General features: G+C 30.6%; 105 protein-coding genes, 6 tRNA genes and 1 other annotated feature (1 of these 112 cut by a window edge). Of the genes, 51 read left to right on the forward strand and 60 right to left on the reverse strand.

Annotation, left to right across the window (positions count from 1 at the left end):
• From B5D15_RS05940 to istB, 3 genes are all read left to right on the forward strand, one after another.
• Positions 1 to 1,964 carry the 3' portion of a methyltransferase domain-containing protein gene (locus tag B5D15_RS05940; RefSeq protein ID WP_078696209.1) on the forward strand. 1,801 nt of this gene lie to the left of the window's left edge, so only the last 1,964 of its 3,765 coding nucleotides appear in the window; the start codon falls outside the window, past its left edge; it ends in the stop codon at positions 1,962 to 1,964.
• Between the two features lie 297 nt (positions 1,965 to 2,261).
• Complete coding sequence (gene istA / locus B5D15_RS05945; RefSeq protein ID WP_078696210.1) at positions 2,262 to 3,785, forward strand: IS21 family transposase; 1,524 nt, start codon at positions 2,262 to 2,264, stop codon at positions 3,783 to 3,785.
• Positions 3,782 to 4,519, forward strand: coding sequence for an IS21-like element helper ATPase IstB (gene istB, locus B5D15_RS05950; RefSeq protein ID WP_078696211.1), 738 nt, complete (start codon positions 3,782 to 3,784; stop codon positions 4,517 to 4,519). The genes istA and istB overlap by 4 nt, the downstream gene beginning before the upstream one ends.
• A 115-nt stretch (positions 4,520 to 4,634) precedes the next feature.
• On the opposite strand, the gene B5D15_RS05955 is transcribed toward istB, so the two are convergent.
• Entirely contained in the window at positions 4,635 to 4,901 is a 267-nt protein-coding gene (locus B5D15_RS05955) for a hypothetical protein (protein ID WP_078696212.1), read from the reverse strand.
• A gap of 125 nt (positions 4,902 to 5,026) precedes the next feature.
• Positions 5,027 to 5,296 (reverse strand): hypothetical protein, encoded by a 270-nt coding sequence (locus B5D15_RS05960; RefSeq protein WP_078696213.1) that lies wholly within the window; start codon positions 5,294 to 5,296, stop codon positions 5,027 to 5,029.
• 239 nt (positions 5,297 to 5,535) lie between these two features.
• On the opposite strand from B5D15_RS05960, the gene B5D15_RS05965 reads away from it, so the two are divergent.
• On the forward strand, positions 5,536 to 5,757 hold the full coding sequence (locus B5D15_RS05965; protein ID WP_078696214.1) for a hypothetical protein: 222 nt from the start codon (positions 5,536 to 5,538) through the stop codon (positions 5,755 to 5,757).
• A 15-nt stretch (positions 5,758 to 5,772) separates the two neighbouring features.
• On the opposite strand, the gene B5D15_RS05970 is transcribed toward B5D15_RS05965, so the two are convergent.
• Positions 5,773 to 6,399, reverse strand: a complete 627-nt coding sequence (locus B5D15_RS05970; protein ID WP_078696215.1) for an Ig-like domain-containing protein — start codon at positions 6,397 to 6,399, stop codon at positions 5,773 to 5,775.
• A 139-nt stretch (positions 6,400 to 6,538) separates the two neighbouring features.
• On the opposite strand from B5D15_RS05970, the gene B5D15_RS05975 reads away from it, so the two are divergent.
• Positions 6,539 to 10,237, forward strand: coding sequence for a DUF5050 domain-containing protein (locus tag B5D15_RS05975; protein WP_078696216.1), 3,699 nt, complete (start codon positions 6,539 to 6,541; stop codon positions 10,235 to 10,237).
• A 25-nt stretch (positions 10,238 to 10,262) separates the two neighbouring features.
• On the opposite strand, the gene B5D15_RS05980 is transcribed toward B5D15_RS05975, so the two are convergent.
• On the reverse strand, positions 10,263 to 11,591 hold the full coding sequence (locus tag B5D15_RS05980; RefSeq protein WP_179122209.1) for a D-glucuronyl C5-epimerase family protein: 1,329 nt from the start codon (positions 11,589 to 11,591) through the stop codon (positions 10,263 to 10,265).
• 122 nt (positions 11,592 to 11,713) lie between these two features.
• On the opposite strand from B5D15_RS05980, the gene B5D15_RS05985 reads away from it, so the two are divergent.
• From B5D15_RS05985 to B5D15_RS06150, 34 genes are all read left to right on the forward strand, one after another.
• Complete coding sequence (locus B5D15_RS05985) at positions 11,714 to 12,067, forward strand: flagellar protein FlaG (RefSeq protein WP_078696218.1); 354 nt, start codon at positions 11,714 to 11,716, stop codon at positions 12,065 to 12,067.
• 4 nt (positions 12,068 to 12,071) lie between these two features.
• Positions 12,072 to 12,428: a hypothetical protein gene (locus B5D15_RS05990; protein WP_078696219.1), complete on the forward strand. Its 357-nt coding sequence runs from the start codon at positions 12,072 to 12,074 to the stop codon at positions 12,426 to 12,428.
• A gap of 16 nt (positions 12,429 to 12,444) precedes the next feature.
• Positions 12,445 to 12,828, forward strand: a complete 384-nt coding sequence (gene fliS, locus B5D15_RS05995) for a flagellar export chaperone FliS (RefSeq protein ID WP_078696310.1) — start codon at positions 12,445 to 12,447, stop codon at positions 12,826 to 12,828.
• 282 nt (positions 12,829 to 13,110) lie between these two features.
• Complete coding sequence (gene flgB, locus B5D15_RS06000) at positions 13,111 to 13,518, forward strand: flagellar basal body rod protein FlgB (RefSeq protein ID WP_078696220.1); 408 nt, start codon at positions 13,111 to 13,113, stop codon at positions 13,516 to 13,518.
• Positions 13,519 to 13,520: 2 nt separating this feature from the next.
• Positions 13,521 to 13,952, forward strand: a complete 432-nt coding sequence (flgC, locus tag B5D15_RS06005) for a flagellar basal body rod protein FlgC (RefSeq protein ID WP_078696221.1) — start codon at positions 13,521 to 13,523, stop codon at positions 13,950 to 13,952.
• A 6-nt stretch (positions 13,953 to 13,958) separates the two neighbouring features.
• Positions 13,959 to 14,240 (forward strand): flagellar hook-basal body complex protein FliE, encoded by a 282-nt coding sequence (gene fliE / locus B5D15_RS06010; protein WP_078696222.1) that lies wholly within the window; start codon positions 13,959 to 13,961, stop codon positions 14,238 to 14,240.
• Positions 14,241 to 14,257: 17 nt separating this feature from the next.
• A complete protein-coding gene (gene fliF / locus B5D15_RS06015; RefSeq protein WP_078696223.1) occupies positions 14,258 to 15,823 on the forward strand; it encodes a flagellar basal-body MS-ring/collar protein FliF in 1,566 nt (521 codons plus the stop codon).
• A 4-nt stretch (positions 15,824 to 15,827) separates the two neighbouring features.
• Positions 15,828 to 16,838 (forward strand): flagellar motor switch protein FliG, encoded by a 1,011-nt coding sequence (gene fliG / locus B5D15_RS06020; RefSeq protein WP_078696224.1) that lies wholly within the window; start codon positions 15,828 to 15,830, stop codon positions 16,836 to 16,838.
• Entirely contained in the window at positions 16,822 to 17,592 is a 771-nt protein-coding gene (locus B5D15_RS06025; RefSeq protein WP_078696225.1) for a FliH/SctL family protein, read from the forward strand. The genes fliG and B5D15_RS06025 overlap by 17 nt, the downstream gene beginning before the upstream one ends.
• Positions 17,579 to 18,880 carry a flagellar protein export ATPase FliI gene (gene fliI, locus B5D15_RS06030; RefSeq protein ID WP_078696226.1) on the forward strand — a complete coding sequence of 434 codons (1,302 nt, stop codon included), beginning with the start codon at positions 17,579 to 17,581 and terminating at the stop codon, positions 18,878 to 18,880. Before B5D15_RS06025 ends, fliI begins: the two co-directional genes overlap by 14 nt.
• A gap of 8 nt (positions 18,881 to 18,888) precedes the next feature.
• The gene (gene fliJ, locus B5D15_RS06035) at positions 18,889 to 19,323 is read left to right on the forward strand and encodes a flagellar export protein FliJ (protein WP_078696227.1); all 435 of its coding nucleotides are present in this window, start codon (positions 18,889 to 18,891) and stop codon (positions 19,321 to 19,323) included.
• A 4-nt stretch (positions 19,324 to 19,327) separates the two neighbouring features.
• On the forward strand, positions 19,328 to 20,449 hold the full coding sequence (locus B5D15_RS06040) for a flagellar hook-length control protein FliK (RefSeq protein WP_179122210.1): 1,122 nt from the start codon (positions 19,328 to 19,330) through the stop codon (positions 20,447 to 20,449).
• A gap of 11 nt (positions 20,450 to 20,460) precedes the next feature.
• Positions 20,461 to 20,865 (forward strand): flagellar hook capping FlgD N-terminal domain-containing protein, encoded by a 405-nt coding sequence (locus tag B5D15_RS06045; RefSeq protein ID WP_078696229.1) that lies wholly within the window; start codon positions 20,461 to 20,463, stop codon positions 20,863 to 20,865.
• The gene (locus B5D15_RS06050; RefSeq protein WP_242948698.1) at positions 20,858 to 21,232 is read left to right on the forward strand and encodes a TIGR02530 family flagellar biosynthesis protein; all 375 of its coding nucleotides are present in this window, start codon (positions 20,858 to 20,860) and stop codon (positions 21,230 to 21,232) included. Before B5D15_RS06045 ends, B5D15_RS06050 begins: the two co-directional genes overlap by 8 nt.
• A 68-nt stretch (positions 21,233 to 21,300) precedes the next feature.
• The gene (locus tag B5D15_RS06055; protein ID WP_078696231.1) at positions 21,301 to 22,203 is read left to right on the forward strand and encodes a flagellar hook-basal body complex protein; all 903 of its coding nucleotides are present in this window, start codon (positions 21,301 to 21,303) and stop codon (positions 22,201 to 22,203) included.
• A gap of 13 nt (positions 22,204 to 22,216) precedes the next feature.
• Complete coding sequence (locus tag B5D15_RS06060; protein ID WP_078696232.1) at positions 22,217 to 22,420, forward strand: flagellar FlbD family protein; 204 nt, start codon at positions 22,217 to 22,219, stop codon at positions 22,418 to 22,420.
• Positions 22,417 to 23,244: a motility protein A gene (locus B5D15_RS06065; protein WP_078696233.1), complete on the forward strand. Its 828-nt coding sequence runs from the start codon at positions 22,417 to 22,419 to the stop codon at positions 23,242 to 23,244. The genes B5D15_RS06060 and B5D15_RS06065 overlap by 4 nt, the downstream gene beginning before the upstream one ends.
• On the forward strand, positions 23,237 to 23,998 hold the full coding sequence (locus B5D15_RS06070) for a flagellar motor protein MotB (protein WP_242948699.1): 762 nt from the start codon (positions 23,237 to 23,239) through the stop codon (positions 23,996 to 23,998). The genes B5D15_RS06065 and B5D15_RS06070 overlap by 8 nt, the downstream gene beginning before the upstream one ends.
• Positions 23,995 to 24,423: a flagellar basal body-associated FliL family protein gene (locus tag B5D15_RS06075; RefSeq protein WP_078696234.1), complete on the forward strand. Its 429-nt coding sequence runs from the start codon at positions 23,995 to 23,997 to the stop codon at positions 24,421 to 24,423. The genes B5D15_RS06070 and B5D15_RS06075 overlap by 4 nt, the downstream gene beginning before the upstream one ends.
• 12 nt (positions 24,424 to 24,435) lie before the next feature.
• Positions 24,436 to 24,765, forward strand: coding sequence for a flagellar biosynthetic protein FliO (locus B5D15_RS06080; protein WP_078696235.1), 330 nt, complete (start codon positions 24,436 to 24,438; stop codon positions 24,763 to 24,765).
• Between the two features lies 1 nt (position 24,766).
• Positions 24,767 to 25,528: a flagellar type III secretion system pore protein FliP gene (fliP, locus tag B5D15_RS06085; protein WP_078696236.1), complete on the forward strand. Its 762-nt coding sequence runs from the start codon at positions 24,767 to 24,769 to the stop codon at positions 25,526 to 25,528.
• 9 nt (positions 25,529 to 25,537) lie between these two features.
• Complete coding sequence (gene fliQ, locus B5D15_RS06090; protein WP_078696237.1) at positions 25,538 to 25,807, forward strand: flagellar biosynthesis protein FliQ; 270 nt, start codon at positions 25,538 to 25,540, stop codon at positions 25,805 to 25,807.
• Complete coding sequence (gene flhB, locus B5D15_RS06095; protein WP_078696238.1) at positions 25,738 to 27,645, forward strand: flagellar biosynthesis protein FlhB; 1,908 nt, start codon at positions 25,738 to 25,740, stop codon at positions 27,643 to 27,645. The genes fliQ and flhB overlap by 70 nt, the downstream gene beginning before the upstream one ends.
• Before the next feature lie 5 nt (positions 27,646 to 27,650).
• On the forward strand, positions 27,651 to 29,702 hold the full coding sequence (gene flhA, locus B5D15_RS06100; RefSeq protein WP_078696239.1) for a flagellar biosynthesis protein FlhA: 2,052 nt from the start codon (positions 27,651 to 27,653) through the stop codon (positions 29,700 to 29,702).
• Positions 29,702 to 30,751: a flagellar biosynthesis GTPase FlhF gene (flhF, locus tag B5D15_RS06105; protein ID WP_078696240.1), complete on the forward strand. Its 1,050-nt coding sequence runs from the start codon at positions 29,702 to 29,704 to the stop codon at positions 30,749 to 30,751. The genes flhA and flhF overlap by 1 nt, the downstream gene beginning before the upstream one ends.
• Positions 30,751 to 31,608, forward strand: a complete 858-nt coding sequence (locus B5D15_RS06110) for a MinD/ParA family protein (RefSeq protein ID WP_078696241.1) — start codon at positions 30,751 to 30,753, stop codon at positions 31,606 to 31,608. The genes flhF and B5D15_RS06110 overlap by 1 nt, the downstream gene beginning before the upstream one ends.
• 3 nt (positions 31,609 to 31,611) lie before the next feature.
• Positions 31,612 to 32,280: a flagellar brake protein gene (locus B5D15_RS06115; protein WP_078696242.1), complete on the forward strand. Its 669-nt coding sequence runs from the start codon at positions 31,612 to 31,614 to the stop codon at positions 32,278 to 32,280.
• Positions 32,281 to 32,292: 12 nt separating this feature from the next.
• Positions 32,293 to 33,021, forward strand: coding sequence for a FliA/WhiG family RNA polymerase sigma factor (locus tag B5D15_RS06120; RefSeq protein WP_242948700.1), 729 nt, complete (start codon positions 32,293 to 32,295; stop codon positions 33,019 to 33,021).
• Positions 33,022 to 33,031: 10 nt separating this feature from the next.
• A complete protein-coding gene (locus B5D15_RS06125) occupies positions 33,032 to 33,442 on the forward strand; it encodes a DUF6115 domain-containing protein (protein WP_078696243.1) in 411 nt (136 codons plus the stop codon).
• A 205-nt stretch (positions 33,443 to 33,647) separates the two neighbouring features.
• Positions 33,648 to 34,412 (forward strand): flagellar hook-basal body complex protein, encoded by a 765-nt coding sequence (locus B5D15_RS06130; protein ID WP_078696244.1) that lies wholly within the window; start codon positions 33,648 to 33,650, stop codon positions 34,410 to 34,412.
• Positions 34,413 to 34,423: 11 nt separating this feature from the next.
• Complete coding sequence (locus tag B5D15_RS06135; RefSeq protein ID WP_078696245.1) at positions 34,424 to 35,170, forward strand: flagellar hook-basal body protein; 747 nt, start codon at positions 34,424 to 34,426, stop codon at positions 35,168 to 35,170.
• Positions 35,171 to 35,232: 62 nt separating this feature from the next.
• The gene (locus tag B5D15_RS06140) at positions 35,233 to 35,679 is read left to right on the forward strand and encodes a tetratricopeptide repeat protein (RefSeq protein ID WP_078696246.1); all 447 of its coding nucleotides are present in this window, start codon (positions 35,233 to 35,235) and stop codon (positions 35,677 to 35,679) included.
• 51 nt (positions 35,680 to 35,730) lie between these two features.
• Positions 35,731 to 36,639 carry a S66 peptidase family protein gene (locus B5D15_RS06145; protein WP_078696247.1) on the forward strand — a complete coding sequence of 303 codons (909 nt, stop codon included), beginning with the start codon at positions 35,731 to 35,733 and terminating at the stop codon, positions 36,637 to 36,639.
• Positions 36,639 to 37,805 (forward strand): M20 metallopeptidase family protein, encoded by a 1,167-nt coding sequence (locus B5D15_RS06150; RefSeq protein ID WP_078696248.1) that lies wholly within the window; start codon positions 36,639 to 36,641, stop codon positions 37,803 to 37,805. Before B5D15_RS06145 ends, B5D15_RS06150 begins: the two co-directional genes overlap by 1 nt.
• Before the next feature lie 195 nt (positions 37,806 to 38,000).
• On the opposite strand, the gene B5D15_RS06155 is transcribed toward B5D15_RS06150, so the two are convergent.
• The 3 genes from B5D15_RS06155 to B5D15_RS06165 all read right to left on the reverse strand — a co-directional run bounded on the left by B5D15_RS06155 (position 38,001) and on the right by B5D15_RS06165 (position 38,256).
• Positions 38,001 to 38,085, reverse strand: a tRNA-Tyr gene (locus B5D15_RS06155).
• A gap of 5 nt (positions 38,086 to 38,090) precedes the next feature.
• A tRNA-Thr gene (locus B5D15_RS06160) sits at positions 38,091 to 38,166 on the reverse strand.
• A 13-nt stretch (positions 38,167 to 38,179) separates the two neighbouring features.
• A tRNA-Ile gene (locus B5D15_RS06165) sits at positions 38,180 to 38,256 on the reverse strand.
• A gap of 163 nt (positions 38,257 to 38,419) precedes the next feature.
• On the opposite strand from B5D15_RS06165, the gene B5D15_RS06170 reads away from it, so the two are divergent.
• Positions 38,420 to 39,502 (forward strand): CotS family spore coat protein, encoded by a 1,083-nt coding sequence (locus B5D15_RS06170; RefSeq protein WP_179122211.1) that lies wholly within the window; start codon positions 38,420 to 38,422, stop codon positions 39,500 to 39,502.
• A 22-nt stretch (positions 39,503 to 39,524) separates the two neighbouring features.
• Here B5D15_RS06170 and B5D15_RS06175 read toward each other — a convergent pair.
• The 3 genes from B5D15_RS06175 to B5D15_RS06185 all read right to left on the reverse strand — a co-directional run bounded on the left by B5D15_RS06175 (position 39,525) and on the right by B5D15_RS06185 (position 39,769).
• Positions 39,525 to 39,600, reverse strand: a tRNA-Phe gene (locus B5D15_RS06175).
• Between the two features lie 14 nt (positions 39,601 to 39,614).
• A tRNA-Ile gene (locus tag B5D15_RS06180) sits at positions 39,615 to 39,691 on the reverse strand.
• A gap of 3 nt (positions 39,692 to 39,694) precedes the next feature.
• Positions 39,695 to 39,769 (reverse strand) — tRNA-Glu (locus B5D15_RS06185).
• Positions 39,770 to 40,028: 259 nt separating this feature from the next.
• Here B5D15_RS06185 and B5D15_RS06190 point away from each other — a divergent pair.
• From B5D15_RS06190 to trpS, 3 genes are all read left to right on the forward strand, one after another.
• Positions 40,029 to 40,565 (forward strand): MerR family transcriptional regulator, encoded by a 537-nt coding sequence (locus tag B5D15_RS06190; protein ID WP_179122212.1) that lies wholly within the window; start codon positions 40,029 to 40,031, stop codon positions 40,563 to 40,565.
• A gap of 46 nt (positions 40,566 to 40,611) precedes the next feature.
• Positions 40,612 to 41,463 carry a GNAT family N-acetyltransferase gene (locus tag B5D15_RS06195; RefSeq protein ID WP_078696251.1) on the forward strand — a complete coding sequence of 284 codons (852 nt, stop codon included), beginning with the start codon at positions 40,612 to 40,614 and terminating at the stop codon, positions 41,461 to 41,463.
• A gap of 36 nt (positions 41,464 to 41,499) precedes the next feature.
• Positions 41,500 to 41,699, forward strand: a binding site (T-box leader).
• A gap of 77 nt (positions 41,700 to 41,776) precedes the next feature.
• Complete coding sequence (gene trpS / locus B5D15_RS06200) at positions 41,777 to 42,769, forward strand: tryptophan--tRNA ligase (RefSeq protein WP_078696252.1); 993 nt, start codon at positions 41,777 to 41,779, stop codon at positions 42,767 to 42,769.
• A gap of 99 nt (positions 42,770 to 42,868) precedes the next feature.
• Here trpS and B5D15_RS06205 read toward each other — a convergent pair whose 3' ends face one another.
• Positions 42,869 to 44,050, reverse strand: a complete 1,182-nt coding sequence (locus B5D15_RS06205) for an aminotransferase-like domain-containing protein (protein WP_078696253.1) — start codon at positions 44,048 to 44,050, stop codon at positions 42,869 to 42,871.
• Positions 44,051 to 44,560: 510 nt separating this feature from the next.
• Here B5D15_RS06205 and miaB point away from each other — a divergent pair.
• The 6 genes from miaB (at position 44,561) to B5D15_RS06235 (ending at position 53,050) form a co-directional block, all read left to right on the forward strand.
• A complete protein-coding gene (gene miaB, locus B5D15_RS06210; RefSeq protein WP_278305572.1) occupies positions 44,561 to 45,910 on the forward strand; it encodes a tRNA (N6-isopentenyl adenosine(37)-C2)-methylthiotransferase MiaB in 1,350 nt (449 codons plus the stop codon).
• Between the two features lie 98 nt (positions 45,911 to 46,008).
• Positions 46,009 to 48,606, forward strand: a complete 2,598-nt coding sequence (gene mutS / locus B5D15_RS06215; protein WP_078696254.1) for a DNA mismatch repair protein MutS — start codon at positions 46,009 to 46,011, stop codon at positions 48,604 to 48,606.
• A gap of 10 nt (positions 48,607 to 48,616) precedes the next feature.
• Positions 48,617 to 50,434, forward strand: coding sequence for a DNA mismatch repair endonuclease MutL (gene mutL / locus B5D15_RS06220; RefSeq protein ID WP_179122213.1), 1,818 nt, complete (start codon positions 48,617 to 48,619; stop codon positions 50,432 to 50,434).
• A gap of 8 nt (positions 50,435 to 50,442) precedes the next feature.
• Complete coding sequence (miaA, locus tag B5D15_RS06225) at positions 50,443 to 51,387, forward strand: tRNA (adenosine(37)-N6)-dimethylallyltransferase MiaA (protein ID WP_078696256.1); 945 nt, start codon at positions 50,443 to 50,445, stop codon at positions 51,385 to 51,387.
• Positions 51,388 to 51,432: 45 nt separating this feature from the next.
• Positions 51,433 to 51,684 carry an RNA chaperone Hfq gene (gene hfq, locus B5D15_RS06230; RefSeq protein ID WP_078696257.1) on the forward strand — a complete coding sequence of 84 codons (252 nt, stop codon included), beginning with the start codon at positions 51,433 to 51,435 and terminating at the stop codon, positions 51,682 to 51,684.
• A 76-nt stretch (positions 51,685 to 51,760) separates the two neighbouring features.
• Positions 51,761 to 53,050, forward strand: a complete 1,290-nt coding sequence (locus B5D15_RS06235; protein ID WP_078696258.1) for a methionine gamma-lyase family protein — start codon at positions 51,761 to 51,763, stop codon at positions 53,048 to 53,050.
• A 26-nt stretch (positions 53,051 to 53,076) separates the two neighbouring features.
• On the opposite strand, the gene lexA is transcribed toward B5D15_RS06235, so the two are convergent.
• A complete protein-coding gene (gene lexA, locus B5D15_RS06240; protein ID WP_078696259.1) occupies positions 53,077 to 53,691 on the reverse strand; it encodes a transcriptional repressor LexA in 615 nt (204 codons plus the stop codon).
• 169 nt (positions 53,692 to 53,860) lie between these two features.
• On the opposite strand from lexA, the gene yneA reads away from it, so the two are divergent.
• Positions 53,861 to 54,124, forward strand: coding sequence for a cell division suppressor protein YneA (gene yneA, locus B5D15_RS06245; RefSeq protein WP_078696260.1), 264 nt, complete (start codon positions 53,861 to 53,863; stop codon positions 54,122 to 54,124).
• Between the two features lie 112 nt (positions 54,125 to 54,236).
• Positions 54,237 to 54,569 (forward strand): hypothetical protein, encoded by a 333-nt coding sequence (locus B5D15_RS06250; protein ID WP_078696261.1) that lies wholly within the window; start codon positions 54,237 to 54,239, stop codon positions 54,567 to 54,569.
• Positions 54,570 to 54,586: 17 nt separating this feature from the next.
• On the opposite strand, the gene B5D15_RS06255 is transcribed toward B5D15_RS06250, so the two are convergent.
• The 48 genes from B5D15_RS06255 to B5D15_RS15755 all read right to left on the reverse strand — a co-directional run bounded on the left by B5D15_RS06255 (position 54,587) and on the right by B5D15_RS15755 (position 102,022).
• Positions 54,587 to 55,555 carry a tyrosine recombinase XerC gene (locus B5D15_RS06255; protein WP_078696262.1) on the reverse strand — a complete coding sequence of 323 codons (969 nt, stop codon included), beginning with the start codon at positions 55,553 to 55,555 and terminating at the stop codon, positions 54,587 to 54,589.
• A 42-nt stretch (positions 55,556 to 55,597) separates the two neighbouring features.
• The gene (locus B5D15_RS06260; protein ID WP_078696263.1) at positions 55,598 to 55,777 is read right to left on the reverse strand and encodes a hypothetical protein; all 180 of its coding nucleotides are present in this window, start codon (positions 55,775 to 55,777) and stop codon (positions 55,598 to 55,600) included.
• A 34-nt stretch (positions 55,778 to 55,811) separates the two neighbouring features.
• A complete protein-coding gene (proC, locus tag B5D15_RS06265) occupies positions 55,812 to 56,606 on the reverse strand; it encodes a pyrroline-5-carboxylate reductase (protein ID WP_078696264.1) in 795 nt (264 codons plus the stop codon).
• A gap of 289 nt (positions 56,607 to 56,895) precedes the next feature.
• Entirely contained in the window at positions 56,896 to 58,323 is a 1,428-nt protein-coding gene (gene purB / locus B5D15_RS06270; RefSeq protein WP_078696265.1) for an adenylosuccinate lyase, read from the reverse strand.
• Positions 58,324 to 58,445: 122 nt separating this feature from the next.
• Positions 58,446 to 59,630: a pyridoxal phosphate-dependent aminotransferase gene (locus B5D15_RS06275; protein WP_078696266.1), complete on the reverse strand. Its 1,185-nt coding sequence runs from the start codon at positions 59,628 to 59,630 to the stop codon at positions 58,446 to 58,448.
• A 20-nt stretch (positions 59,631 to 59,650) separates the two neighbouring features.
• Positions 59,651 to 60,022, reverse strand: coding sequence for a PadR family transcriptional regulator (locus B5D15_RS06280; RefSeq protein WP_078696267.1), 372 nt, complete (start codon positions 60,020 to 60,022; stop codon positions 59,651 to 59,653).
• A gap of 4 nt (positions 60,023 to 60,026) precedes the next feature.
• On the reverse strand, positions 60,027 to 60,872 hold the full coding sequence (locus tag B5D15_RS06285) for a PHP domain-containing protein (protein WP_078696268.1): 846 nt from the start codon (positions 60,870 to 60,872) through the stop codon (positions 60,027 to 60,029).
• Between the two features lie 218 nt (positions 60,873 to 61,090).
• A complete protein-coding gene (locus tag B5D15_RS06290) occupies positions 61,091 to 61,351 on the reverse strand; it encodes a stage V sporulation protein S (protein ID WP_078696269.1) in 261 nt (86 codons plus the stop codon).
• 156 nt (positions 61,352 to 61,507) lie between these two features.
• Positions 61,508 to 63,007 (reverse strand): ribonuclease Y, encoded by a 1,500-nt coding sequence (gene rny, locus B5D15_RS06295; RefSeq protein WP_423236569.1) that lies wholly within the window; start codon positions 63,005 to 63,007, stop codon positions 61,508 to 61,510.
• Positions 63,008 to 63,271: 264 nt separating this feature from the next.
• Complete coding sequence (locus B5D15_RS06300) at positions 63,272 to 63,931, reverse strand: DNA repair protein RecN (RefSeq protein ID WP_242948701.1); 660 nt, start codon at positions 63,929 to 63,931, stop codon at positions 63,272 to 63,274.
• Between the two features lie 12 nt (positions 63,932 to 63,943).
• Entirely contained in the window at positions 63,944 to 64,180 is a 237-nt protein-coding gene (locus tag B5D15_RS06305; protein ID WP_078696271.1) for a hypothetical protein, read from the reverse strand.
• 13 nt (positions 64,181 to 64,193) lie between these two features.
• Positions 64,194 to 65,633 (reverse strand): AAA family ATPase, encoded by a 1,440-nt coding sequence (locus tag B5D15_RS06310; RefSeq protein ID WP_078696272.1) that lies wholly within the window; start codon positions 65,631 to 65,633, stop codon positions 64,194 to 64,196.
• Positions 65,630 to 66,622, reverse strand: coding sequence for a metallophosphoesterase family protein (locus B5D15_RS06315; protein ID WP_078696273.1), 993 nt, complete (start codon positions 66,620 to 66,622; stop codon positions 65,630 to 65,632). Before B5D15_RS06315 ends, B5D15_RS06310 begins: the two co-directional genes overlap by 4 nt.
• Positions 66,619 to 67,254 (reverse strand): regulatory protein RecX, encoded by a 636-nt coding sequence (locus tag B5D15_RS06320; protein WP_179122214.1) that lies wholly within the window; start codon positions 67,252 to 67,254, stop codon positions 66,619 to 66,621. Before B5D15_RS06320 ends, B5D15_RS06315 begins: the two co-directional genes overlap by 4 nt.
• A gap of 81 nt (positions 67,255 to 67,335) precedes the next feature.
• A complete protein-coding gene (gene recA, locus B5D15_RS06325; RefSeq protein ID WP_078696275.1) occupies positions 67,336 to 68,364 on the reverse strand; it encodes a recombinase RecA in 1,029 nt (342 codons plus the stop codon).
• Positions 68,365 to 68,478: 114 nt separating this feature from the next.
• Entirely contained in the window at positions 68,479 to 68,997 is a 519-nt protein-coding gene (gene pgsA, locus B5D15_RS06330; protein ID WP_078696276.1) for a CDP-diacylglycerol--glycerol-3-phosphate 3-phosphatidyltransferase, read from the reverse strand.
• Positions 68,981 to 70,324: a 30S ribosomal protein S12 methylthiotransferase RimO gene (rimO, locus tag B5D15_RS06335; protein WP_078696277.1), complete on the reverse strand. Its 1,344-nt coding sequence runs from the start codon at positions 70,322 to 70,324 to the stop codon at positions 68,981 to 68,983. Before rimO ends, pgsA begins: the two co-directional genes overlap by 17 nt.
• A 290-nt stretch (positions 70,325 to 70,614) precedes the next feature.
• The gene (locus B5D15_RS06340; RefSeq protein ID WP_078696278.1) at positions 70,615 to 72,861 is read right to left on the reverse strand and encodes an FtsK/SpoIIIE family DNA translocase; all 2,247 of its coding nucleotides are present in this window, start codon (positions 72,859 to 72,861) and stop codon (positions 70,615 to 70,617) included.
• Positions 72,862 to 72,934: 73 nt separating this feature from the next.
• Positions 72,935 to 73,663 carry a ClpP family protease gene (locus B5D15_RS06345; RefSeq protein WP_078696279.1) on the reverse strand — a complete coding sequence of 243 codons (729 nt, stop codon included), beginning with the start codon at positions 73,661 to 73,663 and terminating at the stop codon, positions 72,935 to 72,937.
• 97 nt (positions 73,664 to 73,760) lie between these two features.
• On the reverse strand, positions 73,761 to 74,942 hold the full coding sequence (gene dapG / locus B5D15_RS06350) for an aspartate kinase (RefSeq protein WP_078696280.1): 1,182 nt from the start codon (positions 74,940 to 74,942) through the stop codon (positions 73,761 to 73,763).
• 78 nt (positions 74,943 to 75,020) lie between these two features.
• Complete coding sequence (locus tag B5D15_RS06355; protein ID WP_078696281.1) at positions 75,021 to 75,266, reverse strand: YlmC/YmxH family sporulation protein; 246 nt, start codon at positions 75,264 to 75,266, stop codon at positions 75,021 to 75,023.
• Positions 75,267 to 75,317: 51 nt separating this feature from the next.
• Positions 75,318 to 75,758: a dUTP diphosphatase gene (gene dut, locus B5D15_RS06360; RefSeq protein ID WP_078696282.1), complete on the reverse strand. Its 441-nt coding sequence runs from the start codon at positions 75,756 to 75,758 to the stop codon at positions 75,318 to 75,320.
• On the reverse strand, positions 75,755 to 77,020 hold the full coding sequence (locus B5D15_RS06365; protein ID WP_078696283.1) for a M16 family metallopeptidase: 1,266 nt from the start codon (positions 77,018 to 77,020) through the stop codon (positions 75,755 to 75,757). Before B5D15_RS06365 ends, dut begins: the two co-directional genes overlap by 4 nt.
• A gap of 281 nt (positions 77,021 to 77,301) precedes the next feature.
• Complete coding sequence (locus B5D15_RS06370; protein WP_078696284.1) at positions 77,302 to 79,419, reverse strand: polyribonucleotide nucleotidyltransferase; 2,118 nt, start codon at positions 79,417 to 79,419, stop codon at positions 77,302 to 77,304.
• 344 nt (positions 79,420 to 79,763) lie between these two features.
• Positions 79,764 to 80,027, reverse strand: a complete 264-nt coding sequence (gene rpsO / locus B5D15_RS06375; protein ID WP_078696285.1) for a 30S ribosomal protein S15 — start codon at positions 80,025 to 80,027, stop codon at positions 79,764 to 79,766.
• A 102-nt stretch (positions 80,028 to 80,129) separates the two neighbouring features.
• A complete protein-coding gene (locus tag B5D15_RS06380; RefSeq protein WP_078696286.1) occupies positions 80,130 to 81,068 on the reverse strand; it encodes a bifunctional riboflavin kinase/FAD synthetase in 939 nt (312 codons plus the stop codon).
• An 11-nt stretch (positions 81,069 to 81,079) separates the two neighbouring features.
• The gene (gene truB, locus B5D15_RS06385; protein WP_078696287.1) at positions 81,080 to 81,952 is read right to left on the reverse strand and encodes a tRNA pseudouridine(55) synthase TruB; all 873 of its coding nucleotides are present in this window, start codon (positions 81,950 to 81,952) and stop codon (positions 81,080 to 81,082) included.
• Positions 81,949 to 82,920, reverse strand: a complete 972-nt coding sequence (locus B5D15_RS06390; RefSeq protein WP_078696288.1) for a DHH family phosphoesterase — start codon at positions 82,918 to 82,920, stop codon at positions 81,949 to 81,951. The genes truB and B5D15_RS06390 overlap by 4 nt, the downstream gene beginning before the upstream one ends.
• The gene (gene rbfA / locus B5D15_RS06395; RefSeq protein ID WP_078696289.1) at positions 82,904 to 83,260 is read right to left on the reverse strand and encodes a 30S ribosome-binding factor RbfA; all 357 of its coding nucleotides are present in this window, start codon (positions 83,258 to 83,260) and stop codon (positions 82,904 to 82,906) included. The genes B5D15_RS06390 and rbfA overlap by 17 nt, the downstream gene beginning before the upstream one ends.
• Before the next feature lie 14 nt (positions 83,261 to 83,274).
• On the reverse strand, positions 83,275 to 85,377 hold the full coding sequence (infB, locus tag B5D15_RS06400) for a translation initiation factor IF-2 (RefSeq protein ID WP_423236570.1): 2,103 nt from the start codon (positions 85,375 to 85,377) through the stop codon (positions 83,275 to 83,277).
• Positions 85,378 to 85,405: 28 nt separating this feature from the next.
• Positions 85,406 to 85,741 (reverse strand): L7Ae/L30e/S12e/Gadd45 family ribosomal protein, encoded by a 336-nt coding sequence (locus tag B5D15_RS06405; protein ID WP_078696291.1) that lies wholly within the window; start codon positions 85,739 to 85,741, stop codon positions 85,406 to 85,408.
• The gene (rnpM, locus tag B5D15_RS06410) at positions 85,728 to 86,000 is read right to left on the reverse strand and encodes an RNase P modulator RnpM (RefSeq protein ID WP_078696292.1); all 273 of its coding nucleotides are present in this window, start codon (positions 85,998 to 86,000) and stop codon (positions 85,728 to 85,730) included. Before rnpM ends, B5D15_RS06405 begins: the two co-directional genes overlap by 14 nt.
• Complete coding sequence (nusA, locus tag B5D15_RS06415; protein WP_078696293.1) at positions 85,997 to 87,073, reverse strand: transcription termination factor NusA; 1,077 nt, start codon at positions 87,071 to 87,073, stop codon at positions 85,997 to 85,999. Before nusA ends, rnpM begins: the two co-directional genes overlap by 4 nt.
• A gap of 12 nt (positions 87,074 to 87,085) precedes the next feature.
• Complete coding sequence (locus tag B5D15_RS06420; RefSeq protein WP_078696294.1) at positions 87,086 to 87,544, reverse strand: ribosome maturation factor RimP; 459 nt, start codon at positions 87,542 to 87,544, stop codon at positions 87,086 to 87,088.
• Between the two features lie 149 nt (positions 87,545 to 87,693).
• Entirely contained in the window at positions 87,694 to 91,992 is a 4,299-nt protein-coding gene (locus B5D15_RS06425) for a PolC-type DNA polymerase III (RefSeq protein WP_078696295.1), read from the reverse strand.
• Positions 91,993 to 92,008: 16 nt separating this feature from the next.
• Positions 92,009 to 92,635, reverse strand: coding sequence for a glycosyltransferase family 2 protein (locus tag B5D15_RS06430; RefSeq protein WP_078696296.1), 627 nt, complete (start codon positions 92,633 to 92,635; stop codon positions 92,009 to 92,011).
• A gap of 26 nt (positions 92,636 to 92,661) precedes the next feature.
• Complete coding sequence (gene ispG, locus B5D15_RS06435) at positions 92,662 to 93,708, reverse strand: flavodoxin-dependent (E)-4-hydroxy-3-methylbut-2-enyl-diphosphate synthase (protein WP_078696297.1); 1,047 nt, start codon at positions 93,706 to 93,708, stop codon at positions 92,662 to 92,664.
• A gap of 11 nt (positions 93,709 to 93,719) precedes the next feature.
• A complete protein-coding gene (rseP, locus tag B5D15_RS06440) occupies positions 93,720 to 94,730 on the reverse strand; it encodes an RIP metalloprotease RseP (protein ID WP_078696298.1) in 1,011 nt (336 codons plus the stop codon).
• A gap of 13 nt (positions 94,731 to 94,743) precedes the next feature.
• Positions 94,744 to 95,892 carry a 1-deoxy-D-xylulose-5-phosphate reductoisomerase gene (locus B5D15_RS06445; protein WP_078696299.1) on the reverse strand — a complete coding sequence of 383 codons (1,149 nt, stop codon included), beginning with the start codon at positions 95,890 to 95,892 and terminating at the stop codon, positions 94,744 to 94,746.
• Positions 95,889 to 96,878, reverse strand: coding sequence for an AI-2E family transporter (locus B5D15_RS06450; protein ID WP_078696300.1), 990 nt, complete (start codon positions 96,876 to 96,878; stop codon positions 95,889 to 95,891). Before B5D15_RS06450 ends, B5D15_RS06445 begins: the two co-directional genes overlap by 4 nt.
• Positions 96,879 to 96,882: 4 nt before the next feature.
• Positions 96,883 to 97,683: a phosphatidate cytidylyltransferase gene (locus tag B5D15_RS06455; RefSeq protein ID WP_078696301.1), complete on the reverse strand. Its 801-nt coding sequence runs from the start codon at positions 97,681 to 97,683 to the stop codon at positions 96,883 to 96,885.
• 12 nt (positions 97,684 to 97,695) lie between these two features.
• Positions 97,696 to 98,460: an isoprenyl transferase gene (locus B5D15_RS06460; protein WP_078696302.1), complete on the reverse strand. Its 765-nt coding sequence runs from the start codon at positions 98,458 to 98,460 to the stop codon at positions 97,696 to 97,698.
• Positions 98,461 to 98,500: 40 nt separating this feature from the next.
• The gene (locus tag B5D15_RS06465) at positions 98,501 to 98,686 is read right to left on the reverse strand and encodes a hypothetical protein (protein WP_078696303.1); all 186 of its coding nucleotides are present in this window, start codon (positions 98,684 to 98,686) and stop codon (positions 98,501 to 98,503) included.
• A complete protein-coding gene (gene frr, locus B5D15_RS06470; RefSeq protein ID WP_078696304.1) occupies positions 98,687 to 99,244 on the reverse strand; it encodes a ribosome recycling factor in 558 nt (185 codons plus the stop codon).
• A 13-nt stretch (positions 99,245 to 99,257) separates the two neighbouring features.
• Positions 99,258 to 99,971, reverse strand: a complete 714-nt coding sequence (pyrH, locus tag B5D15_RS06475) for a UMP kinase (RefSeq protein ID WP_078696305.1) — start codon at positions 99,969 to 99,971, stop codon at positions 99,258 to 99,260.
• A gap of 92 nt (positions 99,972 to 100,063) precedes the next feature.
• Positions 100,064 to 100,981, reverse strand: coding sequence for a translation elongation factor Ts (tsf, locus tag B5D15_RS06480; protein WP_078696306.1), 918 nt, complete (start codon positions 100,979 to 100,981; stop codon positions 100,064 to 100,066).
• 67 nt (positions 100,982 to 101,048) lie between these two features.
• A complete protein-coding gene (gene rpsB / locus B5D15_RS06485) occupies positions 101,049 to 101,747 on the reverse strand; it encodes a 30S ribosomal protein S2 (RefSeq protein WP_078696307.1) in 699 nt (232 codons plus the stop codon).
• Positions 101,748 to 101,887: 140 nt separating this feature from the next.
• Entirely contained in the window at positions 101,888 to 102,022 is a 135-nt protein-coding gene (locus B5D15_RS15755; protein WP_278305576.1) for a hypothetical protein, read from the reverse strand.
• Between the last annotated feature and the right edge of the window lie 191 nt (positions 102,023 to 102,213).

A 102,213-nucleotide genomic window follows, 5' to 3' on the forward strand; every position in this document is an offset into this window, starting at 1 on the left:
ATGAAAAGTATTATGATTTAAAAAGTGAAGGAATTATTAATAATCTACTAGTTATAAATGATGAAAATGAATTTTTAAATGCATTAAACAATATTAATTATTACGATATCATACACATTCATTATGTTACACCTTTATTTGCTAAATATTCAAAACAAATTAAGAAAAAATGCGAAAAATTAGTAGTGACAATTTGGGGAAGTGATTATTATAGATCAGATTATGAAATAAGGAGAATACAGAAAGAATTGTATGATGAAGCAGATTTAATAACTTTTGATAATGAAGAAACTATGAAAGATTTTATTAATTTTTATGGTGACCATTTAAAAAATAAAACTACTGTAAACAGATTTGGATTAACAGCTCTCGAACATATAGATGAAATTGACAATTATGATAAAAAGATATTAAAGAAACAGTTTGGAATACCTGAAGATTATATAGTAATTACTTGTGGTTATAATGCTACAAAGGCACATAATCATATTAAGATAATACAAGAATTAAATAACGTAAAAAATAAACTACATAATAATATATTTTTATTATTTCCAATGACATATGGAAAAGAACAAGCATATATATTAGAAGTAAAGCAATTACTTGATAGAAGTGGTTTTAAATTTAAAATAATAGAAGATTTTATGAACTTTAAAGAAGTTGCAATTTATACAAAATTAACAGATATAATGATACAACTTCAAACTACAGATACATTAAGTGCTTCAATGCAAGAACATTTATATAGTGGAAATATTGTGATTACTGGTGAATGGTTACCTTATAAAATATTGGAAGATAAAGACATATTTTTTATAAAAGTTAAAGAAATTAATGAGTTAGGTGAAAAATTAGTTGAGATAATTAATAATTTAGATTATTATAAAGAAAAATGCAAAAATAAAGAAAAAATAAAAGAAATTTCAGCTTGGGATAAAACAATTTATAATTGGTATTTTTCATATATAAAATTATTTTTAAAACAAAATAATAAAGAATGTAATTTTCAAAAAAAATACTGGAATGATAGATATGGAAAGAAATTTACAATAGAATCTTCTGGTTATATGGGATTAGGAGAAATTTATAATAAATATATTTATAAATCTAAAATAGATGTTTTAAATCATTTAAAAGATAAGATTTTAAATGGATATGAGAATAAAAATTTATTGGAGCTTGGTCCCGGTACGGGGTATTTTACAAATTATTTTATGAATAATAATATAGGAGCTTATTATGGAATAGATATATCAGAAGTATCAATAAATAATTTAAGGGATAAATTTAAAAAAGGGAATTTTTTCACAGGTGATATTACAAATATAAACTCTTACCCTAAAGATTTAAAGTATGATTTAATTTTTTCAGCTTCGGTTTTGCTTCACATGACTGACGATGAAATGTTAAAAAATGTAATAAACAATATAAGTTTAAACTTAAAAGAAGAAGGTTATTTTATAGAAATAGACCCTATTACTATGATAGGTACAGATATTAGATCGGATTATATGAGAGTTATTGATTATAATAAATTAGAAAAGATATTGATAGATTATGGATTAGAAATTGTGTGTAATATACCTGTAGCATTTTTCTTAGATCAACCATTTGACTATAATATTTTAGGATATAAGGGTGAAATAGTTCGTGATATATTTTATAAAATAAAAAATTTAATTAATAATAACTGTTTAAGTGATGAACATATTGATGTATTGTCGAAATTATTTTATTTGTTTGATAAAATATGTTTATTAAAATATGATTTTGGATTGTCGCAAAAATTCTTAATTATTAGGAAGAGTTGTGATAAAATTAATGAAAAAATCAGTATTGGAGATATATGGAAAAAAGAATTAATTTTTTTACAAATAAATGATTTGCTCAATAAATATAAAAATTTAATGAATACAGATAGTGTAAAAGAAATAATAGAATCAATATATGAAGTTTTATAAAAAAATTAATCTTATATCATTTCCACCAAGAGTTCACCAAAAATGCCCCTATGAATTTTTTACCTCAACATATAGTATATAGGAACTTAGTGTCTATACAATAAAAAATATGTTGTTGGTGGAAATTATAGTTTTATAGGACCTCTCACCCAGTTGACAAGTGACTGTTTAGTCTAAAATAAAAATAAACGAATTGCAAAAATAAAATACAATAAAAAAGCTGGAAAAAAAGTCATTGCCAACATCCATAAAATATACTACCCTTTCGTTGAAAGCGGCTAAAGGGGGTAGAAAGGAATGTTAACAATGACTCAAATTAAGAATATCAAAAAATTGTATTACAGTAAAGGGGAAAAAATAAGTGAAATATCAAGAGAAACAGGACATAATTACAGAACGGTAGTCAAATATCTCAAAAAAGATGATTATAACTTTAAATTAGGAAAATGTGATAAGAGAGGCCGTCCCAGAAAAATCGATAATATAACTTTTATCATCGACAGATGGCTTGAGGAGGATAAGACAGCACCTGTTAAGCAAAGACATACTGCTAAAAGAATTTATGAAAGATTAAAATCTGAACATAGAGATCTACTGCAAGTAGGATATAGAACTATCGCTAATTATGTTAGTAAGAGAAAAAAAGATATCTATAAGGATGAAGAGGGATATTTGCCTCTTGATCATCCCAAGGGAGAAGCCCAGGTAGATTTCGGACAGGCTGTGTTCTATGAAAAAGGAAAACAAATTGAAGGACATTATTTGAATATGACTTTCCCATACAGCAATGGTGGATATACTCAGGTTTTTAAGGGAGAAAATCAAGAATGTCTTTTAGAGGGGATGAAAAAAATTTTCGAATACATAGGTCATGTTCCATACAAAATATGGTTTGATAATCTTTCGGCTGCAGTAATATTAGGGAAAAATAGAGAGAGAAACTTGGTTGAACAATTTGAGAGATTTGCTCTACATTATGGATTTGAAGCTAATTTTTGCAACCCCAATAGCGGACACGAAAAGGGGAATGTTGAAAATAAAGTAGGATACCATAGAAGAAATTTGTTTGTTCCTATTCCACATTTTGAAAATATTGATGAATATAATAAGGAATTACTTAAGCTTTCGGACATTGATATGAAAAGAGAACACTACAAAAAAGGAGAAATGATTTTTAAGTTACTTGAAGAAGAAAAAGAATTTATGTTTAAGCTTCCTGAAAAGGAATTTGAGGTAGGAAGAATAAAAACTGTAAGAGCGGACAAGTATGGGAAGGCAGAGTTTGAAACTAATCTTTATTCAACGTCACCCGTTTATTCTAATGAAGAAGTAATTGTAAAAGCAACAGCTGACAAAGTTATAATAATGAATAAAGATTTTAAGACAATAGTATCTCATGAAAGAATTTATGATAAGTATAAAGAGTCAATGAAGTGGTATCCATACCTTGAAGTTATGGCTAAAAGACCAAAGGCAATAAAATATACTCAATTTTTTAATTCATTGCCTGATATTTGGAAAGACTACATTGAAAGTCAAGAAACAGAAGGCAAAAAGCAGAGTATTAAAGCTCTAATGAAAATGATAGAAGGGGATGAGGCTGAGGGAATATTAAATGCAACTAAAGCTTTAGAAGAAACATTAAATAATGGTGTTAAAGATATAGATAGTTTATTAACTACATACTATCGTATTAAAAATATGGGTAAGGCGTCAATAAATAAAATAAATCTTAAAGATAATATTCCTAATATTAACGAGTATAAAACAGACTTAAACATCTATGACTCCCTATATGGGAAGGGGGTGCCTGCTATATGAATGAAGCGGCTATCGAAAATATCAAGTTATATTGTAGGCAACTCAAATTTGGAGGGAATATAGCTAAAAGCGTGACTACAATAGAAGCAGAAACTCATGAAGAATTTCTTGCAAAAATACTTGAAATTGAAATTAAACGTAGAGAATCTGTAAGAAAAAATAGATACTTAAAACAAGCTGGATTTGATGTAATAAAGACCTTTGAAAATTATACATTTGAGCAAATAGAGCTACCACCGAGTATAACAATAGATGAATTGAAGACTACAGAATTTATAAAAAGAAATGAAAACCTAATACTATATGGACCAGTTGGTACAGGCAAAACTCATCTTGCGACAGCAATAGGTGTAGCAGCATGCTTAAATAATATGAAGGTTAAATTTTTTAGAACAGCAGCGTTGGTTAATGAACTTATTGATGCTAAAAATAATGGTACACTTAAAAAGTTATTAAAACAAATTGAGCAATCGGATCTTTTAATATGTGATGAATGGGGATATATACCTATTGATGTTGATGGAGCCAAGCTCCTTTATCAGGTTATATCTAACTGCTATGAAAAAAAGAGTTTACTATTAACTACAAATCTTGAATTTAGTAAATGGAACAGCATATTTTTTGATGAAAAGCTAACTAATGCAATAATAGATAGGATGGTTCATCATAGTCATTTACTTATATTCAATGGACCGAGTTATAGGTTACAGAACTCTTTAATAAAATACAATTAATAACATTTATGGTAATTCGGATGTTGCAATTATTTTTTTCAACTTTTTGTATTTAATTATTGCAAAACACAATCTAAAACAGGTGCATATTTTTTTGTAAAAAAATATGCTGGGGCTACGCCCCAACATTTATTATAGAACCTGAAATTCTCAGCTTAATTTTATATAGATCTTCCTCTGTTTGATGTTCTTTATGCTTTAAATAGGAGATATCTTCTATAATAGTATCTAATTTGCAATAGATTTCTGTATGCTTTGAAGCGTTTTTAGCTTCTATTTCATCTAATTTATTTTCTATCATTTCAAGTTTATTATTAATTTTACTTATATCGTTTTGCATTTGGGACTGTGCATATTTAAGGTTTGATATATCATTTTGCATCTAAGTATGAGAGTTTTTGATGCCATTTATATCTACATCGATTTTGTTAAGTTTTTTCAAAATAGTATTTAATATTTGATTATACATTATAATACCTCTGTCAATTAATAATATATTGTTAAATTTTACTTTTTTCTATAATCTAATATCAATGAAGTTATAAAGGAAGATAAAAATCCAGCAAAACATATTATAAATAAAAGCATATATGCGATATCTAAGAAACCTTCTTTAGCTGTTCTTGACACATAAAAGCTGTATACTGAAAAAATAAAAAATAAAACAGGAAGAATATATTTGATATATTTGTTGCCTTTAAAAAGTTTATTTAGAAGAAGGGCTAAGGCTATTGAAATGATTATTACTCCTAAAATAATAAATACGAAATTTTTCATTAGCACTCTCCTGTTCTTTAATTTAATATTAGTTTAAAGAAAATTATATATACTTTTTATATTTTTTTGAAGGTCTTTATTTAATTATACAATAAATAATGAAAGTAGAAAATCTATATTGATGTAATAATTGTTAAATCTTATTTACTATACTGGTAAATTATATATAAGTATGATATTATATGAAAAAGGAATAATAAATTCAATATTCAGTTAATTACTACTTTTGGGGTGATGATATGATACAAACCGTTTCCCCTGTCGAATTTAACAGCAACATAAGGCGTCTTGGAAATGCTTCACAGGATTATTTAAACCTTACTATGATAATAGAAGTTCAAAAATCCTTGGAAAAGTCAATTGAGGAATTTATAATGACCTATGATCCTAAAAAATTTTATAGAGGAATAAAAAACATTTCAACTAAAAATATAGGTCTTAATATCAACTATTATGCTTGATATTAAGACCTTTTTTTAATTTATACCGAAGGATTTATCCTTATAGTTTTCTTTAACTGATATTATTCCTCTTCCAATGTATGTTCCGTCCTCGGCGTAGAAATAAACGTTTGTAGTGTCTTTAGTTATTATCACATTTATTGTTTCCCCAATTTTATAGTAGCTTGGGCTATCATCTATTTTATATTTTACTGCTTTAGTTGAAGTTTGCTTTATAGTTAGAGTTTTTAATGCAGATAAGGCTCCTATCTCAACATCATAAATCCCTGTATATTGATTTATAGTGTTAAACATTAGAATATAGGGATTTTTTATGTATTTTCCAGACTTTGATTTAAGATTGGAGCTTACATAAAGAAAATACTTTTTATTAAAAGAATATCCTCCTGATGGGGGATTTACTAATATAGTCTTTTCAGTATTTCCGTATTTTATTTCTACGTTTACTTTATTTCCGTATTCATCGGTAACTTTTATAGAACCTTCTGGGCTATTTTTCAAATCCACCTTTGTATTAAAATTTAAGCTCCAAACTTTATTTAAAGGAACATTGCTTATAGATTTATTGTAACTTATATCAGCAAAGGTTATTTGAAAAAAGGGAAGTAAGAACAATATAATAAAAAGAGAAAATTTTTTCATATTATGCACCTCAACTCAATATTAACATAATTTATGGAACTTATCAATTTATAATTAAGTCTTAAAATTGAAGAGCTTTTTAAATCAATATAAATTTATTTTTAAAATAGGCGATAATTATAAGGAGGAGGAGATGTGAATGAAACGCAGACTATCAATTTTTCTAATTCTAATCTTAATTATTCAGGCAGTATTTATAAGCCCTAAAGGCGTAAAAGCTGACACTGCAGTTACGAAACTGCCGACTAACTCGGTAGTTATAGGGGATAAAATTTATTCATCTGCCTATATGAATACTTACTTAAACGAAGTTAATCAGCAGATACAAAAATATCCTAATTCTATGTACTTTATCGACACAAGCGGAAATATTAAAAACATGATAACGGGAGATACTGCATCAGAGGATCAGCTTGTTAATTTAACAAGCAGGTTATTAACTTATTACTGCCTCACCAGTGAATCAGATTCAAGCAAAGGGTGGACATATGGAGCAATATTTATTGCAGATTCAAATGGTAATTATCAGCCGGTTCTTCAAAATACATACCCTAAATATGGATATGCAATAGCGAATGTAAATGCTTCAGATTCTACAAATGCGAGTTATAAGCTGCTTACAATAAGTATTAATAATATAAATGGAGTTACAGATGCTTATTATTATATAATCGATGACAAGCCTATAAATAACGACAACAGCTATGTTAAAAGAAGAATATATGAAACAGCGGTTATAATTACTCCTAAAACTACAAAAACATTGTATGTTAATATATATTCTTCATCAGACAGCAGCACTTCGCTTATTGGCAGCGGAAGCATTCCAATATCTAATAGCAGCGATATAGCAAATGGCACCTATAGCATACCTTTTCTTTTAAAGCTTGAAAATACAGGAATAGGAAGTATTGCTGATAGAATAACAGGGAATATAAGCAATAACGGAATAGCATCCTATGAGGATGGATTTATATATTACAGCAACTATTCCGATAAGGGAAAAATATATAAAAAGAGCGTTGATGGATTGGATGATTATCCAATTAGTGAAGATAATGCAAAATTTATAAACGTACAAAATGGGTGGGTATATTACAGCAACTACTCCGATGGAGGAAAAATTTACAGAGTAAAAACAGACGGCACATCGAGGCAGAAATTAAATAATGCAATGTCTTCCTATATAAATGTTGTTGGAGATTATGTTTATTATGTAAACAACAGCGATAAAGGCAGGATATACAAATTGAATTATCTTGTTAATTCTGGAGGATTATTTCTAACAAATGGACAGCCACTTACAAACGAAAGAGTAACCTATTTAGTTGTTGATGTTCTTAGAAATTTGATTTATTTTAGTAATTATACTGATAAAAGTAAACTTTATTCTATTACAACCGATGGGCTTTACAAAAAGGCTTTATCAACAGTTGGAGTAAGATTTTTATCTGTACTTTCCGATGGAACATTATACTGCTCTGGGGTTGATGGAAAGCTCTATAAATACAATCCTTACGGAAGCATTAAATTTTTCCCGATAAATATTACTACAAACGTTGAAAGCAAAACAAAAAACTCAACAGTAACAAAACCTTATACAGAGAAATTTACAGTTTTAAATGTTATAACATCAAATGATATTTACTATAGAAGCAACGTTGATGGAGGTAAAATTTATAAAGCTAATTCATCGGGAAACGGAACTAAGATAATAGATGATTCTGCAGATGCAATAAATGTTGTAGGAAATACAATATATTATACAAAATCTGGAAAACTCTATAAATATAATCTTTCAAACTCTGATAAAAAAGCAGAATCTGTAGCTAAAATTAAATATTTCCAAAAGATATCATCAATAAATCCAATAGACCCTGTCGATGTAAGCGATGTTAATAGTATAAACTTCCCTGAAATGGTATCTGCAATAATGAGCGATGGCTCGTTACAGGATCTTGTTGTAAACTGGGATGTCTCAAAGCCTTCAGCTAAAAATGGTACTTATACCTATAAGGGTAAGGTTGTAGGATATGGTAATGCAGTAACATTTCAAGCAAGAATAAACAGCGACAAGATAAATCCTAATAATGTTAATATAACAAACAATGAAGGAAACAATGCAGATACTATTGAAATAGCAGGGCTTATTAAAGGAGATGTAGTAAATATTTATGATCCTAATGACACAACAAAACCTATAAAGAAAGCAACTGTTGGAAATGATGGAAAGGTTACAATATCAAAGCTATCCTTAAATCAGGGCGGAGGAACCTTAGGAGTTACTGTTACAAGAAAAGGAAAAGCTGAAAGCCAGATGGTATTTGTAACATATCTTGCAGAAGTGCCGACTATAACATCTATTGCTTATGATGAATCAAATAAAGCATATACTGTAACCTATAAAGGAACATCGAGCAAAGTTGATTATTACATTAATAGCGCTAAAATTTCAACCGTAGATGCAGGTATAACGCCAACTTCAGGAGTATTTTCATTTAATATTCCATTAAGCAGCATAACGGATGTAAGTAAAAACAATACTGTTGAAATATCTTATAATAATACTACAAATAAGTCGAGATCCTATACTTTACTATCTCAGAATGCACCAAATGTAACCTATGATGTTATAAGCGGAACCTTCAGCGGTCTTGATTCATCTATTGAAGTGGCAATCGATGGAACAAACTATATTCCATATTCTGATTTGATTTCTAATAACTTAGCAGGTAAGAATTATATAATGGCACGCTATAAAGCAAATCAGAATAAGCTTCCTGGAAATCCATCCTATGTTCTTTTAGTCGGTGCGCCAACTGTTAAAATTGCTTCAGTTGATGGAGGTATTGAAAATATTGCATTTGACACAAATAATCCATTGACTTATACATCCGATGGAAATGTTATAGAAGCAAAAACAACTGTAAAAGAAGCAAAGGCTTACTTTGAAAACATACCGGCTACAGGATCTGGAATCGAATTTACAGCTCAGTATACAAAGGATGGAAAAACTTATAAGAATATAAACAGCGGGGAAAGCATTAGTGAATCTGGTGTATATACTTTAAAATTAATCTTAAAAGTAAATGGGAATATTGCATCGAGCAATGCAAGGGATATAAGATTTAAGGTATTTAATTCAGCAATACAAAAACCAGAAATTTATATTGCAGGGGTTACGGGTAAAGAAGAAACTGCATCTGACAACAATAAATTAATTACTGCTTATGATCCAAGACCTACATTAACAAATTATACAGACTTAAGTCTTAATATAGGTGCAACGATTGAAAGATCAACCGATGGAACAATAAATAATTTTGGTGCTCCTTTGCAGTACTCAATGGTTGGAGGTACAGGTGCTCCTATAGATAAAGAAGGGTTATACAGAATAAAAGTTAAATATTATAAAACTTCAACATCTCCGCAGATAGAATCCGATGAGACTGTAATATATGTAAAGGTGGATAAGAAGAAACTTCCTGATATAACTTTAAAAGATAATAATAACAACTCTGTGGATGATAGTTTAGGAGCACTCCTTTATTCCAGCTCAACGGGGCTTATAATAGACAGAATTGATTCATCAGAGCCTAACAATATAGCTTGGGTAAAGGATGATACTAAAAAGGTAGATAATAAACGATATACTCTTCTTATTAAGTATCACAAAATAGGAGATACCGAATGGAAGGTATACGATCCAGATAATAAGCTTCCGATAAACCAAGCAGGAAATTATGAATTAAAGCTTGTTGTAAAGGACTGGGAGAGCGGATTTACATCGGATATGGACAGCAGCTATAAAAATATAATCAACTTCTCAATACAATAAATTAAAGGTGGGCATTTTGCCCACCTTATTCTATGTCTATTAAATTAAAATCTTCAAAGTACTCATTAAAATTTTCTACCCCAAGGATTGAATTTATAGCTTCCATCTGAGAAATATGTATATCCTTATAGAAGCTGTCGAGGGAGTTTGAATAAATTGGTATTAAATCCTTAAGGGTGTATAGTGAGTCTTCAAACTTTTCCTTTGCTCTTAAATCGTACTTTGATATATCATAAAGGCTTAGTATAACAAAGCAGTGGCTGCTAAGTGTAAGCTTTGTATTCGAAGGGAATATGTCATATAATGCATGGTTGTTATAATATCTTAAAAGTCCCCCTTCGCTGCTGCTCTTTAAAAGAGGCTCTAAAGCTTTTTTAGCTGCATCTAAATATTTAACATCCTTAGTTTCCTCGTATATTCTAACAAGAAGAGATATTCCAAGGCCCTGCGTTAAGGATGATGAAAAGGGGGATTTTAAATTTATGTTGTCGTATTTATAATCAAAATAGTTAATCCATTTTCCGCTGCTGTCTATTTTATTTGTTAGATAATCAGCTGCTTTAATTGCGTTATTTAGCTTTTCCTTATCGCTGTATTTTATATAATAGCTGTAGTTTTGAAGACCATACTCTGATATTAAAAGAGGATTGTATTTATATCCGTTATAATCAGCTAAGGGCAGCTTGTTTTCATCAAATTTTAAACTTGTAATTGAAGATATATCTTTTATTGAGCTGAAAAATAAATATTCCTTATCCTTTGTGTAGTCATATTTTCTTATTATGTTTTTGCCGTCATATAGTATATATGTAAAGGGGTTTTGAGGTTTTGAATTTTTATCTTCATTTATTACTACATTATTGTTATTTGATTTTTGCTTCTCGGTTCTAAAATTAATACTAAAGCTTGAATTTTGATTGTTTGAATAATCTTTAACCGAACCTTTTCCTACATATAATGTATAAAGAGTATCGTATTTTAAAGGGATTGATGGGCGGATAATAATTTGTCTTGCGCTTATTGAAGTTTTTATACTTATATTTTTTCCATTTTCCTTCATATATATATTTTTTAAATTGCTTTGTTTTATGTTTTCGCTGAAATTTAAATAAATAATTGAATTTATACTAATATTGGAAGAAGCATTTTTAGGACTTGAACTTATAAGCTTAGGAGGAGTTTTATCCCTCGATTTTGAATTAGTTTTTGTTTTGCTGTTTTTTAGTAAATCTTTTATGGACATAGTTTTTATTTTATCTGGATAGGCGTATTTTATAGTATAGTTCCTTGATGCAAAAACATAAAAGTTTGTAAATAAAATAATTATTAATGCTATTGCTGAAATTCTTTTCATAGTTATCATCCTCCATAGTGATATTATAACATATGAAAATAAAATATATAAATTTTAATTCATATCTAAAGAGAAAAAAAGATAAACCGATATTTATAATAGAAAAATAGAGGGGTGATATTATGGATTTAGGAAAAGTTGTATCAAATATAAATAAAGCATCCTTTGAAGCAGTTCAAAACACTAAAAAAGATGGTGTTCAGGATAGTAGCCCAAATAAAGCTATTGAGATACAATCCCAAAGAAAAGTTGACAGTAAGGAACTTGAAAAAGCAGTAGACAGGGCTAATAAAGTTCTTTTTAAGAACAATACTCATCTTCAATTTAGAATACACGATGCTACAAAAGAGGTTATGGTAAAAATTATTAACGATGAAACAGGAGAGGTTTTAAAGGAGATTCCTCCAGAAAAGATGCTTGATATGGTTGCAAAACTGTGGGAGATTGCTGGAATTATAGTTGATGAAAAGAGGTAATGTTATGCCCGTTAATCCGATTACCCTTGACAAAATTGAGCCTGTTGTTATAAGGCAGATGGAATACAAGGTTGTAGATAGAATTGTCCATGAAATTAAAGGTGCTGAAATACAAAGGGAAAATAAAAAGAGGGAAGAAAAATTTAATAAAGAAAGACAGAAAAAAGCATCAGAAAAATTCACCTTCTTTTTAAATAAGTTTAATCTTAAATTTGAATACTCTATTGAAGAGGACAGCATAAAGTTTAAAATAAAAGATGATAAAAATAATATAATATTTGAGAGTATAACCGATGACATTGAGGATTTGCTTGAAAGGGTTAAAAAGAAAACAGGAAGCATTATTGATGTTAAAGGTTAAAATACGGAGGGATAATATGATTAATGGTTCTAATGCATTAAATGCATATCAGCAAAGCAGCGTAAATACCGCATCAAAAGAAAAGCTGCTACTTATGCTTTATGATGGACTTGTAAAATTCATAAAACAGGGAATAAATGGAATTGAGGAAAAGGATATAAACAAAACTAATACAAACTTTATAAAAGCTCAAAACATTATTCTTGAATTCATGTCAACCCTTAACATGGAAGCTGGAGGAGAGATTTCAAAATCTCTAATGGCGCTTTATGATTATATGCACAGGCGCCTAATAGAAGCAAATATAAAAAAGGATATAGATATTGCAAAGGAAGTTTTAGGCTTTGCAGAGGAGCTTAAAGAAACCTTTGAAGAAGCCTATAAAATGTTAAAAAAGTAGATGTTAAATATATTTAAAAAATAACCCAAAATGTTAAGAAATTGGGTTATTTTTTTTCATATATACACTTTATCTGAAAAATGTCGTAAAATATATAAAAATGTAATATTTTAAAGGAAATCACTAATAAGTTTTAATAAAATATTTAATTTAAATTAAAACCAAATTCAAACAAAACAAATATATAACATTGAATTACATATTTTTGTTGACAATTAATATTATATGTAATAAATTAGTAATAAAGGTAATAATACTTTGTAATTTAAGGGGATGTGTTGCATGGTAGGTAAAATTGATGAAATAACTTATAATTTGATAAAAAAATCCATTGATGCATCGAGCAGCAGGGGAAAGGTAATAGCAAATAACATCGCTAACGTTAATACTAAGGGCTTTAAAGCCTCCTATGTGGTTTTTGAGGATAAACTTAAAAACATACTTGAAAACAAGGGAATAGATCTTAAAACAACAAACGAAAGGCATATAAGCAGTGGAAATAGTATAAACAATATAAACTATGAAATTAAAAAAAATACAGCATCATCAATGAGGCTTGATGGAAACAACGTTGATATAGACAGTGAGATGGTAAGCCTTGCGGAAAATACAATTTTATATAATGCTCTAATATCCCAGACAAATTCAAGAATAGCTATGAGAAGACTTGTTACAAATGGAGGTAAATAATTATGAGCACGTTTCAGTCCTTTAGGATAAGTTTAAGCGGTCTTACAGCAGAAAGGTTCAGAATGGATTTAATTGCAGATAATATTGCAAATGCAGAAACAACAAGAACAGAAAGCGGAGGGCCCTATAAAAGAAAAGTTGTAACTTTCGAGGAGAATTTAAACAGGGAATTAAATAAAAACACTCTTAAATATGATAAAGAACCTTTAGGTGTAAAAATTGGTAAAATAGAAGAGGATAATAGCCCCTTAAAGAAAGTTTATGATCCTAATCACCCAGATGCTGATAAAGACGGCTATGTTTTAATGCCTAACGTTAATATTTTAAATGAAATGGTGGATTTGATTGCAGCATCAAGAGCCTTTGAGGCGAACGTTACTGCAATTAATGCCCAAAAGCAGATGGCTCAAAAGGCCTTAGAGATAGGAAGGTAATGATATATGAGAATTGAAGCAGTAAATTTAAACAATACTATCCCAGTTCAGGAAAATAATAAAGTTAGAAACAATGAATTTGAGAATATGGTAAAAAATTATTTAGATAAAGTAAACGATGTACAGATAAATGCAGATACTGAAGCTCTAAATATGCTAAAGGGCGATGCAGACATTCACGAAGTTATGATTGCGACAGAGGAAGCAAGGCTTTCCCTCGAGCTTACTGTACAGCTGAGAAATAAGATGATAGATGCTTATCAGGAGATAATGAGAATACAGATATAACCTAAGGAGTGCATGAGATGGAAAAACTTCAGCAGGTATTTAACAGCCTAAAGGAAAGATGGAAGAATCTTAGCAAAAACAAGAAAATTGGAATTATAATAGCTTTATTTATTATATTATTTTCAACTATAATATTCTTTGCTTATTTCAACAGAACTACATATTCTATTTTATTTAATAATTTAGATCCTCAGGATTCTGCAAAGATTATTGAAAAATTAAAAAGTGAAAAGGTTTCCTATAAGATAGAAGGAAATGAGATACTTGTACCTTCAGATAAGGTAGATGAACTTAGAATGTCGGTGCTTTCAGATGGATATATGCCATCATCAGGAAAGGGATGGGGCCTTTTTGATGAGAGCAAATTTGGAGTAACTGATACGGAGGCTAAGGTTATGTACCAAAGAGCTCTTCAGGATGAGCTTGCAAAGACTATAATGAGCTTTGATGAGGTAGAAAAAGCAAGAGTTATGCTTGTACTTCCTGATGATTCGGTGTTTGCAAGGGAAAGCGAGAAAGCAAGGGCTTCTGTTGCATTAAAGTTAAAGGGTACAAGCACCCTTTCGCCTGAGCAGGTTAAAGCAATAATATCCCTAATAGCATCGAGTGTTAAAAATCTGCCAAAGGAAAACGTTGAGGTAGTAGACAGCAATATGAACCTTTTAAGCGAGAATTTATTTGATGATAATACGAGCAGCACAGTTTCAGCTTTTAAGCAGAGGGACATTGAAAAGCAATTTGAAAACGGCCTTCAAAGCGATTTGAAAAAGATGCTTGGGGAAGTTTTTGGCTATGATAAAGTATCGGTTAAGGTTAATGCTGATTTGGACTTTGATTCTAAGCAAATTACTACTATAAAATATGATAAGGATTCAATAATAAGAAGTCAGTCTAAGATAAAAGAAACTTCAAACGATTCAACTGGGGGCTCTGCCGGAAACAGTCCTACAAATCAGAATTTATCGCCTCAGTTCAGTACAAATTCAAACCAATCCTCAAGTGCGAACAGAGAGGAAGAAACTACTAATTACGAGATTGGACAAACTGAGGAAAAAACAGTTAAAGCCCCTGGAGAAGTCAGAAGGATGACAGTATCAGTTGTAATCGATGGAAATATAAACGAAATGGAAAAAAGCCAGATAAAAAACATTGTAGCTGCAGCTACCGGCTTTGATGAGAACAGAGGAGATAATATTAGTATAGAAGGTATGCCCTTTAATACTGAGCTTAAGGATAAGCAGAATGAACAGTTAAAACTTATGGAGGAACAGATAGCAAAGGAGAAAAAAGTAAAACTTTATACTACGATAGGAGCAGCAACAGCAGCGTTACTAGCTCTTGTGATAGGAGTTATTATTATGAGAAAAAGAAGAAGTAAAAAAGATGAAGATGCAATTCAGCCATCCTTTGATGTTGTCGTAGGAGATGAAGTTATTAAAAAGCAGAATAATATCTATGAACCTGTTCTTAATGACGAAGATGACAGAATGGACATTGAAAAGGAGATTAGGGATTACGCAAGCAAAAAGCCTGAACAGGTTGTAGAGGTAATTAAAACATGGCTTTCAGAGGATGAGAGGTGATAATATGGCAAAGGATAAATTATCTGGAGTACAAAAGGCAGCAATACTTTTTATTACCTTAGGTCCTGATGCATCAGCTCCAATATTAAAAAAGATGCCTGAAAATGAAATCCAGAAAATTACTTTTGAAATAGCTAATATGCCTAAAATTAAAAAGGAAGTAAAGGAAGAAGTATTACAGGAATTCGTGGATTTAAATAAGGCTAAGGACTATATTTTAGAAGGAGGATTTGAATACGCTAAAAACCTTTTAAGCAGAGCTCTCGGTGCTCAAAGAGCTATGGAGATAATAGAAAAGGTATCTGAAATAACTCAGCAATACAGGCCCTTTGGCATTGCAAGAAAGGCCGATGCCCATCAGCTTTTAAATGTAATTATGAATGAGCATCCTCAGACTATAGCACTTATACTTTGCTATCTTCAGCCGGATAAGGCTGCACAGATAATGTCAGGGCTTCCTGAAGAGCTTCAGGTTGATGTTGCAAAAAGAATAGCTACCATGAGCAATACTTCACCAATTGTAATAGAAGAGGTTGAGGAAATACTTGAAAAGAAGCTTTCAAATGTTGTTAGAGCAGATTTTGCAACTATTGGAGGAGTTCAGCCTCTTGTTGATATATTAAACAATGTTGACAGAGGAACAGAAAAATCTATTCTTGATGAACTCGACAGGGAACAGCCGGAGCTTGCTGAAAAAATCAGAGAAAATATGTTTATATTTGAAGATATAATAAGTCTTGATAATATATCAATACAAAGAGTTTTAAGAGAAGTAGATACAAAGGATTTAGCCCTTGCAATAAAGGGCTCATCAGAAGAAGTTGCAAATGTTATATATAAGAATATGTCAAAGCGTGCAGCTCAAACATTGAAAGAGGATATTGAATTTATGGGACCAGTAAGACTTGTGGATGTGGAAAAGGCACAGCAGTCTATTGTTGCAATAATAAGAAGACTTGATGATGCAGGAGAAATTGTAATTTCAAGGGGTGGAGAAGATGCAATCATCGTATAAGGTAATAAAAGCAACTAAAGTACAAAACGACTTTGTGATAACTACCCCCACGATTGAAAATTTTTATAATAGCATGATGAAGGATGAAGAAAGAGATTTTAATATTGATGATATTAAAAATGCTATTAAAAAAGAAATAGATGATGAAAAAGAAAAGATATTAAGCCAGTCAAAGAATCAAGCACAGGTAATAATTGAAGAGGCTAAGATTAAGGCAAAGGAAATATATGAAAAGGCTAAAGATGAGGGTTTTCAAGAGGGATATAAAGAAGGCTATTCAAAGGGTTATGATTTTGGAATAAATGAAGCTCAAAAGGAAACAGAAGGCAAAAGAAAAGATGCTGAATGCTATGTAAAAGAAAGTTATGAGAAAACAAGACAATTCATAAAAGAATTTGAGAAGGAAATAATTTCTCTTTCCGTTGAAATTGCAAAATCAGTAATAAAATCAGAACTTGTTATTAACTCAAATGCTGTTTTTAAAATAGCAGAGAGCATAATATCAAAATCTGTTGATAAGAAGCTTATAATGCTTAAAGTAAATCCTTTGGATTTAAATGTTTTAAAGGATAGACGAGAGGAACTTTCTTTATATGTTGAAGACAGCAACAATTTAATAATTATTGGAGATAATACAATAGAGCAGGGCAATATTGTCGCTGAAACCAAGTCAGGGTTTATAGACGGAAGCATAGATACACAGCTAAGTATAATACTAAAATCTTTAAGTGAGGCTAAATATGATAAAGATTGATTTTGAAGGTATTAAGAGAAAACTTAAAGATATTGATACTATTAAATTGACGGGTAAGGTTAAAAAGGTAATAGGTCTTACTATTGAAGTTGAAGGTATACAATCCTTTGTTGGAGAAGTCTGCATTATTCATACCAAGGATAAAAAGGTTTTTGCCGAGGTTGTAGGTTTTAAGGATAATTCAGTTTTATTGATGCCCCTCGGGGATTTAACGGGGGTTGCACCTGGATATCCTGTTGAACCTACAGGAAAACTTCTAAATGTTAAGGTTTCTGATGAACTTTTAGGGAAGGTTTTAGACGGACTTGGAAGACCTTTTGATGATAGAATGATTCAATATGATAAGGAGTACTCTTTAGATAATGACCCCCCAAATCCTCTTTTGAGAAAAAGAATAGACACAGTAATGTCAACAGGTATAAGAGCAATTGATGGATTTTTAACCTGCGGCATAGGACAAAGGGTTGGTATATTTGCAGGAAGCGGCGTAGGTAAGAGCACTCTCCTTGGAATGATAGCAAGGTACAGCGATGCTGATGTTAATGTAATAGGATTAATAGGAGAGAGAGGAAGAGAGGTTAAGGAATTTTTAGAGAAGGATTTAGGGCAGGAGGGCTTAAAAAAATCAGTAGTTATTGTTGCAACCTCTGATCAGCCACCTTTACTAAGACTTAAGGGAGCCTTTACTGCAACTGCTGTTGCTGAATATTTCAGGGATAAGGGACTTAATGTAATGCTTATGATGGACTCTGTAACAAGGTTTGCTATGGCACAAAGAGAAGTAGGACTAACTATAGGCGAGCCACCGGCAACAAAGGGATATACACCATCAGTCTTTGCCATGCTCCCAAGGCTTATGGAAAGATCGGGAAACTCCGATAAAGGTTCAATTACCGCCTTTTATACCGTTCTTGTTGACGGCGATGATTTGAATGAGCCTATTGCAGATGCTGTAAGAGGTATACTCGATGGACATATAGTTTTATCAAGAAAGCTTGCTAATAAGAATCATTTCCCTGCGATAGATGTAATGGCAAGTATATCAAGGCTTATGCCTGAAATAGCCGATGAAAAACATAAAATGAAGGCTGGGGAGCTGAGAGACATAATTTCTACCTATAAGGAATCAGAGGATCTTATAAATATAGGGGCATATCAAAAGGGAAGTAATAAAAAAATAGATAGGGCTATTGAGCTTATAGATAATATAGAATCCTTTTTAAAACAAGGAATGAGAGAGTATTCTTCCTTTAAAGAAACCTATGATAGGATTTTATCGATTGGATAGGTGATTAAATGGAAAAGTTTAAGTATAATCTTCAAAAGGTTCTTGATTTTAAAATAGAAGTTGAAGAAAAAAAGAAGGATGATTATGTTAAGGTATATAAAAGATATATTTCAGCTCAGGAAAAGCTGAATAATCTTTTAAAACAAAAAAGCGAATTTGAAAACAAGAAGGATTTAAAAAGCGGAATAGATTGTGCAAATTATTCAAGATACTTTTATTATCTGCAGAAAACTATAGATATTGAAAATAAAAATGTTGAAAAGATTAAAAGCGAGCTTTTGAAAAAGAAAGATGAGCTTATAAAGTCAACATCAGATAGAAAAATGATTGAAAATTTAAAAGAAAAAGCAAAAATAGAATTTGATTTTGAACAAAATAAAAAAGAGCAGAACCAAAACGATGATTTTGCATTGTTTTCATATGTAAGAAATGAAAGGAGGTGAAAGTATGGATGTAAGTGCTGTTAATTCTAATTTGAATTTTAAATCCCTATTTGATAAGGATATGACTGTTAGCGATGATGTCTTTTCCGAGCTTTTCAGCGCTGTATTTTCTAACTTTTTTTTAAATCAAAACTTTCAGACGGAAGTTAGTAATTCTGATATTAATATTGAAAACGTCAAGAATCTGCCTTTAGAATTAAACTTAAATGATTTAAGTGCAATGAATATAGCAGCTGACTTAATAAAAAATTCAATTATAAGCAGTAACGGCTCTGTAAACAAAGATAATGCTGATGAACTTGACTTGATATTAAAGGAACTTGGAATAAGCAAAGAGGATATAGACAGCAGGATACCTCTTATAATAGATAGTTTAAAGCAATGTGATGAAAATAAAATGAATAAAATTGATGAAAATACAAAAGCAAGTTTAGAAGATATTAAAAATAAAAGCATTGAAGATGTAAAGACTCAATACATAATAAAAGATGAAAAAGCTGCAGATGACATAATTGATGTACATAAGAATGAAATAAAAGAAAATACAGTAAATATTAAATTAAAATCTGAACCGCAGCACGAAGAAAATGAAGCAAATCTAAAAAAGACAAAGGATGAATATAAAACAGACAAAATAAATATGCAGACTGAAAATCATGTCAGTAGAATTAAAGAAGCTGTCCTGCAGAAGGCTGAAGATAAGAATATTCCCTATATAAAAAATAATGAAGACTTAATAGAAGCTGTCGTTGAAAAATTTAAAACTCTAAGAGTACCAGGCTTTACGCAGCTAAAACTTAAGCTAATGCCTGAAAATCTTGGAGAGATAACAGTAAAGGTTGTACTCGAAAAGGGGCAGATAAATGGAAACATAATAGCTGACAAAAAAGATACTGCAAATATTATTATGGGCAATATTGAAACATTAAAAACAGAATTGAAAAACAGCAATGTAAATTTTAATAATATATCCGTAAATATTGCATCGGATGAAAATTATAATGAGCAAAGAAACCATAGCAGCTTTAATAATTTCAATGGAAATAAAAAAAGTCAGGAAAACTTTTCTGAATTTAAAGTTGAAGACAATAATGAAAAGGAAGATGGTTTCAGCATTATAGCATAGGAGGGTGAAAAATGGAGATAAATGCAATTGGAAGCAGTCAAAATAATAGCACGGTTAAGCGTGATATTATCGATAAGGATGTTTTTTTAAAGATACTATCAGTAGAACTTGCAAATCAGGATCCTTTAAATGCCAAGGATAATACTCAATATATTTCGCAGCTTGCACAGTTTACATCCCTCGAGCAGACAAACAACCTGTATGCATCTATTTCAAAGCTTCTTCTATCACAAAGGACAACTGAAGGCGCACTTTTAATAGGCAAAAACGTAGGCTTTAAGTATAATGATGGAAGCGAAGATGGAACTATTAAATACGATATAGTAAAGTCAGTTAAAATTGAAAAGGGAAATGTTTATCTTATAACTGAAAAAGGGAAATACAGCATCGATGATGTTGTTTCGGTAGGTGAATGAAGTATTGATTAATAGAATTGAAAAAGATATTAACTTTAAAAATTATGAAATTGACAAGAAGATTAATAGAGCAGTTGAATTTTCAAAGGTTCTTGAAAGAGTTACAAAGAACAATGATTTAAAGATATCAGCCCATGCAGCTGAAAGGTTAAAAGAAAGAAGCATAAATCTTACTGAAAAGGATATTAAAAATTTAATGGATGCAATGGATAAAATAAAAAATAAAGGCGGCAGGGAAGCATTGATTTTATACAATGATTTAGCCTTTATTACAAGTGTAAGAAATAATACAATTATAACTGCTGTGGACAGCAAGAGCTTAAAAGATAACGTTTTTACAAATATTGACAGTGCAATAATAATATAGGCTGGACCCTTTAGGGAGGCCCTGCCGTGGAACGATTGAAGCGGCAAATTAAAGTTAGGAGGGTTAATATGTTAAGATCACTTTTTTCTGGAGTCAGCGGAATGAAAAGCCAGCAGACAAAACTCGATGTTATAGGTAATAATATAGCAAATGTTAATACAACTTCTTTTAAAAGTGCAAGGGTTACTTTTAAGGATATGCTAAGTCAAACTCTTCAGGGAGCAAGTGCACCTGCAGGAGGGAAAGGCGGTACAAATCCTAAGCAGGCAGGTCTTGGAGTCTCTGTTGCAGCAATAGATACAAATATGACACAGGGTGCTCTTCAGCCTACAGGAAGAGCAACAGATCTTGCAATAGAAGGAAATGGATTCTTTATAGTATCCGATGGTATTGAAAAAAGATATACAAGGGATGGAGCTTTTTCAATTGATAAAGATGGTTATTTAATAACATCAGAAGGGCTTCATGTTATGGGATTTAGAAATGATAATATTGATGATGAAATAGCAGAAGATAACATTCCTACCTTAAGTAATGAGGATGAATTTGATAATACAGATTTTAATAATATTCAAAACATTAGAATACCTCTAAAAGCAGTAGTAGGAGACGGGGAGATTAAGCTTACAAGCATTGGTATTGACAAGGATGGAATGGTAAAGGCTATTTATGGCGATACAACGGTTAAAATTGGACAAATAGTAACTGCTAATTTTCAAAATCCGGTAGGACTTTATAAAAACGGCGGGAATACATATTCAGCATCATCTAACTCAGGAGAGCCGCAGCTTGGATTAGCAGCATCCTCTGGCTATGGTACAATACAGCAGGGAATACTTGAAATGTCAAATGTTGACCTTGCAAATGAGTTCACTGAGATGATAATAACGAGCAGAGCTTTTCAGGCTAATTCAAGAACTATTACAACATCAGATGAGATACTTCAGGAGCTTTTAAATTTAAAAAGATAAGAGGTTTTAGTGTATGATTAAGCTGACAGGATTTAACCATAAACCTTTCTTTATAAATAATGAGCTAATAGAAAAGATAGAATCGACTCCGGATACGGTAGTTACTTTAACCAGCGGCAAAAAGTTTGTTGTTATTGAATCTCCAGAGGAAATAATAAGCAGAATAGTTGATTTTAAAAGAAAATATACTTTAGAAAATCCGGAGGTAATAAAATGAAGAAAAATGATATATCGACAACTTTAGGCCTTGGACTTGGCTTTGTTGTTATTTTAATAGGTATGGCTTTAGATAAAGGGAAAATAAATTTTAGCAGTTTAAAACTTTTTTGGGATTTGCCATCGGTATTTATTACATTTGGAGGCTCATTTTTTACAGTTCTTGTTGCTTTTCCTTTAGAATCTGTAAAGAGGCTTCCTCAAATGATAAAAAATGCTTTTTTCCAAAAGAGTATTTCTCAAATTGAAATTATTAACAAATTCGTTGAACTATCTAAAAAGGCAAGAAGGGAAGGACTTCTATCCCTCGAAGATGAGGTTCAGAATTTAGATGACAGCTTTATAAAAAATGGAATACAAATGGTTGTTGATGGTATTGAGCCTGAAACTATAAGGGAAATATTAGAGCTTGAAACCTATGAGATGCAAAGGCGTCATGCATCTGGAATTAATATTTTAAAGGCATGGGCTGGCTACGGCCCTGCCTATGGTATGATAGGAACTCTTATTGGGCTTGTACAGATGCTTGCAAACCTAAACGATCCTAAGGCACTTGGTCCTGGAATGAGTAAAGCCATTATTACATCCTTTTATGGTTCAGTAATGGCAAACTTTATTTTCGGTCCTCTTGCTGCAAAACTCGAATTAAAGAGTGAAATTGAGGCAAAGATTAGAGAAATGATAATTGAAGGGATTCTTGCTATACAGGCAGGGGTAAACCCAAGAATTGTTGAGGACAAGCTCAAAACATACCTATCTCCTGCTGAAAGAATAAAGATGATAAGTGAAAATCCACAGGGAAGTATGGTGACTGAAGGTGAGTAAAAAAAAGGAAGTTGAAAAAAAGCAAATCAGTCAGGAATGGCTTACTACATATTCTGATATGGTTACCTTGCTGCTTACATTCTTTGTGCTCTTATATTCATTTTCTCAAGTTGATAATATAAAATTTAAGGCTATAGCATTATCCCTTGCCCAATCCTTCGGGGCAACATCAGGATACATAACAAAGGGAGGGGATATTGGGCCAACTCCTGTAGAAGATAAGATAAATCTTCAAAACGATTTAAAAACTCAGGATGATTTGGAGATTGGTAAAAACAATAAGTTGTCTGGAGAGACTGAGAGCGTTTATAAAAAGGTAAGCGATTTTGTAAAGGCAAATAATCTAGAGGCTAAAGTTTCTGTAAAGGAAGATGTTAGAGGAGTTATTATTGAGCTTCAGGAAAAGATTTTGTTTGATTCTGGAAGCTCAGAAATTAAAGAAGTCAGCGTTCCTCTTCTTGATAAATTAGCAGAGCTTTTATCAAGTTTTTCAAATGAAGTTATTGTTGAAGGGCACACTGATAATGTCCCAATCAGTAAAGGATATTATAAAAGCAACTGGGAGCTTTCTGCTGACAGAGCTGTAAAGGTTGTAAGATATTTTACTGAAAATAAAAGACTTGACCCTTCAAAATTTGTTGCAACAGGATGCGGAGAATTCAGACCCATAGATACAAATTCAACGCCTCAGGGAAGACAGAGAAACAGAAGAGTTAACATTTTAATAGTTACGACAAAGGAGAGTAAGAAATGAGCAGTGGAAAGAGCAAAATAATAATTATCATTTTAGTTATTTTGCTGCTTATAGCAGTAGGAATTGGAACTTTTTTTGGTTATAATTACTTTTTTAAATCAAAAAAAACAGAACCTAAGAAGGTTCCTGAAAATACGGTTGCCCTTGAAAACATTATAGTAAATCTTTCTGATGAAGATGCTAAGGTATATATTAAAACACAGATAAATCTTGGATATACAAAGAAAAACGGAGATAAGGAAATAAACTCTTATTTACCTCAGATTAGAGATAGAATAAACATATATTTAAGAGGCAAAAAGTCGGGGGATTTTAATAAGGATGGATTAAACAAAATAAGACAGGAGCTTTTAAAGCAGGTAAATGAAGTTATTGGTGAAAATATTGTAACTAACTTGTATTTTTATGAGATTATAATACAGTGATAAGGTGATTTGATGGATTACAATTTTGTCTCAGACTTATTAAAAATAATGATATTACTGCCTCTAATAATACTTCTTATTTATATAAGCTTTAATTTCGGAGGAAAGTATTTAAAGAGCATAAATAAAAACAGGATTATAAAGATATATGAGAGAGTTCCTATGGGGCAGAATACTTATTTATCTGTTATATCCATAGAAGATAAAGTATATCTTATTTCAAGCAGCAATAACGGTATTCAGATATTAAAAGAAATAGATAATCAATCTATATTTAAATATGAGAATATGGAAAAAAATACAATGGGTGATTTATTAAATAAAATAAAAAGGAAGAAGTAGGATGAATAATAGACGCAAAATAATATATATACTGTTTTTTTTCCTTATGATTATTACTATTACAGCAAAGGCTGAGCCAGGAACCTTTCAAATACCAAAAGTCACTCTATCTGTTGATGGAGCTAAAAATCCAAAGGAATATGTTGATAATATAAAACTTTTAATACTTTTAACATCATTAACATTTATACCGTCAATCATTTTAATGATGACATCATTTACGAGAATAATAGTGGTTTTTGGTTTTTTAAGGAATGCTCTATCTACACAGCAGTCCCCCCCAAATCAGGTACTTATTGGACTTGCCCTTTTTATGACAATATTTATTATGTCTCCAGTATATGGAAAGGTCAATAAAGAGGCAATACAGCCATATATTAAAGGTGAGATTACGCAGGATAAGGCAATTGATATAGGAAGCAGGCCTATTAAAGATTTTATGTTAAAACAAACGAGAGAGAAGGATATAGCACTTTTTTATACTGCTGCTAATATTGAAAAACCTAATGACAGGTATGAAGTTCCTTTCAAAGTATTAATACCTGCCTTTGTAATAAGCGAACTTAAAACAGCCTTTCAAATGGGGTTTTTAATATATGTTCCTTTTATAGTAATAGATATAGTGGTTGCAAGTATATTGATGTCAATGGGAATGTTTATGCTTCCGCCGGTTACTATATCCCTTCCCTTTAAAATATTGTTATTTGTTTTAGCAGATGGATGGCATCTTGTTGTTAAATCATTAATTCAAAGCTTTATGTAGGAGGCAGTTATGAGTGAAGCTTTTGCTTTAGAGATAGGTAAACAGGCAATTTTTGCTGCCCTTAAAATTGCAGCACCAGTATTAATAGTTTCTATGCTTATTGGTCTTTTGATTGGTATATTTCAGGCGGCTACACAAATACAGGAACAAACATTAACTTTTGTTCCTAAAATAATATCAATAATTTTTGTAATGCTTCTTTTAGGGCCATGGATGCTAAAGAGCCTCGTTCAATTTATACAAAGCATGATAAACAATATAGGATTAATAGTAAAATAGGTGGAACGATGATAGATAACTTTATAATATATTTTCTTTCAACCATTAGAATAATTTCAATGCTTATTTCTTCGCCGATTTTTTCTGTAAGGCAAATACCATCTGCTGTTAAAGTAGGATTATCACTTATAATATCGTTGATAATATCTCCTTCTTTAGCTGCAGCTAACAGCCCTTTGCCTCATACTTTAACAGAATTAATAGCCTCAATTGGCTTTGAAGTTTTGATTGGTGTTTCAATTGGTTATGTTGCAACTTTAATATTTAATTCGATTAGAGTATCTGCACAGCTTATGGATTTTACAGTAGGATTTTCAATGGCACAGTATTATGATCCATCAACCTTAAACAATTCTACACCCCTTGAGAGGTTTTTTAACTGGTTTGCCATTATGGTATTTTTAATTTTTAATTTTCATCACGTTATATTATCTGCTATTATTAAAAGTTTTCAAGTTATACCTATTAACATAACCTCAATAAATTTTAATTATTTCTCTGCAATATTATCTGTTTTTTCAAAAAGCTTTTTAATTGCAATGCAGCTTGCAGCACCAGTTGTTATTGTAATTTTTATTACAGATTTTACTTTAGGCCTTATATCAAGAACAGTACCGCAGCTCAATATTTTTATGCTGAGCCTTCCTGTAAAAGTTCTTGTAGGATTGTTTGCAATAGCATCAATTTTACCAGGTTTAGCTCATATTTATGTTAAAGTATTTGAAAGAATTTCATCGGATTTAATAAAGTTTTTTAACATGGTTCCTTTTATTATGCTTATGGCTAATGATGATAAAACAGAGGAACCTACATATAAAAAACTTCAGGAGGCTAAAAAGAAGGGACAGGTAGCTAAAAGCATAGATTTAAATTCAGCCCTTATATTATTAGGAATTGGAATAGTTCTCTCTGTAATGGGTGAATTCTATTACAACAATGGAAGACTTTTTATAATAGATAGTTTTAACCATGTAACAAAAGATGATTTAAATTTAGGAAGCGTGACAGCTCTTTTTATATATAATCTTAAGAACATTTTAATCGCAACTCTTCCGATAGTCTTAACGGTTATGATTCTTGGTATAATAGGTAATCTTGCTCAAACCGGCATAATATTAACATCAGAAAGTTTAAAGTTTAAATTTGAAAGGCTGAATCCAATAGAAGGAATTAAAAAATTTTTTAATAAAAGAACTTATTTTGAACTAATAAAATCTATAAGCAAAATACTTGTTATTGGATATGTAGTTTTCAGCTTTATAAAATCAAAGCTGAATGTAATTTTAAAAACTTCAGATTTAAATCCTTTAGGAATATACCCCTTTGTTAAAAGCTTAATAGATGCACAGCTTATAAGATTAATAATAATTCTCTTTGTCCTTGGAATTACAGATTATATATTTCAAAAAAGACAGTATAAAAAGGATATGATGATGACAAAACAAGAGGTAAAGGAAGAAATGAAGCAGTCTGAGGGAGATCCACAGATTAAGTCGAGGATAAAGCAAAAGCAAAGGGAGCTTGCAATGAGAAGGATGATGCATGAAGTACCTAAGGCGACTGTTGTGGTTACAAACCCAACTCATTATGCAGTTGCTTTAAGATATGATAGAAACAAAGATTTTGCTCCAAGAGTTGTTGCAAAGGGATGCGACTTGGTTGCTCTAAAGATAAAAGAAATTGCAAAACAAAACAATGTACCAGTTATAGAAAATAAAGAAATTGCAAGAGCTCTTTATGCAAAGGTTGATATAGATGATATAATACCTGATGAATTATATCAGGCGGTTGCAGAAATTATAGCTTATGTTTACAGCATAAATAATCATCGAGGGTGAAGTAGATGGATAATGGAAAATTAGCTAAAAATTTAGATATAATAGTAGCAGTTTCAGTAATTTTAATAGTTTTAATGATAATAATACCTTTAAAGCCATGGATGCTTGATATTTTACTTGCTTTTAATATTTCATTTTCTCTTATAATAGTTTTATTGACTATGTTTACAACTGAGGTATTAGAGTTTTCGATTTTTCCAACACTGCTGCTCATTACAACTCTTTTTAGACTTGGTCTTAATATTTCTTCAACAAGGCTTATCTTAGGACAGGCACAGGCTGGAAGGATAATTGAAGCCTTTGGCAATTTTGTTGTGGGAGGAAATTATGTAGTTGGATTTATATTATTTATAATTATCATAGTAGTTCAGTTTGTAGTTATTACAAATGGTGCAGGACGAGTTGCCGAGGTTGCAGCAAGATTTACTCTTGATGCAATGCCTGGTAAACAGATGAGCATAGATGCAGATCTTAATGCAGGCATTATAAGCGAATCTGAGGCTAAGGATAAAAGAAAAAAACTTCAGATGGAGGCAGATTTTTATGGAGCAATGGATGGTGCCAGCAAATTTGTTAAGGGAGATGCTATAGCAGGTATTGTAATTGTTGTTATTAATATAATTGGAGGAATAATTATAGGAATATTATTTCATAATATGTCAGCTATGGAAGCACTTACTCGATATGCTCTCTTAACAGTTGGTGATGGGCTTGTAAGCCAGATACCAGCACTGCTTATTTCAACTGCATCGGGTATAATAGTTACAAGATCAGCAAGCGATACTTCCTTTGGAAAGGAATTTTCAAAACAGATAACTTCATACCCAAAGGTTCTTGGAATAACTGCAGGTATACTTTTTACTTTATCTTTAATTCCTTCTTTGCCAAAGGGAGCATTTATATTTGTATCAGTTATTTTTGCAGCATTATCATTTTTTCTAATTAGAGATGAAAAGAAGAAATCCTTAGTACAAAGCACTCAGGGAAGCGAAATTATAAAACCTGAAAAAAGCGAGCCTGAAAATGTTATTAATCTTTTAAATGTTGAGCCTCTTGAAATTGAAATAGGATATGGACTAATACCTCTTGCTGATATATCATCAGGAGGAGATTTGCTTGATAGGATAGCAGGAGTTAGAAGGCAGTGTGCTGTAGAAATGGGGATTATCGTTCAGCCAATAAGAATTAGGGATAATCTTCAGCTGGCAACAAATGAATATACTATAAAGATAAGAGGTACAAGCGTTGCAAAGGGTGAGATACTGTGCAATCATTACCTTGCTATTGATGCTTTAGGAGAAGGGTTAACCTTAGATGGAATAAAAACAGTTGAGCCAACCTTCGGACTTCCTGCAGTTTGGATACCTGAGAGCAAAAAAGAAGAAGCAGAGCTTATGGGAGTAACTGTTGTAGATCCTACTACGGTTCTTGTAACTCATCTTAGTGAAATAATTAAAAGATATGCTCATGAACTCCTTGGAAGGCAGGAAGTTAAAATGCTTGTTGATAATCTTAAGGAAAACTACAGCGCAGTTGTTGAGGAGCTTATACCTAATATTTTAAGCATAGGAGAGGTACAAAAGGTTCTGCAGAATCTTTTAAAAGAAAGGGTTCCTATAAGGGACTTGGTTACAATATTTGAAAGCCTTGCAGATAATGGAGCTAACACAAAGGATATTGAGCTTTTAACTGAGTATGTCAGATTTTCATTAGCAAGGACCATTTGCAAAAACCTGACGGATGAAAACAACTGCATAAAGGTTTTAACTATACATCCAGAAATTGAAAACTTAATTGGAGATAATATACAAAAATCTTATCAGGGTTCTTATCCGGTAATCGACCCTGATACTACAAAAAGTATTTATGAGTCAATTAAATATAATATAGAAACCTGTGAGTTTAATAATGGACAGCCTATAATACTTTGTTCTCCAAGAATAAGGCCTGCATTTAGAAGGCTTACAGAAATAGTTTTTCAAAATCTTACTGTTTTGTCCATGAATGAAATACCAACAGATGTTCAAATAGAGACAGTGGGGATGGTGTCAATATAATGATTATAAAAAGATATGTCGTTGATAATATGAATGAAGCTATGGTTAGGATAAGATATGAGCTTGGGAATGATGCTGTCATAGTCAGTCAGAGAAAAATAAGGCAAAAGGGAATAATTGGAATATTGAAACCGAGAAAGTTAGAAGTTACTGCTGCAGCAGATGAAAAGCAGAAGAATGTAAAATCAAAAAGTGAAAAAAACGAGGAATTAGAAAAGGAACTGAGCGATATTAAAAATATGGTTTCAATCCTTTTAAGAGAAAGGGATACAAATAGGAAGGATAATAAAAACAAAACAAAGCAAAAACTTTTAGAAAATGACATACCAAATGAAATAATTGAAGATATATATAATAACATTAAATTAAAAAATCAGGATAAAAAGTTAACTCCTAAAATGATTGAGTCTTGCTTTAAGGAAGCGCTGATGGATATTATTAAAATTGATGAAAATAAGGATGATAAAATTCAAGTGTTAGTTGGTCCAACAGGGGTTGGAAAAACTACGACAATTGCAAAGCTTGCAAGTTTATATTCTCTTTATCAAAATAAAAAAGTTGGATTAATTACTATAGATACCTATAGAATAGGAGCAGTTGAACAGCTGAAAACCTATGCAGAAATTCTTTCAATACCCTTTGAAGTGGCATTATCTTTAAAGGATATTCCTGAGATTATTAATAAAATGAAGGGCTGTGATGTAATATTAATAGACACAACAGGAAGAAACAGCAAAAATATAATGCAGATATCAGAAACAAGAAAATACGTAGAAACGATTAACGCAGGCAAGGTACACCTTGTTTTAAGCATGACTACAAAACAGAGCGATTTAAAGAAAATAATAGAAAACTACAAGATTGTCAATTATAACAGCTTAATACTTACAAAAGTAGATGAAACCAATGCCTATGGCTCAATTCTTTCATGCTGCTATTATGGTAATGTACCAATTTCATTTTTAACAACAGGGCAAAATGTACCTGAAGATATTGAGAGGGCAGATAAGGATAAAATATTGAAACTGGTACTGGGAGTTGATAACTGATGGATCAGGCTTATAAACTTAGGAATTTAATAAACAGCAAAAAACAAATTGAAAATAATTTCAGAGTGATTGCCGTTTCAAGCGGAAAAGGGGGAGTTGGAAAAACTAATTTTGCAGTCAACCTTGCGATTGCACTGAAAAAAAGAGGACTTAGGGTTTCGATTCTTGATGCGGATTTTGGAATGGCAAACGTAGATATTTTGTTTGGAATAAAAACCCGATATACCATATACGATATTCTATATAATGATAAGACAATAGATGATGTATATGAAATGACTGAGGAAGGAGTAAAAATTATTCCTGGAGGCTCGGGAATAAGCGAACTTTTTGACCTTGATGATGAAAAGAGAAAGAAAATTATCGATGAATTTTCAAAGATAAATGATATAGATATACTAATTATTGATACAGGTGCAGGATTGTCAAAAACTACTTTAACTCTTCTTAATTTTGCAGATGATATAATAGTAATTACTAATTCTGAACCTTGTTCTTTAACGGATGCCTACAGTTTAATCAAAGTAATCTGCAGGGAAAACATTAAAAGCAATATTGGAGTTGTAGTAAACAGGGCAAAAAACATAATAGAAGGCCGCGAAACTTTTAATAAACTCAGCAATGCGATTAAGATATTTTTAGATAAAGAAATAAAATATCTTGGATATATTTGCGAAGATCATAGGGTAATAAATGCGGTTAGAGAACAAAAACCCTTTATATCGATGTATCCAAGATGTGAAGCAGGGCTTTGTATAAATAAAATAACATCAGAAATATTAGGAACTTGTGATAATAACAAAAATGCAACAGTTAAAGAGTACTTTAGTAAAATACTTAAGTTTATGGGGAGATGAGTCATGGTGGATTTTAAAATAAAATTAGAAATAAATCAAAGTATTGAAATAATTGAGAACCAAATAACCTATAAAAGCAGTATACAGGATATTAAGGAAGATTATGTTCTTATAGGAATGCCAATATCGGGCAGCAGGTATCTTCTTATGCATCCTAAAAGCATTATAGAATATTATATGATGAATGAAAAGGAAGTTTTTAAATGCCGCTCAGTTGTTTTAGGAAGAACTAATGAAAAAAATCTTCAGCTTGCAATGCTAAGTTTTCCGGATGTTATAGAAAGAGTTCAAAGAAGAGAATATTTCAGACTGCCTATTGTTATGGAGGCTAAATTTTTTCCGCTTCCTGAGGGAAGGTTTTATATGGATTTAAAGGATGTACCTTCTGGATATTTTAAAAAACTCGAAAATACTATAACCGTTGATATAAGCGGAGGGGGCATTAAAATAATATCTAAGCAAAATGTTAAAAAAGACAACTATGTACTCCTTTCAATTAATATACCTGAAGAAATAAACGTTTTATGCAAAGTTATAAGATGTGATTTTGATAATATGAATAAAAACTATAAGCTTGCTTTAAAATTTGAAAGGATAGATGAAAGGATAAGAGATAATATAATTAGATTTATTTTCAGCAAGCTTCGTGAACAGAGCAGATTATTTAAGTAGGAGGTGACTGCTTTGAAATGTTACAAGCACTTTGATGAAAGAGAAGAGATGATATTAAAATACATTCCCTATGTAAAATATATTGCATCACGGCTTGTCGTTGGCAAACCTCCAGGAATTGAATATGAAGATTTAATAAGCTTTGGAATATTAGGGCTTATTGATGCTATTGAAAAGTTTGACCCTTCTAAGGGATTAAAATTTGAAACCTATGCAACTTTAAGAATAAGGGGCTCAATAATAGATGAACTTAGAAAGATAAGCTGGATACCAAAGAGTGCTTTTTCAAAACTTAATGCATTGAATAAAGTTAGAGAGGAACTGGAATTTAAATTAAACAGAGAACCCACCGATGAGGAAATATCAAATTTTACTGGGATGACGATGATGGAAATTAAAAATATACAATCCTATGTTAACTATATTTCAATTATTTCTCTCGATGAAATACTTTTTAAATCTGATGAAGAGGATATTAAATTAAAAAGTTTTGTAAGAGATAGTACAAGCCCTCAGCCAGAAAAATTAGTTGAAGAAAAAGAAAAAAATAAGGTTTTAAAAGAAGCTGTTAAGATGCTCCCTGAGAAGGATAAACTGATACTTCAGCTGTACTACTTTGAAAAGCTTACATTAAAAGAAATAGGAAAAGTTCTAAATATATCAGAATCGAGAGTGTCACAGCTTCATAGCAGAGCGATTATAAGGCTCAGGGAAAACTTAAAAAAAATAGGTTATTTATAAGGAGCTGAAAATGATTTATATTCTTTTAATTATAGGATTAATTATTATATACATAGCCCTTAAAAAAGGCATTGGACAAAATTTTTTATATGAGTCAAATTTTAATAACAAACTTTTTTCTGAGGAAATAAATAGTATTAAAAATGAGTTTAAGGAACTATCAAACAGAATTGAGGATATTGAAAACTCAATAATTATTTTAAACGAAAAATTAGAAAATAGTAAAGAAAAAATATATGAAGAAGAAAAAGTGCATGAAATTAAAAATATAAGTGAGAAAATTGAAACAGAAGAAAAGGATTTAAATTCTATTATTTATAATTTATATGATGAAGGTTTGTCTATTGATGAAATATGCTCAAGACTAAAGATAGGAAAGGGTGAGGCATTATTAAGAATTGGTTTGAGAAAACAAAAATAATTTTTATAAAATTAATAAAGGACAGCAATTTTTTATTAGGTTTAGGAATTGGAATAGTATTATCAACAATAATATTATCCTCTGTATCCTATAACCAAATACCTAAATATAAAATTGAGGTAATGGCAAGAAAAATGGGAATGATTTATCCTGATGAAGTAAAAGCTTATTTTGAAGGAGATAAAAAATAAAATGAGGTGAGATTATGATTAGAGGTCTTTATATAGCTGCCTCTGGCATGATTACAAGACAGGTACAGCAGGAAAACTTAAGTAACGACATAGCAAATATAAACACTCCAGGATATAAAAAAGATAAGACAGCCTTAAAAACCTTTGAAGAGGTTATGATTGAGAACAAAGATAGAATTGTTAATGGTAAAAGTTATAAAAATGTTATTGGGAAAATGGATATGGGAGTCGGAATAGACGATGTTAAAACTGATTATTCACAGGGAATATTAGAAGAAACCAGCAGAAATCTTGACTTTGCAATTAATGGAGAAGGCTTTTTTACAGTTGTTGATGATAATAATAATAAATATTATACGAGAGATGGAAGATTTAAAATTGATTCCGATGGAAATCTTAGAACTATAGAAGGATATAAAGTTTTAGGATTAAATGAAAACAACGATGAAGCAGAAATAAACGTGAAGGATTCGGATTTTAAATTATCGTCGGATGGTTCCTTTGAGTCTTCAAATGGTAAAATGAAATTTTTAATAAGCAGTTTTAACACGCAGGATTTGCAAAAAAGTTCTTCAAATTTTTATATCTCAAACTCTAAGCCTAATATCGCTAATTCTGATGTAAAACAAGGGTATTTAGAGAAATCAAATGTAGATGCTATTGAAGTTATTACTAACATGATAACTATAATGAGAAATTATGAGTCAAGTCAAAAGGTATTGCAGCAGATGGATGAAACGCTTGGCAAAACAGTAAATGAAGTTGGAAGCGTAAGATAAGAGGTGATTTAATGTTAAAGGCTTTGTGGAATGGAAGAGCAGGTCTTAGAGCAAATCAAAACAGGCTTGATATAATAACGAATAATATAAATAATGTTGATACTAATGGATACAAGAAAAATGACATATCCTTTGAAGATATAATGTATAACAAATTAGAAAGGCTTGGGGTTCCAATTACAAATCAAAATCGTGATAAGCTTTTACAAGGAAGCGGAAGCAGGGCTGAAACAATAGTTAGAGATTATAAGCAAGGCTATATTAAACAAACTGACAATCCTTACGATATTGCAATTGAGGGAAAGGGTTTTTTTAGAATAAAAGATTCTAAGGGAAATTATTATTATACGAGGGATGGTGCCTTTACAATAGATGCAGACGGGAATTTTGTCCATTCTTCAGGAAATCTTCTTGATATAGATAGCTATAATTCTTATAATATCAGCTATCCAATATCTATTAGCAATAACGGAGAAATGATAGATTCAAAGGGAGAATTTATAGGTAAAATAAATATATATGATTTTAATGACAAAGATGGAATGACTGCCCTAGGGGATAATCTTTTTCAAACCAATGAGGAGCCAAAGAATGCAGATGGAATTCTAAGGCAGGGCTTTTTAGAAAAATCAAACGTTGATATTGCAAAGGAACTTACAGATATGCTTATAACCCAAAGGGCCTTTGAGCTTAATTCAAGAACAATAAAGTCTGCCGATGAGATGTGGCAGATAGCTAACAATTTAAGGAATAAATAGGTATAAAAATCTCCTTTAAAGTATATAATTTAAAAGAAAATATTGCTTTAAAGGAGATAAATATGATAGATAAAAATATAATAAAATATATAAACGAGAATGATGTTGAATATGCTAAAATCTTGATTGGAGAAAAATTTAAAAACAATTTGAGACTTTATAATTATTATATGGGTCTTTGTCTTTGCTGTGAAAAAAATTTTTTATCAGCTATATTTCATTTTAATAAATCAATAGAATACGGACTTAAAAATGCTTTAGTTTTTTATAATCTTGGTGTAGCATACATTGAAACTGAAAGCTTTAAAGAGGCAGAAAAGTGTTTTATAGATTCTATTGAATTAGATACCTCCTTTACTAAAAGTTATATAAATCTTGCTTACATATATTACAAAAATAAAGATTATAAAAAGGCCTATCAAATAATAAAACTATGTTTATCTTTTAACGATGAAGATTACATCAAAAAAATTGAAAAAAAGCTGCTGTCTTTGATATACTATTTTTAAAGTGCTTCCTTTGTTTGGGGGCATTTGTTTTTATTAGATGGGAGGGGTAATATGATTAAGCCAGATAGATTAAAAAAAGGTGATAAAATTGGAGTAGTTGCACCTGCAAGCCCGGTGTTTGAAAAAGATAAAATAGATATGGGAGTTAAAATGTTAAAAGAGCAGGGTTTTGATGTTGTTCTTGGTGACAGCTGCTTTAAAAAGTATGGCTTTCTTGCAGGTAATGATTATATTAGAGCAAAGGACATAAACGATTTTTTTAAAAATGATGAAATAGATGCAATTATCTGCCTTCGAGGTGGATATGGCTCCATTAGGATTCTCGATATGATTGATTATGAAACCATTAAAAATAATCCTAAAATATTCTGCGGATACAGCGATATTACGGCATTTCATTTAGCAATATACAAATATACAAGTCTTATAACCTTTCATGGACCTATGATATGTGATATAGCAGAGTTTGATGAATTTACAATAAAAAGTTTTATTGATTGTTTAAGCGGAAATATAAATGATAAATCTTATTCTTTAGGAATATTAAGGGGTAAAGATAAAGATGTTGAAGGCAGGATTTTTGGAGGCAATTTGAGCTTAATATGTTCTTTAATAGGCACTCCCTATGAAAATAATTATGAAAATAAAATACTATTTATTGAAGATATAGGAGAAGAACCGTATAAAGTTGACAGGATGCTCAATCACTTAAGATTAAGGGGAGTATTTGAAAATATTAAAGCAATAATATTAGGACAGTTTACTGATTGCAGCCCAAAGGATGAAGAAAAAAGTTTATCTTTAAATATAGTTTTTGAAGATTTCTTTTCAAATATAAAAGTACCTGTTTACTACGGACTTTTAGCAGGCCATGATAAAAATAAAATAACAATCCCACTGAACACTAATATTAAAATAATAGGTGATAAGTTATATTTTATTGAGGAAGGTGTAAAGTAATGGATGAATTTTTAAAAGAGTCTAATGAACTATTTTCTTTGATGCAAAATATTAGAAGAGAACTTCACATGTATCCTGAAATAGATAATAAACTATATAAAACCTCTGAGCTTGTGGAATCATATCTTAGAAATTTTAATATAAAATATAAAAAATACAGCAATAATGGAATCATAGCAGAGATAGGCTCAAAAAAGGATAATATAGTAGCTCTTCGTGCTGATATGGATGCATTAGAGGTATTCGATTTAAAGGATGTTCCATACAAATCAAAAGTAGAGGGATATATGCATGCCTGCGGGCATGATGCACATACTGCAATTCAAATAGGAGCAGCAGCGCTTTTAAAGAAAATAGAGGGTGAGCTTGATGGCAGCGTAAGGCTTATTTTTCAGCCAGCAGAGGAAACCTATGGCGGTGCAAAGGAAATGATAGAATATGGCGCTCTTGAAGGCGTAAAATCTATTATTGCACTTCATGTGGATGAAACTATTGATACAGGAAAAATTGGCGCAAAAAGGGGAGTAGTCAGTGCAGCTTCAAACCCTTTTAAAATTATTGTAAGGGGTAAGGGAGCTCATGGGGCGTATCCCGAGGATGGGGTAGACAGCGTTTATATTTCAGCAAAGATAATAGATAATCTTCAAGGAATAATATCAAGAGAAATAGCTGCTGTAAATAATGCTGTAATTACTATTGGCAAGATAAATGGAGGTACTGCTTTAAATGCGATAAGTTCAGAGGTAATAATGGAGGGAATAATAAGAACCCTTGGTAAAGATATAAGAGAATATTGTATTGATAGAGTTTCTAATATAGTTGAAAATACTGCAAAAATGTATAGAGGAGAAGCAGTATTTGATTTTATAGAAGGTTACCCATCCTTTGAAAACGATGAGTTGCTCTTTAATTTATTTAAAAGTATTATAAATGAGAAGAACTATGCAGGATTTATTGAAGCAGATAAGCCTTCAATGGGTGTAGAAGATTTTGCTTATTATGCACAAAAGGTTCCTTCACTTTATTATAAATTAGGCTGCAGAAATGAGAAATTCGGTATAATAAATCCATCCCATGGAAGTTATTTTGATATAGATGAAAAATGCTTAATAATAGGATGTGCTGTTCAAAGCGCTTTTGCATATAAGCTGTTGAAGAGGGAATAGCAGTGTATACATTAATGCAGGAATAATCTGTTATTAATACTATTGGAATTGTTGACATAAGTATGATTTTTTTAGTAATATTAATTTAAACTCATACGGGTTTAAACCTTATGCCGCTTCTACGAGAGTAGAGGCTAATTTTTTTTGCTTTTTAAGCTTTAGAAAATAAAAAAGTGCAAGTTTAATCTTGCACTTTGGTGGAGGGAGATGGATTCGAACCATCGAAGTCACTGACAACAGATTTACAGTCTGCCCCCTTTGGCCGCTCGGGAATCCCTCCGAATATGGAGCCGGCTATCGGAATCGAACCAATAACCTACTGATTACAAGTCAGTTGCTCTACCGATTGAGCTAAGCCGGCATATTTTAATCAATGGTGGGCCTTCAGGGATTCGAACCCCGGACCGACCGGTTATGAGCCGGTTGCTCTAGCCAACTGAGCTAAAGGCCCTTACGAACATTTATTATTATAAATTAGAATTCTATAATAGTCAATAGTTATTTTTAAAAAATTAATATCAAAACAAACATTATCATAAATGATAAACAATATAGTAATATATCTTAAAAAATCAAAATATAAATTATTATAACCAATTATAATGAGGTATATAATGTCGTCTAATTTAAATGAGGAAATCAAAAAAATCAGTATAGGTGAAAAGGAATTTAGAAAAATAACAAACATACTAAAGTATTATTCCATAGAACCTGAGCATATAGAAAAACTTAGATGCGTTTACAAGATAAAATATAATAACAAAAATTACTGCCTGAAAAAAATTCGAAAAGGAAATAAAAAAATATTAAAAAGTTTATATCTGATAGAATATCTAAAGAAAAATGGCTTTATAAACATAGCATCTTATATATCTGTAAGAGAAGGATTGGAATATATTAAGACAAAAAATTCAATTTACTATATGACTGAATGGATTGAAGGCAGGGAGTGCAATTTATATGATTTGGAAGAACTAAAAAGAGCATCTTCATTGCTTGCAGATTTTCATATTAAATCAAAGGGTTTTTATTCAAAGGAGGCAAAATTAGAAAATACAATAAAGAATTGGTCATTAGAATTAAGAAAAGTAAAGCATGACATATTAAGATTTAAAAAATCGATTGAAAGTAAAAGAGTAAAAACTATTTTTGATATTGAATACAGCGATGGTATAAATACAGTTCTTGAATTTTTAGATTTATCAATAGAAATGATTGATAAATCTAACTATAATGACTTAATGAAAAAAGCCAAAATAGAGAGATGTATCTGTCATGACAGCTTTTACTATAAAAATATTATTGTAGATGATTCTTTAAAGATGTATTTAATTAATTTTGACAGCGTTGTTTATGACATTCATGTATATGATCTTGCAAAATTTATAAGAAGAATACTTTATAAAAGAATATACTCATGGGATTTTAATGTAGCAAAAGAGTTAATATCATCCTATACACAAATAAATAAATTATCTAAAGAAGAATTAAAAGTTTTACTATCATTAATAATATTCCCGCAAAAATTTTGGAAGTTAGGTAAAAAGAGATATTATAAAAATAAGAAATGGGATGAAGAAAAATACATTAAAAAGCTTACACGAATTTTACAATACATGGATAATCAAAAGGAGTTTATTAAAAGATATACTGATTTTTATGAAATAGATAAGAAAATGGATGATAATGAAAATTAAAAAAGCAGCTTTAAGCTGCTTTTGGTGGCCAGAGCCGGAATCGAACCAGCGACACGAGGATTTTCAGTCCACTGCTCTACCGACTGAGCTATCTGGCCATATTAATTTTTAATGGTGGGCCTTCAGGGATTCGAACCCCGGACCGACCGGTTATGAGCCGGTTGCTCTAGCCAACTGAGCTAAAGGCCCTAATGGTGACCCCTACGGGATTCGAACCCATGTTACCGCCGTGAAAGGGCGATGTCTTAACCACTTGACCAAGGGGCCATGATACCTTACAATATAATAGTAATTATTGGAGCACTCAATTCGTGCTGACGAAATATAATATATCATGATATAATCTTTAAGTCAATACAGTTTTAAAATATTTTTTATGTAAAGTACAATTTTTTATTCTTCGACAATATTAGTAAAGTAGTATATGTATATTATGTAAATATATGGATGATTTTTTCGAACGATTACCTTGCATATATTGAAGGAAAAAGTTTAACTTGAAAGAATATATATGTGGGGTGATTATATGGGATTAATAACCTATACTTTTAAAGATGTTTGTGAGAAAACAGGATATAAACCTTCCGTAATCAGATATTATGAGAAAGAGTTTAATTTAAATATACCAAGGGACGTTAATGGAAGAAGGTTTTTTACGCAGAAGGAATTTGAAAGACTGATTTTTATTAGACAGCTTCAGCAGCAGGGCTATACAAATGGTCAAATAAAAAAAATAATTGAAGATAATAGATTTGAAGGACTTCAAGAAATAGCAGCTGCAAAGGAATTGAATGTACCGATTGAATTAAATAACACCTTAGTTTCTCCTTTAAATGAAAATATTATAAATTTTATAAATGAAAAGCTGACAGAGATTAACAGCAATATAAATGAATTAAGTAAAAATGTAAGCAGCAAGGAAAGAGATATTCTTATTTCTGAAAACATGAAACTTAAGATGGAATTAAAGCAAAAGTCCTATGAAATAATAGAGCTTAAGGAAAAACTCAAATATGAAAAGGAAAGAAAAAAAGGTTTTTTATCAAAAATATTTAAAAAATGATGGAATTTATATTTAATTGTATTTAATAAGTGTATGAGGGATTAAAATGCTGAATGTTTATAATGCCCAGATTAAAGATGTAATAAACATTAAAAGAATTTTGAATGAAACTGACAGAAAAGCAGATTATTATAGTGAGTTTAAAGAAAGCATTATTAAATATATCTTAAAAAAAAGATGTTTTATTGTAAGTAAAAACAATAATATACTCTGCGTAATATTTATAAATGATAGAAATGAAGTTTATGCAATACCAAATGATAGTACTTTTTCTTTATTTAAGCTTTTATTTGTTTTAAAAACACATTTTAAAAATTTGGAGCTTAACATTAAAATAAAATATAAAAAACTTAATGTAAATTTATATAAAAAATATTACAAAATAAAAGTAAAAGATAATTACTTATGTATGGTTTTAGATACATCTAAAATAAAATATACCAATAATAATATATGTAATGAAGATAAGATTCTTTTTAGAAAAATGAAAATCGAAAAAGATGAGAATATTAGGGTAAACCTTCAAAATAAAATTTTTTCAAATGTTAAGGGAAGGAGAGACTTAACACTAAATGAGGTATTCTTTGAAGAAAACAGCAATAAATTTTTAAAAGATTTTTGCTATTTTCTTGAATATTCCGGAAATCCTGTAGGTTATGGACAGATTATAAAGTTATTAGAGGAATTCTATCTTGTAAATTTTGGAATAATACCTGAATTTCAAGGCAGAGGGTTTGGAATATACTTTTTAAATAAAATAGTTGAAAGCTGTAGGCAATCAGGGATAAAAAAAATATATCTTACAGTTGATGCAAATAATCAAAAAGCAATCAACCTTTATGAAAAATATGGATTTGAGTTTATATATGGGAATGCCTACTTGATTTTGACGGAGTAAATTATTGCATTATTTTATTTTCTATTATAAAATAATTTTAAAGCTATGAAAGGAAAGAGTAAATATAATGATTCCGTAAAGCGAGCCGGGTATGGTGGAAGCCGGTACGGATAATATGTTGAATGGGTCCTTGAGCTGCTTTTCGAAATGAGTAGAAAAAGCCGTGTCCTGCGTTAAAGGTTAAGAGAGCTTAAAGCTAAATTGGGTGGTACCGCGGGTTGCTTCTCGTCCCATTGTGGATGAGAAGTTTTTTATTTATATTTGAGTATCTGATTATACTGCTGAATTAATTATATGAAGGAGGAAATTTGATATGAAAAAGGGAAGAATATTAACTGGTGATAGAACTACAGGAAAGCTGCATCTCGGACACTATTTTGGAAGCCTTCAAAACAGAGTAAAGCTTCAATATGAGTACGAGACATTTATTATACTTGCAGATGTGCAGGCACTAACAACTCATTTTGAAAACCCTGGCATGCTTTCAGAAAGCCTTCGAAACGTTGCAATAGACTATCTATCAGTAGGTATTGATCCTGAAATTTCTACTATTTTTGTTCAATCGCTTATACCTGAAATTGCAGAGCTTACTATTTATTATTCTATGTTTGTATCAGTTAACAGCTTAAGACACAATCCTACTATAAAGACTGAAGCAAAGGAAAGAGGTTATAATGATTTAACCTATGGATTTTTAGGGTATCCTGTTTCACAGGCTGCTGATATAAGTTTTTGCAAAGCTAATCTTGTTCCAGTTGGAGAGGATCAGGTTCCTCATATTGAAATGTGCCGAAAAATAGTAAGAAGGTTTAATGAACTTTACAAGCCTGTATTAGTTGAACCTCAGGCGCTTGTTGGAGAAGTTCCAAGGCTTGTTGGGCTTGATGGAAAACTTAAAATGAGCAAGAGCTATGGAAATGCCATTTATCTTTCGGAAAATTACGATGATATTATGAAGAAGGTTAGAGAAGCAGTAACTGACCCAAACAGGATAAAAAAGACAGATCCTGGTAATCCTGATATATGTACTGTTTTTTCCTATCAAAATATATTCAATAAAACAGAAAAAGAAAATATAGAAGAATTATGCAGAAGTGGAAGGATAGGATGTGTAGAGTGTAAGAGAATACTTGCAGGAAAAATAAATGAGCTTATTACTCCTTTTAGGGAAAAGAGGGCTTATTATGAGGCACATCCAAAACTTGTAGATGAAATTCTAATAGCTGGTACAAATAAAGTTAGAGAAGTTGCGAAGGAAACAATGCGTGAAGTTAGGGAAGCAATGAAAATAAATTATTTTGAATAAAAAGGCAGGATAAACCTGCCTTTAATATTGTATACTTTTTTATTTATTGCCCCATAGATTATCTTAATATTTTAAAATAATTATAAACTAATAAATATTTTATAAGCTTCTTAATACCTTCCCAAGCCTTTTAATACCTTCAACTATTTTTTCTTCTGTCATGTTTGAAAAATTAAGTCTAAAGTGATTTGAATGTCCTCCATTAGGGAAGAATGATCCTCCAGGTACAAAGGCTACATTTTCTTTTAAGCATATCTCAAGAATTTTTGCTGCATCTAATCCTTCAGGAAGTGTTACCCAAGTAAATAATCCTCCCTTTGGATAAGTGAAAGTACAATTTTCAGGGAATTCTTGTTTCATCGTTTCAAGCATAAGATCTCTTCTTTTCTTATATACTTCTTTTATTTTGTTAATATGGTCATTTAAATTATAATTTTCCATAAAGATAGCAGCTTCTCTTTGAGACATAGAGTTAGTTTGAAGATCTGCACCCTGCTTAACTATTATATATTTAGAGAGAATTTCTTTGTCTGCACATACCCAGCCTATTCTAAGACCAGGGCAGAATGTTTTTGAGAATGTACCGAGATAAACGACTATGCCATTTTTATCAAAACTCTTTATTGAAGGCAATACGTCACCTTCGTATATTAATTCTCCATAGGGATTATCTTCAATTATAGGAATGTTATATTTTTCTGCAAGCTCAACCATTCGTTTTCTTCTATCAACGGATAGAGTTTTTCCAGTTGGATTTTGGAAATCAGGAATAGTATATATGAATTTTGCAGTAGGATTTTCGGAAAGAGCTTTTTCAAGTTCTTCAATTATCATTCCATTGTCGTCCATTGGAACTTCAACAAATTTAGGTTCATAGGCTTTAAAAGCATTTATAGCTCCTAAATAACTTGGACTTTCACAAATAACTATATCATCTTTATCAAGAAAAATTCTTCCTGTAAAATCAAGACCCTGCTGTGAACCGCTTGTAACTAAAATATTGTTTTCATCAGCATTTACTCCAGATTTTTTCATTCTTTGTTCAGCTATAATTTTCCTTAGAGGTCTATATCCTTCGGTTGGACCATATTGAAGAGCGAGCTTGCCTTGATCTTCAAGAACTTTCTTTGTTACCAATTCCATTTCTTTTATAGGGAATAATTCAGGTGCCGGCATTCCGCCTGCAAAGGAAATGATTTCTGGCATCTCTGCAAGCTTTAAAAGCTCTCTTATTTCTGATGCCTTAAGATTACTCATTCTTTTAGCTAGTCTAAATTCCATAAAATAAAACACCTCCAAAAAATTTAAATAAAACAATAATAAAAGATAAAAATAATAGTTAGAAAAATATTAATTTTGAGTTAAAATATCCATATACATTATAACAAAATAACAGTTTTATAACAACATTTGATAAAAATATTCTGTATTATAATACACAAAATTAATAAATTATTATAAAATGAGGTGATTTAATTGTTAAAAATGCTTCATCTTGCCCTTACCTTACATCTATTATTTTGCATGGAATTTATGATTATATTCTTTTTTCAAGGATATATAATTATTTTATAATATTAATATTATTTGTTATTTATCTTTGGTCTATTAATTTATCTAAGCTTAACAGATATATAAATGAATCAAAGGAAGAAAATAAATAATATACATAAAATAAATTATGTAAACTATCAAATTATAAATACTAATTTACAAAAGAAAATATATTTGTGTATAATAAATATATTAAAATTCAATATATAATATATAAAGATAGAAGGGTTGATATAATTGGAAAGAGTACATAATAACAAAAAATATTTTATAGAAACCTATGGCTGTCAAATGAATGAAGAAGATTCTGAAAAACTTGCAAGTTTTTTAAAGGGTATGGGTTATATTAAGGCTGAAGATATAAATTCAGCTGATGTAATTTTATTTAATACATGCTGTGTAAGAGAACATGCTGAACTTAAAGTTTACGGCAATGTTGGAAGATTAAAAAAACTAAAAGAAAAAAGACCTGAAATAATAATTGCAATTTGCGGCTGCATGATGCAGCAAGAGGGTATACCTCAAGCTATAAAGAAAAAATTTCCTTTTGTAGACATAATATTTGGCACCCATAATATTCATAGATTTCCAGAGCTGCTTCAAAATGCACTTCAAAGCAATTCTACTATAATAGAAGTTTGGGATAAAGAAGAAGAAATAATTGAAGGCATTGAATCTGAAAGAGAAAGTGATATAAAGGCCTTTGTAACTATAATGTATGGATGCAATAACTTTTGTTCATATTGTATAGTACCTTATACAAGAGGGCGTGAAAGGAGCAGGAAACCTGAAGCAATTATTGAAGAGATAAAACAGTTAGCTTCAAAGGGATACAAAGAAATAACTCTTCTTGGCCAAAATGTAAATTCCTATGGAAAAGATATTGAAGGTATGAGCTTTGCAAAACTTTTAAGAATGGTAAATGAGATTGAGGGAATTGAAAGAATAAGATTTATGACTTCTCATCCAAAGGATTTAACTGATGATGTGATAGAAGCCATAAGAGATTGCGAAAAATTATGTGAGCATATTCATTTGCCTGTTCAGTCTGGAAGCACAAAAATACTTAAGAAAATGAATAGAAATTATACTAAGGAGAAATATCTTGAACTTGTTGATAAAATTAAAAGCAATATAAAGGATGTTTCAATTACTACAGATATTATAGTAGGCTTTCCAGGTGAAACAGAAGAAGACTTCAATGAAACTTTAGATCTTGTTTCAAAGGTTGAATATGATTCTGCCTTTACATTTATATATTCAAAGCGTAAGGGAACACCTGCTGCCGAATATGACGACCAAATACCCGATGATGTAAAACATGATAGATTTAACAGGCTTGTTGAACTTGTAAATAATATATGCGAAAGAAAAAATATGGAGTATAAAGATAAAATCGTTGAGGTATTAGTAGAAGGGCCAAGCAAAACTGATAAATCAAAGATTACAGGAAGAACAAGAAATGGGAAACTTGTTCACTTTACCGCTATTGATGAAAGTGATCTTAAGGGAAAACTTGTTAATGTCAAGATAACTCAGCCTCAAAATTTTATTTTATTAGGTGAATATATTAATACGATAAGATAGGGAGTTTTTCTCCCTTTTTTTATCTTACAAATATTTATAATCTATTATATAATTATATTTGATATAGCAAAGTTCGTCTTGCCTAAAAGGAGGAATTTATTTTGGCTTTAACACCTATGATGTTGCAATATCTTGAGATAAAGGATTCGTGTAAAGATTGTATACTATTTTTCAGGCTTGGAGATTTTTACGAGATGTTTTTTGAAGATGCAAAGACTGCGTCAAGGGAACTTGAAATAGCACTCACTGGAAGAGACTGCGGTCTTGATGAAAGAGCTCCTATGTGCGGAGTTCCCTATCATTCTGCTGATACATATATATCAAAGCTTATTGAAAAAGGATATAAGGTTGCAATATGCGAACAGGTAGAAGATCCTGCTTTAGCAAAAGGAATAGTTAAAAGGGAGATTATAAGGGTTGTAACTCCTGGAACTATAATAGAGAGCAACATGCTTGATGAAAGAGTAAATAATTATATTTCATGTGTTCTTTTGAATAAGGATAGTTTTTCCCTTTCAGTTTGTGATATTTCTACAGGTGAATTTTTAGTAACGAGCGGAGGGGGATCAATTTATAGAGTTATTGATGAGCTCTCTAAATATAACCCATCGGAATTAATTATAATCGATAATGATTTACCTATTGATAATAAAGCTGAAAAAATAATAAAAGATAGATTTAATCTGCTTTTAACCTATAAAAAACATAATGAGGATGATAATATATTTTTAAATAAAAAATTTTCTAATTTAGATGGATTTAATGAAAATGAGATAATTGTTTGTTCGTGCCTTTTTAATTATATTCGTGATAATCAAAAAAGCAGTCTTATGCAGATTACATCTATTAAAAAATATATGATTAATGATTTTATGGTCCTCGATTCAACAGCCAGAAGGAATCTTGAGCTGACAGAAACAATAAGAGGCAAAAGTTCAAAAGGTTCTCTGCTTTGGCTTCTTGATAAGACAAGAACTTCTATGGGAGGCAGAATGCTTAGAAAATGGATTGAGGAACCTTTGATAAGCACAGACGAGATTAATAAAAGGCTTGATGCTGTTGAAGAATTAATAAGCAATGTTTATGTCTGCGGTGATTTAAAGGAATTTTTGAAAAATATATATGATATTGAAAGACTAATCAGTCGAATAAGCTGTAGTGCTGCAAATGCAAGAGATTTAATGTCGCTTAAGGAGTCTTTAAAAAATCTTCCTGATATTAAATCTGCTTTATCGGAATGCAGATGTGAGATGCTGAGAAATATTTATAATGATTTTGATATACTTGAAGATATATATAATTTAATTGATAAATCTATATCGGATAATCCCCCTCTTACCCTTAAAGAGGGGGGAATCATAAAGGATGGATACAGTGCTGATGTAGATAAACTTAGAAATGCAATGAAAAACGGTAAGGGGTGGATTGCAGATCTTGAACAAAAAGAAAGAGAAATTACTGGTATTAAATCTTTAAAAGTAGGATACAATAAGGTTTTCGGATACTATATTGAAATCACAAAAAGCAATCTATCAAGCATCCCTGAAGGAAGATATATAAGAAAGCAGACACTATCAAATTGTGAAAGATATATAACTTCCGAGCTTAAAGAAATGGAGGATTTAATATTAAATTCTGAACAAAAGGTAATAGATATTGAATATCAGATATTTACTGAAATAAGGGATAAAGTAGCAAGAGAAGTTGTTAGAATACAAAAAACTGCAAGGCAGATTTCTATTGTAGATTCACTTTTATCCTTTGCAATTGTTTCTTTTGAAAACAATTATTCAAAACCAGTAATAACGAATGATGGAATAATAAAAATAGAAGAAGGGCGCCATCCTGTTGTAGAGAAGGTTTTAAACAGCATATTTGTTCCAAACGACACATATCTCGATTTAAAGGATAATATGATAGCGATAATAACAGGACCAAACATGGCTGGAAAATCAACATATATGCGTCAAGTTGCTCTTATAACTTTAATGGCTCAAATTGGGTGCTTTGTTCCTGCAAAGTCAGCGAGCATTTCTATAGTTGACAGGATATTTACGAGAATAGGAGCATCAGATGATTTAGCATCAGGACAAAGTACTTTTATGGTTGAGATGTCTGAAGTTTCAAATATACTTCAAAATGCTACAAAAAACAGCCTGATACTTCTTGATGAGGTTGGGCGAGGAACAAGTACCTTTGATGGACTGAGCATTGCTTGGGCTGTAATAGATTATATAAGCAAAAAAATTGGAGCAAAAACTTTGTTCGCAACCCATTATCATGAGCTTACTGAACTGGAAGGAAAGCTTAGCGGAACTAAAAATTACTGCATTTCTATTAGAGAACATGGCGATGATATAATCTTTTTAAGAAAAATTATTCGCGGCGGTGCGGATCAAAGTTATGGAATTCAAGTTGCAAAACTATCAGGGCTTCCAGATGAAGTTGTTATAAGGGCAAGGGAAATATTAAGTAAGCTTGAAGAGAGCGACATTAATAAAGGTATAAAATTAAACTTAAAGCAGGATGAAGTTGCTGCTACAATAGTTTGTGAAGATAAAAAGGAAATTAATCTTTTTAATTTTAAGGAAAACGAAATAATTGCTGAACTTAAAGAGTTAGATATTATGAATATGACTCCTATGGATGCGATTAATCATCTATATAGGCTGTGTACTAAGGCTAAAAAGATTTAGGAGTGGTATAATGAGCAATATAAAGGTTTTGGATGAAAAAACTATAAACAAAATTGCTGCTGGAGAGGTTGTTGAAAGACCAGCCTCCATTATTAAGGAATTAGTCGAAAACTCAATAGATTCAGGAGCAGATGAAATAATTGTCGAAGTTAATAATGGAGGAATTACTTATATAAAAGTATGCGATAATGGATGCGGAATTGAATATGATGATTTAGATAAGGCTTTTTTAAGACACGCTACAAGTAAAATAAGAACTGAAGATGATCTTAATACAATAGCTACATTAGGATTCAGAGGTGAAGCTCTTGCAAGCATTGCGGCAGTTTCAAAGGTTGAGATGATATCTAAAACTAAAGAAAATGATATTGGAGCTAAAATTATAATTGAAGGAGGAAAGATATTATCAAAGGAATACTGCGGTTCGCCGACAGGAACAATAATTACTGTTCAGGATGTTTTTTTTAACACACCAGCAAGGCTTAAGTTTTTAAAATCACAAAGAAGTGAAGGAATGTATATTACTGAAACTATGCAGAATTTAGCAATGTCTCATACAGATGTTTCATTTAAATACAGATTGAATGATAAACTTATATTTGCAACAAGAGGGGATGGAGATTTAAAATCAGTACTTCTATCGATTTATGGAAAAGAAATCGTTAATAATGTAATAAGATTAGATTACAGCGGCAGTATAGCAGCCATTAAAGGGTATATAGGCAGCAGCAGCATTGCAAAGGGCAGCAGAAGCGGTCAATCGGTATTTGTAAATAGAAGATATGTAAAAAACAAGGTTGTAGCAGCTGCAGCTGAAGCTGCATATAAATCGATGCTTACAATAAACAAATATCCCTTTTTTGTTATAGAAATGTTTTTAAATCCAGAACTTGTTGATGTAAATGTTCATCCATCAAAATCTGAAGTTAAGTTTCAAGATGACAATGCTGTTTTTAAGGATGTTTTTAATGGTGTAAAAAATGCTTTATTATCTGAAAAGGTGATTCCTGATATAAAAGAATCAAAAAGTGAAATTATTAAAGATATACCTAAAATAAACTATGAACAACAAAAAATGATATTTCATGATACTGAGAAGATAAAGGAAAGCACAGAAAAGCCTTATAGAGATTTATACGAAAAAGAAGATAATATTTATGATGAAAAAAATAAAGAAGTTTTACAAAAAGAAGTTTTAGTTGAAAATAATAAATTTGATTCTCAAAATTTAACAAATCAGAAGGAACCTAAAATAGAGCCTTTATCAATTATCGGACAGATGCACTTTACCTATATTGTCGCGGAAGGAGAAAATGATTTATATATTATAGATCAGCATGCTGCACATGAGAGAATATACTATGAAAAATATGTAAACGACTATAATAATTCTAAGATATATAGTCAAAACGTTGCAATACCTATTATTATGAACCTTTCAATAAGTGAAAAACAGCTAATATTAGAGAGTATTGATTTCTTTAGCAGATTTGGTTATCAAATAGAGGACTTTGGAGGAAATTCAATTTCAATAAGAGCAGTACCTGTTATTTATGGAAATCCCAATTATAAAGAATTATTTAATGAGATATTGTCTATACTTAATAACAAAGAAAATCAGAGAATAAATGTTATAGACAGAATAATATTTACTTTATCATGTAAAAGCGCTGTAAAATCAGGTGATAAGCTGAATTATAAAGAAATGCATGAACTCATTGAAAACCTAAGGTATTGTGAAAATCCTTTTACTTGTCCCCATGGCCGTCCTACGATAATTAAGATGACACTAAATGAACTTGAAAAAAGATTTAAAAGGATTCAGTAGGTGATAGGATGAAAAAAAATATAGTTATAATAGCCGGGCCGACAGCATCAGGAAAAACTTTATTATCCATTGAACTTTCAAAAATAATAAATGGAGAAATAGTTTCTGCTGATTCAATGCAGATTTATAAATATATGGATATAGGCTCTGCAAAACCTACAATCGATGAGATGCAGGGTATACCACACCATATGATAGATATTATTGAGCCGGAAGAAGAATTCAGCGTGGCACTATATAGGCAAAAAGCGGGAGAGTGTATAGATGATATTATAAGCAGAGGCAAAATGCCTGTTGTGGTCGGCGGTACAGGTCTTTATATAAACTCCCTTACTTATCCTTTAGATTTTACTAATACTTCACAGGATAAAGAGTATAGATTATATCTTCAAAAATTAGCTGAAAATTACGGTGGAGAGTATATACATAATATGCTGAGGGAAATCGATGCAGAATCTGCAGCAAGGCTTCACCCTAACGATATAAAAAGAATTATAAGAGCACTTGAAGTTTATAAAAATACAGGAAAAACTATGACTGAGTATATATTAGAATCAAGAAGTAAAGAAATTGAATATAATTTAGCATATATGGGGCTTTACATGGATAGGCAAAAGTTATATGATAGAATAAATAAAAGAGTTGATGAAATGTTTGAAAAAGGTCTTGTAGATGAGGTTAAAAAATTAAAGAATATGGGATATAATAAAAATATGACATCGATGCAGGGTATAGGGTATAAAGAAGTATTTGATTATCTTGACGGCATTTATACTTTAGATGAAGTAAAGGATATAATAAAACAAAACACAAGGCATTATGCAAAAAGACAGCTTACCTGGTTTAGAAGGGAAGAGAGGATACACTGGATAGATATTGATAAGTTTAACGATGTTGATGAAATTTTGGAAAATATGATTTACTATATTGAAAGCAAATTTAATCTCGTATAGAATAATATTATATTATAAACTTATTTTACCTTGGAGGATGATGCTATGAATAAAAATGCTAATAATCTTCAGGATGTTTTCCTAAATCAAGCTAGAAAAAATAAAATAGGAGTTACAATACATCTTGTTAATGGATTTCAGCTTAAAGGACTTGTTAAAGGATTTGACAGTTTTACAGTAATACTTGAAAATGAAGGCAAGCAGATTATGGTTTATAAGCATGCAATATCAACTATAACTCCATTAACTCCTGTGCTTTATACTACACTTAGCAGCTATGGAGAAGATAAAGAATGATTAATGCCCTCTATTTGAGGGTATTTATTTTGTGTTTATTGATTCATAATACTTTGTATTGACTTGGAGGTTACAAATGCTTGAAATATCAAAGGATATGATAAAAAAGTGTTTCAATATTTCAGATGAAGTTATTTATATTTCTGAGAAAGCTCTGCAGGATGTTTTAAATACATTCAGCCAGATAGATGATATTAAAGAATATAATCAGGCTAAGGTTCTTTATGCTATGCAGTCAGAAAGGCTTAGCGATGCTCATTTTACTAATACAACTGGTTATGGATATGGAGATATAGGAAGGGATACATTAGAGAGGGTATATTCAAGAATATTTTCCTGTGAGGATTCGTTAGTAAGGCCACATATAGTTTCAGGAACACATGCTATAACCCTTGCTTTGACAGGAAATTTAAGACCTAATGATACTCTTTTATCTATAACAGGAAAACCCTATGATACTCTTTTGCAGGTTATAGGAATTGAAGGAGAAAACAATGGTTCATTAATGGAATATGGAATAAAATATAAACAGGTTGAACTTTTAAAAGAGGGTAAAATAGATATTAATTCTGCAGTTGAGGCTGTTAAAAACGATAAAACAATAAAGATGATTGAAATTCAGCGTTCAACGGGATATGGATGGAGACCTTCTCTTAGTCTTTCAGATATTAAAGAGGCAATAAATGCGATTAAATCCATAAGGGAAGATATAATATGTTTTGTAGATAACTGCTATGGGGAATTTATCGATATTTTAGAACCTACAGAAGTTGGGGCTGATTTAGCAGCAGGTTCATTAATTAAAAATATAGGAGGAGGAATCGCTCCAACAGGAGGATATGTATGCGGTAAGAAGAAATATGTAGAACAGGCAGCATACAGGCTTACTGCGCCAGGACTTGGAAAAGAGTGTGGTTCTACCTTTGGAGTTATAAGGCAGATGTTTCAAGGATTGTTTTTAGCCCCCCATATCACAGCAGAGGCGTTAAAATCTGCAATATTTTGTTCGAGGCTTTTAGAATTAGCTAATTTTGAGGTGTCCCCAAAATATTATGAAAAGAGAAGCGATATTATTCAGGCAATTAAGTTTAATAATAGAGATGATCTTATAAATTTCTGTAAAGGTATACAAAAGGGTTCGCCCGTTGATTCCTTTGTAGAATGCGAGCCTTGGGATATGCCGGGATATACTGATGAGGTTATTATGGCAGCAGGAGCATTTATTCAGGGATCTTCTATTGAACTTAGCGCTGATGCTCCTATACGTCCTCCATATATCGCATATCTTCAGGGAGGGCTGACCTTTGAGCATGCTAAAATAGGAATAATGATAGGCCTTTCTAATGTTTTGAATAATAAAAAGTAAAACAAAAGTCCCTAATAAGGGACTTTTTACTTTATCTTTCTAAACAAGCCGACAGCCTTTCCAAGAATTTTACAGTCATTAACTATGATAGGATCCATATTCGGATTTTCAGGCTGAAGTCTTATATATTCCTTTTCTTTATAAAATCTTTTAACTGTTGCACTATCTTCAACGAGAGCTACAACTATATCTCCGTCATTTGCAATTAATTGCTGCTCTACTATAATATAATCTCCGTCTAATATACCGCATCCAATCATGCTGTCACCTTTTATTTGAAGCATAAACATATTGCTGTTGTTTGGAAAATAATTTAGAGGTAGAGGAAATTTATCCTCTATGTTTTCTACTGCAAGTATAGGCTGACCGGCAGCAACAGAACCTACTATAGGAACAGCAATGATTTCTTTATCATATGTTGTTTCATCAAGTATTTCAATGGCCCTCGGCTTTGTTGGATCCCTTCTTATAAATCCCTTCTTTTCAAGTTTTTCAAGATGACCGTGAACGGTAGAAGTTGATTTAAGACCTACAGCACTGCATATTTCTCTAACAGATGGAGGGTAACCTTTTATGGATATTTCGTGCTTTATAAAGTCCAGAATTTCCTGCTGCTTATCAGATATATCATTATTTATCATGATTTACACTCCTTAGCGATGAAATTTATATAAATTATAGCATAATAATGAAAAATATGCAAACCTGTGTTCGAATCATGTTGACAACAGAACAAAAGTTCTATATACTATAATCAGAACATATGTTCAATGATTTGATAGAAACTTTAAAAGAAAGAGGGGATTTTAAATGAAGTCAAAGAGAAAATATTTTTTTATTATTGTTTTTGCAGCAATACTTGTTATGTTTTTCGTATTTGAAAACAAAACAAAAGCAGAGAATACATATACAAGAGTTACTATATATAAAGGAGATACTTTGTGGAAAATAGCAAAGGAGTATGGTCCCAAAAATAAAGACATTCGAAAAACTATTTATGAAATAAAAAAGATAAATAATTTAGAAACATCTATTTTAATTCCAGGAGAGCAGCTCATTATACCTGCCGATTGATTTATATTTACTTCTATTTAAATTTTGGTATAATCTATTATGAAATTATTTAATAGCAGCAAATTTAGTGCTTACATAATAACTGTAAAATTAATTATAAAGGAATGATGATATGGAAAAAATATGCGTTCTAAATTCAAATAAAATCTGCGATGAATGCAATATGTGTAATATATGCGATTTAAATCCTGAAAAATTGTGCGATAACTGCGGAAGATGCCTTGAAGATAACAAAGATTATATAGAAATTAGAATTGATGGCATTTTAGATAATGAAGAAGAGCTATCAGATTATATATATGATGAAACCATAGAAAATTTAGATGATGAATTTGAATATGATGAAGAGGATGCATTTAACGATTCTTTGTATATAGAGGATATACCTGAATTGAAAGAAGAATATGATAAAAAAATAAATAAAATTTTAAAAAGAAAAGAGTAGAGGAGAGTTCTACTCTTTTAGTTTTCTTCTGATAGTGGATTAGATTTAATAGCTTCTCTTAGCTTTTCATCGTCAATATGGGTATATATTTGAGTTGTAGATACGCTCTCATGACCTAATATTTGCTGAAGAGCTCTAATGTCTACATGACCATACTTATACATGAGCGTAGCAGCAGTATGTCTTAATTTATGAGGTGTATATTTATCATCAAAAAGACCTGCTTTTTTAATAAATTTTTTAACGAGCACTTCCACAGTAAGCTTGCTTATTCTTTGCTTTCTTTCACTCAAGAAAAGAGCATCCTTATCTTTTACGCCATCCTTAGGCCTTACTAAAAGGTAGCTTTCTATTGCTTTTATGCAGGCAGAGTTTAAGTATACAGTTCTTTCTTTATTGCCTTTTCCAACAACAGTCAAAGTATCTCCCTTTATCTTATTTATGTCTATACTTACAAGCTCGGATAATCTTAAGCCGCAGTTTAAAAACAATACAAGGATTGCATAGTCTCTTTCTTTATTCCTGCCGTCAACAATACTCAGAAGCTGCCTGCTTTGTTCTAATGTAAGATATACTGGATGTCTTTTTTCTATTTTGGGAGATTCCAGCTCCCTTGCAGGATTTTCCTTTATTATTTTAACTTTTGTTTCGAGATAGTTGAAAAAAGACTTTATAGAAGCAGTTTTTCTGGCCCTTGCATAGGCGCTGTTGTCTCGTTTTAAAGTAACATAATTTATAAAAGAATATAAATCAGAAAGTCTAATCGATTTTATAAAATCCTCATCAATGTCACCTATATAAACATCATCTATATCATTTTTTATGTTTTTTTTTATTTTCTTTGTGTACTTTAAAAACAGTCTTAAATCCGTTTTATAACCATCTATAGTATTAGGTGATTTTCCTTTTATAGTATATAGGTATCCTAAAAAGTCGTTTAATATCGAAGGCAGATTTTCGTCATAAATCTCAAGATGTTCTTCCATAGTATCCCCTCCCCCAAATTTCATTAACATTATGCTAAATTATTATTTAGCATAATGTTTTTTGCTGCTGCTCCAATAATTATTTGGCTTGCTTTGATGACTTTGAGATTTTCTTTTGTTTTTAGATTTTTTATTATTGCTCCCAAGCTCAAGAAGAAGAAAAAAGGATAAAGCTGCAAAAAACATTATTGAAACTATAAAAAGTAAAATTCTAAATATCATTTAACATCACCTCGAATTTATGTAATTTTAGATGTTATCTTATGCTGTTAATATCGAGGTTTTTCTTATATGTATTAACGATACATTCTATAACAGCGCTTCTAAATCCTTTTTCCTCGAGGGTTCTAACTCCTTCAATAGTTGTACCTCCAGGTGAACATACCATATCCTTTAGTTCTCCAGGGTGTTTTTGAGAAAGCATAGCGAGTTTTGAGCTTCCAAGCAGTGTCTGCTGTGCTGCTTTATAAGCTTCTTCTCTTGGAATTCCAAGGAGTACAGCAGCATCAGCCATAGCCTCTATAAAAATAAAAGCAAAGGCAGGACCGCTTCCGGATATTGCTGAATAAGCATTTATATAGTTTTCCTTTGTTTCAACAACACAGCTGAAGGACTTAAGTAAACTCATTACAGTATTTTTCTCCTTTTCATCAATAAGATTATCAAAACATACTGCAGTAAAACCTTCTCCGACTAATGCGGGAGTATTAGGCATTATCCTTACAACTTTCTTGCTGCCTATTATTTGCTTTATGCTATCTATTTTAAAGCCTGCAGCCATTGATATTATTACAGAGCCATCTTCAATTACGCCTTTAACATCATTTAGTACATCGCTATAAACATTTGGTTTGATAGCTAAAAATATATATTTGCTTTTTTTAAAAACATCATGACTGCTTTTACAAATGTTAATGCCGTTTTTAGACATAATCTCAAGCTTGCTTTTGTCAGTATCGTATACAAAAATATCATCACTTTTTATATTATTTTTTAACATTCCATTTATCATTGCATTTGCCATGTTTCCGCATCCAATAAAACCTATCATTTAAATACCTCCTGCTTTTTTTATTACATTTTATCATAAAAATTAATCATTGATAACACATTTAATATTTTAATAACATCGGTGGATAACTCGTGTTAATAATCTTGCATTTTATAGCGTGTTACTTTCATGTTTATATAATTTTTTCGACTTTTGTAATTGATAAACATTATCAAATATAAAAAATATAATCTGTCGAAAGAAAAAATAATCTATATATTTATTTTCGACAGATTATATTAAAAAGAAAGGGGTTGTTAACAAATAAACAATCCCTTTCTTTTTATTATTAAACATTTATATCAATATTCATTTTTTCGCTGCATTCTGTTAAAATAGGATCTACATCTGATTTTATATATTCTTCCACCTGCTCTTTAGCTCTTCCGATGAAATTTTCAGCTTTTAATGCATCAATTATATCATCTTTATCGAGCTTAAATGCTGTATCGCTGCATATTCTCTCGATTAAATCATTGCTTTCTCCCATTTGTTTAACTTTCTTTGCGGCTTCCATAGAATGAATTCTTATTCTTTCATGCAGTTCCTGCCTATCCCCTCCTTTTTTAACTGCCTCCATTAATATGTTTTCGGTTGCCATGAAGGGGAGTTCTTCTTTTATGTGCTTTTCTATTACCTTCTCATATACTACCATATTAGATGTAATATTTATATATAGATTTAGTATGCCGTCTACTGCAAGGAATGACTCAGGAATTACAATTCTTCTATTTGCTGAATCATCAAGAGTCCTTTCGAACCATTGTGTTGATGCGGTTATTGCAGGATTTAATGAATTAATAATAACATATCTTGAAAGAGAAGATATTCTTTCGCTTCTCATTGGATTTCTCTTATATGCCATTGCTGATGAACCAATTTGATTTTTCTCAAAGGGTTCTTCTATCTCCTTTAAACTTTGGAGTATTCTTATATCGTTGCTGAACTTGTATGCGCTTTCTGCAATTGAGGATAAGGCATTAAGAACTATCATATCCTGCTTCCTTGTATATGTTTGGCCTGTAACTTTAAAATATTTGTTTTTAAAGCCCATTTTTTCACATATAATATCATCAAGTTTTTTAACTTTTTCATGCTCATTTTCAAATAGGTTTAGGAAACTTGCCTGAGTACCAGTTGTTCCTTTAACACCTAATAGTTTTAAGTTATCTATTACAAAATCGAGGTATTCAAGGTCACAGACTAAATCCTGAATCCAAAGGCAAGCTCTTTTTCCTACTGTTGTAAGCTGTGCTGGTTGAAGATGAGTGAAAGCAAGGGTTGGCAGGTTTTTATATTCCATTGCAAAATCCCTGAGATTTTTTAAACATTGCAATAGCTTTTTTCGTATTAAAAGAAGTCCTTCCTTCATTATTACAACATCAGTGTTATCTCCTACATAACAGCTTGTAGCTCCAAGGTGAATTATAGGTTTCGCTTTTGGACATTGAATTCCATAGGCAAATACATGGGACATAACATCATGCCTTGTTTCTTTCTCTCTTTTCTCAGCTTCCTCATAGTTTATATCATGAATATGCTGCTTCATTTCATCTATTTGGTCCTGTGTAATGTTAAGACCTAATTCTTTTTCAGTTTCTGCAAGAGCAATCCAAAATTTTCTCCATGTAGAAAATTTGTTATCATCAGAAAATATGTTAGACATTTCTTTGCTTGCGTATCTTTTTATAAGCGGGCTTTCATATAAATCATGCATATTTTTATCATCTCCTACGAATATTTTTTAATTATTAGTGTAGATTTTACGCTATATGCCGATTATAACATAAAAAAAAGAAAAAAGACAAGGTAATACCCTATCTTTTTAATTTCAATTTACTATTTCAAAAAATTCTGTATTCTGTCTAAGCCCTCAACAATATTTTCCATTGATGTTGCATAGGAAAGCCTTATATAGTCATCGCTTCCAAAACCTGAACCAGGTATTGCTGCAACCTTTTCTTCTTTTAAAAGTGCCTCGCAAAAATCAACAGAACTTTCAATTTTATGGCCCTTTATAATTTTATTTTTAATATTAGAGATATTAATCATAACATAAAAAGCTCCTTCAGGTTTTCTGCAGGATATACCTTCAATTGAATTTATTTTATCTACCATATAATTTCGTCTCTTTTGAAATTCTATTCTCATTTTTTCTATTTCATCCTGTGGGCCTTTTAATGCTTCAACGCTTGCATATTGAGCGATTGAATTTGGATTCGATGTTTCGTGGCTTTGTACGTTAGACATTATTGCTGCAATATTTTCCTCTGAAGCAGTATACCCAATTCTCCATCCAGTCATAGAATAAGCCTTTGACATACCATTTATTATAATCGTTCTTTTTTTAATTTCATCATTCAGCGATGCTATGCTTATGTGTTTTACATCATCATAAATTAGCTTTTCATATATTTCATCAGAAATAATTATTAAATCTTTTTCTATGGCTATTTTTGAAATCATTTCAAGGTCTTCTTTATTATAGACCGTACCTGTTGGATTATTAGGGCTGTTTAAAATAATAGCCTTAGTTTTATTTGTAATCGCCTTTTCTAAATCTTCTTTTGCATATTTAAAAGAATTTTTTTCCTTTGTCTCAACAAAAACTGGAACTGCGTCAACAAGTTTAACAAGTTCAGGATAACTTACCCAATAAGGTACAGGTACGATTACTTCATCACCTGCGTTGCAAATAGCAAAAAGAGCATTGTATAAAGAGTGCTTTGCTCCATTTGAAATAACTATCTGAGAAGGTTTATAGTTTAGATTATTGTCTTTTTTTAATTTATCACAAATAGCTTCTTTGAGTTCTAAAATTCCTGAAGAAGGAGTATATTTAGTTTTGCCTTCTTTTATAGCTTCTATAGCAGCGTTTTGTATATTGAAAGGAGTGTTAAAGTCAGGCTCTCCAGCACCAAAACTTATGACATCTATACCTTCTTCTTTCATCTTCTTTGCTTTTGCTGTTATTGCAAGAGTTACTGATGAAGATATTTTCTGAGCTTTTTTTGACAGCTCCATTGTATTCAACCTCCTGTTAATTATTTATATATAGTTTTAAGAGTAGCATCTACTATTCTTAAAGATTCATCAAGTAGAGGCTTATATAATAATTTTAATTTTTCATAATGTTTTATTCCAATATCAGTGATTTTATAATGCCTTTTAGTTTTCTTATCAGGTTCATCCCACCAGCCTTCGATTAAAAGATTATCCTCCATATCGCGTAAAAGAGGATATATCATTCCAGGACTGGGTCTCCAGCTATAATTCAAACTTATTTCAATCATATCTATTATTTCATTTCCATAACAGCTTCTTTCAGATAAGAAGTGGAGAATAAAAAGTTTAACTATAGCAGTTGTGTTTAGCTTGTTTGGAAATTGTCTGTTTCTATTTTCTCCACTTGGCATAGTTTCACCTCTTTAACTTTTTTAATTCATCGATTTCAGTGCTTCCAACTCCATATTTACCGAGTATATACTCTCCGTTAGTGCATATTCCGTGGCAGTCGCTTCCGCCTGTAATTATCATTTTGTTTTGCTTAGCTATTTCATAAAGAGCTTTAGATTGACTATTACTTTGCAATGAATGATATACTTCTATGCCTTCAGCGCCATATTCTTTTAAATTAAGTATAAGCTCTTTAATATCAAATATATCTAAACTATTATCTATTATAAATGGATGAGCAATAACAGGCAGACCTTTAGCTTTTTTTATTAAGGAAATAGCGTCTTTCGTTAATAATTTATATCTCTCAACATATCCGGGTTTCCCGCTTTCAAGTAGTTTATCAAAAGCTTCTGATGTATCTTTAAAATAACCTTTTTTGACAAGAACACGTCCTATATGAGGCCTTCCTAAAGATTTTACGTTGCTTCCAGCTTCTAATTCTACTTCTTCAACCCTAATATCATATCCTTGTTTTGTTATTTTATCTATCATCTCATATATTCTTTTAACTCGTGATTGCTGTAAAAATTTTAAATCTTCTAATAATTCTAAGTTCCTATAATCTATATAATAACCTAATACATGTATTTCTAATCCATTATAAAAAGAACTCAGCTCTATTCCAGGAATAAAATCAATACCATACATCTTTGATAGTAACTCGCAATCTTCCAATGAATCAACTGTATCGTGATCAGTAATAGATAAACCTATTAATTTTTTTTTCTTTGCTATTTTGAATATAGCATCAGAATCAAGAAGTCCATCTGATGCTTTAGTATGTATATGAAGATCATATTCTATCATTATATCACCATAATTACCATTTTATTTTAATATACCACTTAATTTTCTGTATGTCTATATCGTTTTGAAAGATTTCTTGCAAAAATTAATTCTCATGAATAAAATTCAACTCGCATAGTTTACATAAAAAAGATTATGTAACTTATTGATTAAACAAAAATGCCATATCGATATATGGCATTTTTACAAATTTTTAATGCAATTACTTAATATAAAATTTATCTTGGTTCAACGATAAATTTTATTGCTGTTCTTTCCTCTCCTTCTATAACTATATCTGTAAAAGCAGGAATACATACAAGGTTAAGACCGCTTGGAGCCATAAATCCTCGAGCAATTGCAATAGCCTTTACAGCTTGATTGATTGCTCCAGCTCCTATTGCCTGTATTTCAGCACAGCCATTGTCTCTTAAAACTCCGGATAGAGCTCCTGCTACAGCATTTGGATTGGATTTTCCTGATACTTTTAATACTTCCATTATAAAACCTCCCTATGAGCACAAATATTAGTCTTTAACATTAATATTCTACATAAATGAAAAATTTCCTCCTAATTTATATTAATATTTAGAAAAATTATATAATTTTGGTAAAGATTAAGGCAGCAAATAAAATTTGCTGCCTTATAAAAGAAATTATTTTGCATATTCAATTGCTCTAACTTCTCTTATTACATTAACCTTTATTTGACCGGGATATTCAAGCTCGCTTTCGATTTTCTTTACTATATCCCTTGCCATTTGAATTGCTTCTGCATCTGTTATTTGTTCTGGTTTAACCATTATTCTAATTTCTCTTCCAGCTTGTATCGCAAAGGATTTTTCAACTCCATCGAAGGAGTCTGCGATTTCTTCAAGTTTTTCTAATCTCTTAATATATGCTTCGAGAGTTTCTCTTCTTGCACCAGGCCTTGCTGCTGATATTGCGTCAGCTGCAGACACAAGAATTGCCTCTACTGTCTGAGGTTCAATATCATTATGGTGAGCTGATACCGCATGAATGATAGCAGGAGATTCGTTATATTTCTTTAATATATCACCGCCAATAAGTGCGTGTGGCCCTTCAACTTCATGGTCAATTGCTTTACCAATATCATGAAGCAATCCTGCTCTTTTTGCAATAGTAACATCGATTCCAAGCTCAGCAGCCATCAATCCAGCAAGGTAGGATACTTCTATTGAATGATTTAAAACATTTTGACCATAGCTTGTTCTATACTTTAGTCTTCCTAATAATTTGATTAATTCTGAATGAATACCATGAACTCCTGTTTCAAAGGTAGCTTGCTCACCTTGTTCTCTAATTTCATTTTCAACTTCTTTCTTGGCTTTTTCAACCATTTCCTCAATTCTAGCGGGATGAATTCTTCCATCAGTTATAAGTTTTTCAAGCGCTAATCTTGCAATTTCCCTTCTAATTGGATCAAAACCTGACAAAATAACAGCTTCAGGAGTATCATCAATTATTAAATCGATTCCTGTTAAAGTTTCAAGAGTTCTTATATTTCTGCCTTCTCTGCCTATTATTCTGCCTTTCATTTCATCATTTGGAAGGGTTACAACCGATACTGTTGTTTCGGCAACATGCTCAGCAGCACAACGTTGAATCGCACATGCTATAATCTCTTTAGCCCTTTTTTCTCCTTCTTCACGTGCTTTTGTTTCAATATCTTTTATCATAATTGCTGCTTCATGTTTAACTTCCTTTTCAACATCGCTTAATAATAATTGTTTTGCTTCTTCAGTTGTAAGTCCAGCAAGTCTTTCCAATTCTTCAATCTGTTTATTATAAAGCTGAGTGATTTCATCCTGCAGATTTTGAACTTCTATCTGCTTTTTATTTATATTTTCTTCTCTAACTTCGAGTGCTTCAACTTTTTTATCTAAAGTTTCTTCTCTTTGAAGAACTCTTCTTTCCATTCTCTGAAGTTCATTTCTGCGTTCGCGTACTTCTTTTTCAAATTCTGTTCTTAACTTATGGACTTCTTCCTTTGCTTCAATAATTGCTTCCTTCTTTTTTGATTCTGCCTCTTTTTCAGCCTCAGAAACTATCTTTTTAGCAAGCTCCTCTGCACTTTGGATTTTTCCTTCAGCTATATTTTTTCTAACAAAATAGCCTGCAATAAAGGCTATTATTGCAACTCCACCAGATATTATATATGATGTATAAAATTGAATAATACAACACCTCCTTAATAATTAAAATCACTAACTCCAGTAAATATATTAAATAAATAAAATACCGGAATCAAATCGATTCGTGTAATAATTAATTTTTGAATATTTCTTCGAATCGATATATAATAACCTGGCTAAGAAAAATTACCATTCGAAGCATATAACAAATAATGACCAATTGATATAACCATTATTTGTCTTTATTTTATTATAGAATTAATATTATGTCAAGTTTATAGGTTCTACTGAGGATATACCATCATTAATAGTAACTTTATAACAGGTATCTGCACAATGAAGCAGATGATTATTATGAGTTACCATTATTACCTGTCTTTTGAAAGTTGTACTTATCTGCTTAATAAAATCAGCAACATTTACAATATACTCATCACTAACATGTTTTGCAGGCTCATCAAGAATTAAAGGTCCATCTATTTTGGGATTGTGAATCTGCATCATTGCAATTCTTATTGCAAGAGATATTATATCTACTACTCCCCCGCCCCTCGACTGCTCAGGATCTGTAGTTATTTTTTCCCCGTTCATATTGGATATAACATAGAATTCAGCTTCAATTCTGTTTGACTTTTCTACTAATTCTATTTTAAATTCCATTGAAGGATCAAAAATATATTGAAGGCATTGTGTAATTAAATATTCCATCTGCTTTTTTGATTGTTCCCTTGCAAATTGAGATGTGCTTTGAAATAATAATTTTATTTTTTCAAGATTATCTATCTTCCCATTGTTAATTATAAGCTGTTTTTCTATTTTTGATTTTTGTTCAAGAAGATTATCCATTCTGCCTTTTTTCATAAAATAATCTTGTTTTTGTTTATTTAATTTTTCATTCAAATCCATTATAGCCTGTGTATACAATATATCACCTCATTATATATCAGAAGGCATCATGCTTTCTATTTTATCTATTAATTCTTTAATTTCATTATCGAGTTTTTTAATTTCATTATCAAGGTTTTCAGGAGCAACTCCTAAATCATTAAGTTCTTTAATAATAGCATCCTTTTGGATTTGAAGCTGTTCAAGGCGTGTTTCTGCTTTTATTTTTTTATTTTTATATACTTCGATTTTATTTTTTAATTCATTAAGCTTTAATTCATAGTTCATATAATAATTCCTCCTATAATTCATTTATTATTTTTTCAATTGAGTGTTCTTCTATTGGCGATAAACAAACAGGGCACCTTCCAAGCTCTTTTAAATACTGTGTATATTCTTTTATAAAATTATCTATATATTCATTAGAGCTTTTTATTTCTTTATTTGTTTCGTTTAAATCCTTATTTAAATTTAAGAGTTCGTTTTTTAATATGTTTAATTTTAAGAGTTTTTCGTTTATAATTTCAATACTGCTTATATTAGAATCAGCTTCGTTTATATTGTTGAATTTTGAAATATATACATAACCTTTTTTTAATGAAGATTCAACATTTTCAAGGTTAGATTTGATATTATTTAGTTTTATATAAATATCAAATTTATTATTATAAGATTCTAATGATTCTTTTGCTTTATCAACAATTTTTAGCTTTTCATAGATTCTTTTTAGCTTATTTATTTCATCTTCAATAGAATTGAATTGTATATTTAATTTCTTTAATATATTAGTTCTGTTTAATGCATTAGCAGCGTCTATTAATTTTAAACTGCATGAATCTGTATGTTTTGTTATATCAAGTATATTTTTCTGATAATTTATTTCATTTAAAATTTGATGCAATGATTCATTTGCATTGTTAAATTTGTTTTTTAAAATAATTTTGGAGTTTGCTTCAGAAACTAAACTAATAGTATTATCTAAATCTCCTATTTTTATAATAATATCTTGTGCTTCATTAATTTCATTTTCTACTGCTAAGAGTTTATTTTTTATGCTTTTTAATTTCTCAAGCTTGTTGAACTTATCATTTAATATTTTTAGGTTAATTTCAGTGATTTCTATATTTTTTCTTATGTTTTCAAGATTTTCATATTGTTTTAAATCCTCGTTTATATCATCATAATCCTTAGAGAACCTTTTAACTTCACCTTGAAGGTTTACTAAGTCTTTATTAAGTTCTTTTAAGGCCTCATCGATTATATGTACTCCAACAAGTTTTCCTATCGCTTTAGCCTTTATAGAGCCGGTTTTATCTAATAGGAAAGGTCCTTCAAGCTGACTTGCAAGATTTATACTTTCAGGAGAATCAATATCAATATATACCTTATTTATTCCATGTGCTGATAATATCTCCTTTGGAATATCATTTTTAAACCCTTCAAATATGCTTTCTTCACCTTTTGAGTCTATAAGCCTATATATATTTCTATTTTTTGCTCTCTCCCTTATAATAGTTGTATCATCACTAAAGGTTACTGAAACTTTGCAGGAGTTTTCACCCTGAGTTATAAAGTCTGTTCCTTTAGGCTCATTATATAATACCCATTTTAAAGCCCTTATGATTGCTGACTTGCCGCTGTCAGATGGACCACATATAACGTTATAACCCTCATTAAAAATTATTTTAGTATCTTTATGTGATTGAAAGTTTATAATTTCTATAGATTTTATATATCTCATAACATCCCTTCTTTACTTGAAAGTAAAAGCTGTGCTTCTCCAATTCTTCTAATTGCTTCATCTTTAATATCATCAGGTATTCTTTCTCTTATGGAAATTTCTCTTATAATCGATTCAATATTTAAAATCTCAAAACTTCCATAGGAATTAACCTGCTGAATAAATTCGTTTATTTTTTGCTGTTTGAATTCTTCCTGCCTTAAAATTTCTTTATCAAAAATTTCATCTCCATTTTTTGCACACTTTAGATTTCTAATATCAAACTTTAAATCTTTATCTACATTAATTATAAGATAGGATGGGATTCTTTCTGCTTCTGATAATGTATTGCTGATTCTTGATATTGAGCCGATGTTTATAAAGTATTTATCATTTACTTTTTTAATTCCAAATCCAGTATGATAATGTCCGCACAATGTTATATCAGATAGGGTTTTATCAGCTATTTCATCAATTAATGTATGTGGTACTCCTTTAATAAAGGGTTTGTCAAGGAGCATACCGTGTACAATATGAATTGCAAAATCACAATTTTTTTTATAATTAACTATATATCCTTCTTTTTCATTTGACGTATCTATATTGTAATAATAAGGGCAACCTGTTAGTTGTATTGTTATGACATCCTTTTTCAGGTAAATAAATTCATTAAGATTAATTAATTTAACTATGCCTAATGTATCTAAAATACCTAAAACAGTTCTTGAAGCTGTAGAAGGATTCTGACCAAATATATCATGATTTCCTAAAACACAATATATGGGGAGAGGAAGCTCCTTTAGATATATGATGAACTCATTAACTATTGACAAAGATAAATCTGGTCTGTCAAATAAATCTCCTCCAAACAGTACATAATCAATATTTTCATTTTTAACTGTTTCAACGATTTCTTTAAATTTCTCCTTTAATGCTTCAATATAGTTATCTTTTCTCGATTTGGGGCTGCTTCCTCTTATATGAGAATCAGTAAAATATAAAAATTTCATAATAAATCACCATCATCTTCTATTTTTAATGAGCTTATAGCTTTTTTTACTATATCATAGGTAAATCCTTTAGATAAAAGATGTCTAATAAGCTTATTTCTTATATTTTTTTCATCCTTACAGTATTTAATTTTCTTTTGCAATATTTCAAGAGCGTTTTCATACTCATAATCGCTGTTATTATCAAAAAAGCATTCTTTTATTAAATCAGGATTAATACCTTTTTTTTGCAGATTGTATTCTATCTTTTTCCTGCCATATTTTTTTATATATATACAATCGTTTATATATTTTTTTACATATCTTTCATCATTAATAATATCATATAATTTAAGTTTTTCTATAGTTTTACTTATTGAAGTAAATGAGTACCCCTTATCTGATATTTTTTTTGAAATTTCGTATTCTGTATAATCTTTTTTCCCGAGAATAAACAGAGCATAATTATAGCATTTCGTTACTTCACAGCACTCAATTAGAGAATTTAATTGCTCTTTAGTTATTTCCAATCCTGATTTTATTGAATATTTTAATATATCCTCGCTTGAAGCGGAAAAAGAATATTCGTCATCTATAAAAACATTATATCTTTCATTCTTATTGTTTTGTTTTATTACTTTTGTAATTATCATAACACACCTCATAATAAAAGAACCTACAGGATTAAGCACCCAGTAGATTCTAAGATTTATAGGATTTTCATCAGGAACAGATTATTTTGCTTCTTTAATTTCTTCGACTTTATTAACTATTAATGGAAGTTTATACTTTTCTCTGATTTTATTTTCAATTTCAATTGCTATAGCTGTATTTTCTCTTAAGAAATTTTTAGCATTTTCTCTTCCTTGGCCAAGTTTTGTATCGTTATATGAGAACCATGCTCCGCTTTTTTGAATTATGTCATTATTAACTGCAACATCAAGTACATTTCCCTCCTTTGAAATGCCTTCTCCGTACATAATATCAAATTCAGCCTGTTTAAATGGAGGAGCGACTTTATTTTTAACTACTTTTACCCTTGTTCTGCTTCCTAATATATCTTCTCCCTGCTTTATTGAATCAACTTTTCTAACATCGAGTCTAATAGATGCATAAAATTTTAATGCTCTGCCTCCAGGGGTTGTTTCAGGATTTCCGAACATTACTCCAACTTTTTCCCTTAACTGATTTATAAATATTGCAACACATTTTGATTTGTTTATTGCACCAGCAAGTTTTCTTAAAGCTTGTGACATAAGCCTTGCCTGAAGGCCGACATGTGCATCGCCCATTTCTCCTTCGATTTCGGCTTTAGGAACAAGGGCAGCAACTGAGTCTATAACTATGACATCTATTGCTCCTGACCTTACAAGTGCTTCAGCAATTTCAAGTGCCTGTTCTCCTGTATCAGGCTGTGATAGTACAAGGTTTTCAATATCAACACCAAGCTTTCTTGCATAAACAGGATCGAGGGCATGCTCAGCATCTATAAAGGCTGCAGCGCCTCCATTTTTTTGTGCTTCAGCTATAATATGAAGTGCAACCGTAGTTTTACCTGAGGATTCAGGTCCATATATTTCTACTATTCTGCCCTTTGGTACTCCGCCTATTCCAAGAGCAATATCAAGATCTAAAGAACCTGTAGAAATACATTCTACATTTAATTTAGCATCTTCTCCAAGTTTCATAATTGAGCCTTTTCCGAATTGCTTTTCTATTTGGCTTATAGCCAATTCCAATGCTTTTTGTTTTTCAGTTAACATTATATCAACCCTTTCTCAACATTCCGAACATTAGTTCTGAATGTATTATAATATATATATTAAATAAGGTCAAGCCATATATTTAAAAAAGAGCTGAAATGTTTTATCAGCTCTTTATTCTTTAGGGTTTAAACACTTTCTATTTTTATATATATAATCAATTCCAGATATAATAGTAATTATAACAGCAATAAATATTAATACATTATTATAAGGTAATTCAATTAATGCTGCAACGATGGCGATGATTTGCAGAACTGTTTTTGCCTTTCCCCACTTGCTTGCTGCAATTACTATTCCCTCAGAGGCAGCAACTGCTCGAAGGCCAGTAATTGCAAATTCACGCGCTATTATTATCATTACAACCCAAGTAGGAAGTTTTTTCATTTCAACAAGTGATATTAATGCTGCAGTTACGATAAGTTTATCTGCAAGAGGGTCCATAAATTTACCAAATTTGGTAACTTGATTTCTGCTTCGTGCAATATATCCATCTAATGTATCTGTTAGTGCAGCAATAATAAAAACAACTGTTGCAATTAGAGTTCCATATTTAACTTTTATAGCTAAAATAAACAAAAAAACGGGAACAAGTATTATTCTTAAAATAGTTAGTTTATTTGCAAGATTCATCATATACAACTCCTATTAAATCATAAGTATAGGCCTTTATAATTTTAACCTTAATTATTGTTCCAATGTCTATCTTATTATCATTACAATTTATAAATACTTGTTGATCTATTTCGGGAGCATCTTTATATGTTCTGCCGTAATATTGATTGTTTTTTGTTTTACCGTCTATGATTACGTCAATTATTTTCCCTATCTGCTCTTTATTTTTATTAAATGAAATCTCGCTTTGAAGTTTCATAAGAATATCTTTTCTTTTGTTTTTTATATCATCATCGATTTGATCTTTCATTTTTGCAGCTATAGTATCTTTCTCTATTGAGTAGGTAAAAACTCCAACTCTATCAAGTTTATAATCCATTAAAAATTGTTTTAGCTTATTAAAATCTTCTTCCGTCTCTCCTGGAAAGCCTACAATTAATGATGTTCTTATAACTGCATCAGGAACTTTATTTCGAATATTATTTATTTTTGTTATTATTTCTTCTGATGAACTTGCACGCTTCATTTGCTTTAAAATATTATTGCTTATATGCTGTATAGGTATATCAAAATAATGGCATATTTTATTGCTTTTTGCAATAGTTTCTATAAGCTCATCGGAAATCTTTTCGGGGTAACTATACATAACTCTTATCCATTGAATTTCCTCAATGGCTTCAAGATTCTTTAACAACTGAGGCAGCATTCTCTTACCGTATATATCTACTCCATACATCGTGGTGTCTTGAGCAACTAAAATTATCTCTTTAACGCCTTTTTTTGAAAGTTCTTTTGCTTCATGGATAATGCTGTCCATGTCTCTGCTTCTAAACTTACCTCTGAGTTTTGGAATAATGCAGTAACTGCATTGATTATCGCATCCCTCAGCTATTTTAATATAAGCATAATGTTTTGGAGTTGTTAAAATTCTTTCTTCATAATTAAAATTATAATTTAAATTATCAGTTTTTACAATTCCATATTTTCCACTTAATGCTTCTTTTACTATATTACATATATCATAGTAGTTGCCAGTGCCTACTACTGCATCAATTTCAGGCATTTCTTCAAGTAATTCGCCCTTATAGCGTTCAGCCATACACCCCGCAACAATTATTAATTTACATCGTCCAGTTTTTTTATTTTCTGCCATTTCAAGTATAGTATTTATTGACTCTTCTTTAGCGGAATTTATAAATCCGCAGGTATTAATGATTATTATATCTGCTTCTTTCTCATCGTTTACGATTTTATATCCTTCCTTTGATAACTTTGAAAGCATAATTTCAGAATCTATTCTATTTTTGTCACAACCGAGAGATACAAAACCTATATTTAAATTCATGTCAAATCCTCCTTTATTAATTTCCCAGGCAATTATTCGCAATTAAGAGCAAATATTATATATTATCTAACATATACACATTTATTCTTATTATATCTTAAATTTACATTATATGTTTGCCTATGACAATATTTTTCATATTATATACATTTCATATAATATCAGATTTGATATATCTCGACAATCGTAATTTAAAAATTAATATTTATGTAAAAAATAGAAGCTATGAAAATATTATATTGCCAAACAAGGATTGGATATATTATTTCCAATCCTTGTTTTAAATTGAATTATTCTTCAAAGGAACTATTATAAAAATCCTCTTTGCTTACAAGAACTTGTCTTGGCTTGCTTCCTTCCTGAGGGCCGACAATTCCACGCTGTTCCATTTGTTCAACTAATCTTGACGCTCTATTGAATCCAACTCTAAGTCTTCTTTGAAGCATAGAAGCTGATACTTGGCCATATTCAACTGCAATTTTTATAGCTTCAGGAAGAAGTTCGTCAACATCTGAATCATCGCTTGCTAAATCGTTTTTATTTTCTATAACTTCTATAATTTCATTATTATATATAACGTTACTTGAATCCTTAAGATAATTTACCACTTTTTCAACTTCTTTTTCAGATATGAAAGCACCTTGTATTCTTATAGGTTTATTCTCTCCTATAGGAAGAAATAACATATCACCTTTTCCAAGAAGTTTTTCAGCCCCTGACATATCAAGAATTGTTCTTGAATCTACCTGACTTGATACGGCAAAGGAAATACGGGATGGTATATTAGCCTTTATAAGACCTGTTATAACATCAACCGAGGGCCTTTGTGTTGCGATTACAAGATGCATTCCAGCAGCTCTTGCCATTTGTGCAAGTCTGCAGATTGCATCTTCTACTTCGTTAGGTGATACCATCATAAGGTCTGCAAGTTCATCTATTACTATAACTATTTTTGGCAATTTCAACTCAGGGTTCGTTTTTTCCATTAGTTTATTATAGCTTTCAATATTTCTAACATTGTTTTCTGCAAAGAGCTTATATCTTTGAGTCATTTCGTTTACAGCCCAATATAAAGCGGATGCAGCTTTTTTAGGCTCAGTTACAACAGGTATTAATAGATGCGGAATACCATTATATATGGATAGCTCTACTACTTTAGGATCAATTAAAAGCATCTTAACATCCTCTGGGGAAGATTTATAAATTAAACTTGTTATTAATGTATTTATACAAACACTTTTACCCGAACCCGTTGCACCTGCTATTAGAAGATGAGGCATTTTTGATAAATCTGCTATCATGCATTTACCGCTTATATCTTTTCCAAGAGCAAAAGCTAATTTTGAACTAAATTCAGTGAATTCATTTGATTCTATTACTTCTCTTAACGTTACAGATACAATTTCCTTATTGGGAACTTCAATTCCAACTGCGGCTTTTCCAGGTATTGGTGCTTCAATCCTAACCATAGGAGCTGCAAGATTAAGTGCAATATCATCTGAAAGATTAACAATTCTACTAACCTTTACTCCGGGACTTGGATGAAGCTCATATCTTGTAACTGAAGGTCCTCTACTTACTTGTACAACCTTTGCCTCAACTCCAAAGCTTAAAAGAGTTTCTTCAAGTATCTGTGCATTATTTAATAGTTCCTTTTTATCTTGAATATTTCCTTTATTTTTATTCTCAGTAAGAAGTTCAATAGGAGGAAAAACGTATTCGGTTTTTTTTGAATCTAATTTATTTTTATTTATCTCCTTTGAAATATCTTCTTGATATGAACTTTTAGTATCGTTTTGAGAATTTAAATTAGTTTCTTCATTTGTTTCTTTTATAAAATCAAGTATTTTAATCTTTTTATCTAAATTATTTATGTTATCCTCATATTTTTTTACAATATTCTCCTGGTTGCTTTTTTCAGTTTCAGTATCTATTGATGCTTCATTAGTATTATCATTTATTTTTATTTTTTCCTTTTTTAAAGTCTTTCTTTTCTTTATATTAGAAATAGCATTGTTAAGAATGTTTCCAATTGATATTTCAGTAGATAATATAGTAAATATTAAAACTAAACAAGTTAGTATTATATAAGTTCCTATTTTATCGAATATGTATATTAGAGGAATATCAATAAATTCGCTTACAACTCCTCCGCCTTTTCTTAAAAGTCCAAGCTCATAGGCTTTAAATAATTTATCCATATAATCTAAATTTTTGTTGCTATATGAATAATTTAAATGAATCAATAATAATAGAGTATATATTATAAGACATATAGATATAAATCTTTGTCCTATATTAAATCGTGTTTTATTTATTATAAGAGCAATTCCTACTATGAAGAGTATTGGAGGAAAAATGTATGAACCAATTCCGAGCAATCCAAAAAAGAAATCTCTAAAAATTTTCCCTGCTAATCCTGATGGTTCCACATATATGCTAAGTCCTGTTAATAAGGAAATAGCAACGACTATTATTCCATAAATTTCATTTTTATAACTTGATTTTGAAGAATTTTCTTTTGCCTTTTTTGCCATAAAAATCATCACCCCATAAATATATTCTATATGTTTAATAAAAACCCTTCAACTTAAAAATAAAGAGGAAAGGCTATTGCTTTTCCTCTATTAATTGATTTAGCTTTTTAATTGCATCACTTATTCCCCCTACCTCATCCATAAGTTTTACTTCAACAGCCTGCTTTCCTATAAGTATCGTACCCATATCGTTTAAAAGTTCATCGGTTTGAAGCATAAGCTCTCTTAGTTTTTCTTCAGAGATACCTGAATTTCTTACAATAAAACTAATAATTCTATCCTGCATTTTTTTAAAGTAGTCAAAGGTTTGGGGTACTCCTATCACAAGACCATTCATTCTTATGGGGTGAACTATCATCGTTGCTGTTGGTGATATATAGGAATAATTTGCTGATACTGCTAATGGAACACCTATGCTGTGGCCTCCTCCAATTACTAAAGAAACAGTTGGCTTTGAAAGGCTGTTAATCATTTCTGCAATTGCAAGCCCAGCTTCTACATCACCTCCAACCGTATTTAATATAATAAGCAATCCTTTAATATTAGGGTTTTCCTCAACTGCAACAAGCTGGGGAATTATATGCTCATATTTAGTTGCCTTAGTTTGAGGGGGAACAGCTATATGACCTTCAATTTGTCCAATTATGTTTAATACATGTATATTGGAAATATGTTCAGGAATTTGTGTGTTTCCTATTTCTTTTAAATTTTCTAATTTTTCATTTTTATTCTCCGCAATATTTTCTTTAATATCTTCATTATCTGATTTAATGCCTTTGTTTATATTATTTTTATGTACCATGATTACACCTCACAATTTATAATAACCTATATTATATTTTAACCATTGAAGCAAAATATAAACAAAAAACAGGCTTATATTAAAGCCTGTTTAAAGATTACAGCTCAAAAGCTTTATGAAGTGCATTTATTGCCTTAACCGTATCTTCTTCCTTAACCAGACACCATATTGTCGTATGGGAATCTGCTGTTTGCAAAACTTTTATCTCATTATCCTTTAAAGTTTTTAATATTTTAGCCATTACTCCTGGTACTCCTCTTATGCCGCTCCCTATAGCTGCAATTTTACTGCAGTTATTTATCATTTTATAATTAAATTTCTTTAAGTCTAATATATATTTAACTCTTTCAGAATCAGAACCATCTATAGTGAAAACTTTATAATTAGGGAAAATATTAATTAGATCAATACTAATACCATAGTCAGCAAGTAAATCAAATAATTCATTATTATCTATTTCATCATCTTCAAAAAAGATACTTATTTGAGTTCTATTAGGCATATGTGTAATTCCGGTAATTAATTTTTTATTATAGCCTTCAGAACTTATTACTGTTCCTTTCGCATTTGACATGGTATTTTTTATTAATAAAGGGACATTCCCTCTCATCGCATATTCAACTGCCCTTGGATGTATAACTTTTGCCCCTTGATCTGCAAATTGAAATACTTCACTATAGTTAATTTTTTCAATTACCTTTGCATCAGGTACTATTCTTGGATCAGCAGTCATAATTCCATCTACATCTGTATATATTTCAATCGCTTCAGCTTTTAGTGCATCTCCTAAAACAGCCCCTGTAACATCGCTCCCCCCGCGGCCGAGAGTAGTAAAATCTCCATTTTCAGTCATTCCTTGAAAACCCGTGACTATAGGAATAATATTCTTGCTTAAAAGTTCTATCAATTTTGATGTTTTAACAGTTTTTATCTCAGCATTTCCAAAATTATTGTCAGTTATTATTCCTGCCTGACCACCAGTTAAAACAACAGTTTTATAGCCTTTCTTTAAGAAAGTTTCAGATAAAACAACTGCTGAAATTATTTCTCCGCAGCACATAAGCAAATCTATTTCCCTTTTATTTGAAGTACTTTTATTTTCTATAAGAGATAATAGTGTATCAGTAGCATAAGGATCTCCTTTTCGTCCTATTGCAGAAACAACTACTACAGGATTATATCCTTTGTTTATTGCTTCAATAACTTTATCGCATACCATTTCTCTTCTTTGTTGTGTTGCAACAGATGTTCCACCGAATTTTTGAACTAAAATTTTCATTTTAAAGCCCCCTTATAGTTGAAAACACATTTAACTAATATTATATTATACAACTATATAGAGGGATTGTGAAAAGATTTATATTTTATGATCAAAAATAATTGTTTTTTCACAGACTTTCATCATATCTTCCCAAGGAATTTCAATGCTTATGTTATCTTTAAAAGAAAATAGTGAGCCTTTGCTTTTATAAACTTGTACACCTACAATATTTCCATTTGTTCTATCAAAAACCATTTCACAATCTCCAAGATAGCCGTATTTATCACCGTTAAATACATTGATGATTTCAAGATTGAGCAAATCAGACATTCTTTTACTCATATTTTTTCCCCCTAATAAATTTATTTATATATTATATTAAAAAAGGGCGGCTTATAGACCAGTTGATCCAAAGCCGCCTCTATCTCTTTGAGTTTTATCAAGTTCATCAACTTCAATTATTTCAGGGATTTCAATTTTATTTATTACCATTTGAGCAATCCTGTCACCTCTGCTAATTATAAAAGGCTTATTTCCAAAGTTTATCATGATTAAATTGATTTCTCCTCTATAGTCGCTGTCAATAGTTCCAGGAGTATTTACAAAGGATATTCCATATTTTAATGCCAAACCGCTTCTAGGCCTTATTTGAGCTTCATAATTTTGTGGAAGTGCGATAGAGATACCAGTAGGTATAATTTTAATTTCCATAGGGTTTATAATTGTTGTTTCTGCTACGTTTGCATAAAGGTCCATTCCTGCTGAACCAGAAGTCATATATTTTGGGATTGGTAAATCCTTTGCATTTTCAAGTCTTTTTATTAAAAGTTTCATATAATGCCTCCTAAAGCATCCTTAAATTTGTACTCATCTACATTACGTCCTACAGCTGCAGCTGAAAATATACCTTCTTTAAAAACAATATCTATTACTTCATTTACATCATCTATTGTAATCATATCAATTTTATTTAGTATTTCTTTAGGTTCAAAAACTTTACCAAGCATAAGTTCAGATTTTCCTAAGCTAAACATTCTGCTGGACATACTTTCAAGACCTAAAATATAATTACCTTTTAATTGCTCTTTTGCTTTAACTATATTATCGCTGTTCATCTTATTTTTAAGCATAGTCTTTATTTCACTAAGTACAAGTTCCATAGCGTTATTTATATATTGCTCATTTAATGCAAAATAAATATTAAAAATTCCCTTATTTTTATATGCTGAAGGAAAGGAATATATAGTATATACATATCCTTCTTCTTCTCTTAATCTTTGAAATAATCTTGAACTTGTTCCAGCTCCAAAATAATTATTTATTGCAAGGAGAGTATAAAGTTTATCGTTCCCAAGTTCTATTCCATTAAGAGTAAGTGCAACATGTATTTGTTCAATATCTTTATTTTTTACTATGATGTCTCTGTTTATAGCTGGATAAGATAATGAAAAATCGAATTTATTATTATTTTTTAAAGTCCCAAATGTATTGTTTAATTTACTTATTAGTTTATCTTCATCAAAATTCCCAGTAATTGATATTACAATATTTTCAGGTATATAAGTTTTATTAAAATAGTTTATTATTTTTTCTCTGTCTAATTCCTTAATTGTTTTATTTGTACCAAGTATAGGATATGATAGGGAATCATTTCCCCATGTTGCTATAGAAAGTATATCTGATACAAGATCCTCAGGAGAATCTTCATACATATTTATTTCTTCCTGAATAACACTTTTTTCTTTTTCTATATCTTGCATTGCAAACTTGGGATTTAAAAGCATATCGCTAAGTACATCAATTCCTACATCAAAATGTTCATCAAGCAATTTTACATAAAAACATGTAGCTTCCTTGCCAGTAAAAGCGTTTATTTGACCTCCAAGTTCCTCTATTTCAGAAGCAATCTGTTTAGCGGTTCTATTTTTTGTACCCTTAAACATTATATGTTCAATAAAATGAGAAACTCCATTATTAGCAGTGTTTTCATATCTTGAACCGCTTCCAATCCAAAGACCTATGCTTATAGAGTTTACATAGGGAATATGCTCTGTAATAACTCTGATTTTACTATCCAATATATATCTTTTGTACATATAATCCTCCCAAATTCAATTAAATAGTTTACATCATTTAAAGCCAACATTTTTATTATAAATAATATAGTTATTTCAAGCAATAATAATAAATACTTTTGTAAAAATTATTGTATACCGATTTAACAAATTTACTATATATAAATCTAAATTTAAATTATATTGTTAATATTACCAATATTTAATTAATATAAACTTATATATAAGATAGTTAACATAATATATATTATGTTATTAATTTTTTAGCAAAATAAAAAAGGCTTTTTATAAAAAGCCCTTTACTATGAGTTGCTTTCTTTTTTTGTGTCCGAATCTTCTTTCTTTATGGCATCTTTTCTTGAAAGATTAATTCTTCCCTGATTATCTATGTCTGTTACTTTAACAAGTATTTCATCACCAATATTTACTACATCTTCAACTTTGTTTACTCTTTCATGTGCTAATTTGGAAATATGCACAAGTCCTTCTTTGCCTGGCAGTACTTCAACAAAAGCTCCAAAGTTAGTTATTCTGTTTACTCTTCCAAGATATATTTCGCCTACCTGTATATCCTTTGTGATACCTTCAATAATCCTTTGAGCTTTTTTGCCGCTTTCAACATCAGGAGCGCATATAAATAATCTTCCATCGTCTTCAATATCTATTTTAACTCCTGTTTCTGCTATAATTTTATTTATGGTCTTTCCTCCTGGTCCAATTACATCTCTTATTTTGTCAGGGTCTATCATCATAGTTATTATTCTTGGCGCATATTTTGAAAGTTCTTTTCTTGGCTCAGAAATAACTTTTAACATTTCACTTAGTATAAACATTCTAGCTCTTCTTGCCTGGTCGATTGCCCTTTTAATTACATCATTTGGAAGACCTGCTATTTTAGTGTCTACTTGTATTGCAGTAATACCTTTTTCAGTTCCTGCAACTTTAAAATCCATATCGCCAAAAAAGTCTTCTATTCCTTGAATATCTGTAAGAACTTCAGCTTCAGTAATATCATCGTTTGTTACAAGCCCCATTGCTATGCCTGCAACTGGTCTTTTGATTGGAACTCCTGCATCCATGAGAGAAAGGGTACTTGCACAAACGCTTGCTTGAGATGTTGAACCGTTTGAACTTAAAACTTCTGATACAAGCCTTATAGTATATGGGAATTCTTCTTCTGACGGTATAACAGGCTCTAAAGCTCTTTCAGCAAGGGCACCATGTCCTATTTCTCTCCTTCCTGGTCCTCTTAAGAATTTAACTTCCCCTGTTGAATATGGAGGGAAATTATAATGATGCATATATCTTTTAAATTCTTCATCTCCAAGACCATCAAGTACTTGAACATCACCTAATGCACCAAGAGTTGCAGCTGTCATAACCTGTGTCTGCCCTCTTTGGAATAATCCAGAACCGTGCGTTCTTGGAAGCATCCCTACATCGCAGTACAAAGGTCTTATTTCTTCAAAGCTTCTTCCATCTGGTCTGCGTTTATCCCTTAGTATCATTGTTCTAACATGCTCTTTCATAATCCTGTACATTACATCATCTATATCTTTTTCAGCTTCTGGGAAAATTTCAGCAAAATGTTCGAATACTTCTTGCTTTACTTCATCAGTTTTATTTTGTCTTTCTTCTCTATCTGTATACTGCAGTACTTCCCAAAGTTTATCAGTACAATATTCTCTAACAGCATTTTCTATTTCATCTGGAACATGATAAAGCTGAGGAACTACTTTTTGCTTGCCAATTTCTTTAGTTATTTCTTCTTGAAATTTAATAATCTCCTGACAAGCATTAAATCCAAACATTATTGCATCATACATAACGTCCTCTGGTATTTCTTTTCCGCCGGCTTCTATCATCATTACTCTTTCTTTTGTTGCACATACTGTTAAATGAAGATCACTTTTTTCTCTTTCCTGCGAAGTAGGATTAATAACAAATCTACCATCAATTCTTCCAACTAAAACTGAACCTACTGGATTGTCAAAGGGTATATCGGATATACACAGTGCAAGAGAAGCTCCGTTCATTGCAAGAAGCTCTGGAGGATTGTCTGGATCTACAGATAATACTGTACAAACAATTTGAACATCATTTCTATATCCTTTAGGAAATAAAGGTCTTAAAGGTCTATCAATAGCTCTTGCAGATAATATGGCTTTTTCAGTAGGTTTTCCCTCTCTCTTAATAAAACCTCCAGGGATTTTCCCAACAGCATAAAGCCTTTCTTCATAATCAACGCTTAATGGAAAAAAGTCAACACCTTCTTTAGGCTCAGGTGATGCATTTGCAGTAACAAGCACTACAGTTTCACCATAGCTTATCATAACCGCACCATTTGAAAGCAGAGCATATTTACCAATATCTGCTTTTAGCGGTCTGCCTTCAAAAGTAGTTTCAAAAACACGATGCATTAATTAACCTCCTTTCAAATTTGAAAACATAAAAGTATAATATGTATGTTTTTTATAAAATCTCTACATAAGCAAGAAGCAGAGATTTATATAAGCATAGTAATTTAATATAAGTTGTTTGAAGAAATATAAATAGTAAAAGAAAATTCCTATCATATGTATTATTTTAAGTATAAATTTAAAAAATTATAAGCTTAAAATAGCTTTAATTAAAAACAAATATACTTAATTATACCATAATTATCATATTGATTGCTAATTTTTTTAAACATCTTTACATATGAAGGGATATGGAAAAATACTTATATAAACAATAAGAGCGGTCTTGCCGCCCTTAAAATGTGTTATTTTCTTATACCAAGTTCATTGATTAAATGACGATATTTTTCAATATCAGTTTTCATTAAATAATTTAATAAACCTCTTCTTTGACCAACCATTTTTAATAGACCTCTTCTTGAATGATGATCTTTCTTATGCTGCTTAAGATGCTCAGTTAAATGATTGATCCTTTCAGTTAAAATAGCAATTTGAACTTCAGGTGAGCCTGTATCTCCTTCGTGTCTTTCAAATTTTTTCATTAATTCTTGTTTTTTTACTTTATCCATTAAAACACCTCCAAATTTTTATAAACGCCTTGAACAAAGCTTTCGCCGGAGATACGATAAACTTTGTACAGGTTACAGTGACTATTATATCAAAAGACTTTTTTAATGTAAACAAAAATTATCTAATTCAAAGTATCTCTTTGCAGTATATATATCATTATAGACCCTTTTTTTAAGTTCTTCAATATTATTAAACTTTACTTCATCACGTATAAACTTTAGAAATTCTATTTTTACATATGAATCGTAAAGGTTTTCGTTTACATTTAATATATGTGTTTCAAGTATTCTTTCTTTGCAATCTAATGTAGGGGCGAAACCTATATTGCTGATGGATGGATACTTTTTTTCATTAATATATGTTTGAGTTATATAAACTCCATTTCTTAAGCAAAGATTTAATGGTATATCTAAATTAGCAGTAGGAAAACCTAATTTATTACCAAGATGCTTACCCTCTATAACTGAGCCATAAAAAAACAAGTTGTATCCGAGCATTTGGTTTGCCTCTTCAATTTTTCCTTCTTCAATTTTTTTTCTTATTTTGCTGCTTGAGATACTTATATTGTTTAAGGTAACCTTTTCAATTACTTTTAAATCGTAATGATATATGTTTTGATATTTTCTTAAAAAATCTACATCCCCTGTTCCAAATCTTCCAAATGTAAAATTATAACCGCAAACTATTGACTTTACATTAAATTGTTTATGTAAACATTCTATAAAATCAATTGGCATAATATTTGCAAATTCAGCATTAAAATCTATAAAAAATACATAGTCAACACCAAGGGATTTAAATATTTGTACCTTTGTTTTGTTATCAGTTATTATTTTTATATTATGTTCAGGTTTTAAAACATTAAAGGGATGCTTATTAAAAGTAAAAACTGCACTTTTAATTTTTTTCGATTTTGCTGATGACACTGCTTCTTTTATTAATTTTTGATGACCTATATGGATTCCATCAAAGGTGCCAAGAGCAATGCATAAATCTTCATCAATTTTAATATTTTGCATCTTATCTTCAATAACAATCATATTTTACACCTTTAAACTAATAATTTCTCAATAAATAAATTATTATTATTGATTTTTCCTATTGCTATAAATAAATCATTTTCAATATATACCTTTACCATTTCATTATTAAGAAATTCTAATGAATTTGATATTGATATATTATTACCATTCATTAATTTAGTATAAAACTTTTTATCTACAAATATTGATTTCATATCTAAAGCATAATCAGCTCTAAACATCTTTTTACTAATATCATCAGGAGTTATCTCAGTTAATAAAATACTATTTTCTAATGAAAACTTTCCAGTTGCAGTTCTTATTAAAAAACTCATATATGCTCTGCAGCCAAGTTTTCGGCCTATATCTCTGCATAGACTTCTTATATAAGTACCTTTAGAACAGCATATCTTAATTATAGCAGTAGGCGGAGTATATTTTAAAATATTGATTTCATAGATAATGACTTCTCTTTCCTTAATTTCAGGAACAATTCCCTGCCTTGCAAGATCATAGGCTCTTTTACCATTAATTTTAACAGCGGAGAAAATAGGGGGAACCTGCTTGATTCTTCCCTTAAAACTTTCTACTACAGATTTAAAGGTATTATAGTCAATAATTTCACAATTCATATCGTACTCAAATAACTTTTTCCCATACTTATCACAAGTATCGGTTTCATTTCCAAGGGTTAATTCACAGATATAAGTTTTTTTATCATTCATAATGTAATCGACTATTTTTGTAGCCTTACCAAGACATATAGGAAGCACTCCACAAGCATTAGGGTCTAAAGTACCAGTATGCCCAACCTTTTTTTCTTTTAATGTTCTTTTAACATATGATACAACATCTTGTGAAGTCATACCAGGAGGTTTTAATACATTAATTATACCATTCATTTATGTCCCACTTCCAAAACATCTTTAAGGGCATCTAAGATTTTATTTTTAGCTTCAGAAATACTCCCTTCAATTGTACATCCAGCAGCTCTTATATGACCTCCACCATTAAAATAAGCGGCTATTTTGCTAACATCAACATAGTTTTTAGATCTTAAACTAACTCTGCATTTAAAATCATTTATCTGCTTTATAAATACTCCAACTTCAGCAGTATCTATATTCCTTGCATAGTTAATGAATTCATCGGCATCATTTTCTTTTGCATTGCATTCTTCAAGTAATTTATATGGCATAGTTAAAACTGCAACTGTATCATTAAAGTAAACCTCTAAAGTAGATAATACTTTCTCTAAAAGTTTGGTCTGAGATAATGTTTTTGAATCATAAATTCTGCTGTAAATGTCTGAAAAATTAATGCCTGTATTTATTAAATCACCTACTATATTGAAGGTCATCGACGTAGTATTTGAATATTTAAATCCGCCAGTATCTGTAAGAATCGAAGTATAAAGACACATAGCAGTAGTTTTACTTATATTATATCCGTTTATTTTAAGAATCTGGTATATTATTTCTCCAACGCTTGATGCATTTGAATCTACATAATTTACATCGCCAAATAATGTATTGGATATGTGATGATCAATATTTATGACTATATCGCTGCAGTTTAATAATGATTTTAATTCCCCAAGTCTTAAAACATCGCCGCAATCCAGTATAATCAGGCAGCTGTATTTGCTGCCTGTATTATATCTTTTTATATTATCGTATCCTGTTAAAAAAGAATATTTCTCTGGAAGAATATCATCTACAAAAAGATCCACTGACTTTCCAAAATCTTTTAGTGTATTGAATAAGCCAAGCATTGAACCTATACTATCTCCATCAGGGGATACATGGGATACTATTGCAAAATCATCATAATCCTTTAAAATATGACCTATTTTATTTAGTATCATCATGATTAATCTCTTTTAATATATTTGATATATGCATCCCATGTTCGATTGATTTATCGATTTCAAAAACCATTTCGGGAATATATCTTGCTTTTAGTTTACTTCCAACTTCTTTTCTTATATATCCCGATGCACTTTTTAGGCCTTCAATACATTTTTCTTTTTTATCAGCATCTCCTAATACACTGACATAAACCTTTGCGTATCTTAAATCTTTAGTAACATCAACATGGGTTATGGAGGTAAGCATTGGAATTCGTGGGTCTTTAAGCTCGTTTTGAATTATGTTGCTGACTATTTTTCTAATTTCTTCTGACAATCTTGATGTTCTGTCAAAACCCATATAAAACACCTCTATTAATCTCTTTTAATTTCTTCCATTGTAAATGCTTCGATTATATCTTCTTCCTTAATATCATTAAATTTTTCAATTGTGAGTCCACATTCAAAACCTGATGCTACTTCTTTAACATCATCTTTAAAACGTTTTAAAGATGCAAGCTTTCCTTCATATATTACAATTCCGTTTCTAATTACCCTGACGCTATTGTTTCTGTTTATTTTTCCATCTTCTACATAACAGCCTGCAATTGTACCTATTGCTGAAACTTTAAATGTATTTCTAACTACAAGCCTTGCTGTTATAACTTCCTTATATTCAGGCTCAAGCATACCTTTCATTGCTGCTGTTATGTCATCTATTGCTTCGTATATTATTCTATATGTTTTTATTTCAACCTTTTCCTTTTCAGCAAGCTGCATAGCCATAGGCTCAGGTCTTACATTAAATCCAATTATAAGAGCATTTGAAACTGAAGCAAAAGTTACATCTGTTTCAGTTATAGCTCCAACGCCGCCGTGAATTACATTTACCCTGACTTCGCTGTTAGAGAGCTTTTCTAATGACTGCTTTATCGCTTCTACAGAACCTTGTACATCTGCTTTTACTATAATGTTTAAATCCTTTACTTTGCCTTCTTGAATTTGGCTGAATAAATCCTGTAATGATACTCTTGAAGTACTTGCATAATGGTATTCTCTTTCCTTAGTTTTTCTAATTTCAGATATTTCCCTTGCTGTTTTTTCATCAGCTACACAATACATTATATCTCCTGCATTAGGAACTTCTGAAAATCCAAGGACTTCAACAGGTATAGAAGGAGATGCGGATTTAACTTTCTTTCCTTTATCATCAATCATTGCTCTAACTTTTCCAAAGGCTGTTCCTGCTACAATGCAATCCCCAGTTTTAAGCGTTCCTTTTTGTACAAGAACAGTTGCAACAGGCCCTCTCGATTTGTCAAGTTTAGCTTCAATTATAGTACCTTTTGCAGTCCTATTTGGATTCGCTTTTAATTCCTGCATTTCTGCAACTAATAATATCATTTCAAGAAGATTATCGATACCTTCTTTAGTTCTAGCAGATACTGGAACGCATATTGTATCGCCGCCCCAATCTTCAGCAATAAGACCATATTCAGTTAATTCCTGCTTTACTCTATCTGGATTAGCTCCGTTTTTATCTATTTTATTTATAGCAACTATAATTGGAACATTAGCAGCCTTAGCATGATTTATTGCTTCAATTGTTTGAGGCATAACTCCATCATCTGCCGCAACAACAAGTATAGCAATATCAGTTACCTTTGCTCCCCTTGCTCTCATGGCAGTAAAAGCTTCATGACCAGGTGTATCTAAAAATACGATTTTATTATCGTCTATATCTACAGTATAGGCTCCTATATGCTGAGTTATACCACCAGCTTCAGTATCTGTAACCCTTGAATGCCTTATTGCATCAAGAAGAGAAGTTTTACCATGGTCAACATGCCCCATAACAGTTACAACCGGAGGCCTTGGAACTAAATCCTTTTCATTATCTTCATAATCGTTTATAAGCTCTTCTTCTTTTTCTTTTTTTGCTTCTTTTTCAAGGATAATGTTGTACTGCTCAGCGATTTTTTCTGCTACTTCAAAGGTTATTTCATGATTTATTGAAACCATTACTCCAATAAATATAAGCTTTTTTAATACTTCAGAAGCTGGTTTTTTTATTTTTTTTGCAAAGTCCCCAACCTTAATGCTCTCTGGTATAACTACGATTCCTATTTCATCATCTTCTTTCAAATCTTCTTGTTTGTTATTTGATTTTTTATTCTTTTCAATTTTTGTAGATTTTTTTCTAATTTTTTCAAATTTAACATCTAAATATTCTATATCGTCTAAATCTTCAAATTCATCATCAATCATTTCATCATCTTTATTTTCTTTTTCATCAATGCTTTTGTTTAAGGATTTATCATCACTTAAAGTATTTCCTTTATTATTCATCTTTTCCTTTAGTTCTTCGATAAATTCTATTACTATATTTGCCTCTTCACCTTCAATTACACTCATATGATTTTTAACTTCTAAACCGAATTCTTTATTAAGAATTTCTATTAAATCTTTACTTGTCATGTTTACCTGTTTGGCCAATTCATAAATTCTAATTTTTGGCACTAAAATCACCCCCATTATTATTTTGGATCTTTTTTATTAAGCCCTTTGCAAAGTTCAAATCGTTTATTGCCAAAACTGCTCTATTTAGTTTTCCTATATTTTCTCCTAACATTTGCTTATTACCAAAAATAATAAATGGTATATCATTTTCGTTTGAAAGTTTTATAAATTTATTTTTTGTATTTTCACTTGCATCTTCGGCAATAATTATTAAATGACATCTACCTTTTTTAATACTATTTTCAACGCTTTCATCACCAGAAAACAATTTCCCTGATTTTTGTATAAGACCGATAAATGAATATATATTATTTATCTGCATCTGATAGCGCCTCTTTCAATCTTTCATACAAATCATCAGAAATTTTAGTTTCAAAGGTTTTTTCAAATCTTTTTGCTTTAACGCATTTCTCAAAGCAGTCTATATTCCTGCAGATATATGCACCTCTTCCAGGGGCTTTACCTGTTAAATCTATTTTAATTTCACCCTCTTTATTTTTTACAATCCTTATTAGCTCCTTTTTAGGCTTCATTTCCTGACAGCCAAGGCACATTCTTTGAGGAATTTTTTTTACTTTCACTGCATATCATCTCCTTGCTCAAAAGCTCCTGATTCTGTTTGAACTTGAGATTGACTTTTTATATCTATTTTCCATCCTGTAAGTTTTGCTGCAAGTCTTGCATTTTGACCTTCTTTGCCAATAGCTAAGGATAATTGATAATCAGGTACAACTACCCTCGCACTTTTTTCTGCCTCATTAACTTCAACGCTTACCACTTTTGCAGGGCTTATAGAGTTTGCAATAAATTCAGCAGGGTCTTTACTCCACTTTACTATATCTATTTTTTCGCCTTTTAGTTCATTAACTATATTTTGAACTCTGACACCTTTTGGCCCTACGCATGCCCCTGTAGGATCTACGTTTTCATCCTTTGAATAAACTGCAATCTTGGTTCTATAACCAGCTTCTCTTGATATACTTTTTATTTCAACTGTACCATCATATATTTCCGGTACCTCAAGCTCAAAGAGCCTTTTAATTAAACCTGGATGAGTTCTTGATATAACAATATTAGGTCCTTTAGGAGTCTTCTTAACTTCTACAACATAAAATTTAAGTATGTCTCCATGATTATATTCTTCATTTGGCATCTGTTCATTTGGAGAGAGCAAAGTTTCAGTTCTGCCAATATCAACAAGAACGTTCTGCTTTTCTTTTTTTTGTACAACTCCTGTTATAAGGTCATTTTCTTTTTCAATAAATTCTTTATATATTATTTCTCTTTCTGCTTCTCTAATTTTTTGTATTACGCTTTGCTTGGCTGTTTGAGCTGCAACCCTTCCAAAATCCTTTGGAGTAACTTCGATATCAACAATATCTCCAATGTTATATTTTATGCTTATTTTTCTTGCATCTTCAAGGCTTATTTCAAGAAGATTATCATAAACATCTTCAACGACCTCTTTTTGAGCATAAACATGAATATCACCCGTATCCCTGCTTACTGTTACCTTTACATTCTGAGATGTTCCATAATTCTTTTTATAAGCTGAAACAAGGGCAGCTTCTAAAGCAGTAAATATTATTTCTCTGTCGATTCTTTTTTCTTTAACAAGTTCTTCTAATGCTTCAATTAATTCAACTGTATTCATAATAGTCCCTCCTTATAAAGCACTTAATTTTACAACCGAAACTTTATTTTTATCAATATGAAGTTCTTTTCCATTAAAAGAAACAATAATATCATTTCCTTCAAGTCCTAAAAGCGTACCTTCAATTATTTTTTTACCATCTATAGCTGCAAACAATTTTATTTTTACTTTCTTACCCTTATGCTTTTCAAAATCAGTGTCTTTTCTTAATGGCCTTTCAATTCCAGGTGAGGAAACTTCGAGATAATAACTGCACTCTATAGGATCTATTTCATCAAGCTTGTTGCTTATTATTCTGCTGACATTTGAACAGTCATCAATGGTTATACCGCCTTCTTTATCGATATAAATTCTAAGATACCATTCATTATGTTCTTTTACAAATTCCACATCAACAAGTTCGTAGTTAAAACTATTAACAATTGGAATAGATAGTTCATAAACTAATTTTTCTATTGAAGAAACATCCATATATTATCCACCTCTTTCTTTTTTCTATTATTTGTTATAATCAAACTGTTATGCACAACATAAAGTAAAGAGTGGGATTACCCACTCTTTACCGTAAAATATATTAAGCCTTAACTCAAATTATAGCATTATGAAAAATAATTTGCAAGTTAAAATAGGGAAAGCTGGTTACTTTCAGGTAAATCTTTTAAACATCCATGGCTTTGTAAAATTTCAATTACAGTTTTTGATACCTTTGTTCTTAATCGCAAGTCTTCTTTAGAAAGGAAAGGACCATCCTCTCTTGCCTTAACTATGCTTTTTGCAGCGGTTTCGCCTACACCTTGAAGCGCTCTGAAGGGAGGAAGAATTGCATCATCTATTATTAAAAATTTTGTTGAATCAGATTTATACAAGTCAACAGGAGCAAATTTAAATCCTCTTTTATACATTTCAAGAGCGATTTCAAGAATTGTAAGTAAACCTTTATCCTTTTGTGTTGCATTGTTTCCCATATTTTCGATTTCTTTTATTTTACTCAATATTGTCTTTTCGCCTTTAACAATTAAATCAGCATCAAAATCATCTGCTCTTACTGTAAAGTATGTGGCATAATAAGCCTTTGGATAATATACTTTAAAATATGCTATTCTGACAGCCATCATTACATAAGCCACAGCATGACCTTTTGGAAACATATATTTAATCTTGTTACAGGAGTTTATATACCAATCAGGAACATTGTTTTCCCTCATCTCTTGAACATCTTCATCCCTTAATCCTTTTCCTTTTCTTACTCTTTCCATTATATTAAAAGCATGCTTTGGCTGTACTCCTTTTTGAATTAGATAAAGCATTATATCGTCTCTTGTCGATATAACTTCCTTAAGAGTTGCATATCCATCACGTATAAGGTCCTGTGCATTATTAACCCAAACATCGGTACCATGTGACAATCCTGAAATTCTTACAAGTTCAGCAAAAGTCTTAGGCTTAGTATCGAGAAGCATCTGTCTTACAAATTTAGTTCCAAATTCAGGAAGACCAAGTGTTCCAACTTCGCAGTTAATATCTTCTGGTTTTATTCCGAGGGATTCAGTAGAAGTAAATAGTTTTAAAACCTTTTCATCTCCTAATGGAATTGTTCTTGGATCAATTCCGGTTAAATCCTGAAGCATCCTTAAAACTGTAGGATCATCGTGACCTAATATATCGAGTTTTAAAAGTCTGCCGCTTATAGAGTGATAATCAAAATGAGTTGTAATAACATCTGAATTAATATCATCGGCAGGCCTTTGAATAGGAGTAAATTCATAAATCTCTTTATCCCTTGGAACAACCATAACTCCTCCTGGATGCTGACCTGTTGTTCTTTTAACTCCAGTACAGCCTTTGACTAGTCTTTCTATTTCAGCTTGGTTGCTTGTTAATCCTTTTTCTTCGAGATAGTTTTTTACAAATCCATAGGCTGTTTTTTCTGCAATTGTACCAATTGTTCCAGCTCTAAAAACATGACCTTCTCCAAAAAGCTCTTCTGTATATTTGTGAGCCCTGCTCTGATACTCTCCAGAAAAGTTTAAATCTATATCTGGTTCTTTATCCCCTTCAAAACCTAAAAATACTTCAAAGGGTATATCATGACCTTCTTTGATTAATTGTGAGGCACATTTTGGACATAATTTATCAGGCAAATCAGCACCTGAGCCTATGCTTCCATCTGTAAAAAACTCAGAATATTTACATGAAGGGCATACATAATGTGGAGGCAGAGGATTAACTTCAGTAATTCCGCACATTGTAGCAACGAAGGAAGAACCGACTGACCCTCTTGAGCCGACTAAATAGCCGTCATTTACTGACTTTGAAACAAGACGGTTTGCAATAAGATACAAAACAGCATATCCATTATTAATAATTGAATTTAGTTCTTTTTCAAGCCTTTTTTCAACGACTTCAGGAAGATTCTGCCCGTATATTTCATGAGCCTTTGACATTGTCATGTTTCTTACTTCATCTTCTGCACCATCTATTTTCGGAGGGAAAGTTTCATCGGGTATAGGCTTTATAGCTTCAACCATATCAGCAATCAAATTAGGGTTTTTAATAACCACATCGTAGGCAGTTTCTTCACCTAAATATTCAAATTCACTTAGCATTTCATCAGTTGTTTTAAAATACAAAGGAGCTTGTTCATCTGCATCCTCGTAACCCTGACCTGACATCAGTATTCTTCTAAAATACTCATCAGTTGGATCTAAAAAATGAACATCTCCAGTTGCCACTACTAATTTATTATATTTATTACCGAGATTAACTATTTTTTTGTTAATAGCGAGCAATTTTTCTTCATTTTCAAGAGTACCGTTTCTAATTAAAAATTCATTATTCCCTCTTGGCTGAATTTCAAGAAAATCATAAAATTTTATGATATCCTGCATTTCATTATCTGAAAGGCCATTTAAAATACCTCTAAATACCTGTCCTGCCTCACAGGCAGAACCTATTATTAATCCATCTTTATATTGTTGAAGTAAGCTTTTAGGAATACGCGGACGTTTATGGTAGTATTTTAAATGGGATTCTGAAATAATTTTGTAAAGATTTATTAGCCCTTCGTAGTTTTTAACAAGAATTATAATATGGTAGGTGTCTGCCTTTTTTATATCAAAATTTCCATTATAAAGTTTATTAACATCATCAATAGTTACAGCATCCTTTTCCTTTAGCATTTTAAGAAATTTAATAAAAATTTCAGCCGTTGCCGTTGCATCGTCAACTGCTCTGTGATGATTTTCAAGGGATATACCTAAATGTTCTGCGACGATATTAAGTTTGTGTTTTTTTAAATTTGGCAAAAGCCATCTTGATAATGATAAAGTATCAATTATTGCATTGTCAAAATTTAAGCCTAATCTTTTTACATTGTTTTTTATAAATCCTGTATCGAATTTAGCATTATGAGCTACCACAGGAGAACTTCCAATAAACTTAAGAAAATCTAATAATGCCGTTTCAATAAATGGTTTATCTTTTACCATTTCATTCGTTATCCCAGTTAGTTTAGTGATTTCATCGCTTATATCTTTCTTAGGATTTATAAGGCATGAAAAAGTATCAATTATTTTTAAGTTTTTAATCTTAACTGCTCCTATTTCGATTATTTCATCATTATTTTGATTTAAGCCAGTTGTCTCTATATCAAATACAACAAACTCATCATCAAGATTCTGCTTATTTGACTTTATTATAATAGGCTCTCCATCATCTACAAGATATCCTTCAACTCCATATATAGCTTTGATGCCATATTTTTTGCATGCATCTGCCACTTCTGGAAATGCTTGTACAACACCGTGATCTGTAATAGCAATAGCACTATGTCCCCATTCCTTTGCACGCTTTATAAGTGAAGTTGCAGAGGATACTCCATCCATAGTGCTCATTTGAGTATGAAGATGAAGTTCTACCCTTTTTTCTTCACATATGTCCATTCTTTTCTGAATTTCAATTATTTCAATCGCTGAGGCCATTATTATTATTTCTTTTAAATATTTGTCAAAAACAACATCTCCCTGTACCTTTAAAAACGCACCTTCTTTGATTTCTGATTTTAGACTCTCTATAATTTCAGGTTTTGGGAAGAATTTAACAGTAATAGAACTTGTATAATCAGTAATAAAAAAACTGAATATATATTTACCATTCTTTGTTTCCCTTATATCAGTTTTAAATACTTCACCTGATATAACGGCGTTTCCAATCTCTTCTTTTATCGATGCAATCTTTATATTTTCTCCAGCAAGTTTCTTACCATATATAATAGAAGTCTTAGAATTAATATCATTGCTTTTTAAAACTGTGTTTGCATTATTACTTTCTTTTTCTTCGTTTTTCTTTTTATCTATATAATCAATAATAAGTTTTTTGTCTTCTTCTTCTTTTATCATATTGTATTTTTCATACTCAAAGGATTTCACTTTAAATGCGGTTGTAACCTTTAATCCCGTAGAATCTTCAATATATCTGCTAATAACTTTTTGAGCATCCTTTGCTTTTAACATATTTAATGAAAATTCATTTTCAATATAAATTGTCATCATATTATCCTTTATGCTATATTCAGAGGATTGAAGCAAACAGCATATATAAGGATTATTATAAAAGGCTTCTGATATAATTTTTGAGTATATAGCTTTGTTATTACATAATTCATCAAATGTAATGTTTTTCTTAGTATTCGTTTCTATTTCAATCATAAGTTTTCCTGAAATATTAAATCTACTGCATAAAATTCTTTTAATAATATTTAATCTTTCTTCGCTTATATTAGTATTAGCTAAAAGATGTATATTCCATGTATTGGTATTTTTATTTATAAAGGCTTTTTTAATATAAACATTCTTTGAAATTTCCTTTATCTCATTTGAATAATCCATATCCTGAAGTACATCTTCAAGTATTTTAGACATAGTAGTCCTCCTAATATTACATTTTTAAGCACTTTACTATTTCCCAATACATTTTCATTCTTGCAGCAAATCCTTTTTTAAGCCCAAGTTTTTCTTCTTTCATTATATGTGTCATATCTTTTAATTCAACAGTTTTTACTCTATAGTTTTCTTTTTCAACAAGTTTAGTTAAAGCAACCTCAACACCATATCTTGTTATATCAATGTTATCAATATTATTTAATACTATTCTTTTCATTGCTCTTTGTCCTGAAAGATGAGGTGCAACTTTCTGGGCGAGATCGGTAGCTAATCTTCCATTAGCAAATATACCTATAGTCATATCTGCATCATCATTTAATACCGGCTCTAATAAAGATACTACATGCTCTTTAGTTAATCCTATAAGATCAGCATCTAAAAAAAGAAGTATATCAGCATTAGCGTTATCAATACCAGCTTTTAAAGCAGCTCCTTTACCTTTATTTTCTTCATATTCAATAGTAAATACACCCATATCCCTTGATATTTTTGCAGTATTATCGTTTGAGCCATCGCTAACAACGATTATTTCATCGATTATTTCAACATTTTTAACAACCTCTAATATATCTTTAATCGTTTTCTCTTCATTAAAAGCTGGAATTATGCATACTGTTCTCATATACATCACCCTATCAAAGTATTTTACTATAATTTATTTATTTCATTAATTAATTCTTCAAGTAATAAATCTTCACTAACTTTTTTAATTATGTTACCCTTTTTAAAAATTATACCTTCACCCTTACCCCCTGCTATACCAATATCTGCTTCCTTAGCTTCACCAGGGCCGTTAACAATACAGCCCATTATTGCAACTTTTATAGGTTTATTAATATTCTTTAATAATTCTTCTGCTTTTTTTGCAAGACCGATTAAGTCAATATTCGTCCTTCCGCAGGTAGGACATGAAATTATTTCTACACCAAATTGTCTTACTCCGCAGGATTTTAAAATTTCTTTTCCTACTTTTACTTCTTCTATCGGGTCATCTGTCAGGGAAACTCTTATTGTATCACCAATACCGCTGCATAATAAACTTCCAATTCCTATTGCTGATTTTATTGTACCTGAAAACTTTGTCCCTGCTTCAGTTACTCCTAAATGCAAAGGATACTCTGTTTTTTCAGCTAACAATTTATAACTTTCAATATTATCAATAACGTTAGAGGATTTTACAGAGATAACTATATCAAAAAAATTGTTCTTCTCTAAAATATCTACATGTCTTAATGCACTTTCAACAAGAGCAGCAGCATTAGGATTTTTATATTTATTTAGCAAATCCTTTTCAAGAGAACCAGAATTAACACCAATCCTTATAGGTATTCCTGAATACTTTGCTGCACTTATAACTTCGCATACTTTAAGCTCGCTTCCTATATTCCCAGGATTTATTCTAATTGCATCCACACCGTTTTCAATTGATTTTATTGCAAGACTATAATCAAAATGTATATCAGCAACAAGAGGTATGTTAATATTTTTTTTAATGCTTTTTATGGCCTCCGCTGCTTCTAAATCAGGAACAGCAACTCTTATTATTTCACATCCTTCTTTTTCAAGCAGAAGAATTTGTTTTATAGTTGCATCTATATTTTTAGTATCTGTATTTGTCATTGATTGAACAGTAATAGGAGAGTCTCCCCCGATAAAAATATTACCTATTTTAACTTTTTTACTTTTTCTTCTCATAAATATCACCTTTAATATGAATTAAGCTTTATTATGTCTTTAAATGTTACAAGTATAGCAAATGCTATTAAAATTGTAAAACCAATTAAATTAATCAAACCTATTTTATTTTCATCTATTTTCCTTCCCGTCAACGCTTCATATAAAAGAATAATAACCCATCCTCCATCAAGAGCAGGGAATGGAATAAGGTTAAATACTCCAAGATTAATGCTTAAAAATCCTGCAAATAAAAGAAGATTCCATATACCAACCTTTGCAGCTTCACCAGACATTTTAATTATTGCAACAGGCCCACCAACATCATTTGACGAAATCTTTCCTTTTAAAATTCTGCCTAAAAAAATAATCATCTGGCTTATTGAGGAAAAAGTTTCATCAAAACCGTTTTTAATTGATTCAATTAAGTTACCTTTAATTAGCATAGGAGAAATTCCGACCATATATCTGTCTTCTTTTTCATTATATAAAGGTTTTAAATTTATCTCAATTACCTTATTATCCCTTTTTAATGTCATTTTAAATGGTTTATCCTTATTTTCAGCTATAAATATTTTAAATTCATTCCAAGTGTTAATTTTTTTGTTATTAACCATTATTATCTTATCATTCGGTTTAATCCCAGCATTTATTGCAGGATAGTTAGGCTCTACAGAACTTACAATAGGTTTTACAACTCCTAAATTGTATGAAACCATTGAAAAAAGAAGTACAGCAATGACAAAATTCATAAAAGCTCCTGCAACTATTATAATCAGACGTTTCCATGGGCTTTGATTACAAAACGCTCTTGGATCAGAACATTCTTCTTGTTCTCCGAGCATTTTTACATAGCCTCCTATTGGAAAAATTCTAAGAGAATAATTAGTTTCTCTTCCTTTAAATCCAAATAGCTTCGGACCCATTCCAATCGAAAATTCTAATACTTTAACCTTTGATAATTTAGCGGTTATAAAATGTCCAAATTCATGACTTATTATTAAAAGTCCAAAGACAAATATTGCAGCTAAAAATGTTTGCAAATTTATCACCTTCCTAATTTATTAAAGAATTAATATATTCTTTTACATTTCTTTCTATTTCCAAAATATTATCAATGCTTAAGTCGTATATAACTTTATGATTTTCCATAGCTTTTCTAATTATTTCTGCAATTTGCAAAAACTTTATTTTATTATTTAAAAATAAATTAACTGCTACTTCATTTGCTGCATTTAAAACAGCAGGCATACTTCCACCAGTTTTTGCAGCATCAAGTCCTAATCTTAAACATTCAAAGGTTTCATAATCAGGTTTTTCAAAGGTTAAATTTCCTACCTGAAATAAATCAAGATAACCTATATGACTTTCATTTCTATAAGGATAATCGAGAGCGAATTGTATTGGATGCCTCATATCAGTATTACTTAACTGTGCAATTATTGAGCCGTCTATATATTCAACCATTGAATGAATAATGCTTTGAGGATGAATTACAACGTCAATCGAGTCATAACTAACATTAAAAAGATAATGAGCTTCTATTATTTCAAGAGCTTTATTCATTAAAGTTGCTGAATCAATAGATATTTTTCTGCCCATGTTCCACCTTGGATGCTTTAATGCCATTTCAGGGGTAACATCTTTTAATTCCTCTTTTTTTCTGCCCCTAAAAGGTCCTCCTGATGCAGTTAAAATAAGTCTTTTTATTTTATCTTTATCTTCACCCATTAAGCATTGAAAAATTGCATTATGTTCACTGTCTACAGGAATTATAGATGCTTTTGAATTATTAAGCTCTTTTTTAATAATTTCTCCTCCAACTACGAGGCTTTCTTTATTAGCAAGAGCTATGGTTTTATTTGCTCTTATTGCTGATATTGTTGGCCTTAATCCAATCATTCCTACAACCGAGTTTATAATAATATCTGCTTCCTTTAATGATGCAATAAATTCAAGTCCTTCAATTCCGCATAAAACTTCTGTATTGCTATGTAATAATCTATTTTTTAATTCCTTATATTTGCCTTCGTCCATAATAACAGCATACTTAGGATTGAATTCAAGAGCCTGATTATATAATAAATCAGCATTTGAGTTAGCAGAAATAGATAATACTCTAAAGTGCTCTATTTTTTTTCTAATAATATCTAAAGATTGCCTGCCTATTGAACCCGTTGAACCAATTATCGATATGTTTTTCATAAGTATATCCTGAATCTCCCTTCGTAGTATTTATTAAATAGTTCTTTTAAAAGTATAATCATGAATGGTCCAAAAATAACTCCCCATACACCAAAGATTAATATTCCAATATATAAGGACAATATTGTTGTAACAGGATGCAGCTTAAGATTATTTCCAACAATCTTAATTTCTAATATTTGTCTTATTATTTGTAATAAAACATATAAAAAAATAAGCCCTATTGCAAAAATAATTTTTTTAATTAAAATTTCATAAACTATCCATGGTATAAAAATTAAGGAAGGACCAACAACTGGCAATATATCTAGTATACCACAAATAATGCCTATAGTTAATGCATTATTTACTCCTAAAGTATATAAACCTATCACAGTTTCAATCGTGGTTATTAATACAAGTTTAATCTCTGCTGATATTATTTGGCTGATTTTGTTAATTACTGTATTTGTTATTAAAAATGCTTCATAGGGAATAATATTCTTTAATTTATTTTTTATTTTTGGCAAATCAATACTTGTAAGCAATGAAGTTATTATTATTAGTATTGAATAAATAAAACCATTAAGGGTTGATAATATTGTTTGAATTATTTTGCTGCGATATGTCATTAAAAAGTTTTCAAATGTAGAAATTATTTGCATGTAACTATTGTTCTTATTATTGAATAACTTTAAATTGTCAGATAATATCATTATTATATTTGGAAGATTATGAAAAAATTCTATAATCTGCTTATAAGCATAATTAGATATAAAATATGCAGTTAATAATATTAAAACAATAACAATAAGATAGCTTAAAATACACGATGACTTTCTTGAAAAACCAAATTTTATAAAACCTTTTATAAAAGGTTCAACAATAATTATTAATAAAATTGAGAATACAAAAGGCCATAAAAAAACAAGGCAAATCTTAAGAATTACGGTTACAATAAGTAATACAGCTATTATCTTAAGTATTGCCAAGTTCCTTTTAATCATGGAATCATCCCATAAATATTGTTATATAATAATATACTATAGGAACAGTAAAAAGTATGCTATCAAATCTATCAAGCAGTCCTCCATGCCCTGGCATAATATTTCCATAGTCCTTAATTCCAACATATCGTTTTATTAGAGATGCAGATAAATCGCCTAATTGGGATACTATTCCACCTATAATGCCTAATAATATAAGCGATGACCAATTTATAGTAATAACACTTTTGCTTATTAATGCCCATATTATAATTCCTATAACGCTGCCAATTATTCCTCCAATTGAACCTTCAACTGTTTTTTTTGGGCTGACTGAAGGGCATAATTTTCTCTTGCCAAAAAACCGTCCTGAATAATATGCAGCAGTATCACAACTCCATGCAATTATAAAAACAATCCAAATCAGATAACTTCCGCCTTTTGCATTATCTCTTATAAGCGTTAGAAGGCTGAAAAAACATACTATATAGATAAATCCTGTTATTGTCAAAGCTGAAGAAACAACATTATATTTTTTAAAAAATATTGGCGCAGCCATACTTGATATAACAACTATATAGATAATTGGCAAAATAACATTTGGAATTATTTTTAAGAAAATCGATATGGATATTAGTATAAAACCTAAAATTAAAATTACTTCTATTACTGGATGATTAGATTTTTTATACGCATTTATATATTCGTAAATACATATAGCAGAAACAAAAACTATTCCTGATTTAAATATTATTTTACCGAAAAAAAGGCAAAAAATTAGTATTGGAATAGCAACAACAGCACTAATTACCCTCTTATCAACCATTTTATTTCCCCCTTATTTCACAGTTCCGAATCTCCTGTCTCTTTTTTGATAATCTATTATGGCTTTATATAAATGATAAGGTTTAAAATCCGGCCAATATACATCTGTAAACCACAATTCTGTATAAGCTATTTGATAGAGCAAAAAATTGCTTATTCTAAGTTCACCGCTTGTTCTAATTAATAAGTCTGGATCTGGCATATTTGAAGTATATAGGTAGTTTGAAATCAATTTTTCATCTATTTTCTCTATATCCATATTGTTTTTAGATATATCAGTACAAATTTGTTTAACAGCCCTTATTATTTCATCTCTTCCACCGTAATTTAAAGCTAAATTTAAGGTTAAACCTGTATTGTACTTGGTTTTAGAATGTGAATTCAAAAGTTCTTTTTGACAGATATCTGGTAATGCTGAAATATCGCCTATGTAATTTATTATTACATTATTCTTATTTAGTTCTTCCAATTCTCCTTTTAAATATTCAACTAACAAATTCATAAGGGTACTTACTTCATCAGCCGGTCTTTTCCAATTTTCCGTTGAGAATGCATATAATGTTAAATACTTTACTCCAAGCTTCGAACATGTTTTTACAATTTCTCTAATAGTTTCAACTCCAGCTTTATGCCCAAAGCTTCTAGGCAGATTTCTTTTTTTAGCCCATCTCCCGTTACCATCCATAATCATTGCAATGTGTTTTGGAATTTTATTCATATCTATTTCTTTTAAAATTTTATCGTTTTCTATAGAAATGTTTTTATTTCTAAAAAACATCTATTATCCTCCCTATTGAAAAATCCCCTCATTTGAGGGGTTAAAAATAAGCAACATATATTTTAACATTATCATTATCATTTTTTACGTTTATTATTCTAATATCATTTCCTATTTTAGTTTTTTTTGTATCAAAAACCTCTATTATTTTATAATTAGTTCCACTTTTTTCTAATTCTGATTTAATATCCTCAAGTCTGAATCCAATGAATTCTTCAAATTTCATCTATACAGATAAAATCTCCTTCTCTTTATTTTCTACAACTTTGTCTACTTCTTTAATATAATTATCTGTTAGTTTTTGAACTTCATCTTCAGTTTTCTTTATTTCATCTTCCGAGTGTGTATTTTCCTTCTTTATGTTTTTGAGTTTTTCATTTGCATCACGTCTTATTGCCCTTATTGCAACTTTTGCATCCTCGCCATGTTTTTTAACTACTTTAACAAGATTTTTTCTGGTTTCTTCTGTAAGTTCAGGAACGACAAGTCTTACTACCTGCCCATCACAAATTGGATTAATACCAAGTTCAGATTTTTGAATAGCTTTTTCTATTGGTTTAATCATACTTTTATCCCAAGGCTGAATTACAAGCATCCTTGGTTCAGGAACGGAAATAGATGCAACAGCTGATATGTGTGTCGGTGTACCATAATAATCAACAGTAATTTTATCAAGCATAGAAGCATTAGCTCTTCCAGCTTTTAAGCTTTGAAGTTCTTTTTTTAAAACTTCAAGAGATTTTTTCATTTTGTCCTCAGATGCAGTTATAACTTCTTTTATCATATATAAACCTCCTTTAAAAATTACCTACGATAGTTCCAATTTTTTCACCGCAAAGGGCTTTTTTAATATTACCTACTTCATCTAATGCAAAAACAATAATTGGAATATTATTATCTTTACATAAAGATGTAGCAGTAGAATCCATAACTTTTAAATCTTTTTCTAAAACTTCTTGAAAGGTTAATTTGTCATATTTTTTTGCATTTTTATTTATATTTGGGTCACTATCATAAACTCCATCAATTTTTTTTGCAAGAAGAATAACATCAGCTTCAATTTCTGCAGCTCTTAGTGCTGCAGCTGTATCTGTTGAAAAATATGGGTTTCCTGTACCAGATGCAAATATTACTACTCTGCCTTTTTCAAGATGCCTCATAGCTTTTCTTCTTATAAAAGGCTCTGCAATTTCTCTCATTTCAATTGCTGTTTGTACACGAGTTACAACTCCCATGCTTTCTAATGAATCCTGAAGAGCCATTGCGTTTATGCAGGTTGCAAGCATACCCATATAATCTGCTGTTGTTCTATCCATTTCTCCGCCGTTTCTTCCTCTCCATATATTGCCACCACCTACAACAGCTCCAACTTCAATTCCCATATCAACAAGTTCTTTGATTTCACTGCTAATTCTATTTACAACATCAAAATCTATTCCATACCCTTTTTCGCCTGATAAGGATTCTCCGCTGAGTTTTAACATAATTCTTTTATACATAGGTTTGGTCATTATAAAACCTCCCAAAATATATTCTACAAAAAAGGCAGATTTCCTTCTTTTCAAAAAAAGAGAACACAACGGTGTTCTCTTGCTTTAGCACTTTAGCATTTGATTTGCTTTGCAACTTCTTCAGCAAAATTTTCTTCCTTTTTCTCTATACCTTCACCTTTTTCAAATCTTGTAAACTTAACAACTTTGATGTCTGCTCCAAGTTCCTTAGATTTATTTTCAAGATATTTCTTAATAGTAAGATCCTGATCTCTTATCCAAAGCTGTTCAATTAAACAAACATCTTTATAATATTTTTGAATTCTTCCTTCAACCATTTTATCTACTATTTTCTCTGGTTTTCCTTCATTTAACGCCTGCTGTCTATAAATTTCTCTTTCCTTAGAGAGCATGTCTTCAGGAACATCTTCTTTGTTTATAAATAATGGGTTAGCTGCTGCAATTTGTAATGCTAATTCTTTTCCAACTTCCAATAGACCTTCTTTATTTGCTCCTTCAAGCTGAACCATAATGCCTATTCTTCCGCCGCCATGAATATAATCAACAAGTGCTCCATTTTCAGTATTGAACTTTTCAAATCTTCTAAGCTTCATGTTTTCGCCAAGTTTTGCTATTAGAGCAGTTATAGCATCCTTTACAGGGATTGAACTATCAGCTATATAATTTTCTTCTAATAACTCATCAACATTTGAAGCTTTTGATAATGCAGCCTGCTTTGCAAGATTCTTTGAAAGATTAACAAAGTCTTCATTTTTAGCAACAAAATCCGTTTCACAGTTAACTTCAATTACAGCACCGTTTTTTCCATCTTCAGATATGTATGTTTGAATAAGGCCTTCTGCAGCGATTCTTCCAGCTTTTTTTGCTGCTGATGCTAAGCCTTTTTCTCTTAATATCTCAATTGCTTTTTCGATATCTCCATCAGCTTGCGTTAAAGCTTTTTTGCAGTCCATCATGCCTGCTCCAGTTCTTTCTCTTAATTCACTTACCATTTTAGCAGTAATTACCATAATAACGCCTCCTTTATGATATTAAAGGTAAGGGCTAAGTTCTTACCCTATACCCTTACCTTATATTTTATTCTGCCATTTGTTCTCCTTGACGGCCTTCGATTATTGCATCGGCAATTTTTGAAGCAATGAGTTTAACAGCTCTTATTGCATCATCATTACCAGGAATTACATAGTCAACCTCATCAGGATCACAATTTGTGTCAACTATAGCAACGATTTTAATTCCAAGATTCCTTGCTTCAGCGATAGCATTCTTTTCCTTTCTTGGATCTACAACAAAAAGAACATCTGGAAGTCTTGACATATTTTTGATACCGCTTAAGTTCTTCTCAAGTTTTTCTTTTTCATGTCTTAACTTTATAACTTCTTTCTTTGGAAGAACTTCGAAAGTACCATCTTGTTCCATCTTCTCAAGTTCCATAAGTCTTGCTATTCTTGTTCTGATAGTTTTGAAGTTTGTAAGCATTCCTCCAAGCCATCTTTCATTAACATAATGCATTCCGCATCTTTCTGCTTCTTCTTTAACAGAATCTTGAGCTTGTTTTTTTGTTCCTACAAATAAAACTTCTTTACCTTCAGATGCTTCTGCTTTTACAAATTCATAAGCTTCTTCAACTTTTTTTACTGTTTTTTGAAGATCGATGATGTAAATACCATTTCTTTCTGTGAAGATATACTGTGCCATCTTTGGATTCCATCTTCTAGTTTGATGACCAAAGTGTACTCCTGCTTCAAGCAGTTGTTTCATTGAAATTACTGACATAAAAACACCTCCTGGTTTTTTCCTCCGCCATATTCATTTTTTTTAAAAGTCCATAAAGGCACCCTTTTAAAAATTGTATGGCGTGTGTAATATCACGTTTAGTAGTATAGCATATAAAATTACACATAGCAATAATAATATCAGAGATTTCGCAGCAAAATTCCAGTAGAATTTTTATTTTTACTGAAATTGCATTTTATTGTATCATATTGAAGAAATGGTATTCCACCAGCTCTATAGGTTGCAAAAATAGTTATAACTCCCCCTACCCCCAAAAATTTAAATAATTAATTTCCAATTTTATTGTTTCATTAAGTTTTTTCAAATACTGGATTATTCCAGGTATCTTCTATTGTAAATCTCTCATCTCTTATATCCTCAATAATATTTATTTGAAGCATTCTTTTCTTCCTAAAACCTCTAATACATCTAAAAAAATATAACTGCATAAGATTAAATGCTATAA

It is taken from the genome of Caloramator quimbayensis (assembly GCF_900167605.1).
Lineage (GTDB): Bacteria > Bacillota > Clostridia > Clostridiales > Caloramatoraceae > Caloramator_B > Caloramator_B quimbayensis.

What these genes read in the sequence shown, in the direction of transcription:
- istA (WP_078696210.1), top strand. Translation starts at nt 2,262, where the DNA reads ATGTTAACAATGACTCAAATTAAGAATATCAAAAAATTGTATTACAGT.
- istB (WP_078696211.1), top strand. Translation starts at nt 3,782, where the DNA reads ATGAATGAAGCGGCTATCGAAAATATCAAGTTATATTGTAGGCAACTC.
- B5D15_RS05955 (WP_078696212.1), bottom strand. Translation starts at nt 4,901, where the DNA reads ATGCAAAATGATATATCAAACCTTAAATATGCACAGTCCCAAATGCAA.
- B5D15_RS05960 (WP_078696213.1), bottom strand. Translation starts at nt 5,296, where the DNA reads ATGAAAAATTTCGTATTTATTATTTTAGGAGTAATAATCATTTCAATA.
- B5D15_RS05965 (WP_078696214.1), top strand. Translation starts at nt 5,536, where the DNA reads ATGATACAAACCGTTTCCCCTGTCGAATTTAACAGCAACATAAGGCGT.
- B5D15_RS05970 (WP_078696215.1), bottom strand. Translation starts at nt 6,399, where the DNA reads ATGAAAAAATTTTCTCTTTTTATTATATTGTTCTTACTTCCCTTTTTT.
- B5D15_RS05975 (WP_078696216.1), top strand. Translation starts at nt 6,539, where the DNA reads ATGAAACGCAGACTATCAATTTTTCTAATTCTAATCTTAATTATTCAG.
- B5D15_RS05980 (WP_179122209.1), bottom strand. Translation starts at nt 11,591, where the DNA reads ATGAAAAGAATTTCAGCAATAGCATTAATAATTATTTTATTTACAAAC.
- B5D15_RS05985 (WP_078696218.1), top strand. Translation starts at nt 11,714, where the DNA reads ATGGATTTAGGAAAAGTTGTATCAAATATAAATAAAGCATCCTTTGAA.
- B5D15_RS05990 (WP_078696219.1), top strand. Translation starts at nt 12,072, where the DNA reads ATGCCCGTTAATCCGATTACCCTTGACAAAATTGAGCCTGTTGTTATA.
- fliS (WP_078696310.1), top strand. Translation starts at nt 12,445, where the DNA reads ATGATTAATGGTTCTAATGCATTAAATGCATATCAGCAAAGCAGCGTA.
- flgB (WP_078696220.1), top strand. Translation starts at nt 13,111, where the DNA reads ATGGTAGGTAAAATTGATGAAATAACTTATAATTTGATAAAAAAATCC.
- flgC (WP_078696221.1), top strand. Translation starts at nt 13,521, where the DNA reads ATGAGCACGTTTCAGTCCTTTAGGATAAGTTTAAGCGGTCTTACAGCA.
- fliE (WP_078696222.1), top strand. Translation starts at nt 13,959, where the DNA reads ATGAGAATTGAAGCAGTAAATTTAAACAATACTATCCCAGTTCAGGAA.
- fliF (WP_078696223.1), top strand. Translation starts at nt 14,258, where the DNA reads ATGGAAAAACTTCAGCAGGTATTTAACAGCCTAAAGGAAAGATGGAAG.
- fliG (WP_078696224.1), top strand. Translation starts at nt 15,828, where the DNA reads ATGGCAAAGGATAAATTATCTGGAGTACAAAAGGCAGCAATACTTTTT.
- B5D15_RS06025 (WP_078696225.1), top strand. Translation starts at nt 16,822, where the DNA reads ATGCAATCATCGTATAAGGTAATAAAAGCAACTAAAGTACAAAACGAC.
- fliI (WP_078696226.1), top strand. Translation starts at nt 17,579, where the DNA reads ATGATAAAGATTGATTTTGAAGGTATTAAGAGAAAACTTAAAGATATT.
- fliJ (WP_078696227.1), top strand. Translation starts at nt 18,889, where the DNA reads ATGGAAAAGTTTAAGTATAATCTTCAAAAGGTTCTTGATTTTAAAATA.
- B5D15_RS06040 (WP_179122210.1), top strand. Translation starts at nt 19,328, where the DNA reads ATGGATGTAAGTGCTGTTAATTCTAATTTGAATTTTAAATCCCTATTT.
- B5D15_RS06045 (WP_078696229.1), top strand. Translation starts at nt 20,461, where the DNA reads ATGGAGATAAATGCAATTGGAAGCAGTCAAAATAATAGCACGGTTAAG.
- B5D15_RS06055 (WP_078696231.1), top strand. Translation starts at nt 21,301, where the DNA reads ATGTTAAGATCACTTTTTTCTGGAGTCAGCGGAATGAAAAGCCAGCAG.
- B5D15_RS06060 (WP_078696232.1), top strand. Translation starts at nt 22,217, where the DNA reads ATGATTAAGCTGACAGGATTTAACCATAAACCTTTCTTTATAAATAAT.
- B5D15_RS06065 (WP_078696233.1), top strand. Translation starts at nt 22,417, where the DNA reads ATGAAGAAAAATGATATATCGACAACTTTAGGCCTTGGACTTGGCTTT.
- B5D15_RS06075 (WP_078696234.1), top strand. Translation starts at nt 23,995, where the DNA reads ATGAGCAGTGGAAAGAGCAAAATAATAATTATCATTTTAGTTATTTTG.
- B5D15_RS06080 (WP_078696235.1), top strand. Translation starts at nt 24,436, where the DNA reads ATGGATTACAATTTTGTCTCAGACTTATTAAAAATAATGATATTACTG.
- fliP (WP_078696236.1), top strand. Translation starts at nt 24,767, where the DNA reads ATGAATAATAGACGCAAAATAATATATATACTGTTTTTTTTCCTTATG.
- fliQ (WP_078696237.1), top strand. Translation starts at nt 25,538, where the DNA reads ATGAGTGAAGCTTTTGCTTTAGAGATAGGTAAACAGGCAATTTTTGCT.
- flhB (WP_078696238.1), top strand. Translation starts at nt 25,738, where the DNA reads ATGGATGCTAAAGAGCCTCGTTCAATTTATACAAAGCATGATAAACAA.
- flhA (WP_078696239.1), top strand. Translation starts at nt 27,651, where the DNA reads ATGGATAATGGAAAATTAGCTAAAAATTTAGATATAATAGTAGCAGTT.
- flhF (WP_078696240.1), top strand. Translation starts at nt 29,702, where the DNA reads ATGATTATAAAAAGATATGTCGTTGATAATATGAATGAAGCTATGGTT.
- B5D15_RS06110 (WP_078696241.1), top strand. Translation starts at nt 30,751, where the DNA reads ATGGATCAGGCTTATAAACTTAGGAATTTAATAAACAGCAAAAAACAA.
- B5D15_RS06115 (WP_078696242.1), top strand. Translation starts at nt 31,612, where the DNA reads ATGGTGGATTTTAAAATAAAATTAGAAATAAATCAAAGTATTGAAATA.
- B5D15_RS06125 (WP_078696243.1), top strand. Translation starts at nt 33,032, where the DNA reads ATGATTTATATTCTTTTAATTATAGGATTAATTATTATATACATAGCC.
- B5D15_RS06130 (WP_078696244.1), top strand. Translation starts at nt 33,648, where the DNA reads ATGATTAGAGGTCTTTATATAGCTGCCTCTGGCATGATTACAAGACAG.
- B5D15_RS06135 (WP_078696245.1), top strand. Translation starts at nt 34,424, where the DNA reads ATGTTAAAGGCTTTGTGGAATGGAAGAGCAGGTCTTAGAGCAAATCAA.
- B5D15_RS06140 (WP_078696246.1), top strand. Translation starts at nt 35,233, where the DNA reads ATGATAGATAAAAATATAATAAAATATATAAACGAGAATGATGTTGAA.
- B5D15_RS06145 (WP_078696247.1), top strand. Translation starts at nt 35,731, where the DNA reads ATGATTAAGCCAGATAGATTAAAAAAAGGTGATAAAATTGGAGTAGTT.
- B5D15_RS06150 (WP_078696248.1), top strand. Translation starts at nt 36,639, where the DNA reads ATGGATGAATTTTTAAAAGAGTCTAATGAACTATTTTCTTTGATGCAA.
- B5D15_RS06170 (WP_179122211.1), top strand. Translation starts at nt 38,420, where the DNA reads ATGTCGTCTAATTTAAATGAGGAAATCAAAAAAATCAGTATAGGTGAA.
- B5D15_RS06190 (WP_179122212.1), top strand. Translation starts at nt 40,029, where the DNA reads ATGGGATTAATAACCTATACTTTTAAAGATGTTTGTGAGAAAACAGGA.
- B5D15_RS06195 (WP_078696251.1), top strand. Translation starts at nt 40,612, where the DNA reads ATGCTGAATGTTTATAATGCCCAGATTAAAGATGTAATAAACATTAAA.
- trpS (WP_078696252.1), top strand. Translation starts at nt 41,777, where the DNA reads ATGAAAAAGGGAAGAATATTAACTGGTGATAGAACTACAGGAAAGCTG.
- B5D15_RS06205 (WP_078696253.1), bottom strand. Translation starts at nt 44,050, where the DNA reads ATGGAATTTAGACTAGCTAAAAGAATGAGTAATCTTAAGGCATCAGAA.
- mutL (WP_179122213.1), top strand. Translation starts at nt 48,617, where the DNA reads ATGAGCAATATAAAGGTTTTGGATGAAAAAACTATAAACAAAATTGCT.
- miaA (WP_078696256.1), top strand. Translation starts at nt 50,443, where the DNA reads ATGAAAAAAAATATAGTTATAATAGCCGGGCCGACAGCATCAGGAAAA.
- hfq (WP_078696257.1), top strand. Translation starts at nt 51,433, where the DNA reads ATGAATAAAAATGCTAATAATCTTCAGGATGTTTTCCTAAATCAAGCT.
- B5D15_RS06235 (WP_078696258.1), top strand. Translation starts at nt 51,761, where the DNA reads ATGCTTGAAATATCAAAGGATATGATAAAAAAGTGTTTCAATATTTCA.
- lexA (WP_078696259.1), bottom strand. Translation starts at nt 53,691, where the DNA reads ATGATAAATAATGATATATCTGATAAGCAGCAGGAAATTCTGGACTTT.
- yneA (WP_078696260.1), top strand. Translation starts at nt 53,861, where the DNA reads ATGAAGTCAAAGAGAAAATATTTTTTTATTATTGTTTTTGCAGCAATA.
- B5D15_RS06250 (WP_078696261.1), top strand. Translation starts at nt 54,237, where the DNA reads ATGGAAAAAATATGCGTTCTAAATTCAAATAAAATCTGCGATGAATGC.
- B5D15_RS06255 (WP_078696262.1), bottom strand. Translation starts at nt 55,555, where the DNA reads ATGGAAGAACATCTTGAGATTTATGACGAAAATCTGCCTTCGATATTA.
- B5D15_RS06260 (WP_078696263.1), bottom strand. Translation starts at nt 55,777, where the DNA reads ATGATATTTAGAATTTTACTTTTTATAGTTTCAATAATGTTTTTTGCA.
- proC (WP_078696264.1), bottom strand. Translation starts at nt 56,606, where the DNA reads ATGATAGGTTTTATTGGATGCGGAAACATGGCAAATGCAATGATAAAT.
- purB (WP_078696265.1), bottom strand. Translation starts at nt 58,323, where the DNA reads ATGCATGATTTATATGAAAGCCCGCTTATAAAAAGATACGCAAGCAAA.
- B5D15_RS06275 (WP_078696266.1), bottom strand. Translation starts at nt 59,630, where the DNA reads ATGGAGCTGTCAAAAAAAGCTCAGAAAATATCTTCATCAGTAACTCTT.
- B5D15_RS06280 (WP_078696267.1), bottom strand. Translation starts at nt 60,022, where the DNA reads ATGCCAAGTGGAGAAAATAGAAACAGACAATTTCCAAACAAGCTAAAC.
- B5D15_RS06285 (WP_078696268.1), bottom strand. Translation starts at nt 60,872, where the DNA reads ATGATAGAATATGATCTTCATATACATACTAAAGCATCAGATGGACTT.
- B5D15_RS06290 (WP_078696269.1), bottom strand. Translation starts at nt 61,351, where the DNA reads ATGGAAGTATTAAAAGTATCAGGAAAATCCAATCCAAATGCTGTAGCA.
- B5D15_RS06305 (WP_078696271.1), bottom strand. Translation starts at nt 64,180, where the DNA reads ATGAACTATGAATTAAAGCTTAATGAATTAAAAAATAAAATCGAAGTA.
- B5D15_RS06310 (WP_078696272.1), bottom strand. Translation starts at nt 65,633, where the DNA reads ATGAGATATATAAAATCTATAGAAATTATAAACTTTCAATCACATAAA.
- B5D15_RS06315 (WP_078696273.1), bottom strand. Translation starts at nt 66,622, where the DNA reads ATGAAATTTTTATATTTTACTGATTCTCATATAAGAGGAAGCAGCCCC.
- B5D15_RS06320 (WP_179122214.1), bottom strand. Translation starts at nt 67,254, where the DNA reads ATGATAATTACAAAAGTAATAAAACAAAACAATAAGAATGAAAGATAT.
- recA (WP_078696275.1), bottom strand. Translation starts at nt 68,364, where the DNA reads ATGTTAACTGAAAAACAAAAAGCATTGGAATTGGCTATAAGCCAAATA.
- pgsA (WP_078696276.1), bottom strand. Translation starts at nt 68,997, where the DNA reads ATGAATCTTGCAAATAAACTAACTATTTTAAGAATAATACTTGTTCCC.
- rimO (WP_078696277.1), bottom strand. Translation starts at nt 70,324, where the DNA reads ATGAATTTAAATATAGGTTTTGTATCTCTCGGTTGTGACAAAAATAGA.
- B5D15_RS06340 (WP_078696278.1), bottom strand. Translation starts at nt 72,861, where the DNA reads ATGGCAAAAAAGGCAAAAGAAAATTCTTCAAAATCAAGTTATAAAAAT.
- B5D15_RS06345 (WP_078696279.1), bottom strand. Translation starts at nt 73,663, where the DNA reads ATGGTACATAAAAATAATATAAACAAAGGCATTAAATCAGATAATGAA.
- dapG (WP_078696280.1), bottom strand. Translation starts at nt 74,942, where the DNA reads ATGAAAATTTTAGTTCAAAAATTCGGTGGAACATCTGTTGCAACACAA.
- B5D15_RS06355 (WP_078696281.1), bottom strand. Translation starts at nt 75,266, where the DNA reads ATGAGTAAAAGAATGTCTGATTTGCTCAATCTTGAAATCATCAATGTA.
- dut (WP_078696282.1), bottom strand. Translation starts at nt 75,758, where the DNA reads ATGAAACTTTTAATAAAAAGACTTGAAAATGCAAAGGATTTACCAATC.
- B5D15_RS06365 (WP_078696283.1), bottom strand. Translation starts at nt 77,020, where the DNA reads ATGTACAAAAGATATATATTGGATAGTAAAATCAGAGTTATTACAGAG.
- B5D15_RS06370 (WP_078696284.1), bottom strand. Translation starts at nt 79,419, where the DNA reads ATGCATCGTGTTTTTGAAACTACTTTTGAAGGCAGACCGCTAAAAGCA.
- rpsO (WP_078696285.1), bottom strand. Translation starts at nt 80,027, where the DNA reads ATGGATAAAGTAAAAAAACAAGAATTAATGAAAAAATTTGAAAGACAC.
- B5D15_RS06380 (WP_078696286.1), bottom strand. Translation starts at nt 81,068, where the DNA reads ATGATTGTTATTGAAGATAAGATGCAAAATATTAAAATTGATGAAGAT.
- truB (WP_078696287.1), bottom strand. Translation starts at nt 81,952, where the DNA reads ATGAATGGTATAATTAATGTATTAAAACCTCCTGGTATGACTTCACAA.
- B5D15_RS06390 (WP_078696288.1), bottom strand. Translation starts at nt 82,920, where the DNA reads ATGATGATACTAAATAAAATAGGTCATATTTTAAAGGATTATGATGAT.
- rbfA (WP_078696289.1), bottom strand. Translation starts at nt 83,260, where the DNA reads ATGGGTTTTGACAGAACATCAAGATTGTCAGAAGAAATTAGAAAAATA.
- infB (WP_423236570.1), bottom strand. Translation starts at nt 85,377, where the DNA reads ATGACAAGTAAAGATTTAATAGAAATTCTTAATAAAGAATTCGGTTTA.
- B5D15_RS06405 (WP_078696291.1), bottom strand. Translation starts at nt 85,741, where the DNA reads ATGCAGATAAATAATATATATTCATTTATCGGTCTTATACAAAAATCA.
- nusA (WP_078696293.1), bottom strand. Translation starts at nt 87,073, where the DNA reads ATGAATACAGTTGAATTAATTGAAGCATTAGAAGAACTTGTTAAAGAA.
- B5D15_RS06420 (WP_078696294.1), bottom strand. Translation starts at nt 87,544, where the DNA reads ATGGATGTTTCTTCAATAGAAAAATTAGTTTATGAACTATCTATTCCA.
- B5D15_RS06425 (WP_078696295.1), bottom strand. Translation starts at nt 91,992, where the DNA reads ATGTCTAAAATACTTGAAGATGTACTTCAGGATATGGATTATTCAAAT.
- B5D15_RS06430 (WP_078696296.1), bottom strand. Translation starts at nt 92,635, where the DNA reads ATGAGAACAGTATGCATAATTCCAGCTTTTAATGAAGAGAAAACGATT.
- ispG (WP_078696297.1), bottom strand. Translation starts at nt 93,708, where the DNA reads ATGAGAAGAAAAAGTAAAAAAGTTAAAATAGGTAATATTTTTATCGGG.
- B5D15_RS06445 (WP_078696299.1), bottom strand. Translation starts at nt 95,892, where the DNA reads ATGAAAAACATATCGATAATTGGTTCAACGGGTTCAATAGGCAGGCAA.
- B5D15_RS06450 (WP_078696300.1), bottom strand. Translation starts at nt 96,878, where the DNA reads ATGATTAAAAGGAACTTGGCAATACTTAAGATAATAGCTGTATTACTT.
- B5D15_RS06455 (WP_078696301.1), bottom strand. Translation starts at nt 97,683, where the DNA reads ATGGTTGATAAGAGGGTAATTAGTGCTGTTGTTGCTATTCCAATACTA.
- B5D15_RS06460 (WP_078696302.1), bottom strand. Translation starts at nt 98,460, where the DNA reads ATGTTTTTTAGAAATAAAAACATTTCTATAGAAAACGATAAAATTTTA.
- B5D15_RS06465 (WP_078696303.1), bottom strand. Translation starts at nt 98,686, where the DNA reads ATGAAATTTGAAGAATTCATTGGATTCAGACTTGAGGATATTAAATCA.
- frr (WP_078696304.1), bottom strand. Translation starts at nt 99,244, where the DNA reads ATGATAAAAGAAGTTATAACTGCATCTGAGGACAAAATGAAAAAATCT.
- pyrH (WP_078696305.1), bottom strand. Translation starts at nt 99,971, where the DNA reads ATGACCAAACCTATGTATAAAAGAATTATGTTAAAACTCAGCGGAGAA.
- tsf (WP_078696306.1), bottom strand. Translation starts at nt 100,981, where the DNA reads ATGGTAATTACTGCTAAAATGGTAAGTGAATTAAGAGAAAGAACTGGA.
- rpsB (WP_078696307.1), bottom strand. Translation starts at nt 101,747, where the DNA reads ATGTCAGTAATTTCAATGAAACAACTGCTTGAAGCAGGAGTACACTTT.